The following is a 112619-nucleotide window of genomic DNA, read 5'->3' as shown; positions in this document are numbered from 1 at the left end:
TCGCCCCGGAGAAGAGCTGGCATCCCCGAGAGACCGAGCACCCCCGAGAGACCGAGCACCCCCGAGAGAAGGAGACCCCATGAGCTACCGGCTCGGAGTCGACGTCGGAGGGACGTTCACCGACGTCCTGCTGGTCGAGGAGGGCAGTGGCCGCACGTGGCGGGCCAAGACCGCCTCCACGCCGGCCGACCAGTCCGTCGGCGTCCTCAACGGCATCGCCAAGGCCTGTGGCGAGGCGGACATCGACCTCGCCGAGGTCGCCCAGGTGCTGCACGGCACCACCGTGGCGACCAACGCGATCCTCGAGGGCAAGGGCGCGACCGTCGGTCTGGTGACCACCCGGGGCTTCCGGCAGGTGCTGCAGATCGCCCGCTCCTACGTGCCCGGCGGGCTGGCCGGCTGGATCATCTGGCCCAAGCCGGAGCCGCTGGCGGCGCTGGAGAACACCGTCGAGGTCGACGAACGGATCGCCAGCGACGGCTCGGTCGTCCGGCCGCTCGACGAGGACGACGTCCGCGCGCAGCTGCAGCAGCTGTCCGGTCAGGACATCCAGGCGCTGGCCGTCTCGCTGATCAACTCCTTCGCCGACCCCGCCCACGAGCAGCGGATCGCCGAGATCGCCGCCGAGGTGCTGCCCGGCGTCCCGGTGTCGCTGTCCTCCGACGTGCTCCCCGAGCTGCGGGAGTACGAGCGCACGCTGACCACCGTGGCCAACGGCTACGTGCAGCCGCAGGTCAAGAAGTACGTGACGACGCTGTCCGAGCAGCTGCGCGAGGGCGGGGTGGCCGGCGAGCTGGCGATCCTGCGCAGCGACGGCGGCCTGTCCTCGGCCACGGCGGCGATCGACTCGCCGGTCACCCTCCTGCTCTCCGGCCCGGCCGGTGGCGTCACCGGCGCGGTCTGGGTCGCCGAGCAGTCCGGGCACCGCGACCTGATCACCTTCGACATGGGCGGCACGTCGACCGACGTCGGGCTGGTCCGCGACCTCGACCCGAAGATCGGCCGGGAGACCAAGGTCGGCGACCTCGCGGTGCGCGCCTCCAGCGTCGACGTCCGCACGGTCGGGGCCGGCGGCGGGTCGATCGCGCACGTGCCGGAGCTGACCCGGGCGCTGCGGGTCGGCCCGCAGTCCGCCGGCGCGGACCCGGGCCCCGCGGCCTACGGCAAGGGCGGGGTGGAGCCCACCGTCACCGACGCCAACGTCGTCCTCGGCTACCTGCCCACCACGCTGGCCGGCGGCGAGATCACCCTCGACGTCGAGGCCTCCCGCGCGGCGATCGGCAAGATCGCCGAGGCCATGGGTCTGGAGTCCGTGGAGGCCGCCGCGGCCGGGATCATCGACATCGTCAACGAGAACATGCTCGGCGGTGTCCGGCTGGTCTCGGTGCAGCAGGGCTTCGACCCCCGCGACTTCTCCCTCGTCGCCTTCGGCGGCGCCGGCCCGCTGCACGCCAACGCGATGGGCCGGCTCACCGGCGCCTGGCCGGTCATCATCCCCCCGGGGCCGGGCCTGCTCTGCGCCCTCGGCGACGCCACCACCAGCCGGCGCGACGAGTCCGCCCGCACCGTGCTGCGCCGGTTCGCCGAGCTCACCGGCGGCGACCTGGTGACGGTGCTGCGCGAGCTCGCCGACGACGCCGGTCGCCGGCTGGCCGCGCAGGGTGTGCCGACCGACGAGCAGACGGTCAGCTACCAGGTCGACGTCCGGTACCACGGCCAGGGCTTCGAGATCCCGATCGACGTCGACCCCGCCTGGCTCGCCGATCCGGACGCGGCGCTGCAGCGGCTGGGGGAGACCTTCGACGCCGAGCACGACCGGCTGTTCTCCTTCCTGCTGCGCGTCGACCACGAGATGGTCAACGCCCGCGCCACCGTCACCGGCCCGCGCCCCGACGTCGCCCCGGTCGTGCTCTCCGACGGCGACGGTGACCCGGCCGGCGCGCTGGTGCAGGACCACCGCATCTACGTCGGCGGCGAGTACGTGCCGGCCGGCGTCTACGACCGGGCGCGGCTGCGCGCCGGGGACGTGGTCCCCGGGCCGGCGATCGTCACCGAGATGGACTCCACGACCCTCGTCCTGCCCGGGCACGCGGCCACCGTGCACCCGTCGGGCAGCCTGCTGATCACCCCGCTGGAGGGCTGAGACATGGCACGGATCATCGAGACCACGACCACTCCGGTCGGCACCGTCGACGTCGACCCGGTCACCCTCGACCTCATCGAGAACGGGCTGCGCAACGCCCGCTACGAGATGGACGAGGTGCTGTTCCGCACCGCGCTGTCGCCGGGCATCCGCGAGCAGCACGACGAGTTCCCGCTGATCGCCGATCCCACCGGCAAGATGGTCGTCGGCCAGTTCGGCCTGTCGGTCCCCGACTTCCTCGCCGAGTTCGACGACACCGTCGAGGAGGGCGACGTCCTGCTCACCAGCGACCCGTACTCCTGCGGTGCGGCCATCAGCCACGCCAACGACTGGCTGGTCGTCGTCCCGATCTTCCACGAGGGCCGGGTCGTGGGCTGGGCGTCGATGTTCGGGCACATGTCCGACGTCGGCGGCAAGACGCCGTGCTCGATGCCCACCGACGCGCACACCATCTACGAGGAGGGCGTGGTCATCCCGCCCTTCAAGCTCTACCGCAAGGGCGAGGTCAACGACGACGCGTTGCGGATCATCCTCAACCAGGTGCGCAAGCCCGACTGGAACCGCGCCGACCTCAACGGCCTGGTCGCGGCCTGCCGCACCGCCGCCCGCCGGGTGGCGGAGATGTGCGACCGCTTCGGGACGGCGACCTACCTCTCGGCGCTCGACGCCCTGCTGCAGCGCAACCACTCCGCCATGAAGGTGCTGCTGCAGACGGTGTTCGAGGAGGGCCGCACGCTCTCCTTCACCGACTACATCTGCGATGACGGCGTCGGCTTCGGCCCGTACGAGCTGAAGCTGTCGCTGACCCGCACCGGGGAGAAGGTGCACCTGGACTTCACCGGCTCCTCGCCCCAGGCGGCCGGGCCGATCAACTACTACATCAACGAGAACCTGACGCGGATGTTCTTTGGGATCTACATGATCACCGTCGCCGATCCGCAGATCCTCTGGAACGACGGCTTCTACCCCCTGGTCGACGTCACGATCCCGGACGGCTCCTACTGGAAGCCCAAGCACCCGGCGTCGCTCAACGGCCGCAACCACGGCATCGGCCGGGTCTTCGACCTGTTCGGCGGGCTGCTCGGGCAGACCAACCCGGCGCTGCTCAACGCCGCCGGGTTCTCCTCCTCTCCGCACTTCATGTACTCGGGCTACTACTCCGGGGGCGCGCGCAAGGGGGAGTGGTTCCAGCTGTACTCGATCGGCTTCGGCGGCATCCCCGGCCGGCCGCTCGGCGACGGTCCCGACGGGCACTCGCTGTGGCCGAGCTTCACCAACATCCCGTGCGAGTACCTCGAGTCCTACTACCCGCTGCGGATCGAGCGCTGGGAGACCGTCGCGGACACCGGCGGCGCCGGCCTGCACCGCGGCGGCAACGGGGTCGACGTCGCCTACCGCTTCGACGAGCCGGGCACGATCGCCATCCACGACGACCGGTGGCTCACCTACCCCTGGGGCGTCAACGGCGGGCACCCCGGCGCCCGCGGCACCAAGTGGCTGGACCGCGCCGACGGCAGCCGCCAGGTGCTGCCGAGCAAGTGCCACGACGTGCCGGTGGCACCGGGAGACGTCCTGCACTTCGTCACCTGGGGCGGCGGTGGCTGGGGCGACCCGCTCGAGCGGGACCCGGAGTTGGTGGCGCTGGAGGTGCGCCGCGGGCTGGTCACCGCCGACGGCGCCAAGCGCTACGGCGTCGTGGTCTGCGACGGTGGCGAGGTGGACGTGGCGGCGACCGAGACGCTGCGCGACCAGATGCGCGCCGACCGGCCGGCCGAGCTCCCGGTGTTCGACATGGGTCCGCCGATCGAGGAGCTGCTGGCCCGCTGCGAGGAGGAGACCGGGCTGCCCGCGCCGAAGCGACCGGTCTGGGCCGGTTGAGCGTCCCCGAGCCGGCGCCCGGTCCGCACGGGTCGGCGTTCTCCGGCCGGGTCGGCTGGGGGAGCCACCCGGCGGTCCTGGTCATCGACCTGTGCCGCGCCTACACCGAGCCGGGCGGCCCGTTCGCGCTGCCCGACCCAGGGCCGGCGGTGGCGGCGTCGTCCGCGCTGGTCGACGCCGCCCGCGCCGGCGGACACCCCGTGGTCTGGACGGCGGTCCGCTACACCCGCGGCCTGGCCGACGGCGGGCTGTTCGTGCGCAAGGTGCCCGCGCTCGCCGCCTTCGCCGAGGACGCGCCGGGGGAGTGGGGGGAGCTCACCCTGCCCCCCGCGTTCGGCGAGCCGGTGGTGGTGAAGCAGTACGCCTCGGCGTTCTTCGGCACCACGCTGGCGCCCACCCTGGCCGGTCTCGGCGTCGACACCCTCGTCGTGGCCGGCGTCTCGACGTCGGGCTGCGTGCGCGCCACCGCGATGGACGCGCTCAACTCCGGCTTCCGCCCGCAGGTGGTCCGCCAGGCCTGCGCCGACCGCACGCCCGAGGTGCACCAGAGCAACCTCGCCGACCTCGACGCCAAGTACGCCGACGTGGTGGACCTGGCCGAGGCGCTCGCCCACCTCTGAGGGGTCCTCTGCGACAGTGGGCGCGTGCCGAGGACGAGCGCGGGCGTGCTGCTGTACCGGCTGCGCCCCGGCGCGCCCGAGGTGCTGGTCGGGCACATGGGCGGACCGTTCTGGGCGAAGAAGGACGACGGCGCCTGGTCGATCCCCAAGGGCGAGTACGTCGACGGGGAGGACCCGCTCACCGTCGCCCGGCGGGAGTTCGAGGAGGAGCTGGGCTCCCCGGTGCCGGCAGCCGAGCTCGTGCCCCTGGGTGAGGTGCGCCAGTCCGGCGGCAAGCGACTGACCGTCTGGGCGGGCGAGGGCGACCTCGACGCCGCCACCTGCCGCAGCAACACCTTCGAGCTGGAGTGGCCGCCGCGGTCCGGGCGCGTGCAGGAGTTCCCCGAGATCGACCGGGCCGCCTGGCTCCCGGTCGACCAGGCGCGGGCCAAGCTGGTCACGGGCCAGGTGGCGTTTCTCGACCGGCTGCTCGAACGGCTGTCCGGCTAGGTGGCGATCGGCGGCAGGTGCAGGTCGACGCCGAACAGCACCAGCGGCCACAGGATGACCGCCACGACCAGTGACAGCACCTCCGAGAGGCCGGCGACGCTGTTGTAGCCGTTGGTCAGGGCCACGACCACGCCGATCGCCAGGTACACGAGGCTGAGCAGGGAGATGCGCACGGTCGTCCTCCTCGATCCGGGGGGAGGAGCATCCGCCGCGCGGCTGTGCCCGACCTGGGTGCCGGCTGGGAGTCCGCGTCGCCGGCGCCCCACGCCGGCCCCGGGTGCCGGTTTCATGACGGTCCGTTGACGTGTCGTCCCAGCTCTCCCGCGATGGGCTGACCCGGGCGTTCGGCCTGGCAGGGTGCGCACCCGAGCGAAGTCGATCGGACTTCCGACATCGAGGAGGCACCCCATGGCGTGTGCACAGTGCGGGGCCGCCGAGCAGCGCGGCCGGTTCTGCATCGGCTGCGGCAAGGCCGTTCCGCCGACCACCCACCGCGCTCCCCGTCCGCGGTCCCCGCTGGCCGACGAGCTGACCCAGCCGGTCCTGCGGCTCGAGCGCCCCTCGAAGCCCGCCGTCCCCGCCCGCTGACGCGCTCGAAGTGGGGCCGGACAGCGGCGTCCGACCCCGTGCGCCGCCCCATGTGAGCGAGCTCACTGCTAGCAATCCGCTTGCAGGAGTTAGCGGACGGTCCGGACAGGGCACCCCTCCATACGTCAGGTCATCCCCGATGTCTGGAGTCTTCCTGTGACCGACACGCTCCGTAAGGCCGACACGGCCAAGATCGTCAACCAGCTCCGCGCCCTCCTCCTGCTGACGCAGACCGAGGAGCAGGTCGCGCGTACCCGCGTCTCCCAGGCGCGTACCGACGCGGTCCGCCGCGAGCTGAACCAGAACGCCGACAACGCCGCCGACCGCACCAAGGCGATCACCGAGCAGCTGCGCACGCTCGGCGGGGTCCCCGACGTGGTGACCCCCGCCGTCGGCCGGCTGGCTGCCGTCCTCAAGGCCGGCTTCGAGCAGGGCGAGCCGATCGAGGAGGCGCTGCTGCAGGACCTCTCGCTCGAGCACCAGCTGCTCGACCGCGCCACCCACCTGAAGGTGCTGGCCGAGAAGGCCGAACTGCCCAAGGTGAAGGCGCTCGCCGAGCGCCTGGTCACCGCGCACTCGGCCACCGTCGAGTGGCTGACCGTGGTGCTGGCCGAGGAGGCCCTGGGCGGCCCGGCCGCGCTGCGCCCGACCCCGTTCCAGCGCGTTGCCGGTGGCGCCGTCCGGGTGGCCAACGCCCCCGTGCGCTTCGCCGCCAACCGGGTGAACGAGGCGGTCGACACCGCGCAGCAGCGCCGCGAGGAGGCCGGCGAGAAGTTCAACCAGGTCGCCGACAAGGCCAGCTCCTTCACCGACGCCGTCCGCGAGACCCTCACCGTGGGCCGCAGCGCCGCGCTGCGGCGCGCCGAGCGGATCGCCCGCCGCGAGGGCGACCGCGAGACCGCCGACGCCGCCAAGGCCACGCGCGAGGAGCTCGGCGACGTCACCGCCGACGAGCTGCCCATCAAGGGCTACGACTCGCTGTCCACCCAGGACGCGATCAAGGCGGTCAAGCAGCTGCGCTCCGCGCACGACGTCAACGTGGTCATCCGCTACGAGGAGACCCACAAGAACCGGTCGAGCGTCGTCAGCGCCACCCAGACGCGCCTGGCCGACCTCGCCAAGGAGGCCGTGGGCGTCGACAGCTGACGCTCCGCGATGCACGAGGGGCCCGCACCCGGGGAACCGGGTGCGGGCCCTCTCGCGTCCTCAGCGCCGGATGTGGTGGCGGAGCCAGACCAGGTCGCCGTCGAGTCGCCGGCACTCCGCGAGCACCAGCTCGCCCGCGGGCGGCGGGCCGTCGCCGTACCATCGCCGAGCGCCGGCGGCCGGTCCGGCGAGGACGGGGTGGACCAGCAGGCTCACCTCGTCGACCAGGCCGGCGGCCAGCAGCGCACCGGTCAGCGCGCCGCCGCTGTCCACCCGCACCGTGGCCACGCCCGGCCGCGTACCGAGCTCGGTGAGGAGCGCGGGCAGGTCCACCCGTTCCCGGCCGAGCCGCAGCTCGCTCACGGGCCCGGACCGGTGCGGCGTCCGCGCACTGGACGCCGCCAGGACGTCCGACCAGTGGCCGGCAGCCCGGAGCGCCGCCCACGCACGGACGCGGGCCCGGCTGTCGACGACGACCAGCAGGGGACCGTCCGGTGCGGGACCAGGCTGGGGCGCGGAGCCCAGCGCCGGCTCCTGGGCGAGGACGGTGTCGGCTCCGGTCAGCGTCACGTCCTCGTGCCACGTGCGAGCCAGGGCGTAGAACGAACCGACGTCCGGGTCGAACCCGGTGGTCGCTCCCTCCAGGGAGACCGCGACGTGGACCACGACGCGTGGGCGCACAGCCACCTCCCGGGTGATCAGGATCGCAGTGCGTTTGACCCGCCGACGCGGCCGGGGATGGGATGGCTCATGAGCATCACACCCGACGCCCTCGAGCAGGAGTTCTCCCTGACGACGGCCGTCACCCGCCTGGACTTCCTGAGCCGGCGGGACAGCGGGGCGACCACCCTCGACACCGTCGCCGAGGTCGACGAGGACGACTGGAGCTCCTTCAAGGAGGCGGTCACGTCGCTGGACGTGCCCGAGTCCCTCGAGCTGCTCGCCCTCGGCGAGGTGGTCGCACGCAAGGCGCGCGACAGCCAGCTGGTCGGCTTCCGCGCCGCGCTGCGCGGCGGAGCCAGCTGGGCGCAGATCGCCGCCGCCCTCGACACCACCCCGGAGGAGGCGTGGACCGCCTTCCAGGGGTTGATCGAGCGCCAAGAGCGCGCGCGGGTGCTGGACCCGGACGCCGCGGCCGCGGCCCGGGAACTGGCCGGCGCCTGGCCCGGCCGCTGAGCGGCCGAGCGGCGCGGTCGCTCAGCGCACCTCGACGCCACGCCAGAACGCGACCCGCCCGGTGATCTCGCGCGCCGCGTCCGACGGCTCCGGGTAGAACCAGACCGCGTCGGGGTTGGTCTGCCCGTCGACCTCCAGCGAGTAGTAGGACGCCGTGCCCTTCCACGGGCAGAACGTGTGCGTGCCCGACGGCCGCAGGACGTCCTCGCGCACCGCCTCCCGGGGGAAGTAGGCGTTGCCCTCGACGGTGACGATGTCGTCGGACTCGGCGATGACGGTCCCGTTCCAGCTCGCGGTGGCCATGCACCGGCGAACCCCCGGGTGCCGGCAGGCATTCCGCCCGCCGGCACCGGAGCTCCGAGGCGCCCTCAGTCGCCGCGGATGTGCCGGACCACCGCCTCCAGCTCCTCCGACGGAGAGAAGTCGACGTACTCGCAGTCGGTGAGCGCCTCGGGCGCGTGGCCGGGCGCCCAGTAGAACGCCTGGCCGGCCTCGTACCTCGTGTCACCCTCCGCACCGTGCATGACGAGGCTGCCGCTGATCATGTAGCCCCAGTGCGGGCACGGGCAGCGGTCGCCCGACAGGCCGGCCAGTGCGGGGCGCAGGTCCGTCCCGGCCGGCAGCCGGATCCACCCGACGCTCATGTCCCCGAAGCGGGCGGCGCGGAAGTCCACGCCGTTGCCCTCGATGGCCACGGGCAGCGCGGTCCGTTCGATGGCCTGCATGCCCCTCACCCCTCCCTGCGTCGACGCCGGCTCACGGCCGGATGTTCTGGTTGAGGTGGAACAGGTTGCCGGAGTCGTAGGTCCGCTTGACCGCCCGCAGCCGCTCGTAGTTGGCGCCGTAGTTCTCCGGGGCCTTGTGGTGGTCGTCGCCCGAGGCGAAGTTGACGTAGCCGCCGGGCTCGGAGTGCGGCGCGATCGCCGCGTAGTAGTCCCGCACCCACTGCGTGTTGGTCTCGTTGTCGGCCGGGTCGGGCCAGAACCCGGCGATGTTGGCGGCGTAGGTGGCGTTCCGGTGGCCGAAGGCGGTCGCGTCCGGCGCGACGTCCTGCACGGCACCGTTGATCGGGTACAGGTGCATCGTCGACTGCATCGACGGCACGCGGGACCCGTGCTCGACGTGCGCGGCGATCGCCTCGTCGGTCAGCTCCGTGACGTAGGCGGCCTTCCAGTAGTTCTGCAATCCCGGGGGGAGCAGCGGGTCGAAGGCGCTGTTGAGTGCCGGGTAGGGCATCGGGCCGACGTGCTCGGCCACCACCGGCGCGACCTGGTGGATCCGGTCCACGAGCCGCTCGCCCTCGCTCTGGGACCCGGTCCAGCAGGGCACCAGGAGGACGAAGGTGTCCCCGACGCGGTCCTCGGGGATGAACGGCAGCGGTGGCGCGATCTGGAACCCGGGGAAACCACCGAACTCGCGCGGAGCGGTCTGGACGAGATCGCGGAACAGCTGGAAGACCGCCGTCGCGTCGGACAGCTCGAAGAACATCGGGCCGCCGTAGATCGTCTCCACCGGGTGCAGCCGGAAGGTGAACCGGGTGACCACGCCGAAGTTGCCCCCGCCGCCGCGCAGTGCCCAGAACAGGTCGGCGTGCTCGTCCTCGTCGGCGGTGACCACCGTGCCGTCGGCGAGGACCACCTCGGCCGCGAGGAGGTTGTCGCAGGAGAGGCCGTAGCCACGGCACAGGTAACCGATCCCGCCGCCGAGGGTCAGCCCGGCGATGCCGGTGGTCGAGATGATCCCGCCGGTGGTGGCCAGCCCCGAGGCCGCCGTCGCGTCGTTGAACCGGCCCCAGGTGGTGCCGCCGCCGGCCGCCGCTGTCCGTGCCTCGGGGTCGACGTCCACCGCCTGCATCATCGACAGGTCGGCGACGACGGCGCCGTCCCCGGTGCCGAAGCCGGGCACGCTGTGCCCGCCGCCCCGGACGGCGAGGTCCTGACCGTTCTCCGCCGCGTACCGCACCACGGCGACCACGTCGTCGACGCCGGCGCAGCGCACGACCAGGTCGGGGCGGGCGTCGATCATGCCGTTGTAGACCTTGCGGGCCTCCTCGTAGTCGTCGTCCGCGGGGCGGATCACCTGGCCCCGTACGCGGTCGGCGAGCGTCCCGGGCAGCTGTGTCGTCATGGCCCCTCCTCGGTGCGGGTTGGTCCGTGGCGCCGACGCTAGGGAGCCGACCGGTACGCGCACATGACCAGAAGTGCGCGAATCGGCGTCGGCGCGCCGGGGGCCAGTTCTGACCATCGACAGCCCCGGAGGGGGAGGGCTAGCGTCCGGGAGGGTGTCCGGCTGGACGCCGCCACCCCTCCCGTCGCGCTGGACGCGGGCCGCGGCCCCGCGCTTCGTCGGCCGCCGGGGCGAGCTCGACTGCCTCGAGGACCTGTGGACGGCGGTCCGTGGTGGTGCCCGCCAGGTCGCCTTCCTCGGCGGTGAGCCCGGCGCGGGGAAGTCCCGGCTGCTGGCCGAGTTCTGCGCCCTCCTGCACGACCGCGGCGCCACGGTGCTGCTCGGCACCTGTGTCGCCGAGTTCGGGCCGCCCTACCAGCCGTTCGTCGAGCCGGTCGAGGCGCTGCTGTCCGCGACCGGCCCGGGCGGGCCGCGCGACGCGCTGGCCCGGCTGGTGGGGCGGTCCGAGGACACCGCCGAGCCCGACACCCGCCGGGAGCTCTACGACGCCGCCGTCGACGCGATCCGGACGCTGACCCGGACCGGGCCGGTCGTCCTCGCGCTGGAGGACCTGCACTGGTGCGGCGTCGCCGGCCTGCAGCTGCTGGCCCACCTGGTCGACCGGACGGCGGAGTCGCCGCTGATGGTGCTGGGCACGCACCGGACGACGGCCCCGGAGCGGTCGGCCGCGCTCACCGCCACCATCGCGAACCTGTACCGGCTCGACGGCGTCCGGCGGCTGGACCTGGCCGGACTGTCCACGGAGGACATCGCCGAGTACCTGGCGCACGAGGCGACGCTGCCCGAGCACCGGGCCCGGGTCGCCGCGGCGCTGCTGCGTGACCGCACCGGCGGCAACCCCTTCCTGCTGCGGGAGCTGCTGCGCGAGTCGGCCGGGACGGTGCCGGGCCCGGGCGCGTCGGCGCCGCTGTCGGTGCAGGACATGGTGGCCGGCCGGCTGGAGCGGCTGAGCGCGCCCGAGCGGCAGACCCTGGAACTGGCCGCCGTCGTGGGGGAGGAGTGTGACCTCGCCACGCTGCTGGCCGTCTCCGCGTGGGGTGAGGACACCACGCTCGCGGCGCTGGACACCGCGGTCGCCCACGGCCTGCTGGAGTCCGCCGGCCCGGCGTTCCGGTTCCCGCACAGCCTGGCCCGGCAGGCCGTGCTCGACCTCGTGCCGGCCACCCGCCGCGCCCGCGAGCACCTTCGGGTCGCCGCCGTCCTCGAGGCCTCGGGGGTCGCGTCGGACCGACGCACCCAGCGGCTGGCGCACCACTACGCGCAGGGCGCCGCGCTCGGTGCCGCCGACCGGGCGGTCCGCTACCTGACCGAGGCCGCGCAGGCCGCGTCCCGCAGCCTGGCCCACGAGGACGCCGCACGGTGGTTCGAGCAGGCCGCCGCGCTGGCCGAGGACCCGCCGCACGGGCACCGGCTGCTGCTGTCGGCGGCCTCGGCGCACCTGCTCGGTGGGGACTTCGCCCGGGCCCGGGCGCTCTACGCGGAGGTCGCCAACGCCGGCGGCGTCCGCGACCGGCTGGAGGCGGCGATCGGCTTCGAGGCGGCCTCCTGGCGACCCGGACTGCCCGGCCAGCGGGCGGTCGAGCTGCTCACCGAGGCGTTGCGCGGCGTGCCGCACGACCCGGCCGACCCCCTCTACGTGCGCGGGCTGGCCGGTCTCGGCCGGGCCCTGGCGTTCCTGGGGGCGACCGACCAGGCCGGCGAGCTCGGCCGCCGGTCGGTCGAGCTGGCCCGGGCCCTGGAGGACGACGTCCTCCTCGCCGCCGTGCTCGAGGCCAGCCTCTGGAACGGGCTGCACCCCGCGGACGCCCCCGCCAAGCTGGCCCGGGCGACCGAGCTCTCCGAGCTGGCCCAACGCATCGGCGACCCCAGCCCGCTCGGCCCGGCGGGGTTCTGGCGGGCGGCGATCGCCTATCAACAGGGTGAGCCCGAAGTCCTGGCCGCGGCGTACTGGGACGTGCTGCGCATGGCCCGGGCGACCGGCGAGGCGTACTTCGAGTACGTCGCCGGGTGCATCCGCTACGGCCGCCAGTTCCTCGCCGGCGACTTCGCCGGCGCCGACGGGACCTGCGAGCAGCTGCTGGAGCTGGGGGCCACCTTCGGCACCGACGACACCGAGGGCTCCACGGCGGTGCAGAGATTCATGGTGCGGCGGGAGACCGGGGCGCTGGAGGCCGTCCGCGCGCTGGTCAGCGGGGAGGAGTCCCCGGAGGGGCACTGGGCACCGGGGCTGCTCGCCCTCTACACCGAGCTGCGGCTGGACCGTCCGGCGCACCACGTGCTGCGCTGGCTGGTCGACGGCGGGCTGGAGCGCTACGAGGACGCCCAGTGGCCCTGCGTCCTGGCGTTCACCGTGGAGGCGGCGGTGCACCTCGACGACGCCGACGCGCTGCGCACCCTGCGGCCGCGGGTGGCCGAGTACTCCGGGACCAACCTGCGGGCCGGCCAGTTCGTCGCCGTCTTCGGCAGCGCCGACCGCTACCTGGGGATGGTCGACTCGGCCCTGGGTCGGGGCACGGCCGTGCCGTTGCTGGAGGCGGCGCTGGAGATGGACACCCGGATGGGGGCCGTGGTGCACCGGGCCCAGAGCCTCGCGGCCCTGGCCGACCACCTCCGGCGCGGCGGGGACCCCGGACGGCGGGCCCGCGCGCTGGCCGAGGAGGCCGGGCAGCTGGCCCGGGACCTCGGGCTGCGGCGGGTGCTCCGGGCGCTGCGGCCGGCGGCCGTGCCCGTGCCCGTGCCCGCGGCGGCGCCGTCCCGCCCGGCGGGGCTGACCGCACGGGAAGCGGAGGTGCTGCGCCTGCTGGGGGAGGGGTTGCTCAACCGGGAGATCTCCGCCCGCCTGGTGATCAGCGAGAACACCGTCGCCAACCACGTCCGCAGCATCCTGGCCAAGACCGGCGCCGGGAACCGCACGCAGGCGGCGATGTACGCCGCCACGCACGGCCTGCTCGAAGGATCAGACGGGCTGCAGTGACCCGTTGGGCTGCACGGTCGCCGAGACCTCGACGACGACGTCGGCCGGCAGCCCGGCCCGCACGGCCGCCCGGCGGATGGCGTCGGCGGACGGCGCCTCGTACAGGCAGTAGGTCTTGCGCTTGTCGACCGACAGGAAGGAGTACAGCCAGCGCACACCCTCGTCGGCGTTGATCCGGTTGACCCCGTCGGCCATGTCGGAGGTGAGCTCGAGGACGTCGGAGTACCGGCGCTCGATCATGAAGACGGGCATCGCGGGTCCTCCCCGGAGGGGTCGGTCGGCCGCGCCGACCGTACCCCCAGGCCCCCGCCCCGAACAGGTCCGACATCATCCCTCCGTGCGCCGGCGGCGCCCCCGGGTGCCGTGCCTGCCGCGTCCGCGCGCCTCAGGAGTGCAGCAGCGCGAACGTCGCGACCGCGTGGGCGAGGGCCCGGCCCTCCTGCTCGACGTCGGCCTCGCAGACGGTCAGGTGCTCGCCGCGGGTGCGCACCCGCGCGGTGACGGTCAGGGGCCCCGGTCGCCCCGGGCGCAGGTAGGTGACCGTGAGCTGGCTGGTCGCGGGGACCTCGCCCTCCCCGGTGGTGGTGCGCACCGCCTGGCCCATGGCGGTGTCGACCAGCGTCGCCAGCACGCCCCCGTGCAGGGTGCCGGCCGGGTTGAGGTGCTCGTCGTGGGCGTCGAACCCGATCCGCGCGCTGCCGTCGTCGGCGGTGGTCACCTCCGCCCCGAGCCGCTCGGCGAACCCGCCCGGTCCCGTCTGCGCTGCCACGGGGTCGGCGCTACCCGCTGGTCGCCGGGGTGAACCCGGGACGACGGCGCCGGTCAGGACGGCGTGCGGAACCGCTCCAGTACCAGGTCGGCACCGCGGACGAGGGCCGGGGCCAGCGCGCGGATCGCCTCGGCGTCGCGCATCCGGCTGCTCGGCGCGGCCACCCCGAGGCCGGCCAGCGGCTGGCCCACCGCGTCCTTCAGCGCCACGGCGACCGCGCACACCCCGTCGGCGCTCTCCTCCCAGTTGAGCGCGTAGCCCTGCGTCCGGATGGTGGCCAGCTCGGCGCGCAGGTCGGCCAGGTCGGTGAGGGCGGCGGACGTCGTGGTCGGCGGGAGGGTGCCGTCGGGGTAGCGCCTGTCCAGCTCGGCGTCGGAGAGCACGGCCAGGACCGCCTTGCCGACGGCCGAGGCGTGGGCGGGCCGCACCACGCCGGTGCGGTTGCCGACGCGGACCGACCGCGGGCTCTCGGCGCAGTCGAGGAAGCGGACCGTCGTCCCCTCGAGCAGCGCCAGGCTGACCGTCTCCTGGGTCTCCTCGCGCAGTTGCTCGAGCACCGGGCGCGCCACGCGCCGGATGTCGATCCGGTTCACCGCGGCCAGGCCGATCTCGTAGAGGGCGGGGCCGGGCCGGTACGCGCCGTTGGGCCGGTCCTGCATGACGAACCCGCGCCGGCGCAGGGCCGTGAGCAGCCGGTGTGCCGTCGACCGGGCGACGCCGAGCAGGTCGGCCGCCTCGGCCACCCGCAGGGCCTGGCTCTCACCCACCAGCTGCAGCAGCCACAGGGCGTTGTCGACCGACGTGGTCGTCGGGCTGTCCGGGGCGGGGAGCGAGCCGGAGGCCTCGGGATTCGACATACCGGAACTGTAGAGCGCCTGGTAGGTGGATCGTGGAACTGCTGTCTAGCCTGACCGGCATGACCCGGGAGGTCCTCTCATGACTGCCAGCCCCGAGACGCGCACCGACCTGGAGCTGGAGGCCCTGTACCGCGACCTCGCCGCGGTCGACCTCCGCCCGCTGTGGACCATCACCGAGCAGCTGCTCACCCCGACGCCGCAGCCGAGGGCCGTCCCGTGGCTGTGGTCGGCCGCGACGATGAAGCCGCTGGCCCGCCGTGCGATCGAGCTCGTGCCGGTGGAGCGCGGCGGTGAACGGCGGGTGCTCAGCCTGCAGAACCCGGGCCTGGGCGGCCGGCCGTACGCGGCCGGCACGCTGTGGGGCGCCATCCAGTGCCTCGGCCCCCGGGAGACCGCGCCGGCGCACCGGCACACGCCGGGCGCGGTGCGCTGGGTCCTGGAGGGCGAGGGCGTGTGGACGACGGTGGACGGCGACGCCTGCGACATGCACCCCGGCGACCTGGTGCTCACGCCGTCGTGGAACTGGCACGACCACGTCAACGGCGGCGACTCGGAGATGTTCTGGTTCGACGGCCTGGACCTGCCGATGATCGAGGCGCTGGACGCCGTCTTCTTCGAGCAGTACCCCGGCCCGGGGGAGAACCAGCCGGCACCGGCCGAGCACAACGTCTCCGAGCGGGCCCACCCGCCGGGTACCCGGTACGTGCGGGGTGCCGTCGACGGGCCGCTCACGCCCGCTCCGTCACCGCTGCTCGTCTACCGCTGGGCCGACACCGCCGCCGAGCTCGACCGGCTGGCCGCGGACTCCGACGAGCCGGTCACCACCCTCGAGTACGTCAACCCGACGACCGGCGCCAGCGTCCTGCCCACCCTCGGCTGCTCCGTCCTCCGCGTCCGGGCCGGCGGGCACGGCCCCGCGGTGCGGCGGTCGGGCAACGCCGTCTTCGTGGCGTTCCAGGGCGCCGGTTCGACGGTGATCGACGGCCAGCGCTTCCACTGGGGCCCGGGCGACATGTTCGTCGCGCCGTCCTGGTCGGCGGTCGAGCACGCGGCCGACGAGGAGAGCGTGCTCTTCCTGCTCACCGACGCCCCCGTCCTGCGCGCCCTCGGCATCCACCGCGAGCAGGTCCTGCCCGGGCCGCAGACGGTGACCGGCACCTTCACCCCCCGCTGAGCACGACCCACCCCGCTGACACTGGAGACCCGTGAAGCTCGCCCTCTTCGACGACCACCGGCTCGGGGTCGTCTCCGCCGACGACGCGACCCTGGTCGACGTCACCGACGCGCTGCCCTGGCCGCACGACGCCGACCCGGTCACCGCCGGCTGGTGGCGGGCGCTGTGCCGGGACTTCCCGACGGTCGCGCCGCGGCTGCGGGAGGCGGCCGCCACGGGGACGCCGCGGCCGGTCGCCGCGGTCATCCTGCGCGCCCCGGTGCTGGGTCCGTCCAAGGTGGTCGCCGCGGCCAGCAACTACGGCGACCACGTCGCCGAGATGCACGGCGTCCAGCAGCGGACCCTGGGCCGGGTCGAGTCCTGGATGATGGAGTTCGACGTCTTCCTCAAGGCGCCGTCCTCGATCGTCGGCCCCGGCGCGGAGGTCGTCCTGCCGCCCGACGTCGTCGCCGCCGGGCACGAGGTGCACCACGAGTCGGAGCTGGTCGTGGTCATCGGCGCCGGGGGCCGGGACATCCCGGTCGAGTCGGCGATGGACGCCGTCCTGGGGTTCACCGCCGGGCTGGACATCACCGTGCGCAGCGCCGCGGACCGCTCCCGCCGCAAGAGCTACGACACCTTCAGCCCGCTCGGGCCCTGGCTGGTGACCGCCGACGAGATCGGTGACGGCTCGGACCTCGACATCCGGCTCACCAGCGGCGGACAGGTGCGGCAGTCGGTGAACACCCGCGACCTCATCACCCCGGTGCCGCAGATCGTCGCCTACGCCTCGACGATCATGACCCTGCTCCCCGGTGACGTGCTGTTCACCGGCGCCCCGCCCGGTGTGGGCCCCATCGCCGCCGGTGAGAAGCTGGAGATGACCATCAGCCGGATCGGGTCGATGGCGGTGACCGTCCGCTGAGCTCGGCGCCGTCGCCCGGGTCGAGGAGGAGTACATGACCAAGCCCGAGACGCTGGACTGGTGGGCCGACGGGGAGCGGCTGTTCGGCACCGCCCTCGGCCGGCTCACCGACGAGGAGTTCGAGGTCCCGTCGCTGCTGCCCGGCTGGAGCCGCCAGTACCTGCTGGCGCACGTGGCCCGCAACGCCGACGCGCTGTGCAACCTGCTCACCTGGGCGCGGACCGGCGTCGAGACGCCGATGTACGCCTCGTCCGAGGCGCGCGAGGCGGGCATCGCCGAGGCGGCGGAGCTGTCGCCGCCGGAGCTGCGGGCGGAGGTCCTGGCCGCCACCGGGCGGCTGGCCGACGCGGTGCACGGGCTCCCGGACGAGGCCTGGACCGCGCGGGTGCGGACCGCCCAGGGGCGCGAGGTGCCGGCCTCGGAGGTGCCGTGGATGCGCTGCCGCGAGGTCTTCGTCCACGCGGTAGACCTCGACGCCGGGGTCACCTTCGCCGACGTCGCCGACGAGATCCAGGCGGCGATGGTGGACGACGTGTTCCGGATGTGGGACCGCCGCGACCAGGTGCCCGACGTCGTGGTGTTCGCCGGCGACCGCGAGTGGGGGACCGGCTCGGTGGCCGTGTCCGGCCCGCTGCCCGCGGTGACGGCGTGGCTCACCGGGCGCTCGCCGGGCGACGGGCTGGTCGCCGACGGTGGCATCCCGGCGGTGCCGGCATGGCTGTGACGGCCGGCTGACGGGCGCGGCGCCGGTGGAACTGCGGCACCTCCGCTACTTCGTGTCGGTCGCCGAGGAGCTGCACTTCCGGCGGGCCGCGCAGAAACTGCACATCGCCCAGCCGGCCCTCAGCAAGCAGATCAGCGCCCTCGAGCACGAGCTCGGGGTGCGGCTGCTCGACCGCGACCGCAGGGGAGTGCTGCTCACCGAGGCCGGCCGGGTCTTCCTCAGCGAGGCGGTCGAGGTTCTCGCCCGCGCGGACGGCGCCGTCGACCGGGCCCGCGCGGTCGTCCGCGGAGAGGTGGGCCGGCTGGCGGTCGGGTTCATCCAGCCCGCGCTCGCCGACCTCCTCCCACGGTCGCTGCGGGCGTTCCGGCGGCACCACCCCGGCGTCGTCCTCAGCCTCAGCGAGGAGACCAGCCGGACCGCGCTCGAGGGGATCACCGACCGGAGCCTGCAGCTGGCGTTCGTCCGGCTGCCCGTCGCGCCCCGCCCCGAGCTGCGGACCGAGGTCGTGAGCGAGGAGCCGGTGCTGCTGGTCGTCCCGCGCGGACACCGGCTGGCCGAGCGGTCGTCGGTCCGGCTGGAGGAGGTCGCCGGCGAGGAGGTCATCCTCGTCGGGCGCTCCGTGGAGCCCGGCCTGCACGACTACTACGTCACCGCCTGCAACCGGGCCGGCTTCAGCCCGCGGGTCGCGCACGAGGTGAGCAGCACCTCGATCGCACTCGGCCTGGTCGCCGGCGGCCTGGGGATCGCGTTCGCCCCGGCGTCGGCGCGTCTCGCCGCGCAGGGCACCGTCGCGCACGTGCCCCTGGAGGACGGCGACCTCACGCTCACGATGGGGGCGCTGTGGCGAGCCGGGCCGCGTCCGGCCGTCCTGGACAACTTCCTCGCCCTGCGCCCCTGGGAGGACGGCGACCGCCCGCCGGTGAGCTGACACCTCACGGTCATCACCGGCCGGATCCGCGGCTCGGCGACACCCCGCCAGAGCCGCGAGACCCGCTGGTCGTCTTGCTCATTCCCAACGGGAATCAGTGCGGCCCGACTCCCTATCACCGGACCGTCGTGCTCCGCGTCACACCTGCCTAGATTCCCCTACGGAACGGAGTTCGCGACGGAGGGCAGGCGATGACCACGGTGCAGGAGCAGCCGGTGTCCACCGGGGGGACGCCGTCCGTCGTCCTCCATGCGGCCGAGGGGCTCCACGACCTGATCGACGGCCACGGCGACGAGAACGACCGCACGGGCCGCATCGCCGAGCCGGTCGTCGAGGCGTTGTACGACATCGGCGCGATCGGCGTCTTCACCCCGCGGGAGCTCGGCGGCGCGGAGATGACGCCGCGGCAGGCGATGGACCTGTTCCGGACCCTCTCCTACGCCGACCCCTCGACCGGCTGGGTCACCATGGCCATGGGCCTGGCGACCGGCCTGGCCGGGGCGTTCTTCGGCGAGAACGCCGCCCGCGAGCTGTTCGCCACCCCGCGGCTGGGCATCGCGGGGCAGGGGACCAGGCCCGGTCGCGCCGTCCCGGTGCCTGGCGGGCACCGGATCAGCGGCGAGTGGTCCTTCGCCTCGGGCATCAAGCACTGCACCCACCTGCACACCGCGGCGCTGGACGCCGAGACCGGGCAGACCCGGTTCTTCATCGTGCCGGTCGAGCAGGTGACCTTCATCGAGAACTGGGACGTCCTCGGCCTGCGCGGCACCGGCAGCATCGACTACACGCTCGAGGACTGCTTCGTCCCGATCGAGTACAGCTACCCCTCCCTGAGCACCGAGCCGGTCACCGGGGGCGACCTGTACCGGATCGGCATCGGCAACTTCGCCAGCATCAACCACGGCGGCTGGGTGCTCGGCGTCGGCCGCCGGGTGCTCGACGAGCTGGCCGCCGTGGTCCGCGCCAAGGCCGGCCGGCCCGGGGCGCAGACCGACACCGTCGCCTTCGCCGAACACTTCGCGGACGCCGAGGTGCGGCTGCGCGCCGCCAAGGCGCTGCTCTACGAGGTGTGGGAGGAGATCGAGGCGACGCTGGCCCGTGGCGCGGAGATCCCGCTGCGGCTGCACACGCTCAACCGCGTGGCGCTGCACAACGCCACGTTCTCCGTCGCCGGCATCGCCCAGTTCGCCTACACCTCGGCCGGGACCGACGCGCTGCGCCGGGGCACCATGCAGCGGCTGTTCCGCGACGTGCACGGCGGCACCCAGCACGTGTCGTCCTCGCCGCTGGTCATGCAGTCCGCCGGGCGTGAGCTGGCCGGGTTGGAAGAGGGCAAGCGCTGGGTGCACTTCTCCCTGAAGTGACCCATCGTTCGACCTGGCGGAACTCCGTCGACAGTGATTGTCGTCAGCAGAACAGTGACGTACGTTACAGCGCGCCGTCCGCGCTGGTCGGCGTCCCGAACGACCTCCAAGGAGACCGGATGAAGTCCTCGAGAGCCGCCTGGGCGCTGGTGACCGCCGCCGTGCTGATGACCACTGCCGCGTGCGGCGGGTCCGACGAGGGGGGATCGAGCGACGCCTCCGGCGCCACCGGCGGCGGGGACGGCGGCCTGACGACGCTGACCATGGCCGAGACCCCGGGCAGCCCGTTCGCCTTCGTCAGCTACGGCGTGCAGCGCGGCCACTTCGAGGACGAGGGCATCGACCTGCAGGCCCGGGTCAACCCCGGGGGTGGCACCTCGACCGTGCCGGCCCTGGTGCAGGGCGACATGGACGTCCTGGGCCTGGACCTGGTCTCGACGCTGACCAGCATCGGGGCCGACCTGCCGATCCGGATGGTCGCCGCCGGCAGCGCCACCTCCGAGGAGGCCGACGGCGACTTCGCGGCGGTGCTGGTGCGGGCCGACAGCCCGATCCAGGGCCCGGAGGACTTCGACGGCATCCGGATGGGGGTCAACGCGCTCCGCAACGTCAACGACCTGGCGATCGGCAGCATCCTCGAGCAGCAGGGCCTGGCCCCCGACGCGATCAGCCCCGTCGAGCTGCCGTTCCCGGACATCCTGGCCGCGATCGACCGCGGCGACGTCGACGCCGGCATCGTCATCGAGCCGTTCGCGACCATCGGGCAGAACCAGGGGCTGCGCGTCGTCGCCCGCCCGTGGCACGCGATCGAGCCGGGCATGCAGATCGGCACCATGGTGATGACCGAGCAGACCGTCGCCCGGGTGGGCGACGACGTCGTGGCGGCCTTCAGCCGGGCCGTGCAGGCGACCGCGGACGACATCCGGGAGGACCCCGACGCCTTCCGGGCCGCGCTGCCCGAGCTCACCGAGCTCGACCCGGCGCTCGCCGAGCAGATCAACCTCATCCAGTGGCGCGGCCAGAACGACCGCGAGTCGATCGAGCTCACCGGCGAGCTGATGACCCGGTACGGGCTGCTGGACGCGGAGATCGACTACGACGAGGTCATCCTCGACGACTGACCGCACGTCCCCGGTGCGGCGCCGACGCCGCACCGGGGACGCCGTCTCCCGACGAGGGGATCCGATGACGACGGTGTCCGGCCTGCCCACCGGCGGCCCGCAGCTGGTCGACCTCCCGGCCGAGGACGGCGAGCTGCTCCAGGGGCTGCTGTACCCGCCGCCGGCGCGCCCCAAGGCCGCGCTGCTGCACGTGCACGGCAAGGGCGGCAACTGCTACTCCGGACCGTCGCGCACCCTCCCGCCGCTGGTCGCGCCGGAGCGGTTCGTGCACCTGGCGCTCAACCTGCGCTGCCACGACCTGGGCTACAGCCGGCTCGGCGACGCCGCGGGCATCGCCACCGGCGCCGAGGCCGCCTCCGGCGGCATGTGGGAACGGCTCGACGACGGGCCCCGGGACCTGCGCGCCGGCGTGGCCTGGCTGCGGGAGCGGACCGGGCTGCCGGTGTTCGTCGTCGGCCACTCCGCCGGCGGCTACTTCCTCGGCGACTGGGCCCCCGGCCCCGAGGTGGCCGGGCGGGTCTTCCTGTCCCCGCTGACGTCCGTGCGCTTCCCGCTGTCGGCGTGGTTCGCCGACGACGCGGCGCTGGAGCGGGCCCGTGTGCAGGCGCAGGAGCTCGTCGACCGCGGCGAGGGCCACCTGCTGATCCCCGTGCCCGCCTGGTACTTCGCGATCTCGGCCGCCTCCTTGCTCGAGCGTCTCGCCGAGCGCCCGGACCGTTGGCTGGACGGCTGCAACGCGTCGTCGTCCCCGCTGCTGCTCGCCTGGGGCGGCGCGGAGACGCGGGTCGAGGCGTGGCGCGCGCTCTACGAGCGGATGACGGTCGCCGACCGGCGCTGTGTCGAGCTGCCCGGGGCCGGTCATGAGTACGGCGGCGCCGAGGCCGCCCTCGCGGCGGAGATCACCCGCTTCGTCACCGACCATCGCTGACCTCACCGCCCGGCCCGGCCCGGCCCGCGCCGACCCGGTGCCGGCGCGACCGGCGCGACCGGCGCGAAAACGTCTGGTCCGCCGTGTCGATCTGTGCGATTGCTGTTCGACGTGTCAGTGAGGGGCGGTCGACCGCCGGCCGACGGGGCCGCCGACCGCTCGCCCGAGGAGGGGACCGCGATGCGCTACATGGTGATCGTCAAGGCGTCCGAGGACAGCGAACGGGGCGTCCTGCCGACCGAGCAGGAGCTCGCCGAGATGGGCTCCTACAACGAGGAGCTGGTCAAGGCCGGCGTCCTGCTGGCCGGCGAGGGCCTGCACCCGAGCTCGAAGGGCTTGCGGGTGCGCTACGCCCGGGACGGGTCGAGCACGGTCGTCGACGGCCCGTTCACCGAGACCAAGGAGTTGGTGGCCGGCTACTGGGTCCTCCAGGTGAGCTCCCGCGAGGAGGTGCTCGAGTGGGTGCGGCGGGCGCCGTTCCGCGACGGCGAGGTGGAGGTCCGGCAGGTCTTCGAGGCCGACGACTTCGGTGCGGCCTACACGCCGGAGATCCGCGAGCAGGAGGACCGGATCCGGGCGGCCGTCGAGCAGCAGCAGTCCTGACGGCCGGGCGGGCGGCGGTGAGCGGCGGGACGACGACCTCCCGGGTCGTCGAGGCCGTCTGGCGGATCGAGTCCGCCAAGCTCGTCGCCGCCCTCACCCGGGTCACCGGGGACGTCGGCCTGGCCGAGGAGCTGGCGCAGGACGCGCTGGTGGCCGCGCTGGAGCGGTGGCCGCGGACCGGCGTCCCCGACAAGCCGGCGGCCTGGCTCATGGCGACGGCAAAGCACCGGGCGGTCGACGTCTTCCGGCGCGCGCAGCGGCTGGAGCGCAAGACCGTCGAGCTCGGCCGCGAGCTGACCGAGACCGAGGAGCCGGACTGGGCCTCGGCCATCGACAGGGCGCTGGACGAGGTGGTCGAGGACGACCTGCTGCGGCTGGTCTTCATCGCCTGCCACCCGGTGCTCTCCCGTGAGGCCCGGGTGGCCCTGACCCTGCGGCTGGTCGGGGGGCTCGGCACCGACGAGATCGCCCGGGCCTTCCTGGTGCCCGGCTCGACGGTCGCGCAGCGGGTCGTCCGGGCCAAGCGCACCCTCGCCGCGGCGAGGGTGCCGTTCGAGATGCCCACCGGGAACGACTTCGCGGCCCGGCTCACCTCGGTGCTCGAGGTCGTCTACCTGGTGTTCAACGAGGGCTACGCGGCGACGGCGGGGGAGTCCTGGACCCGGCCCGAGCTCTGCCAGGAGGCGCTGCGGCTGGGGCGCATCCTCGCCGCGCTGACCCCGGGGGAGTCCGAGGTCCACGGGCTGGTCGCGCTCATGGAGCTGCAGGCCTCCCGCATCCGCGCCCGCACCGGTCCCGGCGGCGAGCCGGTGCTGCTGCTCGACCAGGACCGCGGCCGGTGGGACCACGTGCTCATCGGCCGGGGGCTGGCCGCGCTGCGCCGTGCGGAGGGGAGCGGCACCGGTCTGGGTCCCTACGGGCTGCAGGCGGCCATCGCGGCCTGCCACGCGCGCGCCCGGACGGCGGAGGAGACCGACTGGGTGCGCATCGCCGCGCTCTACGACGCGTTGGCGGAGCTGCAGCCCTCCCCGGTCGTGGAGCTCAACCGCGCCGTCGCGGTCTCGCGCGCCTACGGCCCCGCCGCCGGGCTGGAGCTCGTCGACGAGCTCACCGGCGCGCCGGCGCTGCGCGGCTACCACCTGCTGCCCGCGGCCCGCGGGGACCTGCTCCTGCAGCTCGGCCGCGGCGCGGAGGCGCGGCGCGAGTTCGAGCGGGCCGCGTCGCTCACCCGCAACGAGCGGGAACGGGCCCTGCTGCTCGACCGGGCCGCCGGCTGCGGCTGACCGCGCCGCCCGTCGGCGCCGGCCCGCTCCAGGCCGTCCTCGTGGGTGGGGGGCCGGCCGACGACGACGGCTCGACAGGAAACAGAACGGGGACGTCTCATAGAGTTCCGGGAACCGCGGGTGGGGCCCGGTGCCACGGGGGTACCGGGCCCCGCGCGGGAGCGGTCAGCCGAGCCGGCTCAGCAGCGCCCGCGCGAACGCCTCGGCCTCCGGGGTCACCGGGTCGTCCGCCGCGGCGCGCAGCCAGGCCGCCAGGGGGGCGGCGAGCGCGGGGGAGAGCGCGGCGATCCACGTACCGGTCGCGGCGCGGGCCTCGGCGACGTGCTCGGTGCCGCCGCCGGCCAGCGTGGCGACGACCTCCGGCCGGGTGGCCAGGAGCCCGGCGGTCCGCCAGTCGCCGGGTGTGGTGCGGGCGGCCAGCGTCTCCAGCCGGGTCGCCGCCGTCCGGAGCAGCTCGGAGGGGTCCACCGGGGCATCGTGCCCGACCCCGGCGCACGGTGCCGGGTCCGGCGGGGTTGGGCCGCGCGTGCGCACGGGTAGCGCCCCCCGGTCCGTCCCCCTGCTCGCGGAGTGGCCCGTGGACCCGAACGACCCGCCCGTGCCCGAGCTGCAGACCATGTCGCCGGGGCTCTACGACGTGGTGCAGCTGGCCATCCTCGGCGCGGGGTTCGCGCTGTTCGCCTACCTCCTCTACTCCTGGATCAGCCGGGACGAGGTCTCCGCCCGCTACCGGCCGTCGTCGTACGCGGCCGTGTGCCTGGCGGCGGTCGCGACGGTCGCCTACCTGCTCCTCCACCTCGACTGGGACAGCGGGTTCCGGTTCGAGGGCGGCGTCTTCGTGCCGAACGAGGAGGCGCGGACGACGGAGGGCACCCGCTTCATCGACTGGTCGGTCACGGTGCCGCTGCTGACCGTCGAGCTGCTCGCCGTCTGCTCGATCGCCGGCGCGGCCGCCCGGCGGCTGCGGTTCACCACGATGGCGGCGGCCTTCCTCATGATCGTCACGGGGTACGTCGGCGCGCAGGTCGTCGACCAGGGCCGCGACACCCTCGCGCTGGTCGGGTGGGGCCTGGTCAGCACGGTCTTCTTCGCCTACCTGTACGTGGCTCTCATCGGCGCGGTGCGCCGGTCACTGCCCACGATGGGCCCCGAGGCGGCGGCGAGCCTGCGCAACGCGACGATCGTGCTGCTGAGCAGCTTCGGCATCTACCCGCTGGTCTACGCGGTCCCCGTCTTCGCCGACGTCACGCCGGCCTGGTTCACCGCCATGCAGGTCGGCTACTCGGTGGCCGACGTCGTGGCCAAGGTCGGCTTCGGGGTGCTCGTGCACAAGGTCGCCAAGCTGCGCACCGCCGAGGACGTCGCCGCGGGCGTCGACACCCACCCCGAGCCGGTGTGGTCGAGCAACGTGCACAAGAGCGACGGCGTGCTCGCCGAGCTGGGCCGGGTCTCCCCGGCGGTCGCCGACCGGCTGCGCGGGGACCGCGGCCGCGACGCCCCGCCCCGGGACGGCGGCGGCCGACCCCGGGAGGCCTGACCTCGCGCTCTCTCAGGGGGTGGCGGCGCGCCGCATCGGGACGTGCGGGATGCCGTCCTCCACGTAGCCCGGGCCGCTGCGCCGGAAGCCGAACCGCTCGTACCAGCCCTCGAGGTGGGCCTGCGCGCCGAGGGTGATCGGGTGCCCGTCGCACAGGTCGATGCCGGCGCGGATCAGCTCGGCGGCCAGCCCGCGACCGCGGTGCGTCGCTGCGGTGGCGACCCGCCCGATCGCGCGGGTGTCGCCGTCGTCCAGCACCCGGATCGTGGCCGCGACCGCGCCGTCGTCGTCGAACCACAGGTGCACGGTGGCCGGCTCGACGTCCCGGCCGTCCAGCTCCGGGTAGGGGCACTGTTGCTCCACGACGAAGACGTCGACCCGCAGCCGGCACAGCGCGTAGACCTCGAACGGCGTCAGCTGCGCGAAGCGGGCGGTGCGGAGCAGGGGTGCGGCGGCGGTCATGCCCGAAGTTGTAGCTCATCGGGCCCGGCCGCTCGGCCACCTCCCGTGGTACACCTTCTGGTCAGGGCAGCCTCACCTCATCAGAGAGGGCCATGCGTGGACGGGTTCGGGCGGGTGACCGCGAGTGCACTGACCGCTCTCACTGCTGTGGGGGTGCTCGCCGGGTGCGGTTCCGACGACGCCGCCGGCGCCGAGACCCTGACGGTCTACAGCGCCCAGCACGAGAGCCTGGTGCGCACCATGCTCGAGGGCTTCACCGCCGAGACCGGCATCGGGCTGGAGTTCCGCGACGCGAACGACGCCGAGCTGGCCAACCAGATCGTCCAGGAGGGCGAGGCGTCGCCGGCGGACGTCTTCCTCACCGAGAACAGCCCCTCGATCGACATCCTCGACGACGAGGGGCTGCTCGCGCCGCTGGACCAGTCGACGCTGGACCAGGTGGGGGAGCGGTTCCGGCCGTCGTCGGGCACGTGGACCGGTTTCGCCGCGCGCTCCACCGTGCTCGTCTACAACCCCGCCGCCCTGCCCGGGGCCGAGCTGCCGGCGTCGATCATGGAGCTCGCCGACCCGGCGTGGGAGGGCCGCATCGGCATCGCCGCCGGTGGGCCGGACTTCCAGGCGATCGTCAGCGCCGTCCTCGCCCTGCGCGGGGAGGACGCCACGCGGGCCTGGCTGGAGGGGCTGCAGCACAACGCCGACGTCTACCAGAGCAACACCGCGGTCATGCGCGCCGCCGACGAGGGCGAGATCGACGCCGGCGTGATGTACCACTACTACTGGTACCGCGACCAGGCGGAGAACGCGCTGCAGGGCGACGACGCACGGCTGCACCTCTTCGGCAACGGCGATCCCGGTGCCTTCGTGAGCGTCTCCGGCGCCGGCGTGCTGGCCTCCACCGACCAGCCGGAGGAGGCCCAGCAGCTGGTCGCGTACCTGACCGGTCCGGAGGCGCAGCGGAAGCTGGCCGAGAGCTCGGCGCTCGAGTACGCCGTCGGCACCGGCGTCGCCTCCGCCGACGCGCTGCCCCCGCTGGAGGAACTGCAGGCGCCCGACGTCGACCCGGGGTCGCTGGACCAGCGACGGGTCACCGAGCTCATGCAGGAGGTGGGGTTGCTCTGAGCGCACCCGCGTCGCCGGCCACCCGGCCCGGGACGCCGGAGCGCCCGGTGCCCCGCGGCCCCGTCCGCGCGCGCTCGCGGCTGCGTCGGACGCCGGTGCCGCTCGTGCTGGCCGCGGCCGTCGCCGCCCTCACCCTGCTGCCGCTGGTCTACATCGTCGTCTCGACCGTCGACGTCGGCTGGAGCGGCATCCGGGAGCTGGTGTTCCGCCCGCGGGTGGGCGAGCTGCTCTGGAACACCGCCCGCCTGGTCGGCGGGACGGTGCTGCTGTGCGCCGCCCTCGGGGTCGGTGCGGCGTGGCTGGTGGAGCGGACCGCCCTGCCCGGACGGCGGACCTGGCACGTGCTGCTGGTCGCGCCGCTGGCGGTGCCGGCGTTCGTCACCAGCTACGCGTGGATCTCCGTGCTCCCGGGGCTGGACACCTACGCCGGCGCGCTGCTGGTCGTGACCCTGTCCTACTTCCCGTTCGTCTACCTGCCGGTGGTCGCGGCCTTCCGCGGGCTGGACCCGGCGCTGGAGGAGACCGCCCGCGGCCTGGGCCTGTCGGGCTGGGCGGTGTTCCGGCGGGTGCAGCTGCCGCAGCTGCGGGTGGCGCTGCTCGGCGGCAGCCTGCTCGTCGCGCTGCACGTGCTCGCGGAGTTCGGCGCGCTGCAGATGCTGCGCTACGCCACCTTCACCACCGCGATCTACGACCAGTACCGGGCCACCTTCAACGGGCCGGGCGCCACCACGCTCGCCGGCGTCCTCGTGCTGCTGTGCCTGGCGCTGCTGCTGGCCGAGCTGCGGCTGCGCGGCCGGCACGGCTACGCCCGCACCGGCGCCGGGGTGGCCCGGACCGGCCGGCCGGTGCGGCTGGGCGCGCTCACCCTCCCGTCGCTGCTGGCGCTCGCGGTCCTGGTCGGGCTGTCCCTGGTGGTGCCGCTGGGCAGCCTGGGCACGTGGCTGGTCTGCGGCTCGTCCACCGACCTCGAGGTGGGCGCGTTGGTCACCACCACGGGGACGACGCTGGGCCTGGCCGCGGCGGCCGCCGCCGTCACCACCGCGATGGCCCTGCCGACCGGCTGGCTGGCGGTGCGCGCCCGCGGCCGGCTGACCACGCTGCTGGAACGCAGCACCTACCTGGGCAGCTCGGTGCCGGCGATCGTCATCGCGCTCGCGCTGGTCACCATCGCCATCGACGTGACGCCGTGGGTCTACCAGACCGTGCCGGTCCTCCTGGCCGCCTACGCGATCCTCTTCCTGCCGCGCGCGATCGTGCCCGTGCGCTCCGCGGTCGAGCAGTCGCCCCGGCTCTACGACGACGTCGCCGCCTCGCTCGGCTCCTCCGCCCCCGACCGGCTGCGCCGCGTCACGCTCCCGCTGCTCGCCCCCGGCATCGGTGCCGGCGCCGCGCTGGTCTTCCTCGCCGTCGTCACCGAGCTGACCGCCACCCTGCTGCTCGCCCCCACCGGGACGACGACGCTGGCGACGGCGTTCTGGTCGGCCAGCAGCGCGCTGGAGTACGGGGCGGCCGCGCCCTACGCCGTCGTCATGGTGCTGCTGTCGGCGCCGGCCACCGTCCTGCTCTCCCACGACGCCCGGAGAGGTCTGACCACCTGATGCCCGCCGAGGACCCGACCACGTGAGCGCGCTGACCGTCACTTGTGTGACGAAGTCCTACGGCTCCACCCCGGTGCTCACCGGGGTGGACCTGCGTGTCCCGGAAGGTGGCCTCACCGCCCTGCTCGGCCCCTCCGGCTGCGGGAAGACGACGCTGCTGCGGCTGATCGCGGGCTTCGACGACCCCGACACCGGCACGATCGAGCTGGACGGTCGGCTGGTGGCCGGTCCGGACCGCAGCGTCGCCGCCCACCGCCGGCACATCGGGTTCGTGCCGCAGGAGGGCGGGCTGTTCCCGCACCTGAGCGTCGCCGGCAACGTCGCCTTCGGTCTGCCACGGCGGCAGCGGCGCGACGGTGGCCGGGTGGGGGAGCTGCTCGGCCTCGTCGGCCTCGATCCGGCGCTGGCGCAGCGCTCGCCGCACCAGCTCTCCGGCGGTCAGCAGCAGCGCGTGGCGCTGGCCCGCGCCCTGGCGCCCGAGCCGTCGCTGGTGCTGCTCGACGAGCCGTTCTCCTCCCTCGACGCCTCGCTGCGGGAGGAGACGCGGCAGGCGGTGGTCGAGGCGCTGTCCGCCTCGGGGGCGACCGCGGTGCTGGTCACCCACGACCAGGCCGAGGCGCTGTCGATGGCCGACGAGGTGGCCGTGCTGCGCGCCGGCCGGCTGGTGCAGCTGGCCGACCCCCGCACCCTCTACCGCAGCCCGCGCGACCTCGACGTCGCGACGTTTGTGGGGGAGTCCGTCGTCCTGGACGCGGACGTCCGGGACGGGCTCGCGTACTCGGCGCTCGGCGTCCTGCCGCTGGACCGCGACTGCCGGGACGGGCTCGCGCGGGTCCTGCTGCGCCCCGAGCAGCTGCGGCTCGGGGCGCCCGGAGCCGGTGGCCCGACGGCGCGGGTGCGCGGCGTCGACTTCTTCGGTCACGACGCCCGGGTCCGGCTGCAGCTGCCTTCCGGTCCCACGTTCAGCGCGCGGTCGGAGGGCCGGGACCTGCCGTCTGCGGGGGACGACGTCTCGGTCACCGTCGTCGGCGCCGCGCTGCCGTTCCCGGTGACCGGGGCCGTGCCGATCCCGGACGGCGTGCGCTGACCGACCCGCAAACGGGTTAGGTGTGCCTACGCTCACTCGATGGACCTCTTCCTCTTCTCGGTCGACTCGTCGTGGGGTGCCGACGTGGTCGCCGCGGGCACGGCCGGGATCGTCGTCGACTGGGAACGCCGCGGGAAGCACCGGCGCCAGGCCGGCGAGGGAACGCAGATCAACGCCGACCGCCCCGAGGACCTCAGCCGCATGCGCGCGGCGACCGACGGTCGGCTGCTGTGCCGGCTCAACGGCTACGGCCCGTGGACGGCGGGCGAGGTGGACGACGCGGTGGCCCGCGGCGCCGACGAGCTGATGCTGCCGATGGTCCGCACGACCGAGGAGGTCGACCGCACCCTCGACCTGGTCGCGGGGCGCTGCGGCCTGGGCATCCTGGTCGAGACGCAGGACGCCGTCGCCCGCGCCGCCGACCTGGCCCGCCGGCCGCTGTCGCGGGTCTACGTGGGCCTCAACGACCTGCGCATCGACCGCCGCGCCACCCAGCTGTTCACCCCGCTGGTCGACGGCACCGTCGACGCCGTCCGGGCGGTCGTCGGCGACCGGCCCTTCGGCGTCGGCGGGCTGACCCTGCCCGGGGGCGGCTACCCGGTGCCCGGGGACCTGCTGGCCGCCGAACTGGTCCGCCTCGGGACGGGGTTCACCTTCCTGCGCCGCTCGTTCACCGCGGACATGGCCGGCCGCGACCCGTTCGTCGAGGTGCCGCGGCTGCTGGCCGCGCTGGACGTCCTGCGCTCCGCGACGCCCGCGGAGGCCGCCGCGCGCCGGGCGGACTTCGGGGCCGCGGTGACCGGCGTCCCGGTGGCCCAGTCGGCGTGAGGGCGCTGATCACCGGTGCCGGCGGGTTCGTCGGCCGGCACCTCGTCGCCCGGCTGCGCGCCGACGGCTGGGACGTCGTCCCGCTGACCCGGGCCGACGTCGACCTCGCCGATCCCGTCGCCGGCGCCGCGGCGGTGGTCGACGCCGCCCCCGATGTCGTGTTCTCCCTCGCCGCCGGTCGTGCGAAGGCGACGCCTGCGGAGCGGGCCGCCACCGTCGCGGTCAACACCAGCCCGTGGCTGGTCGACGCGCTGCCCTCGCGCTGCCGGGCGGTGGTCCGGCTGGGGTCCTCGACCGAGTACGCCGCCGCGCCGGTGCCGCTGGCCGAGGACTCCGCGCTGCGGCCGCGCGGCTTCTTCGGCGCGACCAAGGCCGCCGGCTCGCTGCTGCTGCAGGCGGCCGCCGCCGAGCGCGGGGTGCGGGCAGCCGTGCTGCGGGCGTTCCAGGTGTACGGGCCCGGCGACCACCCCACCCGGTTGGTCCCGGTGGTGCTGGCGGCGGCCCGGACGGGCGCGGTCGTCCCGCTGCCGGCGCGGGTGAGCCGGCGGGACTGGGTGTGGGTCGGCGACGTCGTCGACGCCTGCGTCCGCGCCGCGCTCGCCGACGGCCTCCCTCCGGGGCAGGTGCTCAACCTGGGGACCGGCGTGCAGACCTCCACCGAGGAGCTGGTGGAGGTGGCCTCGCGGGTCACCGGGCGGCCGATCGGGACGCGGCCCGGCGCCCACCCGGGTCGGGAGTGGGACACCGACTGCTGGGTCAGCGACCCGTCGCTGGCGGCGTTGCTGCTGGGCTGGCGGCCGACGGTGGACCTCGCCGAGGGGTTGCGGCGGGCCTGGGCAGCGGGCGCGTGAGCGGGCGGTCGGAGGGCCGGGCGGTCCGGGCGCGCTCCCGGGTGGTGCCCTGTCGGTGGCGCGCGTGAGCGCGCCGCCCCGGGTGGCGGTCGTCGTCCCCGTCTACCGCAACGAGGCGACGCTGGTCCCGCTCGCGCAGCGGCTGGCCGCGGCGCTGGAGGGCCGCTCCTGGCGGTTGCGGCTGGTCGTCGACGCCTCGCCCGACGACAGCGCGCGCGTCGCGCGCGGGTTGAGCGCGGCCGATCCCCGCATCGCGGTCACCGTGCTCGAGGTCAACGGCGGGCAGCACGCCGCGCTGGCCCACGGGCTGGCGGACGAACCGGACGCCGACGTCTGGGTGTGCCTGGACGCCGACCTGCAGGACCCTCCGGAGGCGGTGCCGCTGCTGCTGGACCGGCTGGCCGCCGGTGACGTCGAGGCGGTCTTCGCGGGACGCCGGGGCGCCTATGAGTCCCGGGTCCGCCGGCTCAGCGGGACGGCGCACCGCCGGGTGGCCGCGCGGCTCACCGGCCTGCCGCCGGACGCCGGCGCCTTCCTCGCCATGGGTCCGGCGGTGCGGGCCGTGGTCCTCGACGCGGTCCTCGCCGCGGCGGCGCCGAGCGTCGTGCTGGCCGTCGGGGCGGCCCGCCGGCCGGTGACCAGCGTGCCGGTGGTGCGGGACGTGCGGCCGGAGGGACGCTCGGCCTGGACCGGGCGGGCGCGTCTGGCGCAGTCGGCGCGCTCGCTGGCGTGGGCCCTGCGGCAGCCCCGCTGACGGGCGACTCTCCGAGGCTGGTGGCTGTGGTGGTCGCTCGAGCCCCCTCCCTACGGCTTCGCAAGCGCCCGTCGGGATCTGTGGACAGCCGTCCGACCTGGGGATTCGGGTAGTCCGGCACGTCCACACCCGATAGACTTCGAACAAGTGATCGACGAGGTCGGGGAGGTGTCGTGGCCGGTCTGACGGCGGAGCTGGACGCCCTGGCCGGTGACGACCTGTCCGCGGTGTTCGGCCCGCAGCTGCTGGACCGGTTGCGCGGGTTGCTGGTGGCGCACAACCGGCTGGCGGCGGAGCTCGCCCGCAGCGTGCGGAAGTGCGAGGCGATCCGGGCCGCCGAGCACGACGGGCTGAAGACGATGGGCTCCTGGCTGCGCGGGCACGCTCACTTGTCCGCGGCCGCGGTGGGCCGGATCGTGCGCAGCGGGCGGGCGCTGGCGCAGCTGCCCGCGCTGGCCGCGGCCTTCGCCGACGGGCGCGTGACCGCCGAGCAAGTCGCGGTGATCGCGCCGATCACCCGGCAGGAACACCGGGCCGCCGCCGCCGCGCAGAACGTGGACCTGGGCGAGGTCGACCGGACCCTCGCGCAGGCGGCGGTGACGCTGCCGTACGCGCAGCTGCGGCAGGCGGTGCGGCACTACCTGGACCGCCTGGACCCCGACGGGCCCGAGCCGGACCCCACCGAGGGCCGCTCGCTGACGATCGCGACGCACCCCGACGGCAGCATCAGCGGCCGGCTGGAGCTCGACGCGGTGGGCGGGGAGAGGCTGCAGGCGGCGCTGGAGTCGCTGGTGCAGGCCGGCCGCGGCGCCGGCGACACCCGGACCCGCACCCAGCAGCTGGGCGATGCCCTGGTGCAGCTGTGCGACAACGCCCTGGCCGCCGGCACCCTGCCGATCCTGCGGACGGTGAAGCCGCACGTGGTCGTCCGCGTCGACCTCGACGACCTGGCCGACCCCGCAACCGGGCCGGGCGCGGCGGAGCTGGGCTTCGGGGCGCGGATCTCCGCCACCCGCGCCCGCTGGGTGGCCTGCGACGCGAGCATCTCCCGGATCGTGATGACCCCCGACGGCGTGCCGCTGGACCTCGGCCGGGACAAACGGGTGGTCACCCCGCAGCTGCGCCGGGCCGTCGAGCACCGCGACGGCGGCTGCGTGTTCACCGGCTGCGGCGCCCCGACGCACTGGTGCGACGTCCACCAGCTGCTGGAGTGGATCAACGGCGGCGAGACGAACCTGGCCAACTCCGCCCTGTTGTGCGAGCGGCACCACACCGAGGTCCACCACGGCTTCCGCGTCCAGCGACAACCCGACGGGCGATGGCGCACCTGGCGCCCAGGGCACCGAGATCCACATCGGCCCACTGCTCCGCACCGCGGCATGAGCAGGTCATCGTCGGTCCCGCCGGCCGGTTCGTACGCGCCGTGCGGCACCCGTGCGCTCGAGCCGGCCTCAGCGTTCCCAGAGCTGCACGACGAGGTCGGTCTTGCCCGCGGGGAACGCCCGCTCGGAGGTCATCCGCAGCCCGGCGGACTCGAGGATCCCGTCGTCGTCGGTTGGTACCGGGTCGCCGTCGATGATCCGGCGGACCAGCCACACCCGATCGGCGGTCGCCGGCGCGTCGTCCGGGGGCAGGACGACGTCAGGCCGCAGCCGCGGCGCCGCCGTCCGGACGTAGTGGTCCAGTCCCGTCGCCGACCGCTGGTCGGCCGCCACCACCGGCTCGCCGACCCGGTGACGGGCGGCGAGGAAGGCCACCACCTCGTCGGCGCGCTCTCGGGGCTCGCGGACGGCCAGCGGCGAGCTGGCCAGCAGTGCGCAGGCCACGAGCAGGCCGGCCACCGGTGCCCGGGCTCCGCGCGGCACCGCCAGCGCCCCGGCGGCGGCCAGCACGCCGAGGCCGAGCAGCCCGGCGAGCAGGTAACGCGGCAGGTACACGGGCCGCACCAGCTCGGCGCCGAGCAGCAGCACCAGCGGGACCAGCACCCAGCAGACGCCCAGGACCCGCACCCCGGCCCCCCGTACCCCACCGAGCACCGCCAGGCCGACAGCCAGGTAGAGCAGGGGAGTGCGCCCCCCCGCCCACGCCTCGACGGCGAGATCGGCCAGTGTGCCGCCGGTGTCCCGGAGGTGCTCGGCGTTGCGGGCCCCGGTGCCGTTGAGCAGGTTCACCGCCACCAGCGCGGCGGTCGGGACGACTGCGGCCGCGCCCGCGATCACGACCGGCAGGGCCCGCCACCCGCGCAGCAGCAGCGCGGTCACCACGAACGCGGCCAGCGCGGTCACCGCGTACCAGTGCATGAGTCCCATGCCGGCCCCGGCCAGGCCGAACAGCACCAGCCCGCGCGGCGCCTCCTGCAGCCACCGCGCCAGGCCCAGCACCGCCCCGCCGGTGGCCAGCACGACCAGCCCGTAGCTGCGCGCCTCCACCGCCTGCTCCAGCACCAGCGGACTCGCCGCCAGCACCACGCCGGCCAGCACCCCCACCGGCCGGGACGCCAGCCGGGTCACCGCCCGGGTCACCAGGGCCAGCCCGCCCGCGGTGGCCAGCAACGACAGCACCCGCAACGAGGTGTCCCCACCGAGCCCAGGCAGCGACGCCCACGCGTGCACGACGAGGTAGTAGGGGGCGTTGTACGACGGCGGGACGTCGACCAGATAGCTCGTCGTCCCCCTGCCCTCGACGACCGCCGCCACGATCTCGCCGAACGGCAACCGCCCGACCTCGGCCGTGAACAGCTCGTCGAACCACATGCCGTGCCCCGGCAGGAGCAGCACCGTGCCGAGGACGGCGACGACCAGGGGCGGCAGCAGCTCGACCGGGGTCCACCGTGCACCGGAACGGCGAACCGGCCGTGGCGGCGCAAAGTCCACGGCCACCGGCGAGCTCACGACGCGCAGGCTAGGCGACACACGGCCGGCGCCGCGGGGAACTCACACGGGACCGTCGCGTCACCCGCCCGGCAGAGGCGATGGGCGGCGGAGGTCGACGGCGGGGGGACGGCATGGAGAACGAGGCGCCGGCTGGGCCGGGGCCCGGCTACCCGGGCCCCGCACCGTCGCCGTCGTCCGACGTGGTGGCCGCCCGGTTCCGGAGGCAGCCGCGGCGCGACACCGCGCACGAGCTCGCCGTCCGGCGGCGGTTGCACGCACGGGGTGTGCGTTACCGGGTCGACGTCCGGCCCTGCCGGGAGACCCGGGCCCGCGGTGACCTGGTGTGGAAGGGGCGGCGCCTCGTCGTGTTCCTCGACGGCTGTTTCTGGCACGCCTGCCCGACGTGCGGCCACGTCCCCCGTGCCAACCGCGACTGGTGGGTCGCCAAGCTGGCCGGGAACATCGCACGCGACCGCCGCACGGACGCGTGGCTGGAGTCGGCGGGCTGGCGCGTGCTCCGGTTCTGGGAACACGAGGACCCCGACGTCGTCGTCGACGCCATCTGCCGGGCGCTCGGGCACTGGACGGCGCACCCCACCGGGTGAATGCCGGGCATCGACCCGGGGCGGCCGGAGGCGCCCGCGGGATCCGGACCGTGCGTGCGCTCCGCAGCTACGGCCTCGTCCTGCTCGCCTTCGGTGTCCCGTTCGGCCTGCTGCGCCGGCCGGTACGCAGCGCGCACCCGGTGCAGCTGGCGCAGCTTCGGGGAGGAGGTGACGGTCCAACTGGCCGGTGACCGCGCAGCCCCGTTCGCCCACGTCTCCAGCTCGCCAGTCGTCACCCGTCCCCGGGGTCGTCCTGCTTCTTGCGCCCCCGCTGCCAATACGGGACCGCGATCCACCACCAGCCCAGCAGGACGGCGACGACGCCGGCGGTCACCCACGCCTGAGTCATGTCGAAGACGACGTCGGTCACGAGCAGCACGGCCGAGCAGATGGCGATCGCCAGCACGATGAGCCCGGCGAACGCCGACCGGTGGCTGCGCCGCAGCAGGTTCTCCTTGTCGCGCTGCCGGAACAGCACCCGGTGCTGGGCGGCGGGCGCGATGAGCAGCCCGGTCGCGATGGCGGCGGCCAGCAGGGTCACGAAGTAGACGTCGCGCTGGAAGTCGGTCAGGTCGTCGCCGCCCTGCTGGAACGGGACCACCAGCAGGAAGGCGAAGAGGAACTGCACCCCGGGCAGGGCCACGCGCAGCTCGTTGAGCAACTCCAGCAGCTCGCGGTCCACCCGCTCCTTGCGGCTCTCGCCGGGGGAGTCCTCCCCGTGGTCCGCTGCTCGCGTCTCCGCCATGCCGCCTCCCGCCCGACGTCGCCCACCCGGCGTTCCCCCGGGGCGGAGATGGTGACACCCATCGGGCCGCGGGAACGCCGGCAGAGACATCGGTCCACCCGGGCGGGGGACGGCTCCGGTCTGCCGGCCGGTCAGCTCGCCGGGCTCACATGCCCAGCGCGGTCGTCGCCTGGTCGACCAGGTCGAACCGGCCCACCGCCCAGAGGACGACGCCGGCCGCGGCCAGCCCTCCCAGCGTCACTGCCGCCGAGCTGACGGGGTGCTGGCGGGCGTGCCGCCATGCGTCGCGGGCCTTGCGCCGGAACGCTGCGAACAACCGCCGGGCCCATTCGAACTCGGTGGACCACACCCACAGGCCGGCCAGCACCGGCGGGATGGTCAGCGGTCCGGGCAGCACGGTGAGCGCGACGCCGAGCAGAACGCACAGCAGCCCGGCCACGAAGACCGTGACGCGGTACGCGGTCGCGAGGCTGGGGTGCGAACGCAGCCGGTCCCGCCGGGAGCCGGGTGCCACCGGTCGGGGAAGACCCAGCCCGTCGGTGCAGTGCGGGCAGCGGGTGGCGCCCCGCGTGGGGGAGGCGGTCCGGGGCAACGGGACTCCCGGGGTGTGGCCGGTCGCCATCAGCGCTGCGCGAGGCCGCGGGCGACCTCGCTGGGCCGCTGCTGCTCGCCGGCGTAGGAGCTCACCACCACCAGCGCTCCGGTCAGTGCCGGGACGACCCACTGCAGCCGGTCCAGCTGCTCCTGGGCGGCGGCGACCTCGGCCCTGGCCCGCTTGGTCGGCTTGGTGCCCGACCGCGACGGGACGGCGCCGGCGCCGGACACGGTCTGACCCAGGACCCGGCTGTACGCGGTGACGCCGAGGGCGGCGAGGGTGAGCGCCGTCTTCAGCACGCTCATGCCCGCGACGCCCTGCTGACGGGCGACCCGGCCACGGTTGCCGAGCAGCTGGCCCACGCTGCCGGCGAGGTGTGCACCGATCGCGGCGGCGTTGACCGGCGTCCACCGGTCCCAGCCCGCGTTGGCCACCCGGCCGGTGTCCCGGGCGCCGCCGGCCTCCGCGGCGGCGGCGTTGAGGGCGACGGCGTTGGCGAGGGTGCCGCCGAACCAAGCGGAGAGGCCGACGTCGTGCATGGCGCGGGACAGGGTGTTGCGGGCCATGGAGTACTCCAGGAGAGGGGGACGAGGTCCCGCTCCGTTACCCGCGCCGAGGCCCCGCCATACCGGTTGTGCCCGATCAGATCCCGCACCCCTCGGGGCGGACGCTCAGCTCCCGTACCGCAGCGCCGCCCGCTGGCGCGCCTTGGCGGCCTCCACCTCTCGGTCCTTGGCCGGCGCCGTCGTCACGAGGGCACCCAGCAGCCGGGACGACACCTCGGTGATCTCGGCGACGGCGCGGTCGAACGCCTCGGCGTTCACCCGCGACGGCCGCGTCGTGCCGCTGATCTTCCGCACGTACTGCAGCGCGGCGGCCTGGATCTCGTCGTCGGTCACCGGTGGCTCGAAGTTGGCCAGGGGGCGGATGTTCCGGCACATGGCCGCAGCGTAGGAGCAGCCAGGGACGATCGGCAGCCCCGCGGTGGGTCAGCCGTCGAAGCCGGCGCGGTCGATCCGGCGGTGGTAGCGGGTTCCCAGCCGGCCGCCGAGGACGGCGCCGAGCAGCGTCACGGCGACCATGGCGACCAGCGTGACGATGCCCGCGGTGGTGGCGGTGCCCTCGTCGATCGGGATCCGCGGCAGGCCGAGCGACTCGAGCACGTTGTACTCCCGGCCGAGCAGGTAGCCCGCGACCGACAGCGCCACCACGACGAGCAGCCCGATCAGCCACACCGCGACGCCCTGGCGCAGCCCGTTGAAGCGGGCCATCCGACCGGCCACGTACCCGCCGGCGAGGTAGGCCAGGAAGAGGACCGCCAGCAGCGCGATCGCGCCGGAGATCCCGATCGTGTCCGTCTGCGCCGCGGCGTCGTCCGGGGAGTCCAGGCCCTGGGTGAGGCCGAGCGCGACGCCCGCGGCCGACAGCAGCGCGATGAGCAGCACCGCCAACCCGTTGGCCGACAGCCAGCCGAAGAGGGCCGCGCCCCACTTGATGCCGCCGAAGCGCGAGCGCTGGACGGCCACGGCGTCGCGCGCGGCCCCGCGGGTGGCCGATGCGCCCTCGCGGGTCGTGGCGACGCCTTCGCGGGTCGTGGTGACGCCCCCGTGCGTGGCGTCGTGGTCGTGGGCGGTCCGGTCGCTGCTGGCCATGAGCCCTCCTCCGGGTGGTCCGCGCCGGTGGGCGCGGAGCGTGGTCGGTCGGTTCCCCCGTCGGACCCGCACAAACGGCGCCGCCCGCCGCGCCCGCCGCGCACCGGCGCGGAGCAGGGCGGACGATCGGCGCGGGCGATCGGCACGGGCGGGGGAGGTGCGGGGTGACGGTCGTGCTGGTCGACGTGGCCAACATGCTCGGCGCGCGCCCCGACGGCTGGTGGCGCGACCGCGCGGGCGCCACCACCCGGCTGCTGCGGCGCCTCGCGCCCCTGGCCGGGCGCCTGGTCCGGGCACCCGAGGGTGGGACGCTGCTGTGCCGCGAGCTGGTGGTGGTCGTGGAGGGGGCGGCACGGGACGTCCGCGTCCCGGACGGCGTCACCGTCGTGCGCGCCCGGGGCAGCGGTGACGACGCCCTCGCCGCCCGGGCCGCCGCGCTCGCCGCGGACGACGTCGCGATGCTGGTGGTGACCGCCGACCGCGGGCTGCGGTCGCGGTTGCCGGCGGGCACCCCGGTCACCGGGCCGGGCTGGTTGTACCGGGTGCTGCCCGACGCCCCCGCATGAGCGGCGGCCGGCCCGGGTAGGGCCCCGGCCACGTCGAGCCGGGGCGGTCCAGCGCTGTGCGGAGCCCTCGGCCACTGCCCGAGGAGCCCCATGTCGCCGCCTGCCGAGTCGTCCCGCGCCCTGACCGTCCTCGTGACCGGGGCCTCCAGCGGCATCGGCCGGGCGACCGTGCACACCCTGGCCGGTCGCGGCGCCCGCCTGGTGCTGGTCGCCCGTGGCCGCGGGCCGCTGGAGGAGACCGCGGCGGAGGCGCGGGAGCGGGGAGCCGGTGAGGTGCTCGTCTGCGCCGTCGACGTCACCGACGCCGACGGGCTACAGCAGGTGGTCGACACCGCCCTCACCCGGTTCGGCCGCCTCGACGTCGTCGTCCACTCGGCGCAGACGATGGCCTACGGCCGCATCGAGGACGTCCCGCGCGAGGTCTTCGAGGCCGTCGTCGACACCAGCCTGCACGGCACGGCGAACGTCGCCCGCTCGGTGCTGCCGGTCTTCCGTCGCCAGGGCGCCGGGCACCTGGTGGTGGTCAACTCGCTGCTCGGGTCGGTCACCGCACCCCTCATGGGCACCTACGCGGCGGCCAAGTGGGGCCAGCTGGGCCTGGTGCGCACCCTGCAGCAGGAGATCCGCGACGCTCCGGGTGTGCACGTCTCCGCCGTCGCCCCCGGTGGGGTCAACACCCCCATCTACTACCAGGGCGCGACGTGGGCCGGCAGCACCGGACGGCCGCCCCCGCCGGTCTACACGGCCGAGCGGGTGGCCCGCGCGGTGGTGGCCCGGCTGGACCGGCCGCGACGGCTGGTGCAGGCCGGCATCGCGAACACGGTCGTCGTCGCCGGCTTCCGGCTGCTGCCGGCTCTCTACGACACGCTGGTCGGCCCGCTGTTCAAGTCCCTCGCCCTCTCCGGGGACGGCGCCGAGCCCACCCAGGGCAACGTGTTCGCCTCCCGCCCGGAGGGGAACGCCGTGAAGGGACCCTGGCGGGCGATCTGAGCGCCACTCACCAGCGGTCGGGGCGCTCCGGCAGCTCGGCCTCGAACGACGCGACGAGCGCGGCGGCGACGTCGCGCAGCTTCACGTTGCGCCGCTGCGAGGACACCCGCAGCAGGGCGAACGCCTGCTCGGCGGAGCACCGCTCCTGGGCCATGACCAGCCCGATGGCCTGGCCGATCGTCGTCCGGGTGTCCAGGCCGCCGGCCAGCCGGTCGGCCCGGTCGTCGCCGTCTGCGATGCGCAGCGCCACAGCCAGCGCGCCGGAGGCCTGGGCCGCCCAGCGGCCGGCCGTCTCCCGGGCGTCGTCGTCGAACGCGGCGGGCTCCGTCGAGTAGAGGTTCAGCGCGCCCCGGCTGCGTCCCTCGACCTCCAGCGGCAGGGACAGCGAGGAGCGCACGCCCACCCGCACCGCCAGTGACGGGAAGTCGCCCCACCGGGTCTCCTCCGTCATGTCGTCGACGCGGACGAGGACACCCTCGCGCATCGCCTGCAGGCAGGGCCCGTCGTCGACCTCGTACTGGCGCTCGTCGGCCTCCTGGGCGAGCGGCCCGGTCGCGTTGACCGTCACCGCACCGCTGGACCGGGCCAGGGTGAGCCCGCAGGCCTGGGCGGCCGGCGTGTGCCCCACGGCCAGGTGCACGAGGTCGCCCAGGAAGGAGTTGAGGTCCCCGCCGGAAGCCAGCAGTGCCACCAGATCGGTGTCGTCGTGCGCGGGTGTCCCCACCGGTCGTACTCCTCCTCCTGCCGCGGCGTCCCGGAAACATTGTGCCCAACCGAGACGTCGCACGTCGCGTGAGTCCGCCGCGGCGTGGCGACACTCACTGGCCACGCCGCGCGTCCGCGCGGCGTGGAGGCGGCGGGCCTGGCACCGTGGAAGACGGGTGCCCGAGGTCGTGTGCTCTTCCCCCGCCCCTCGCGGCCACCCGTCTGCCGGTGGCCCGGCTCCGCTCCCGTGAGGTCCCCATGGCCCCTCCTGCCCTCGTCCTGCGTGTCCGCACGCCGGTCGCCGTCCTCGTGCGCTCGGCGCGGTCGTCCGCGCCCGAACCGTCACCGGACCGGCTGAGGTACGCCGTCGCGGCCCTCTTCGCCCTGGACGGCGCCGTGTTCGGCAGCTGGGCAGCACGCGTGCCCGACGTGGCCGGGCAGGTCGGCGCCGGGCACAGCACACTCGGCGTCGCGCTGCTGTGCCTCTCCCTCGGGGCCCTGGCGTGCATGCAGGTGACCGGCGCGCTGTGCGCCCGACTGGGCCCGGGCCTGGTCAGCGCGGCGGCCGCCGTCCTGGTCTGCCTGGCCGTCGTGCTGCCCGCCCTGGCGACCTCCGTGCCGGCGCTGTGCGTGGCGCTGCTCGCCTTCGGGGCGGCGACCGGCATGGTCAACGTCGCCGCCAACGCCCTCGGTGTCTCCGTGGAGGCCCGGATCGGGCGGCCGCTGTTGTCGGGGTTGCACGCCGGGTTCAGCTTCGGCGGCCTGGCCGGCGCGCTGCTCGGTGGGCTGGCGTCGGCCGTGGCCGGCGTGGCCGTCCACCTCGTGGCGGTCGCCTGCGCCGGACTGCTGCTCACGGCGTGGGCGGCGCCCGCGCTGGTCGGTGCCGACGCCGCGGTGTCGGTGGGCCGGGCGGACGGCGGGGCACCCGAGCGGGGCCGGCCCACCGCCGCCCTGGTGGTGCTGGGCGCCGTCGCCGGCTGCACCGCGTACGGCGAGGGGGCGCTGACCGACTGGGGTGCGCTGCTGCTGCGCACCGACCTCGGTGCGGCGCCGGTCGTCGCGGCAGGCGGCTACGCGGGCTTCTCCCTCGCGATGGCCTGTGGCCGGCTGGCCGGGAGCCGGCTGGTCCTCGCCATGGGGGAACGCCGTCTGCTGACCGGTGGCGCGCTACTGGCGGCCGCCGGTGCGACGGCCGCGGTGACGACGGCGTCCCTGCCCGTGGCGCTCACCGGCTTCGTGCTGGTCGGCCTGGGCCTGGCCAACGTCTTCCCGCTGTCGATCGCGCGGGCCGGCGTCCTCGGCGGTGCCCGCGGGATCGCGCTGGCCACCACCGTCGGCTACACGGGCCTGCTCGGGGGCCCGCCGGCCATCGGCCTGGTCGCGGAGCACCTGGGGCTGTCGGCCGCCATCGGGACGGTCGCCGTCCTGGCGCTCGTCGCGGCGGGGCTGGTGCTCACCCTGGCCGGCGAGGACGTCCGGTTGCCGGCCGCCCCTCCGGTGCTCTCCCGCGCCGCGGCCGGGCTGGGCACCCGCCTGCAGCCGGTCGTGTCGGGGTTCGGTCACGGAACGGGGGTCTACGTCCGCGACCTCGAGGTGCTGGTCGGTTTCTCGGCGGCAAGCCGGTGAACAGCGTGTTCCGTCCCCGCGCTGTGGGTTGACCGGTTCCGGTGCTGCGAGAACGCTGACCCCACCCGTCTGCCGGGGGCCGACGCGGAAGGTCAGACATGACCGCTGAACCGGGCACCCGTCCCCCTGCCGGCCGATCCCACGCCGGGGTCGAGGCCGAGCGTGTCGACGAGGGGTACCTGCACAAACGGCAACTGCGCAGCGGGACCGCGGGCTGGCTGCTGCTGGCCGGGCTCGGTGTGTCGGCCGTCATCTCCGGCGACTACGCCGGCTGGAACTTCGGGCTGGCCGAGGGCGGGTTCGGCGGCCTGCTGATCGCCGTCGTCCTGATGGCGGTCATGTACACCGCGATGGTGTTCGGGCTGGCCGAGCTCGGCTCGGCGCTGCCGACCGCCGGCGGCGGCTACACGTTCGCGCGCCGGGCACTCGGCCCGTGGGGCGGCTACGCCACCGGGATCGCCGTCCTCATCGAGTACGCCATCGCCCCGGCCGCGATCGCCACCTTCATCGGCGCCTACGTGGAGTCCCTCGGGCTGTTCGGCATCACCGACGGCTGGTGGGTCTACCTGACGGTCTACGCGTTGTTCATCGGCATCCACCTCCTGGGTGTCGGCGAGGCGCTCAAGGCGATGTTCGTGGTCACGGTCATCGCGCTGATCGGCCTGGTGGTCTTCCTCGTCGGCGCCATCCCGCAGTTCGACGCCGGCAACCTGCTCGACATCGCGCCCACCGACGCGGCCGGCGCCTCGTCGTTCCTGCCCTACGGGCTGATCGGCATCTGGGCGGCGTTCCCGTTCGCGATCTGGTTCTTCCTCGCCGTGGAGAGCGTGCCGCTGGCCGCCGAGGAGGCCCGCGACCCGGCCCGCTCGATGCCGCGCGGGATCGTCGCGGCGATGGGCGTGCTGGTCGTCCTCGCCGTCCTCATGCTCGTCTTCACCCCGGGCGCGGCCGGCTCCGCGGCGATCGCCGGGTCGGGCAACCCGCCGGTCGACGCGCTCGCCGGCTCCGCCGCCCCGGACGGGATCACGCGGGTGGTCAACTACGCCGGGCTCTTCGGGTTGGTCGCCAGCTTCTTCTCGATCATCTACGCCTACTCGCGGCAGACCTTCGCGCTCTCCCGCGCCGGCTACCTGCCGCGGGTGTTGTCGGTCACCAACTCCCGCAAGGCGCCGATGCTGGCGCTGCTGGTGCCGGGAGCGATCGGGTTCGTGCTCTCGCTGACCGGCCAGGGCGCGACGCTGCTCAACATGGCCGTCTTCGGGGCGACGGTGTCCTACGTGCTCATGATGGTCAGCCACATCGTGCTGCGCCGCCGCGAGCCGGACCTCGAACGTCCCTACCGGACGCCGGGTGGGGTGGCCACCACCGGCGTCGCTCTGGTGCTGGCCGCCGCGGCGGTGGCCGCCACCTTCCTGGTCGACATCACCGCGGCGTTCTGGACGCTGGGCGCCTACGCGGTCTTCCTCGCCTACTTCGCCCTCTACAGCCGCCACCACCTCGTGGCGTCGGCGCCCGAGGAGGAGTTCGAGCTGCTGGCCGATGCGGAGGAGGGGCTGCGGTGACGCGGCGGCGCACCACGCTCGGTGGCCACACGTACGAGTTCCCGACGCTGGTCGAGCTGATGGCCAGGGCGACGCCGGCCCGCTCCGGCGACGTCCTGGCCGGCTGCGCGGCGGAGTCCGCCGCCGAGCGGGTCGCCGCGCAGACCGTGCTGGCCGACCTGCCGCTGGCCACCTTCCTCGAGGAGCAGGTGGTCGGCTACGACGAGGACGACGTCACGCGGCTGGTCCTCGACACGCACGACCGGGCCGCGTTCGCGCCGGTCGCCTCGCTCACGGTGGGGGAGTTCCGCGACCGGCTGCTGGCCTGGGCGGCCGCCGGGGACGAGGCGGCGATCAGCGGCCTGGCCCCGGGGCTCACCCCGGAGATGGTCGCGGCGGTGTCCAAGCTGATGCGCAACGCCGACCTGGTCGCCGTGGGCCGCCGCACGCGGGTGGTGACCGGGCTGCGCAGCACTCTTGGGCTGCCCGGCCGGCTCGCCTCCCGGTTGCAGCCCAACCACCCGACCGACGACCCGCTGGGCGTGACGGCGTCCATCGTCGACGGGCTGCTGCAGGGCTGCGGGGACGCCGTCATCGGGATCAACCCGGCCACCGACTCCCCGGCACGGACCGTTGCCCTGCTGGAGCTGGTCGACACGGTGATCAGCCGCTACGAGATCCCGACGCAGTCCTGCGTGCTGGCCCACGTCACCACCACGCTGCGGGCGCTGGAGCTGGGCGCCCCGGTGGACCTGGTGTTCCAGTCGGTCGCCGGCACCCAGCCGGCCAACCGCGGCTTCGGCGTCACCCTCGACCTGCTGGCCGAGGCCCGCGCCGGTGCGCTGGCGCTCGGCCGGGGCACGGTGGGGTCCAACGTGACCTACTTCGAGACCGGTCAGGGGTCGGCCCTGTCGGCCGACGCGCACCGGGGCATCGAGGGGCGGCCGGTCGACCAGCAGACGCTGGAGGCCCGCGCCCACGCCGTGGCCCGGCACTTCGAGCCGCTGCTGGTCAACACCGTCGTCGGGTTCATCGGCCCGGAGTACCTCTACGACGGCAAGCAGGTGCTCCGAGCGGGGCTGGAGGACCACTTCTGCGGCAAGCTGCTCGGCCTGCCCATGGGCGTCGACGTCTGCTACACCAACCACGCCGAGGTCGACGAGGACGACATGGACGCGCTGATGCTGCTGCTCGGGGCGGCCGGCGTCACGTTCCTCATCGCGGTCCCCGGGGCGGACGACGTGATGCTGCACTACCAGTCGCTGGCCTTCTCCGACGTCCTCACCACCCGCTCGGTGCTCGGCGTGCGCCCGGCGCCGGAGTTCGAGGACTGGCTGGCCCGGATGGACCTGCTCGACGACGCCGGCCGGGTACGCGAGCTGACCGCCGACGCGCCCGCCGTCCGGGCCCTCCTCGCGGCGGCGGCGTCATGAGCTCGGCGCTGGACCAGCCGCTGCCGCCCGACGGCGACCCGTGGGCGGTGCTGCGCCGCGCGACCCGGGCCCGGGTGGCGCTCGGCCGTGCCGGTGACGCGCTGCCCACCTCGCGGGAGCTGGAGTTCCGGGTCGCGCACGCCGCCGCCCGCGACGCGGTGCACCAGCCCCTGGACCCGGGCGTAGTCCGCGACCTCCTGCCTGCGCACGAGGTGTTGGAGGTGCACTCCGCCGCGCCGGACCGCGCCATCTACCTCCAGCGGCCCGACCTCGGCCGCCGGCTCGCCGAGGGGACGTCGCTGCCGCGTGCCGACGCCGACCTCGCCGTGGTGATCGCCGACGGTCTGTCCCCCCGGGCGGTGCACGAGCACGCCGCCGGCCTGACGACGGCGCTGCTCGAGCGCCTGTCCGGGTGGACTGTCGCCCCGCTGGTGGTCGCGCACCAGGCCCGGGTGGCGCTGGGCGATGCGGTCGGGGCGGCGCTCGGCGTGCGGGCCGTCGTCGTGCTCATCGGTGAGCGGCCGGGGCTGTCGTCGGCGGACTCCCTCGGCGTCTACCTGACGTGGGACCCGCGGCCGGGGCGGGCGGACTCCGAGCGCAACTGCGTGTCGAACGTCCGGCCGCCGCACGGGCTGTCCTACGCACAGGCCGCCGACACGGTGGCGGCGTTGCTGTCCGCCGCGCGCGAGCTCGGCGCGTCCGGCGTGGCGCTCAAGGACGAGGGGCCGGCGCTGCCCGCCGGCGCGGGGTGAGCGTTCGGCCGACCGCGTCGGCGTCGCCGAGCGGATGACCCAGACAGCGCCCGGCGACACCGGCGGGCGCGTGCAGTGTGGGCCGGCCGTCCCGTTCCCGGAAGGAGATCGGCCGGAACCCCGGTGTGGCGGTCGCCCTGCGTGTCAGCGCCGGCGCAGCAGGCGGGGCAGCCGGCGTCGTCGTCCCGCGGTGCGCTCCTCTGCGGGCGCCGGGTCGGGGACCTCGGCCAGGGCCGCGTGGCGCTGGCGCAGCCGGGACCGGATCTCGTCCGGGGTGTGCGCGCGACGCTGGCGCTCGTTGCGGGCGAGCACCGCCCCGCTCGCCGCGACGCCCGCGAGGCCGGCCAGTCCGAGGAGCTTCCAGAGGCGCACGGTCCCCTAACGTAGCCGCGTGCCTCCGCCCCGTGTGCTGCCGCTCGACGACGCGGTCGAGTTGACCCGCACCGGTGACGTGTGGGTGTTCCGGGGCGCCTCGGTCGCCGACCGCGCCATCCAGGCGCTCACCAACGCGCCGGTGAACCACGTCGGCATGGCGGTGGTGCTCGAGGACCTGCCGCCGCTGCTGTGGCACGCCGAGCTCGGCAGGTCGCTGCCCGACGTCTGGACCGGGCAGCACCAGCGCGGCGTCCAGCTGCACGACCTCGCCGACGCCGTCCGCACGTGGCGGCAGCGCTACGGGCAGCGGGCCTGGCTGCGGCAGCTCGTCGGCCCGGCCGACGACGGCGGCGTGACCCCCGAGATGGAGGACGCCGTCCTGCGCACCGTCGCCCGCCTGGACGGCAAGCCGTTCCCCACCACCCGCGGACTGGCCGCGGGCTGGATGAACGGCCGGCTGCGCCGCCGCACGTCGGCCGAGACGGTCTTCTGCGCCGAGCTCGTGGCTGCCACCTACACCGCGATGGGGCTGCTCGGCGGCGGCCGGCCGCGGAACGCCTACGACCCGGGCAGCTTCTGGTCCGGTGACGACCTGCGGCTGCTGCAGGGCGCCCGGCTGGGCCCGGAGGTCCCCGTGGACGTCCCCGCCGCCTGAGCCGGTCGGCTCACCCCTGCCGGAGCACGCGGTAGGAGCTCTGGACCATGCCGCCGGGGAAGGTGCGCGTGCCGACGTGCTCCAGCGGGATGTCGGCCGCCAGCTCGCCGAACGGCGTGTGACCGGAGCCGATGAGCACCGGCACCCGGGACAGGGTGAGGTCGGCGACCAGCCCGGCGCGCAGGAAGGCGTGCACCGTCCGGCCGCCGTCGACGTACACCCGCCGGCACCCGGCCGCGGTCAGGGCGGCCACCGCCTCGTCGAACCCGCGGTGCACGGTGATGCGCGGATCGGCGTCGGCGGCCAACGTCGTGCTGAGCACGTGCACCGGCTTGCCCTGGTAGGGCCACTCGTCCATCGGCGCGATCACCTCGTAGGTGCCGCGGCCCATGACCAGCGCGTCGATGCCCGCGACGAAGTCGCCGAAGCCGAAGTCGCCGCCGGCGCCGTCGTCCGGGGCGCCGCCGGCCTCCGCGCCGCCGATGAGCCAGGAGAGGTCGCCGTCGAGGCGGGCGATGAACCCGTCGACGCTCATGCCGAGGAACACGGAACCGGTGAAGGAGGCATCCATGCCGGCAGCCTGCCCGAGGGTGCCGACGAGAGTCGGTGATCCGGCGTGACGTATCACGCCGGAACCGTCAGCCCTCTGGAGTACGCAATACCTGCACCACCCCCGGCGTTGACAACAGCACGGGGCAAGCGCCCAGGAGGGCCACCATGTTCGAGGCCATCGTCCCCAGGGGACCGGCCTCCGACGTACCGCCGGAGGTCACCGACCGCTCCAGGCAGAGCGGGCCGGCTCCCGTTCCCGCACACCACACGCACTGGGCCCGGCCGGACATCGCCGGTGACGTGCTCGCCGCCGCCCGTGATCCTCGTGCGGCGCCGCCGCGGGAGATCCGCATCCGGCCCGAGCTGTACCAGCGTCTGCTGGCCGACCTCGCACCGGGGGACCGCGCGGCCGTGGTCGAGCACGGTGCCCTCGGGGGACTGGCCGGCGTTCCCCTCGTCGTCGACCGGGAGCTGCCCGGCTGCCCCGGTTTCGAGGTGGTCCGCGCCCTGCCGAGCGCGCCGCACGCCCCCGCCTGGCCGGCCGCCGGCGGCCCGTCGCACGCCGCCGCGGCCTGACCGAGGCGGCGTCCCGGGTCAGCTCCGCAGGCTGGCGACCGGTTCCCCGAGTCGGACGACGGTGTCGCCGGGCCGCTCGACGTCGTCGTCGTGGGTCACGCAGACGACCACCCGGCCGGCCAGTGCGGCCCGCAGGTCACGCACCAGCGCGGCGGCGGTCGGCGGGTCCAGGTGGGCGGTCGGCTCGTCGAGCAGCACGACGTCCCGGTCGGCCAGCAGGGCGCGGGCCGCGGCCAGCCGCCGGCGCTCGCCGCCCGACAGCCCCGCCCCGCCGGCGCCGACCGGGGTGTCCAGGCCGTCCGGGAGGCCGGCCAGCAGCCCGCCGAGCCCGGTCGCGGTGAGCGCCGCGCGCATGCGCTCCTCGCCGTCCGGCCCGGTGAGCTCGCCACGGGGGGTGGCGACGGCGAGGTTGGCGCGGATCGTCGAGGCGAAGACGTGCGCCTCCTGCGGCAGCCACGCCATCCGTGACCGGACGCCGTCGCCGGTCAGCCGGTCGGCCGGGACGTCCCCGAGCTCGTAGCTCCCCGAGCGGGGACGCAGCGCCGCCAGCAGCACCGCGAGGAACGTCGACTTGCCCGCACCCGACCGGCCGCGCACGACCAGCCACCCCTCGTCGGCGCGCGCCTGGACGGTCAGCCCGCGCAGCACGTCGGGACCGCCCGGCCAGCCGGCCGTGAGGCCGTCGGTCGCCAGCGACCGCACCGGCGCCGGGACGGGCAGCGGGTCGGCGGGGTCGGCCGGCACCGGCGCGGTGAGGACGGCGTCGAGGCGGGCGCGGGCGTCGGCGAGCGCGCCCCGCCGCTGCAGCGCACCCACCAGCCCGGTCAGCGGCTCGGCCAGCGAGAGCGGGGCCAGCGCGAGCACGGCGATCGCCGGACCGGTCACCCCGGACGCCGCCCCGACGGCGGCGCCGGCCACCGCGGCCAGCCCGGTGCCGAGCACGACCAGGCCGGTGCCGAGCGCACGGGCGGCGGTGCCGGTGCGGTCGGCGGTGCTGCGGCGGGCGGCGAGGGCGGTGAGGTCGGCGGCGGTGTGCGCGGCGAGGCCGTGCGCCCGGAGGTCGGCGGCCCCCTCCAGCGCCGTCGTCGTGTCCCGCAGCGCCGCCACCCGCAGCGCCGCCTCGGTCCGGGCGGCGCCGGCGTCCACCCGCCGGTGCGCGACGAGGACCAGGGCGACCGTGGCCAGCAGGACCAGGCCGGTCGCGCCGGCCGCGGACGGGGAGACCAGCGCCAGCGCCCCCACGGTGCCGGCGGTGACCACACCGGCGACCAGCGCCGGCGGGACCACCCGCACCGACAGGTCCTGCACCAGGCCCACGTCGCCGACCACGCGGGCCAGCGCGGAGCCCGGGGTCCGGTCGGCGGCGATGCCCTGCCGGGACAGCGCGGCCCAGATGCGCACCCGCAGGTCGGCGGCCATCCGCAGCGCGGCGTCGTGCGCGGCCATCCGCTCGACCCAGCGCAGGCCGGCCCGGCCCAGCCCGAAGGCGCGCACCCCGACGATCGCGACCATCAGGGTCAGCACCGGCGGCATCTCCGCCGCCCGCACGATCAGCCAGCCCGAGACGGCGGTGAGGGCCACCCCCGCGCCGGCCGACGCGACCCCGGCGGCCACGGCCCGCGCCAGCGCCCGCCGCGGCCAGCGCGCTGCCTGGTCCGCACCCGCTGTCCGGTCCGCGTCCCGGGGCGCCGGGGCCGAGAGCCCCTCTCCGTCGGCGGCGAGATCGGCGATCTCGGCAGCCCGGGGAGCGGATGCCGCCGAGATCGGCGATGTCGTCGGTGCGGCCGGGGTGGGAGCCGCTGCGGCCAGGGTGGTGGCCCGGTCGGCGAGGGCGGCCAGAGCGGCGTCGTGGGTCACCACCAGCACCGTCACGGTCCCGCGCAGCGCGGCGAGCACCGCGGTCACCCGGGCGGCGGCGTCGTCGTCCAGGTGGGCGGTCGGCTCGTCGAGCAGCAGCAGCCGGGCGCCGCGGCGGATCCGCACCAGCGCGCGGGCCAGCGCCACCCGCTGCAGCTCGCCGGGGGAGAGGGTGCTGCAGACCCGGCCCGCCAGCGCGGCCGCGCCCACCCGGGCGAGCGCCTCGACGACGAACGCCTCGCCGACGGCGGCCTCGTCGACGGCGGACCCCCCGCCCGGTGCCGCGCCCGCGTGCCGGCGCAGCTCGTCGACGACGGTCTCCCCGGTCGTCCGCGGGTGCTGCGGCACGTACGCCACGCCACCCGCCGGGACGCCGGTGACCGACCCCCCGACCACCGCGGACGGTGGCACCAGCCCGGCCAGGACCGCCAGCAGGGTCGACTTGCCCGAGCCGCTGGCACCGCGGACGGCGACCAGCTCACCGGGCCGCACGTCGAGGTCCACCGCCGGCAGCGCGGGCGAGGTCCGGCCGGGGAAGGCGACGGTCAGCCCGCGGACGGCGACGTCGGCGCCGCGCGGGTCGTCGTCCGGCCCGGGGACGGCGGCCGGCGCGAGCGGCGCGGCGAGCACCGCGCGGGCCTCGGCGGCGGCCAGCTCCGCGTCCTCGCCGGCGTGGTGGGCGCTGCCCAGCGCACGCAGCGGGGCGAACGCCTCCGGCGCGAGCAGCAGCGCGGTCAGCCCGACGGCCAGTGCCAGGTCGCCGTGCACCAGCCGCAGGCCCACGGTCACCGCGACGAGGGCGACCGACAGGGTGGCGAGCAGCTCCAGGACCAGCGAGGACAGGAACGCCAGCCGCAGCGTGGCCAGGGTGCGGCGGCGGGACGCGTCGCCGAGCTCGGCCAGGGCCGCGGCCTGCTCGGCGGCGCGACCCAGCCCGACCAGCACGGGCAGCCCGCGCACCAGCTCGGCGACGTGGGCGGCGATGCGGTCCAGGGCGCGGGCGGCGGCGGTCGTGCCGTCCCGGGTGGTGAGGCCGACCAGCACCATGAACAGCGGCACCAGCGGCAGGGTGACCGCGACGAGGGCGGCCGACAGCAGGTCGGTCCAGGCCAGGACGACGAGCAGCACCGGCGGGACGACCAGCGTCTGGGCCAGCGCGGGCAGGCGGGTGGCCACGCCGGGGCCGAGGTCGGCCAGCCGGGTGGTGGCCAGCACCGCCGCGGGCCCGGGGCCGCCCGCGGCCTCGACCGCGGCCGGGGAGGCGGCGAGTCGGGCGACCAGCCGGGCGCGCAGCTCCTCCTCGGCGCGCCGGGCGTCGCGGGCGGCCAGCACCTCCCCGGCCCACCCGGTGACCGCGCGCAGCCCCGCCCCCGCGACGGCCACCAGCAGCGGACCGGCGAGCGCGCCCTCGGCGTGCCCGGCCGCGCGGGCGACCGCGTGCGCCAGCCCGGCGGCCAGCAGCACCAGCCCGCCCACCTGACCGAGCGCGGCCACCCCCTGCCGGACCAGCGCGCCGGTCAGCCCCGGCACCCCGGCCAGCGCCGCGAGCGGCCCGCGCCCCCGGCGGTCTCCGCGGGAACCGCCGGGCTGGGTGGTCACGCGGGCACCTCGGCGGGCGCCTCGTGCTGGGGCTCGGAGGTCAGCCGCTTCCGGAAGACCCAGTAGGTCCACGCCTGGTAGCCCAGCACCACGGGCAGGCCGATCCCGGCCGCCCAGGTCATGACGGTGAGCGTGTAGTCGCTGACCGAGGCGTCGGAGACCAGCACGTCGAAGGCGGGGTCGATCGTCGAGGGGACGACGACCGGGTAGGCGGCCCCGAAGACCGTGGCGACGGCCGCCACCAGCAGCACCCCCCAGGCGGCGAAAGCCTGCCCCTCGCGCCCGACCCGGGTGCGCGTCCACGCGACTGCCACGGCCAGCGCCGCGACCAGCCACAGCAGCGCGCTGACCGGGGTCCCGTGGCGCAGGTGCACCACGCCGGCCCATGCCAGCAGCGGCAGCGCGGCCACGGGTGCCCAGCGCCCGGCGAAGCGGCGGGCGGCGTCCCGCACCGGCCCGTCGGTCTTCAGCGCGAGGAAGAGGGCGCCGTGCACGACGGAGAAGGCCGGCACCGCGACCGCGCCGAGCAGCGCCGGCCAGCCGAGCCCGGAGAAGGCGCCGCCCACGCGCGTGCCGTCGGCGTCGATGGGCAGGCCGAGGGTGGTCGCCCCCAGCGCGGCCCCGATCCCGGCGGCGGCGATCAGCGAGCCGGCGGTGATGACCCGCGTCCAGGTCGCGTCCCAGGCCTCGGTGTGGTGGGAGTGCCGCCACTCGAACGCGACCGCCCGGATGATCAGCCCGAACAGCACGAGCACGAACGGCAGGTACAGCGCCGGCAGCCAGGTGGCGTACCAGCCGGGGAAGGCGGCGAACACCGCGCCGACGGCGGTGATCAGCCAGACCTCGTTGCCGTCCCACAGCGGGCCGATGGTGCGCAGCATGAGGTGCCGGTCGGCGGGGCGGCGGCCGAGCACCGGCAGCAGCGCGGCGACGCCGAAGTCGAACCCCTCCAGCAGCAGGAACCCGGTCCAGAGCACCGCGACGGCGGCGAACCAGAGCGTCTGCAGGTCCACGGGTCAGCTCCTCAGTACGCGAAGGACAGGACGTCGTCGGTGTCGCGACGGGTGCCGTCGCGGCCGGCGGGCAGGTCGTCGTCCGGCGTCCCCTCGGGGGTGGAGCCGGGCGTCGGGGCGCCGTCCCCGGTGGTGACGCCGCGGCGGACGAAGCGGGTGACGAGCCACAGCTCGACGACGGCCAGCGCGCCGTAGACGAGGGTCAGCACGGACAGCGAGGTCCAGACCTCGGCGGCGCTGATGCCAGGGGAGACGGCCTGGGCGGTGAAGAACCACACCTGCTCGTCGACGGGGACGTCGGGGTTCGGGTAGACGACGAAGGGCTGGCGGCCCATCTCGGTGAAGATCCAGCCGGTCGCGTTGGCCACGAAGGGCGCCGCGACGGCGAGCAGCGCGCCGTAGACGCCGATCCGCGACGTCGGCACCCGGCCCTTCCGTGTGGCCCACAGCGCGTAGGCGGCGACGCCGGCCGACACCGCGCCCATGCCGATCATGAGCCGGAAGCTCCAGTAGGTCACCGCGAGCAGCGGGGTGTAGTCGATCCCCTCGCCGGCCAGGGCGCCGAAGCGCGACGGGTCGTCGGGGTAGGTCTCGCCGTAGACGGCGCCGTACTCCTCCTGCAGCTCGTTGACGCCCGGTACGGCGGTCGAGAAGTCGCCGTGCGCGAGGTAGGAGAGCAGGTACGGGACGGTGATCGAGTGGACGTCGTCGCACTCGTTGTTGCCGACCTTGCCCCAGGCGAAGACCGAGAAGGACGCCGGCGCCTCGGTCTCGCACAGCGCCTCGGCCGAGCTCATCTTCAGCGGCTGCTGCTGGTACATCAGCTTGCCCTGCCAGTCGCCGGTCAGGGCGACGAGGACGAACGCAGCCAGCGACACCCAGCCGCCGAGCCGCACCGAGCGGCGCCACACCCGGTGGTCGACGTCGGTGGTCGGCTGCTGCGCCAGCTCCCGCTTCCGCAGGTGCCACAGGCCGATGCCGACCAGCAGGGCGCCCGCGACCATGAGCGCGGCGACGATCGCGTGGCTGAACGCGGCCAGGGCGGTGTTGTTGGTCAGCACCGCGAGGAAGTCGACCTGCACGGGGCGGCCTGTGGCGTCGTCGGTCACCACCCCGACCGGGTGCTGCATCCAGGAGTTGGCCGCGATGATGAAGTACGCGCTCACGATCGAGCCGATCACCGCCGCCCACAGTGCGGCCAGGTGCAGCTTCTTCGGGATCCGGCCCCAGCCGAAGATCCACAGGCCGAGGAACGTCGACTCGAGGAAGAACGCCAGCAGCGCCTCGAGGGCCAGCAGCGAGCCGAAGACGTCGCCGACGAACCGGCTGTACTCGCTCCAGGCCAGGCCGAACTGGAACTCCTGCACCAGGCCGGTGGCGACGCCGAGCACGAAGTTGATCAGGTAGATGCGACCCCAGAAGCGGGTCATCCGCAGCCACTCGGGCTTGTCGGTCCGCACCCACATGGTGTGCATGACCGCGACCAGGATCCCCAGGCCGATGGTCAGCGGGACCATCAGGAAGTGGTAGACGGTCGTGATCCCGAACTGCCAGCGTGCCACGTCCAGGACGTCCACGGCCGCTCTCCTCACTGGGCGACGTACGATCGGTCCACCTCTTTCTACGCGGGGTAGAAGACTTCTTCTACGACACGTAGAAGAAGTGGGGTGTGAGACGGGAGACAGGAGCAGCGGTGGCGTCGTTGGGTGAGCTGGAGCGGGCCGTCATGGACCGGCTGTGGTCGGCCGACGGTGCCGTCTCGGCGACCGAGCTGCGCGACGGGCTCGCCGACCGTGGCCTGGCGCTGACCACCGTGCACACGGTGCTGACCCGGCTGGAGCAGAAGGGCTTCGTCGTCCACGACGACGCGCGGCCGCGGCGGTTCCGGCCGCGGGCCACCCGCGAGGAGCACGCCGCCGAGCTGATGCACGAGGTGCTCGGTGCTGCCGGGGACCGGCAGGCGGTGCTGGCCCGCTTCGTCGGCAGCGTCGACGCCGACGAGGCGCGGCTGCTGCGCGAGCTCCTGGCCGCCGCCGCCGGTCCGGACGCCACCCCCGCCTGACCTCCCCGTGCTCCCCGCCACCGCGGCCGCCCTCGCCGTGCTGGCCGCGCTGCTGGCGTGGCCGGTGCCGGCGTGGCTGTCCCGGGCCCGCTGGCCGCGACGGGACCCGCTGGTCGCCCTCGTCTGCTGGCAGGCGATCGGCCTGGCCGGCGGCCTGTCGATCATCGGGGCGCTGCTGGTGCACGGCCTCGCGCCGTGGGGTCACTCGCTCCCGGAGGCCTGGTGGCACTGGGTCACCCGGCACCCCGCCGAGGCGCCGGTGCGAGGCGACCACTGGGTCACCCAGACGCTGGCCGCCGTGCTCGCCGCCGAGCTGCTCGGCGTCCTGGTGCTGTCCTGGGTCCGTACCGCCCGCACCCGCCGCCGGCACCGGGACCTGCTGGAGCTGGTCGTGGAGCCGGCCGCCGTCCCCGACGCCCGGCTGCTCGACCACCCCGCGCCGGTCGCCTTCTGCATCCCCGGCGCGAAGCCGCTGCTGGTGTTGTCGTCGGGGATGGTCGCCGAGCTCGACGAGGAGCAGCTGGCCGCCGTCGTCGCGCACGAGCGGGCGCACCTGCGCGAGCACCACCACCTGCTGCTGCTGCCGTTCGTCGCCTGGGAGGCGGCGCTGCCCGTGCTGCCCGCGGCCGGCCGGGCGCACGCCGCGGTGCGCGCCCTGGTCGAGATGCGCGCCGACGACGTGGCGCTCGGCTCGCTGACCGGGGCGGCGCCGCGGCGCACCCTGGCCCAGGCGATCGTCGTCGCCGCGGGCGGGAGCGGGGGAGCGGGCGTGCCCGACGGCGCGCTCGCGGTCACCGGCAGCGCGCTCGGGGAGCGGGTGGCCCGGCTGCTCGAGCCGCCGTCCCCGCTGCCGGGCTGGGTCCGGACGGCGGCGCTGCTGTCCGCCGTCGCGCTCCTGCTCGTCCCGACCGCGCTGCTGCTCCTCCCCGCCGCCCTCTAGGGGTGCCGCCGCTCCACCCGCTGTCGATCATGGGCTCGTTGCCGCCGCGCGCGGCGTGTCTGCCGGTGTCACCGGCAACAACCCCGTGATCGACGACCGTGGATGCTCACGCAGGGGCGGTCGCGCGGGAGTCGGAGGGGACGGCGGTGGTCGCGCCGGTGTTGCCCGGCAGGGGGGCGAACCGGCGCAGCCGCAGGCTGTTGGTGACCACGAAGACGGAGCTGAGCGCCATCGCCGCGCCGGCGATCATCGGGTTGAGCAGCCCCGCGGCGGCCAGCGGGATCGCGGCCACGTTGTAGGCGAACGCCCAGAACAGGTTGCCCTTGATGACCGCCAGGGTGCGGCGGGCCAGCCGGATCGCGTCGGCCGCCGCCCGCAGGTCGCCGCGCACCAGGGTCAGGTCGGAAGCCTGGATCGCGACGTCGGTGCCGGTGCCCATGGCCAGCCCCAGGTCGGCCTGGGCCAGCGCGGCGGCGTCGTTCACGCCGTCGCCGATCATGGCCACGACCCGCCCCTCGTCCTGCAGCCGCCGGACGACGTCCACCTTCTCCTGGGGCAGCACCTCGGCGACCACCTCGTCGATGCCCACCTCCGCGGCCACCGTCCGGGCGACGGCCGCGTTGTCGCCGGTCAGCAGGACCGGGTCCAGGCCGAGGTCCCGCAGCTGGGCGATCGCGGCGGCCGAGGTCGGCTTGACCGCGTCGGCGACGACCAGCAGGCCGACCGCCGCGCCGTCGACCGCGACCAGCACCGCCGTGCGGCCCCGCGCCTCGGCGGCGGCCTGCGCGGCGGCCAGCGGCTCCGGCACGGGCACCGACCGGTCGGCCAGCAATCGGGGCCGCCCGACGAGCACCGCGGCGCCCTCGACGACGCCCTGCACCCCGAGTCCGGTGACGTTCGCGAAACCCGCCACCGCCGGCAGCGGGCCGACCCGCTCGGCGGCGGCCGCGGCGACCGCCCGGGCGATCGGGTGCTCCGAGCCGTCCTCCAGGGCGCCGGCCAGCCGCAGCACCCGGTCGGCGTCCGCGCCGGGGGCGGCGACGACGTCGGCCAGCGTCATCCGGCCGATGGTGACGGTGCCGGTCTTGTCCAGGACGACGGTGTCGACGGCGCGGGTGGACTCCAGCACCTCCGGGCCCCTGATGAGGATGCCCAGCTGCGCGCCGCGCCCGGTGCCGACCATGAGCGCGGTCGGCGTGGCCAGCCCGAGGGCGCAAGGGCAGGCGATGATCAGCACCGCCACCGCCGCGGTGAAGGCGGCCGGGAGGCCCGCGCCGGCGCCGATCCAGAAGCCGAGGGTCGCCACCGCCAGCGCCAGCACGACCGGCACGAAGACGCCGGACACCCGGTCGGCCAGCCGCTGCACCTCGGCCTTGCCGTTCTGCGCCTCCTCGACCAGCCGGGCCATCTGTGCCAGCTGGGTCTCCGCGCCGATCCGGGTGGCGCGCACGACCAGCCGGCCGCCGGCGTTCACGGTCGACCCGACGACGACGTCCCCCGGCCCGACCTCGACCGGCACCGACTCGCCGGTGAGCATCGAGGCGTCGACCGCGGAGGCGCCCTCGGTCACCTCGCCGTCCGCGGCGATCTTCTCCCCGGGCCGGACGACGAACAGGTCGCCCACGACGAGCTGCTCGACCGGCACCCGCCGCTCGGTACCGCCGCGCAGGACCGAGACCTCCTTGGCGCCCAGCTCCATCAACGCCCGGAGGGCGGCGCCGGAGCGCCGCTTGGACCGGGCCTCGACGTACCGCCCGGCCAGCAGGAAGGTGGTGACCCCGGCGGCGGCCTCGAGGTAGATGTCAGCGTTGCCGTCGCCCCGGGCGATCGTGAACTCGAAGGGGTGGGTCATGCCGGGCTCGCCCGCGGTGCCGAGGAACAGCGCGTACAGCGACCACAGGAACGCCGCTCCGGTGCCCAGCGAGACGAGGGTGTCCATGGTCGCGGCGCCGTGGCGCAGGTTGGTCCAGGCGGCGCGGTGGAACGGCAGCCCGCCCCACACCACCACCGGCGCGGCCAGCGTCAGCGACAGCCACTGCCAGTACTCGACCTGCAGCGCCGGCACCATCGCCATGGCGACCACCGGCACGGTGAGCAGGGTGGACACCAGCAGCCGGGTGCGCAGTGTTCGGAGGGCCGTGTCCTCCTCGGACGCCTCGGGGGCGGCCGGCTGCGGCAGGGTCGCGGTGTACCCGGTCTTCTCGACGGTGGCGATCAGGTCCGCGGGGGTGACGTCCCCGCCGTAGCTGACCTTCGCCTTCTCCGTTGCGTAGTTCACCGTCGCGGTGACGCCGTCGAGCTTGTTGAGCTTCTTCTCGATGCGGGCGGCGCACGAGGCGCACGTCATCCCGCCGATGGCGAGCTCGACCTCACCGGCGGAGGGCTGGGTGGCGGTGCTCAACGAGGGTCTCCTCAGCCGCCGTGACCGTGGCCGGCCGGCTGGTCGGGGGTGGTCGACGCCTCGCTCGTCCCGACGCGGACGGTGAAGGCGGCGGTGTGCACGGCGCCGCCGTGCCGGAAGTCGAGGAACAGCCGGTAGGTCCCCGCGGACGGCACCGTCGCGACGAAGGTCTTGTGCGGTCCCGCGGTGGCGGTGGTGCCCTCCGGTGGCTCGGTCGGGTGGACGTGCAGGTAGGCCAGGTCCCCGGCGCGCAGCGCCACCAGGGTGCCGAACGAGCCGAGGTAGGGCTGCAGGTCGGTGACCGGTCGGCCGTCCCGGCTGACGCTGAAGGTCAGCTCGGACTCGCCGCCGGCGACCGGCTCCCCGGTCAGGACGACGGTGTAGCCGTCGACCTCCGCGACGGCGGCCGGATCCGGCAGGGGCGCGGGCGCCAGCTCGCCGGGCACGCTCAGGTCGCTGCCCAGGGTCAGGTTGCGGCCGAGGGCGCTCGGGGTGGAGTCGGTGACCACCCGCCAGCTGCCCGGCGTCAGCTCCAGCGGCACCTGCCACGTGCCGTCGGGACCGAGCACGGGGTAGGCGCGCTGGTAGCCGGAGAGGTCCCGGCGGACGGCGATCAGGTGCAGGTCCTCCACGTGCTCGACGTCGTAGTCGACCACCGGGGCGCCGTCGGGACCGAGGACCCGGAACGCGAGGGTCGCCGTCCCGGCGGGCAGCTGCTCGTCGAGCAGGTCGAGGACGTACCCGGAGTCGGCGACGGCGAGACCGCCGTAGCCGGCTCCGGTCGGGACCCCGGCCGGGGCGCCGGGCGTGGGCGTGGCGCCCGCGTGCGGCTCGGGTGCCCCCATCGGCCCCACCGCGGCGCCCACCCCGACGGCCGCGCCGAAGACGGCGGCCAGGCCGAGGGCGACGACGGCCAGTCGCGCCGGCGTGTCCATGACGGTCCTCTCGTGGGCGACGAGGGCATGGGGCGGTCGGCCCCGGCCGGTCAGCTGCCGGACACCTCGTAGCCGGCCTCCTCGACGGCCGCGCGCACGGCGCCGTCGTCGACCAGGTCGGTGCTGGTGACGGTCAGGCCGCCGGTCGGCAGGTCGACGTCGACGGCGGTCACGCCGGGGACGGCGGAGACCTCCTCGGTGACGGCGGTGACGCAGTGGCTGCAGGTCATGCCGACGACGGTGTACGTGGCGGTGCTCATGGCGGGTCCTCTCGGGTCTCCGGGTCAGGAACGGACCAGCCGGGCGATCGCCTCGGAGGCCTCGCGGACCTTCTCGTCGGCCTCGCGGCCGCCGGCCTGCGCCGCCTGGACGACGCAGTGCGACATGTGCTCCTCGAGCAGCCCGAGGGCGACCGACTGGAGCGCCTTCGTCATCGCCGACACCTGGGTGAGGATGTCGATGCAGTACTTCTCGTCCTCGACCATCCGCTGCAGGCCGCGTGCCTGCCCCTCGATGCGCCGCAGGCGCTTGAGGTAGTCGTCCTTGCGCTGGATGTAGCCGTGCGGAGCGCTCTCCACGGGGTTCCTCTCGGCGGTCCGGTCTCTCGCCCAGGGACGATACCCCCCTAGGGTCTATCTTCCCGGTGGGGTCGCTCACGCCCGTCCGCCGGGCGCCGCCGGTCGTCCCCGTCCCGTGCGGGGCGGCCGTCACCGGCGCGCAGCCGGTCGACCGTCGCCCGCAGTCGCTCGGTGTCGGCTCGCGCGTCGGCCAGCTCGTCCTGCAGGCCCAGGATCACCTCGGCCGAGGCCAGGGTGTGCCCGTCGTCGAGGAGCACGCGCAGTCGCGCGGCCAGGCTGAGCTGGTGACGGGAGTAGCGGCGGTGGCCGCCGGGGGAGCGGTGCGGCTGGAGGACGCCCGCGCTGTCCAGGCTGCGCAGGAAGGCGGCCTGGACGCCGAGCAGGCCCGCGGCCTGGCTCATGGTGAGCGCGGGGAAGTCGGGGTCGTCCAGGCGCCGGAGCGCCTCGCCCCCGGGGGCGGGCTGCTCGCGGTGCTGGTCGGTCATGGCCGTCCTCCTGGAGTGCGCAGGGGCCGGGTCCGTGCGGACCCGGCCCCTGGGTGCGGCGGTCGGCCGGCCTCGCGGACCACCGGCCGTGCCGAGCAGATCAGCTCTCGACGGCCTTCGCCTCGGGCGACTCGCCCTCGATGGTGCGACCCTCGACCGCGACCGGGGTGTCGGCGCGGGTGACCTGGATCTTGCGGGCCCGCGCCTTCTCGGCGACCGGGATGCTCACGGTGAGCACGCCGTCGTGGTAGCTCGCCTCGAGCCGGTCGGTGTCGAGGCTCCGGCCGAGGACCAGCTGCCGGGTGTAGCTGCCGTAGGGCCGCTCGGCGATGCTCCACTCGGCGTTCTCGAGCTGGGGCACCGAGCGCTCGGCCGTGATGGTCAGCGTCGTGCCCTCGACGGACAGGTCGATCGAGCCGGGGTCGACGCCGGGCAGGTCGAAGTGGGCGACGAAGTTGTCCCCGACCCGGTAGGCGTCCATCGGCATGCCGGACAGCGGGCGGGCGGTCATCCCGCCGCGGCCGGTGAGCTGGTCCAGCGCCCGGAAGGCGGCGGACGTGGCGGCGAACGGGTCGTAGGCGGTCAGCATCGCCATGGCTGGCAACCTCCTGTGCGTGTTCCTGTGGTGTTCGCTGCCCGAGGGTGAACCTCTAGTAGCAACTTGAGATTATCTCTGGCATGCACCTGTGTAAACATCCATCCGCCGAGTTTGTTCCCGGCCGGGTGTGCGGCGGCTCCTGCGCGCGCGATCCGACGGCACGTGCGGCAGGGTTGAGCCGTGGACGAGACGACAGCCCCCCGAGCGCAGGGGGGAACGGGGCAGGAGCACGGCACCGGCGGGACGACGGAGGTCACCACCGCCCTCGAGGGGGACGTCGCGACCCTCACCGTCACCGGCGAGCTCACCGAGGAGGCGCGGCGGCCGCTGGTCCGCACGATGACCGACCTGCTGCTCGCCGAGCCGGGGCTGCGTCGGGTGCGCCTGGACACCCGCGCGGTCTCGTACGTGAACTCCGCGGGCATGGCCGTGCTGGTGCAGCTGCAGAAGCTGGGGCAGCCGCGCGGGGTGGAGCTGGTGCTGGTCGCCCCACCGGCGGCGGTCGCCCGGCCGTTGCAGCTGTCCGGCCTGTGGCTGCGGTTCCCCGTCGAGGAGTGAACGCCGGCCCGCGCGGACCGGCGCGGGCCGGCGGGACACCCGGCGGCACCTCTTAGCCTGGTCGGGTGCCGCCCAGCCACCCCCACAGTCACGGTCCCGATCCCGACGCGCCCCCGCCGAGCGCGGAGGTACTGCTCCGCCGGCGCCGCGCGGTCCGGCTGATGATGCTGCTGCTCGTACCGGTCGGCCTGGCCACCGTCGTGGGGCTGGTCGCACTCTGGCCGGGGGACGAGCCGTCGCGGGCCCGGCAGGCCGCGGAGCTGTACGTCCCCCCGGGGACGACCTACCACGACGCCCGGGTGGCCTCGGTGGCGCCGTTCGACTGCTCGCTGCCCGGCGGTGAAGGGCAGCCGGCGCAGCAGCTCACCTGCGCCACGGTGGTCACCGAGGTGCTCGACGGCTCGGGTGCCGGGGAGTTCGTGCAGGTGGATCTCCCGGCCGAGGTGTTCGCCGCCGGGGTCGACGAGGGCGACGTCCTCGTCCTCACCCGGGACGCCGGTGCGGAGGGCCCTGCAGCGTACGCGTTCTTCGACTACGACCGGGACGTGCCCATCGTCGTCCTGACCATCGCCTTCGCCGTCGTCGTCGGCCTGGTGGCCCGGCTGCGTGGCCTGGCCTCGCTGGTCGGGCTGGCGTTCGCGTTCTTCGTGCTCCTGCAGTTCGTCCTGCCGGGCCTGCTCACCGACCAGTCGCCGGTGCTGACCAGCCTGGTCGGGTCGGCGGCGATCATGTTCGTCGTCCTCTACCTCGCGCACGGCTTCTCCGCGCGGACCACGACGGCGCTGGTGGGCACCCTGTTCGGGCTGACCCTCGTCGCCGTCCTCGGCGAGGTCGCCGTCGCCACGGCCCGGCTGACCGGGCTGACCAGCGAGGAGACCAACACGCTGCTGGGCTTCGACCCCACGCTGGACTTCTCCGGCCTGGTCCTCGCCGGTGTCGTCGTCGCCGGGCTGGGCGTGCTCAACGACGTCACCATCACCCAGGCCTCGGCGGTGTGGCAGTTGAACGAGGTCGACTCCGACATGAGCTGGCGCGAGCTGTACTCCCGCGGGATGGCCGTCGGCCGCGATCACATCGCCTCGACCGTCTACACGATCGTCTTCGCCTACGCCGGCGCGGCGCTGCCGCTGCTGCTGCTCTTCGAGCTCTACGCCCAGCCGTGGACCGTCGTGCTCACCAGCTCGGCGATGGCCGAGGAGGTCATCCGCACCTTCGTCGGTGCGATCGCGCTCGTCCTCGCCGTCCCGGTGACGACGGCGGCCGGCGCGTTCTTCGCCAAGGCCGCCGGCACCGACGCGGGGGTGGCGACCGACCGGCGGATGACCGCCCGGCTCGCCCGGTGAGCGCGGATCGGCCCCAGGAAGGACCCCCTGCCCCCCACCGCTCGCACGCTCGCGGCGGGCCCCTGCAGGGGGCCGAAGGGGACGGGGTCCGTCAACTCCTCGCGGCGGCCCGGGCCGCGCCCGGCTTCATGCCCGACGACGAGGGGACGGCGCTGTACGACGCCGCCCGCACCATCGCCGTCCCCGGCCCGCTGCTGGAGGTGGGCAGCTGGATGGGGAGGTCGGCGCTCTACCTGGCCGCCGCCGCACGGGAGACCGGCCGGCAGGTGGTGACCGTCGACCACCACCGCGGCTCCGAGGAGCACCAGCCGGGGTGGGAGTACCACGACCCCTCGTTGGTCGACCCCGCCGTCGGGCGGCTCGACACGCTGCCACGGTTCCGCCGCACCATCGCCGACGCCGGCGCCGAGGACGTCGTCATCGCCGTCGTCGCGCGGTCGGAGGTCCTCGCCCCGCTGTGGTCGACGTCGCTGGCGCTGCTGTTCCTCGACGGCAGCCACACCGAGGAGTCCGCCCGCCGTGACCAGGACGCGTGGGTCGCCAAGCTCGCCGTCGGCGGCACGCTGGCCATCCACGACGTCTTCCCCGACCCGGCCGACGGCGGCCAGGCGCCCTACGGCGTCTACCGGCGGGTGCTGGACTCGGGGGAGTTCACCGAGCTGCCGGGGACCGGCTCGCTGCGGCTGCTGCGCCGTGAGCGCTGAGCGGCTGGCGGAGGAGCGGGCCGCCGTCCTCGCCCAGATCGCGGCGCTGACGGCCGAGTTCGACGCCGTCGTCGCCGCGTCGCGGTCGTCCAACGCCGACGACGAGCACGACCCCGAGGGCGCCACGATCGCCTTCGAGCGGCAGCAGGTCGCCGCCCTGCTCGACGCGGCCCGGCGCCGGCTGGCCGACGTCGACGCCGCGCTGGCCCGGCGGGAGACCGGCGACTACGGCACCTGCGAGGACTGTGGCCGGCCGATCGCCCCCGAACGCCTGGCCGCCCGCCCCGCCGCCCGCACCTGCATCGACTGCGCACGCTGAGCTGCCCCTCACCGGGCGCGACCGGTGGCTTCCTGGCGGACGCGACGGGCACGCTCTCCTACGTCACGGGGTGACCGTCAGCTGACGTATCGGCGGGCGGTGGAGGTCCGCTGGGCGTGCTCCAGTGCGGCGAAGCGGGCCTCGGCGTGCGGCGGCAGCACCCGCCGTTCGCGCAGCACCCAGGGCAGGCCGCGCAGCGCGTCCAGCACGCCGAGCAGGCTCAGCCGGTCGCGGGGGACGGTGCGCAGCAGGTGCCCGGTGCGGCGCAGCGCCGGGCGCAGCGGGCGCCGCAGCCACGTCGTCCACAGGGTGTTGCGGATGCCGTCGCGGCGGCGCTTGTGCGGGTCGCGGGCGGTGCTCGCCTGGTGGTGCACGGTGAGCTCGGGCAGGTAGCACAGTTCCCAGCCACGGGCGGCGAGGTCGCCGGCCATGAGCTCCTCCTCGCCCCCCAGCCACAACCGCTCGCAGAAGCCGCCGACGTCGTCGAACGCCGCCCGTCGCAGCACCGAGGCGCCCGCGAGGAAGGACCCCAGCGCCGGTCCGGGCAGCCAGTCGGCGCCGCGGACCGGTGAGTCGCGCAGCTCCGGGACGATGGGGTCCTCGCGGCCGCCGGGCTCCACCAGGATCCGCGCGGTGACGACGGCCAGGCGCGGGTGGGTGTCGAAGGCGTCGGCGGCGGTGCGCAGCGACCCCGGGTCCCACCAGGTGTCGTCGTCGCAGAAGGCCACGTAGGGGGCCGACACCCGGGCCACGCCCACGTTGCGGCCGACGGCGCCCAGGTTCGCCGGGCTGGCGATGAGCTCGACCTCCGGGAACCGCTCCGCGATCGCCGCCGCCGTCCCGTCGGTCGACCCGTTGTCGACCACCACGACGTGCGGTTGCTCGGGCAGCGCGCGCAGCCGGGACAGCGCCACCAGCACCTCGTCCCGGCGCTGGTGCGTGATGACGACGACGGCCACCCGCGCGTCGGGTCGGCCCTCCTGCAGGCGCCCGCCGCGAGCCTGCGAGTGGTGGGTGGCAGGAGGGTGCTGCCTCATGCCGCGTCCCCAGCGAGCCGCCGGACGTCGGCCCACACCTCGTCGGGCACCCGGCGGCGGGCGCGCAGCGCCGCCGGCACGTCCGGGACGGCCCGCAGCAACCCCCGCAGCCCCGGGCGCCCGGCGCGGACCGCGGACTCCACCAGCCCGGGCAGGGCAGGCAGCGGGTGGCGCATGAGGGCGGTGAGCACCCGGCTGCGCCAGATCGCGGCCTGCCGGCGGGCCGGGGCGTCCCGCCGCGGTGACGGGTGGTGGTGGATGGTCACCGTGTCGACATAGGCCAGCCCCCAGCCGGCGGCCGCGAGGTCGAGCGCCACCCGCTCCTCCTCGCCGGGGAAGCGGACCACGGCGTCGAACCCGCCGACGGCAGCGAACGCCTCGGTGCGCACCAGCGCCGCGCAGGCGACGAAGCCCAGCAGCGACGGGCCGGGCAGGTCCGGAGCGGTGCCCAGCGGGCTGTCGGCCATCTCGGCGCAGACCGGGTCCAGCCGCTCCTCGGGGCCGACGAGGATGCGGGCGTTGAGCAGCGCCAGCCGCGGGTGCGCGCGCATGACCTCCACCGCGCGCGCCAGGTCGCCGGGGGCCCACCACGAGTCGTCGTCGGCGAACGCGACGAACGGCGTCCCCGCCTGCTCGGCGCCGAGCGTCCGGGCCCGGGCACCGAGGTTGTGCTCCAGGGGCAGCACGGTCACCTCGGGGTGCACCGCCCGGACGGCGTCCACGGTGCCGTCGGTGGAGCCGTTGTCGACCAGCACCACCGGGGCCTCGTGCCGGGCCAGTGAGGCGAGCAGCTCGTCCCGCCGGTTGCGGCTGGCCACCACGACGGTGACCGGGGGTGCGGTGCGGGCGGAGGGCTGGGGCGAGGTCACGACGGGACCGTGCCCGCGCCCCCCGCGAGCCAATCCACCGCGCTGTGTGACCTCTCCGTGCCAGCGGCCGGCAGCGCCCCCGGCGAGGTGAACAGCCCGCAGGCCGGGGTGGCCCCGGCCAGCGCATCCGCGGCGAGGACGACGGCCGCCGCCGTCCAGGTGGTCCGCTCGACCGGCCAGCGGGCGTCGTCGGGGTAGACGAACCCCGTCCAGTAGGAGCCGTCGTCGGCGCGCAGGTGCTGCATGGCGGCCACCTGCTCCACGGCGGCGTCCCGCTGCCCGACGGCGGCCAACGCCAGCGCCAGCTCGCAGGTCTCCGCGCCGGTCACCCACGGGCGGTCGGCCACGCACCGCGCGCCGAGGCCGGGGACGACGAAGCGGTCCCAGTCGGCGGCCAGCCGCTCGGTCGCCGCGGGGCCGGTCAGCGCACCGCCGAGGACGGGGTAGTACCAGTCCATCGAGTAGCGGGAGCGGTCGGCGAACGCCTCCGGGCGGGTGCGCAGCGCCGTGCCCAGGTCGTCGGCGGCCAGCTCCCAGTCCGGCTGGGGCTCCCCGGCGAGGGCGGCCAGCGCCACGCCGCAGCGCAGCGCCTGGAACAGGCTGGCGTTGCCGGTGAGCAGCGCGGTGTCGTCGGGCGTGCCGTCCGGCCGCAGCGCCCAGCCGACCGCGCCACCGGGCAGCTGCATGCGGGTGACCAGGTCGAGCCCGCGGCGGACCACCGGCCACAACCCGGTGACCAGCTCCTCGTCGCCGGTGCACAGCCAGCTGTGCCACAGCCCCACGGCGAGGTAGCCGGCGTGGTTGCTCTCCACCTCCGGGGCGGTCTCCACGCCGGCGCGGTACTCCGCGGCCCACGACCCGTCCGGCCGCTGCCGCCCGGCCAGCCAGCGATAGGCGGCCGCGGCCCGCTCGTGCTCGCCACCGACGTCGAGAGCCATCGCGGCCTCCACCGAGTCCCACGGGTCCAGCTGCCCGCCGCGGAACCACGGCAGCGCGCCGTCGGCGTCCTGTTCCGCGGCGATCGCCGCGACCGTCGCGGCCACCTGCCCCCCGCTCAGCACGCCGGGGAGCTCGGGCAGCAGCTCAGACAGCGGACCGCTCCCGGTGCCGGCCGTCGAGCGACCACGAGCGGGCCGCCGGCCGCCCGGGGACGGCGGGCTTGTCGGCGTAGACCACGAGACTCTTGCCGAGCACCGGGTCGAGCAGCCGCTCGGCGGTCCGGGTCAGCCAGGGCCGCTGCACGAGGTCCCACACGAGCAGCCGGTGGTAGGCCCGGACGGCGGCGCTGTCACGGTCCACCCCGACGGCGCACTTGAGCCACCAGAACGGCGCGTGCAGCGCGTGCGCGTGGTGCTGCCCGCCCGGGACCAGCCCCGCGGCGGCGAGGCGGGTGCGCAGCTCGTCGGCGCGGTAGATGCGGATGTGCCCGCCCTCGTTCGCGTGGTAGGCGTCCGACAGCGCCCAGCACACCCGCTCCGGGAAGTACCGGGGGACGGTCACCGCGACCCGCCCGCCGGGCTTGAGCACGCGGGCGATCTCGGCCAGGGCGGCGGCGTCGTCGGGGATGTGCTCGAGCACCTCGGAGGCGATCACCCGGTCGACGCTGGCGTCGGGCACCGGCAGGGCGCGGAGGTCGCCGCGGACCACCTCGTAGCGGGCGCCGTCCGGCGCCTCGCCGGCCTCCGCGATGGCGCCCAGCCAGCGCTTCGTCGTCTCGACCTCCGGGACACCCCAGTCGACGGCGACCACGCGGCCGCCGCGCCGGTAGGCCTCGAAGGCGTGCCGGCCCTCGCCGCAGCCGAGGTCGAGCACGGTCATCCCCGGCCGCAGGTCCAGCCGGTCGTAGTCGACGGTCAGCACGCCCGCACCCCGTCCGTCGTCACGAGCGCCCCTTCCGGTCCAGGACGTCGGCGTACCACTCCGCCGTCCGCTCGGCGGTGGCCCGCCACGTGTAGGAGGCCAGCGCGCGGCGCCGCCCGGCCCGGCCCAGCTGCTCGCCGAGGGACGGCGAGTCGAGGACCAGCTGCAGCGCCGCGGTCAGCTCGCCGACGTCGCCGGCCGGCACCCGCAGTCCCGCCTTGCTGCCGACGACCTCCGGCAGCGCCCCGGCGTCGGTGGTGACCAGCGGCGTGCCGCAGGCCATGGCCTCGATCGCGGGGAGGGAGAAGCCCTCGTAGAGCGACGGGATGGCGACGACGGCGGCCTCCTGCAGCAGGGCCACCAGGTCCGCCTCGGGCAGCGGGCCGGTGAACCGCACCGCGTCGCGCAGGCCCAGCCGGTCCAGCGCCGCCTGGGCCGGCCCGCCGGGCCGCGCGGTGCCGACGACGGTCAGCCGCACCGGGCGCTCGGTGCGCAGCTTCGCCACCGCCTCCAGCAGGTGCACCAGGCCCTTGAGCGGGACGTCGGCGCTGGTGGTGACCACGATCGACTGCCGGTCGCGCGGCCGGCCGGGCGGGGGTGGGGTGAAGACGTCGGGGTCGATGCCCACGGGGATGACGTCGACGCCCGCCGCGGGCACGCCGAGGTGGGTCTCGATGTCACGGCGGGAGCTCTCCGACACCGTGGTGATGCCGTTCAGCCGGGGCGCCACCCGCGCCTGCATGCCGGTGAAGGCGTACCAGCGGCGCAGCGTCAGGCGTCGCCGCAGGGAGGGGGCGGCGGCGAGCTCCAGCCGGCGGTCGATGGCGACCGGGTGGTGCACGGTCGCCACGGTGGGCACGCCGGCGCGGACCAGCCGCAGCAACCCGAGGCCCAGGCTCTGGTTGTCGTGGACGACGTCGAAGTCGGCGGCCCGGGGGAGCAGCTCGCGCGCCGCGCGCAGGCTGAAGGTGAGCGGTTCGGGGAACCCGGCGGTGCACATCAGCGCCCACTCGGTGAGGTCCACCCAGTCGCGGAACTCCGACGGCCGCGGGGTGCGGAACGGGTCGGGCTCGCGGTAGAGGTCCAGGCTCGGCAGCCGCTCCAGCGGCACACCGTCGTCCAGCTCGGGGTACGGCTGCCCGCTGAACACCGTCACCGTGTGGCCGAGGGCGGTGAGCTCGCGGGACAGGGCCCGGACGTACACGCCCTGACCGCCGCTGTGCGGCTTGCTCCGGTAGGACAGCAGTGCAACGCGCAACGACCGTCCCATGGTCGGCGACTCTAACTTCCGCCGGGAACGCGCCGGTCCCGGTTCCCCGGCTGCGCCGGGCCAGCCACTCCTGACAGGGTGGTGGGCATGCTGCGCCACGTCGTGCTCTTCACCTGGTCCGACGACGCCGACCCGGAGCGCCGGTCCACCACCCTGGCCGCGCTCCGGCGGTTGCCCGAGGAGGTGGGTGGGATGACCTCCTTCGCCGTCGGCCCCGACGCCGGTCTCCGCGAGGGCAACGCGCACACCGCCCTGGTCGCCGACTTCCCCGACGTCGAGGCGTGGCGGCGCTACGCCGAGCACCCCGTGCACCTGCAGGTCATCGCCGAGCACGTCACCCCCTACCTGGCCCAGCGGATCGCGGCCCAGTACGAGGTCTGAGGGCCGGTGCGTCGGCCGCCGCGGGCGGCTACCGTCGGCGGCATGAGAGAGCCCGCTGCTGTCCTCCGCCACGCGCGAGCCCGCGGCGGGGCGCTGCGGGTGGGCCGCCGCTCCCGCCGGGGCGCCGTCCTCGCGGCCGGGCTCCTCGCCGGGGGCGTCCTGGCCGGGTGCGGGCAGGGCGGCGGCATCCAGGAGGCCGCCGCCCCCGACCCGGCCGTCGACCCGGCCGCGGCGACGTCGGCTCCGGCGGTCGACCTCGCCGAGGGGCTGCTGCCGGCCTCGGCGTTCGCCCCCGGCGCTACGGTGCTGCCCTTGACCGAGGAACTGCTGCGCTCCTCCGGTCTGCCGGCCGGCGGCGTCCCCCCGGGCACCGAGCTCGACCTGGGTGACTGCGCGGCGCTCCTGACGCAGCTGCAGGCCGCGGCCGCCGCGGGCGTCGACGCCGCCGCCGGCCAGGCGGTGCTGGAGGGCGCGCAGGCGACCGTGCAGGGGCTCGTCGCCGGGTCCGCCGCCGGGGACGCCGTGGCCACGGTGACCGGTGCGCTGGAGGGCTGCCGGACCGCGTCGGCGAGCGTGCCCGAGCACGGGGCGGCCACCGTCACCGTCGGCGAGGTGCGCCGGCCCGACCTCGGGGACGCCGCCGTCGAGGTCGCAGCGACCGTCGACGCCACCGCTCCCGACGGCCGGCAGGTGACCGCGCCCGTGCTCGTCGCGTTCGTGCAGGACGGCGACCGGGTGATGTCCCTGGCCACGACCGTGCTGGAGGGTGGAGCGCTCGACGAGCAGGCGTTCGCCGGCCGGCTGGCGGAGGCCTACCGCGTGCAGGACGAGGCACTGGGCTGAGACAGGGCGGCCGGCGCCCTCCACAGACCCGGCCGCCGTCCACAGTCCTCCGTGCGCGGCCCCGTCGGGTGCCGCCGGCCACGAGGGTCGGCGGCATGGACGACACCCCGCGCCCCGAGGTCCGCATCTCCCAGCTCGGTGAGGTGGCCGCGGCGCTGCCTGCCCTCATCGGCTTCCACCCGCACGAGTCCGTGCTGCTGGTCGCCCTCGGGGGCGAGAGCGGCCGCCGGGTCGGCCTCACCGTGCGCGCCGACCTCCCGGTCCGGGGGACGTCGGCGCCGGCCACCCGGCTGCTCGCCCGGAGCGTCGCCACGGACGACCCCGCGGCGGTGGTCGTCGCGGTCGTGTCCGAGGCGCCCGACGACCTGCTGCCCCTGCCCGGCCAGCCGCCCGGGGCGACGGTGGCCGGGCTGCCGCACCGCGACGTCGTGCACGACGCGGTGGTCGCGCTCGCCGATCTCGGCATCCCGGTCGCCGACGCGATCCTGGTCCGCCGGGGCCGGTGGTGGTCCTACGACTGCCCGGAACCCTGCTGCGCCCCCGCGGCCGGGACGCTGCTGCCCGGCGGGGTGCCCGAGCTGACGGTCGCCTCCGTGGCCTCCGGTGTGGTCGTGGAGCGCCACCGGGCGGCGCTCGAGGAGCGGATCGCCCGCATCCCGGGGCCGGCTGCGGCGGAGATGGAGGCCCTGACCTGGCGGCACGTCGACCGCCGCGCGCGGGCGGCACAGGCCGACCGGGACGCCGAGGCCCGCCGCTCCTGGGACACCGTCGTCCGGGTCCTGGGCCGCTGCGGGCCCGGCGGCGCCCGGCTGTCGGACCGGGACGTCGCGCGGGTCGTGTGGGCGCTGGCCGACGTCCGGGTGCGCGACCGCGCCCTCACCTTCGCCCTGGGGGACGACGCCGCCGCGGCCGAGACGCTGTGGACCGAGTGCACCCGGCGGGCGCCGGCGCCGCTCGACGCCGCGCCGGCCACCCTCCTCGCGGTGAGCGCGTGGCTGCGGGGGGACGGCGCGATGGCCAACGTCGCGCTGGAGCGGGCGCTGGAGAGCCGGCCGACCTACACCTTCGCCCAGTTGCTGGCCCAGGGGCTGGCCGCCTGCCTGCCGCCCCGCGAGCTGCGGGCGATGATCACCGCGACGGCGCAGGACCCCGACGAGGTGTGGGCAGCGGGGTGAGTGCTCTCAGAGCAGCTCGGGCCGCTCCCACTCCTGGCCGAGCACGTGCTCGGCGAGGAACGCCAGCACCGTCTCGTACCAGACGCGCGAGTTGCCCGGGGTCAGCACCCAGTGGTTCTCGTCGGGTAAGTACAGGAACCGCGACGGCACCCCGCGCTTCTGCAGGTCGTACCAGAGCCGCAGGGCCTCGCCGATCGGCACCCGGTAGTCGTGGTCGCCGTGGATGACCAGCATCGGCGTCCGGATGGCGTCGGCGAACCGGTGCGGCGAGTTCTGCTCGTAGCGCTTGGGCTGCTGCAGCGGGTCGCCCCACTCCTTCTCCCAGAAGTACGCCGCGTCGGTGGTGCCGACGAAGGAGTCGATGTGCCACAGGCTCGCGTGGGTGACGATCGCCCGGAACCGGTCGGTCTGGGTCGCGATCCAGTTGGCCATGTAGCCGCCGAAGGACCCACCCATCGCCGCGGTGCGCGTGGCGTCGACCTCCGGCCGCTGCTCGGCGGCGTCGACGGCGGCCATGAGGTCGGTGTAGGGCGCCTCGCCCCAGGCACCCCAGCCACGTCGCACGAACTCCTGGCCGAAGCCCTGCGACAGTGCCGGGTTGGGCAGCAGCACGGCGTAGCCGCGGGCGGCCATGACCCAGGGGCACCAGCGCCAGGACCACGAGTTCCAGCTCATCAGCGGACCGCCGTGGACCCACAGCAGCAGGGGAGCCGGACTCTCGGCCGAGGCCCCCTCGGGCAGCACCAGCCAGGACTGCACCCGGGTGCCGTCGGCCGCGGTCGCGCTCAGCTCGTGCAGGGTGCCGGGGAGGGCGTCGAGGATGCCGGGGTTGGGCAGCGGCTCGGGGTGCTGGCCGGCGGTCTCCGGGTCCAGCCGCACGGGCGCTGGCGGCTCGTCGTAGGCCGACCGGAGCGCGTACAGGGCGCTGCCGTCGCGGGCCACCTGCAGGTCGCTGTAGGCGCCGTCCGTGGTGAGGCGCACCGGCGTCCCACCGGCCACCGGCACCCGGAAGACGGCGTGCCGGCCGTCATCGTCGGCGAGGAAGTACACCGCCGAGCCGTCGGCGGAGAACTGTGGGGCGCTGGGCCAGCGGTCGAAGCCCGCGGTGAGGTCGCGGGCCTCCCCGGTGGCGACGTCGACGTGCAGCAGCGTGTAGTCCGGCGGCTCCGCGTGGGTCGGGTGCCGCTCCCGCACGCACACCACCGCGGTCCCGTCGGGGGAGAAGCGGGCCGGGTGGACGTCGGCCAGCGGGTCGTCGACCAGCACGCGGGCCTCCCCGGTGGCGGTCTCGAGCACGACCAGACGGTCGCGGCGGCCGGCCGGTCCGTCGGGCACCGGCTCGACGCGGACCACCAGCCGGCCGTCGGGGGACAGCGCCGGGGAGTCCCCGGCCTCGTCCGGCGGGACGACGTCCGGCGTCAGGTCGCGCAGGACGGGGGGCTCGGCGGGCGCGCCGGCGGGTGGGTCCGCGGGCAGCCGGCCGGCCCAGAACAGGTGCGGCGCCGCGGGCCCGAGGTCGGAGTCCCAGTGCCGGACCGGATAGGCCTCGTGCAGGATCGCGCTGACCCCGGCCTCCTTGCGCTGCGCGCGGCGGGCGGTCTCGGCCTCGGCGTCCGCGGCACCGGGCATGGCTGCGGCGACGACCACGACCTCGCCGGTGTCGGCCGCCACCGCGAAGCCCCCGATCCCGGCCGGGTGGACCACCACCGGCCGGGCCTCGCCGCCGTCGGGGGGCAGGGCCCACAGCGCGGGCTTCGGGTCCTCACCGTTGCGCTTGGCGCCGGGATCGGGCCGGGCGGAGGTGAACAGCAGCGACCCGTCCGGCGCGAACGCCGGCGCGGACTCGCCCGGCGCGCTGCGGGTGAGCCGGCGGGCCGGGCGCCGGCCCTCCGGGTCGACCTCCCACAGGGCCGACTGCCACTTCGTGCCCTCGGGATCCAGCGTCTGCACCGAGATCGCCAGCCGCCGGCCGTCGGGCGAGAGCGCGAGGCCGGCCACGCGGGGGAGGGCGACGAAGGCGGCCAGATCAGCGAACGGCGAGGTGGGCGGGGTGACGGCCCCCGGGGCGGCGTGCGCGGGGGCCCCCGGGGCGGCGTGCGCGGGGGCGCCCGCGGCGGCGTCGTCCGGGGTGGGGGAGGACGGGTGGAACGGGGCCGGAGGCTGGCTCACGCGGGCTCTCTCTGGTGGTCCGGTCGGGCGGTCGGGCCCACCGTAGTGAGCCCGACCGCCCCGCCGTCCCCGCGTCGCGGGCCGGGCCGGCTCAGAGCCGGGATACGGCCTCGACGGGCGCGAGCTCCTCGTCCAGCGCGCTGACGAACACGTGCTGGGCCACGCCGGCGGGCAGCAACTCTCCGTCCACGCTGACCGTGCCGGCGACCAGCTGGGCCACCACGGTCGCGCCGGGGCGCAGACCCTGGTCGGCGAGCGCGCGCATGAGGTCGGAGTCCTCCTGCAGCTGCTCGCTGATCCGCTTGATCTCCACGCGGCGCCCGTCGGGGGTGGCCGTGGTGGACAGCAGGGTCAGCGAGTCCAGCACGGCCGAGGTCTCGCCACCGAGCGCGTCCAGCCCCGGGATCGGGTTCCCGAACGGCGAGACGGTCGGGTTGCCGAGCAGGCTGAGCAGCTTGCGCTCCACGGCCTCGCTCATGACGTGCTCCCAGCGGCACGCCTCCTCGTGGACGTCGGCGTAGTCCAGGCCGATGACGTCGACGAGCAGGCACTCGGCCAGCCGGTGCTTGCGCATGACCGCGGTGGCCAGCTGCCGCCCCTGGTCGGACAGCTGCAGGTGCCGGTCGCCCTCGACGGTCAGCAGGCCGTCGCGCTCCATCCGGGCGACCGTCTGGCTGACGGTCGGGCCGCTCTGGTGCAGCCGCTCGGCGATGCGCGCGCGGAGGGGGACGATCCCCTCCTCCTCCAGCTCGAAGATCGTCCGGAGGTACATCTCGGTGGTGTCGATGAGGTCGTTCACAGCTCTCCTCCGTGTCTCCCCTGATGGTACGGGGGAGCGCTCGTGGACCGGGTCACGCGGCGGCACGCTCAGAGGTCGGGAACGGTGCGCCGGCGGTAGCGTCGCACCCGAAGCGGTCCGGGGGTCGCCGGCGGCCCCGCCCGTCCCGCGCGTCAGCGAGGAGAGCTGGTGAGTGACTCGATCGCGGTCGTCTGGGACGACGCGCTGCTCGGCTACACGATGGGCGGGGACCACCCCCTCCACCCGGTCCGGCTGGACCTCACGATGCGACTGGCCGACTCACTCGGCGTCCTGGCCTCCGACCGGCTGCGGGTGCTGAAGCCGACCCCGGCCGACGTGGACCTGCTCACGCTCGTGCACGACCCGGCCTACCTGGACGCGGTGCGGCGCGCCCCGGCCGAGCCCGACATCGGCTTCGGCCTCGGGACGGCGGACAACCCCATCTTCGAGCGCATGTACGACGCCGCCGCGCTGATCACCGGCGGGAGTGTGCTCGCCGCCCAGCAGGTGCACGCGGGCACCGCCCAGCACGCGGTGAACATCTCCGGGGGCCTGCACCACGCCATGCGCGAACGCGCGTCCGGGTTCTGCGTCTTCAACGACGCCGCGGTCGCCATCGCCTGGCTGCTCGCGCAGGGCCACCAGCGGATCGCCTACGTCGACATCGACGTCCACCACGGGGACGGCGTCCAGGCCGCCTTCTACGACGACCCGCGGGTGCTCACCGTCAGCGTCCACCAGACGCCGCTGACCCTGTTCCCCGGCACCGGCTACCCGGAGGAGACCGGCGACCCGGAGAAGGCACTCGGCAGCGCGGTCAACCTGCCCCTGCCCAACGGCACCGACGACTCCGGCTGGCTGCGGGCCTTCCACGCCGTGGTGCCCAGCGTGCTGAAGGCGTTCCAGCCGGAGATCATCGTGACCCAGTGCGGGTGCGACGCCCACCACGAGGACCCTCTCGCCGACCTCTCCCTCACCGTCGACGGCCAGCGGGCCAGCTACCGCGTCCTGCACGAGCTGGCCCACGAGATCTGCGACGGCCGCTGGCTGGCCCTGGGCGGGGGCGGGTACGGCCTGGTCCGGTGCGTGCCCCGCGCCTGGACCCACCTGATCGCGGAGGCCAGCGGCGACCGGCTGGACCCGGCCACGGAGATCCCCGAGTCGTGGCGGGAGGACGTCGTCCGGCGTGGCCTGCGCGCGCGGCCGCCGACGCACATGACCGAGGGCGGCTACACCGGCTTCTCGCGCTGGGACCCGTTCACCGAGTCCCGGGTCGACCGCGCCATCTCCCGCACCCGGCGGGCGGCCTTCCCGTACTTCGGCCTCGACCCGGACGACCCCCGTGACTGAGAAAGGACCCCGTCCTCCTCACCACTCGCAGGCTCGTGGCGAGCCTCTGGACGGGGCCGCGGGCGCTGCTGGGGGGCCGTCCGGCCCCGACGAGCCCGCCGCGCCGCAGTCCCCCGCCCACTGGGAGGCCGACATCATCGCCGCCGACGGCGGCACGCTGCACCTGCGCCCGATCCGTCCCGACGACGCCGAGGCGCTGGTCGGGCTCATGGACCGCAGCTCCGACCAGACCCGCTACTACCGCTTCTTCGGCCCGATGAAGCGGCTGTCCGACCGCGACCTGCACCGGTTCACCCACGTCGACCACGACTCCCGGGTGGCCTTCGTGCTGGTCCTCGGCGACCAGGTCATCGGCGTCGGCCGCTACGACCGGTACCCGGACACCAGTGACGCCGAGGTGGCCTTCCTCATCGAGGACGCCCACCAGGGCCGCGGCCTGGGCTCGGTGCTGCTGGAGCACCTGGCCGCCGCGGCACGGGAGCGGGGCATCGAGCGGTTCGTCGCCGAGGTGCTGGCGCAGAACAACCGGATGGTCCGGGTCTTCCTCGACGCCGGGTACACGCCGAAGCGCACGTACGAGGAGGGCGTGGTCCACCTGACCTTCCCGATCGCGCCCACCGAGACCGCGCTCGCGGTGCTCTACGAGCGCGAGCAGCGCAGCGAGTCCCGCTCGATCGCCCGGCTTCTGACGCCGTCGTCGGTCGCCGTGGTGGGGGCGAGCAACGACGCGGACAAGATCGGCCACGCCGTCCTGCTGCACCTGCTGGACTACGGCTTCCGTGGTCCGGTGTACCCGGTCAACCCCGGCGCCCGGCATGTCCGGGGCGTCCCGGCGTACGCGTCGATCGAGGCCATCCCCGACGACGTCGACCTCGCCGTCCTGGCGGTGCCCGCCGACGAGGTGGCCGACGTGGTGGAGGCCTGCCGGCGCAAGCGGGTCCGCGGGCTGGTGGTCATCTCCGGCGGGTTCGGCGAGTCCGGCCCGGAGGGGCGGGTCGCCGAGCGGGCCCTGGTGGCCAGCGCCCGGGCGTCGGGGATGCGGGTGGTCGGGCCCAACTGCCTGGGCATCGTGAACACCGACACCTCGGTGCGGCTCAACGCCAGCCTGGCGCCGCGGATCCCGGGGCGCGGCCGGGTGGGCTTCTTCGCGCAGTCCGGTGCGCTCGGGTCGGCCCTGATGGAGCAGGCGCGCACCCGCAACATCGGCCTGTCCAGCTTCGTCTCCGCCGGCAACCGCGCCGACGTCAGCGGCAACGACCTGCTGCAGTACTGGGCCACCGACCCCGGGACCGAGGTCGTGATGCTGCACCTGGAGAGCTTCGGGAACCCCCGCAAGTTCGCCCGGCTGGCCCGCCGGGTGGGGCGTGACAAGCCGGTGGTGGCGGTCAAGAGCGGCCGGCACGTCCGCATGACCGAGGGCCTGGCCGGGACGTCGGTGGCGGTGCCGGAGGAGTCGGTGGCGGCGCTGTTCGCCTCCGCCGGCGTCATCCGCGTGGACACCCTGGCGCAGCTGTTCGACGTCGGCACGCTGCTGGCCCACCAGCCCCTGCCGGAGGGCGACCGGGTCGCCGTGGTCGGCAACTCCACCGCGATGGGCGTGCTGGTCGCCGACGCGGTCCTGGAGGAGGGGCTGCAGCTGGCCCGGGAGGCGCCCGCCGACATCGGGGCCGGTGGCACGGCGGAGGAGTTCCGCGCCGCCCTGCAGGACGCCGTCGGCGACCCCGGGGTCGATGCCGTGATCGCGGTGTTCCTGCCTCCGCTGAGCCGCAGGTCGGATGAGTTCGGTCGGGCGCTGCGGGAGGTGGCCCGGGACGCCGGCAAGCCGGTCGTCGCGACCTTCCTCTCCACCGAGGGCATCCCGCCGGAGCTGGCCGTCCCCGGCGAGGAGGGGATGCCCGACCGTGGCTCGGTGCCCTCGTACTCCACGCCGGAGCGCGCCGTCATCGCCCTGGCGAAGGTGGCGCAGTACGCCCGCTGGCGGCGCCGTCCGGTGGGGGAGGTGCCCGAGCTGGCCGGCGTCGACGAGCGGGCGGCGCGCGACGTCGTCCTGTCCGTGCTGGACGGACAGCCCGGCGGGCGGTCGCTCACAGACGAGGAGACGATCGCCCTGCTGGCCGCCTACGGCGTGCCGCTGCTGGGCACCCGCACGGTGACCGACGCCGAGGCCGCCGTGGCCGCGGCCGACGCCGTCGGCTACCCGGTGGTGCTCAAGTCGACGGCGCCGTGGCTGCGGCACCGCTCCGACCTCGGCGGGGTGCGGCTGGACCTGGCCGACGCCGACGCCGTCCGGACCGCCTTCGCCGCCATCCCCTCCGGCGACCCGGTGATCGTGCAGGAGATGGCCGCCCCCGGCGTGGCCACCGTCGTGGAGGTCGTCGACGACCCGTCCTTCGGGGCGCTGGTGAGCTTCGGCCTCGGCGGCGTGGCCACCGACCTGCTCGGTGACCGCGCCTACCGGACCCTCCCGCTCACCGACCTGGACGCCGCCGAGCTGGTCCGTGCGCCGCGGGCGTGGCCGCTGCTCGACGGCTACCGCGGGTCCGAGCCGGTCGACGTCGCGGCGCTGGAGGACCTCCTGCTGCGGGTGGCGCGGCTGGCCGACGACCTGCCCGAGGTGCTGCAGCTGCGGCTGGAACCGGTGATCGTCGGCCCGCCGAACCCCTGGCACGGAGGGCGCTCGCTGGTGGTCGCGGGGGCCGCGGTGCGTGTCGGCCCGCCGACGGCACGGGTGGAGCCCGGCCCCCGGCGGATGCGGGTCCCCGGCGTCTGAGCGAGCGCCTGGGACGGCGTCAGTGGTGGGGACCGTGCCGGCCGAGGGACTCCGCGGGGGTCGCGCCGGGGCGGGTCCACTGCGGCGTGGGGCGGCTGGTCGGGCCCCAGGTGGCGGTCCCGCCGGCGTCCGTGCGCCAGTACCAGGAGATCGGCGCGCCGTGCCCACCGACCGGCGAGCCGGCGTCCGGGGCCGCGGGCCAGCCCTCGGGATCGTCCTGCCACGCCTCGCGGCGGCCGTAGGGCGTCATGTCGAGCAGGCCGAGGGAACCGTCGGCCGGCTCGTTGCCCCGTCCCGTCGTCGAGTAGGTGAGGAACGCGCGGTCGCCGTCGCGCAGGTAGCAGACGATGTGCCCCTCCTCTGTGGCGATCGGCGCCTCCACGCCCCGCACCGAGTACCAGGGCTGGGCATACCCCATGAACTCGACGTAGGAGGCCACCTCGTCCCACGGGCCCGAGGTCAGGACGGCGAACGAGACGCCCCGGGCGTCGAGGTAGACGGTGTCCCGCATGTGCCAGAGGTTGAAGGTGCAGCCCTCGCACTGCCCTTGGTGCGGGGCGCCGTCGTACCACATGGAGTGGTAGACCACGAGCTCGTCGCGACCCTCGAACAGGTCCAGGAACGGGACCGGGCCGTCGGGGCCGACGACCCGGACCGTCCCGTCGACCTCCACCATCGGCAGCCGGCGGCGGGCCGCGGCGATGGCGTCCCCCTCTCGGGTGTGGGCCTTCTCGCGGACCAGTAGCTCGTTCCGGGCGGCCTGCCAGGTGGCCAGGTCCACGACGGGCGGGCGGCCGGGCAGCGCGGTGGCCGGGGCACTCGGCGTGGTCGTCATGGCGTCCTCCGTGGGATGTCGTGCGGGCAGCGGCGTGCGACGTCCGGAGACACCAGGGCAGACCCGCGAGCCGGCCGGAACTCATCGCGTCAGGGGGCCTCGGCCGAGCCGGCTGGGGGCCCGTTCAGCTCCCCGGCGTCCGCGCGGCCACCAGGTGCCCCCGGAAGGGGGCGGGCAGCGTGCCGTCCGGTGTGGCGAAGGGGGCCAGCACGTCGCGGGCGCCGGCACGGATCCGCTCGTAGACCTCCGGGGTGATCCGCTGCGCCAGCGGCGAGCCCTCGACCTCGGTGACCGCGAGCGCCTCGGCCGAGTCGAAGGCGGCCGTGCCGAGGTGCGTGCGCGTCCCGACCCGGGTCAGCCCGGCGGCGGTGACGGCCGCGCGGAGCTCGTCGACGTCGCCGCAGGCCCAGTACGCGCCCAGCAGCGAGCGGGCCTCGGGTCCGGCGTGCTGCACGGCCATCTCGACGAAGGGCCCGTAGGCGGGCTGGTCGTCCAGCGCGGCCGGCACGCACAGCGCGACCACCCCGCCGGGGCGGATCACCCGGGCCATCTCGCGCAACGCGGCCGTGCGGTCGGGGAAGAACATCAGCGCCATCGAGCACAGCACCGCGTCAAAGGTCCGCTCGGGGAACGGCAGGGCGGCGACGTCCCCCTGGCGCCACTCGAGGTCCGGCCGGACCCGGCGGGCCACGCCGAGCATGGCCTCGTTGAGGTCCACCCCGACCACCCGGCCCGTACCGCCGAGCCGGTCGGCGACGGTGCGGGCGACGATGCCGGTCCCGCAGGCGACGTCGAGGACGGCCTGCCCGGGGCGGACGCCGGCGGCGTCGGCGAGCAGCGGCGCCCACTCGGCGAAGATCGCCGGCACGAAGCGCGCCTCGTAGAGCTCGGCCGCCTCGGCACTGATCTGGAAGGTCTCGGTCGCGGATCGCGGTGTCGTCATGACGCGCTCCCGGGTGCGGTGCGCCCTGAGGATCCACCCGCCGGCCGCTCCCGTCACCAGGTCACCGCGCGGCAGAGACGCCGAGAGCCGGCCACCCTGGGGTGGCCGGCTCTCGGTGGTGACCACGGCCCTCCGGCCGCGGTGGGGTCCGGAGGACCTCAGGCCAGATAGTCGCGCAGAGCGTCGGCGCGCTCGGGGTCGCGGAGCTTGGCCATCGTCTCGCGCTCGATCTGGCGGACCCGCTCGCGGGAGAGGCCGAACTGCTTGCCGATCTGCTCCAGGGTCCGCGGCTGGCCGCCGTCCAGGCCGAAGCGGAGGACGACGACGTCGCGCTCCCGCTCCTCCAGCGTGGACAGCACGGTGCGGACGTCGCCCTTCATCATCTGGAAGGCGACGGCGTCCTCGGCGACCGCGGCGTCGGCGTCCTCGATGAAGTCGCCCAGGCGGGACTCCTCGTCGGCGCCGACGGTCTGGTCGAGGCTGACCAGGTCGCGGGAGTACTCGAGCAGCTCGGTGATCCGCTCGGGGGTCATGTCGAGCTCGAGGCCGAGCTCCTCCGGGGTGGGCTCGCGCTCGAGCTCCTGGTGGATCCGGCGCCGGGTGCGGACCACCTTGTTGACCTGCTCGGCCAGGTGCACGGGCAGCCGGATGGTGCGGCCGGAGTCGGCCATCGCACGGGTGATCGCCTGGCGGATCCACCACGTCGCGTAGGTCGAGAACTTGAAGCCCTTGGTGTAGTCGAACTTCTCCACCGCGCGGATCAGGCCGACGTTCCCCTCCTGGATGAGGTCCAGGAACGTCATGCCGTGGCCGGTGTAGCGCTTGGCGACGGAGACGACCAGCCGCAGGTTCGCCTCGAGCAGGTGCCGCTTGGCGGCCTTGCCGTCGATGGCCAGCGCCTTGTAGTCCCGCTGGTAGCTGGGGGAGAGGCCCTGCTTCTCGGCGAGCAGTCGCTCGGCGTACAGGCCGGCCTCGATCCGCTTGGCGAGCTCGACCTCCTGCTCGGCGGTGAGCAGCGCGGTCTTGCCGATGGTGTTCAGGTACACGCGCACGAGGTCGGTGGAGACCAGCCCGGTGGTGTCGGGCTCGCGCCGCGTCGAGCGCGAGCGCACCTCGAGGGTGTCGGTGGGGGAAGACTGCAGCAGCGTCACGATCTGTCTTCGTCCTTGCCTTCGGTTCGGATGCGCACCGCTGGTCGTCGGTGGCGGTGGCGCGCATCCGGGCGTCGTGGGTGGGGGCTCGCGCGGCCGGCTCCGTCAGCCGACCTCAGCCCTCGCTCAGGGATCCGTTGTGGTACGCCCTGCACAACGGCCGCAACCGGGTTGTGTGTTCCACGAATGCCGGGTTCCCAGCAAACGCACAGGGCGTGTGTTGTGTCACCCTGCGATACCCCGGGAGCCCGGGGCTCAGACCTCCAGCAGCAAGGTCATCGGTCCCTCGTTGACCGACGAGACGAGCATCCGGGCACCGAAGACGCCGGTGGCCACCTCGCCGCCCCGCCGGCGCAGCTCGGCCACCACCTCGTCCACCAGGGGTTCGGCCAGCTCGCCGGGGGCGGCGTCCTGCCAGGAGGGGCGGCGGCCCTTGCGGGTGTCGGCGTAGAGGGTGAACTGGCTGACCACCAGCACCGGGAGGTCGAGGTCGGACGCCGACCGGGCGCCGTCGTCGGTGGGGAACACCCGCAGCTCGTGGATCTTGCGGGCCAGTGCGCGGGCGCGGGCGGCGTCGTCGTCGCGGCCCGCGCCGACCAGTGCGAGCAGTCCTCGGCCGATCTCGCCGACGACGTCGCCGTCCACCGTGACCGCCGCCGTCGCGACCCTGCTCACCACCGCCCGCACGCCGACGATCCTGCCCGCGCCTCGTGGGACGGGATCACCCGTGTACCGACCTGCGGGGACGTCGTGACCCCCTCGTGATTGTCAACGAACCGAGCAGACCCTAAGTTCTGTTAGCCAAACCTTAGTTCTGCCCCACCACCGGCTCCGGCGACGCACCGTGCGGGACGTCCGCCGGCCGGGCACCGGCTGTCGCGTGGCTGCGCCACGGCCTCGCCCGGCGCCGGACCCCGGCGGCGCCGCCCACACGGCGCCGCACCACCACCGGAAGGACACCATGCGTCGCGCACCGAGACTGGTCGCACTCTCCACGGCCGCCCTGCTCGCGGGCGGGCTCGCCGCCTGCTCGTCCTCGTCGGGCAACACCGAGGCGGAGGCCGCCGGCGACTTCGCGCCGGTCACCGTCGAGCACGCCTTCGGCACCACGACGCTGGAGTCGAAGCCCGAGCGGGTGGCCACGGTGAACTGGGCCAACCACGAGGTGCCGTTGGCCCTCGGCGTCGTCCCCGTCGGCATGGCCGCCGCCAACTTCGGTGACGACGACGGCGACGGCCTGCTGCCGTGGGTCTCCGAGCGGCTCGAGGAGCTCGGCGGCCAGACGCCGGTCCTGTTCGACGAGACCGACGGGATCGACTTCGAGGCGGTCGCCGACACCGACCCCGACGTCATCCTCGCCGCGTACTCGGGGCTGACCCAGGAGGACTACGACACGCTGAGCGAGATCGCGCCGGTCGTGGCCTACCCGGAGGCGCCCTGGGCGACGCCGTGGCGGGAGATGATCGAGGTCAACGCCGCGGGGATGGGCATGGCCGAGGAGGGCGAGGAGCTGGTCGCGAGCATCGAGCAGGAGATCGCCGACGCCGTCGGTGCACACCCCCAGCTCGCGGACGAGTCGACGATGTTCCTCACCCACGTCGACACGACCGACCTGAGCGAGGTCAGCTTCTACACCCCGTTCGACACCCGCAGCGCCTTCTTCGAGGACCTCGGGCTCTCGACCCCCGCGAGCGTCACCGCGGCGTCCACCGATCCCGAGCAGTTCTCGGGGACGGTGAGCGCCGAGCAGGTCGACGCGTTCGACGACGTCGACATCATCGTGACCTACGGCGACCAGGAGCTGGTCGACGCGCTCAACGCCGACCCGCTGCTGTCGCAGATCCCCGCGGTCCGCAACGGGGCCCTCGTCCTGCTGCCCGACACCCCGCTGGGCACCGCGGCGAACCCGACCCCGCTGGCGATCTCCTGGGTGCTCGAGGAGTACGTCTCGATGCTCGCCGAGGCAGCTGACAAGTCGCAGTGACAGCGCTCCACCCCATCCCGGCCCCGGACGCCGCCGTCGCGCGGCGCCCGGGGTCGGTCCGGTTGCTGTGGCTGCTGGTCGTCGTCGCGGTCCTCGTCCTGCTGATGGCCGCCTCCGTGGCGATCGGCTCCCGCGGCGTCGGCTGGTCCGACGTCCTCGCCGCCCTCGGTGGCTCCTCGGACACGATCGAGGAGGCGGCGGTGACCAAGCGGATCCCCCGGACCGTCCTCGCGGTGCTCGTGGGCGCGGCGCTCGGGCTGTCCGGCGCGGTCATGCAGGGCGTGACCCGCAACCCGCTGGCCGATCCCGGCGTCCTCGGGATCAACATGGGCGCCTCGCTCGCCGTGGTCGCCGGCCTCGCCTGGTTCGGCCTGTTCTCGGCGACCAGCAAAATCTGGACGGCGATCGCCGGCGCCGCCCTGGCCGCGGTGTTCGTCTACGCCGTCGGCTCGCTCGGTCGCGGCGGCCCGACGCCGCTCAAGCTCGCCCTCGCCGGCGCCGCGACGTCGGCGGCCCTCACGTCCTTCATCACCGCCATCGCCCTGCCCCGCGGCGACATCGCCGCCGACGTGCAGTCGTGGCAGGTCGGCGGCGTCGGCGGCGCGACCAGCGGGACGATCACCCCGGTGCTGCCCTTCCTGGTGGCCGGCCTGGTGATCAGCCTGCTGTCGGCGCGCAGCCTGAACTCCCTGGCGCTGGGCGACGAGCTCGCCGCGGGCCTCGGCGAGCGGGTGGCCCTGGCCCGCGGCGTCGCCGCGTTCGGCTCCGTCCTGCTGTGCGGGGCGGCCACCGCGGTCGCCGGCCCGATCTGGTTCGTGGGGCTGGTCGTGCCGCATCTGTGCCGGCTGCTGGTGGGCGTGGACCACCGGTGGATGCTGCCGTTCTCGGCGCTGACCGGGGCCTGCCTGCTCACCGCCTCCGACGTGCTCGGCCGCATCGCCGCCCGCCCGTCCGAGCTCGACGTCGGCATCATCACCGCGCTGGTCGGCGCCCCGTTCTTCATCGCCATCGTGCGCCGGCAGAAGCTGCGCGAGCTGTGACCGCCGTCGTCCCGTTCCCGGCCTCGTCCGTCGACGCGGTCGCCCGGAGCCGGGTCCGTCGCTCGTCCCGCCGGCGCCTGGTGGTCACCGTGCTCGCGGTGCTCGTGGTCGTCACCTTCGCCGTCACGCTCATGGTCGGGCGGACCTTCTACCCACCCGGCGACGTCCTCCGGGTGGTGCTCGGCGAGCAGGTGCCGGGGGCGTCCTTCACGGTCGGGCGGCTGCGGCTGCCGCGCGCGGTCCTCGCGGTGGTGGCGGGCCTGTGCTTCGGTCTGGCCGGCGTCACCTTCCAGACGATGCTCCGCAACCCGCTGGCCAGTCCCGACGTCATCGGGATCAGCTCCGGGGCCAGTGCGGCGGCCGTCTTCGGCATCGTGGTCCTGTCGCTGGACGGGACGGCGGTGTCCGCCCTGGCGGTCGCCGCGGCGCTCGGCGTCGCGCTGGTGGTCTACACGCTGGCGTTCACGGACGGCGTCGCCGGCACCCGGCTGATCCTCATCGGCATCGGTGTCGGCGCGATGCTGAACAGCGTCGTGTACTACGTGCTGTCCCGGGCGGGGGCCTGGGACTACCAGGAGGCGCTGCGCTGGCTGACCGGCAGCCTCAACGGCGCCACCTGGACGGCGGTCGTGCCCGCGCTCGTCGCCCTGCTGGTGCTGGCGCCGGTGCTGCTGGGTCAGGCGAGGAACCTCTCCGCGCTCCAGCTCGGCGACGACACCGCCGCGGCGCTGGGCGTCCGGGTCGAGCGCACCCGCCTGGTCGCGATCGTCGCCGCGGTCGGCCTGATCGCCTTCGCCACCTCCGCCTGCGGGCCGATCGCGTTCGTCGCCTTCCTCTCGGGCCCGATCGCAGCGCGCATCGTGGGCCCCACCGGGTCGTTGCTGGTGCCCGCCGCGCTGGTCGGAGCCCTGCTGGTGGGGGTGGCGGACCTGGTCGGTCAGTTCGCCCTCGGCACCCGCTTCCCGGTCGGTGTCGTCACCGGCGTGCTGGGCGCCCCGTACCTGATCTACCTGATCGTCCGCACCAACCGGGCCGGGGGCTCGCTGTGAGCGGCGCTGCCGTCCCGGCGGCTGCGCTGCACGCGAGCGAACGGAGAACACCGTGACCGCCACCCACTCGCTCACCGCCGAGGACCTCACGCTGGCCTACGGCGAGCGCACCGTCATCGAGGGCCTCGACCTCGTCGTGCCGCCCGGCAGGATCACCGCGATCGTCGGTGCGAACGCCTGCGGGAAGTCCACCCTGCTCCGCTCGATGTCGCGACTGCTCGCCCCCCGCGGCGGCCGGGTCCTGCTCGACGGCAAGGCGGTGCACCGCGTGCCCGCCAAGGAGCTGGCCCGCACCCTCGGCCTGCTGCCGCAGTCGCCGATCGCGCCGGAGGGCATCACCGTCGCCGATCTCGTCGGTCGCGGTCGCCACCCGCACCAGGGCGTCTTCTCGCGCTGGAGCCGGGACGACGACGCCGCCGTCGCTGCTGCGCTCGAGGCGACGGCCACGACGGCGCTGGCCGACCGCGCCGTCGACGAGCTCTCCGGAGGGCAGCGCCAGCGGGTGTGGATCGCCATGGCGCTGGCCCAGCAGACCGACCTGCTGCTGCTGGACGAGCCGACCACGTTCCTCGACGTCGCCCACCAGGTCGAGGTGCTCGACCTGCTCACCGACCTCAACCGGGCCCGCGGCACGACGATCGTGATGGTCCTGCACGACCTCAACCTCGCTGCCCGCTACGCCGACCACCTGGTCGCGCTGTCGGCCGGGCGGGTCCACGCCGCCGGCGACCCCGCCGACGTGCTGACCGAGGACTGCGTGCGCGCCGTCTTCGGTCTGGACAGCCGGGTCATCGCCGACCCGACGTCGGGCAAGCCCCTGATGCTGCCGATCGGCCGCCACCACACGGCGGCCCCGGCCGGTGCCCTGCACGGCGTGACCGGGGACCGGGCCGGCTGACCCGGGTCAGGCGCCGGGGCGGGCCGCGACCGGCCGGCCCCGGAGGGCCCGGCCGAGCACCAGGGTGCCGATCCCGGCGAGCATGACGGTGACCAGCGCGACGCGCAGGTCGAACGCGTCCGCCAGCGCGCCGACGAGCGGCGGGGAGAGCAGGAAGCCGATCCGCAGCAGCCAGTTGATCACCGTGAGCCCGAGCCCGTGCGGTAGCCCGGGCAGTTCATCCGCGGCGTGGTACACCGCCGGGACCAGCGTGGCGACGCCGAGCCCGGCCAGGGCGAAGCCGGCCAGGGTCGTGGGGATCGACGGCAGTGCCAGGGCCAGGCCCGTGCCGACGGCGGCCAGCGCGCCCCCGGCCCGCGCCACCCGGCGCTGGCCGAACCGGTCGACCACGCGGTCGCCGGTCAGCCGGCCGACGGTCATCGCCACCGACAGCGCGACGAAACCGAGCCCGGCGGTGGCCGCGCCGGCGTCCAGCTCGGTGCGCAGGTAGAGCGCGCTCCACGAGGAGCCGGCGTCCTCGACGACCGCACCGCAGACGGCCAGCACGCCGAGCACGGCCAGCGCCGGGATCGCGGCGCGCCGCCGCGGGCGCTCCCGGGGGGCCGTGCCGGCAGTCGACTCGGGCTCGTCGGGGCCGGGCAGCAGCGCCCGGGAGACGACCAGGGCGACGGCGCCGAAGACGACGGCCGTCCCGGTGAGCTGCGCGACGAGCGGCACGTCGAGCCCCGCCGCGGCCGAGCCGAGCAGCCCGCCCGCGACCGCACCGATGCTCCAGACGCCGTGGAACGCGTTGAGGATCGAGCGCTGGTAGAGCCGCTGCACGCGGAGCCCGTGGGCGTTCTGCGCGACGTCGATGACCGCGTCCAGCGCTCCCATGACCAGCAGCGCCGCGGCCAGACCGAGCCAGTTGGGCGCCACCGACACCGTCCACACCGTGATGCCGAGGAGCACCAGGCCGGAGGAGGCGACCCGACCCGAGCCGAACCGGCGCATGAGCGCCGCGGAGGACAGGCCGGCCAGCAGGGCGCCCAGCGGCGCGGCCGCCAGCGCCGCGCCGAGCGCGGTGCTGCTCAGCCCGAGCTGGGCCTTCACCTCCGGCAGTCGCGGCACGAGGCTGGCGTAGAAGACGGCGTTCAGGAAGAAGCAGGTGGCGACCGCGGTACGGGCGCGGCGCAGGCGCGCGGCGTCGACGGTCGCGAGGGTGACGGACATGGCGGGGATCCAGGGAGGTCGGGCTCAGCCGGCGAGCCGGCGGAGGGCGGAGCGGATCTGGGCGGCGTCCATCGGGTCGGTCGACAGCGCGCTGTGCAGGACCAGGCCCTCGACCAGCGCGTCGACCTCGCGTGCATTCACCGGGTCGAGGTGCCGCTCGAGGCTGCGGCGGCTGCGGGACATCCAGTCCTGGGTGACCGCGCGGAGGGCCGGGTTCCTGGCCGCCGCGACGTAGAGCTCGACGGCGAGCACCAGGTCGCGCGGAGAGCCGAGCAGGTCGCCGGTGAGGTGCTCGACGAGGATCTCGAGCGCCGCGGCCCGATCGGGTGCGGCGCGCATGCGCTCGTCGAACCGGGCGGCGACGGTGTCGACGTGCCGGCTGAACGCCGCGGCGAGCAGGTCGGTCAGCGAGTCGAAGTGGTAGGTCAGCGACCCGAGGGGCACGTCGGCCGCCCGGGCGATCGCCCGGTGGGTGGCGGCGGTGACCCCGCGCTCGGCGATGACGTCGAGTGCGGTGTCCACCAGCCGGTCACGTCGTCCCGGGTCGTGGCGGCGGGCCGGCCGCGCCGGCGTGGCAGGCGCACTCACCGTCCGGTCGCGTCCAGCGTGCGGACGACGCGAGCCGGGTTGTCCTCTGCGAGCTCGGGGTCGTCGGCGATGTAGAGGTCGCCGGCGAGCATCCGCTCGCGCATGGTCCGGGAGTCGTCCACGTCGGGCCCTGCGCTCATGAGAACAAGCGTACACATCGAGCGCGCCGGTCGAGCCGACGTGCCGGGGTCGCCGAGCGGGTCAGCCGGCAGGGGCTGGGATGGCGCCGGTCAGGGCGTCGGTCAGCAGCGACGTGATGTTCGTGTCGGTGACCGGCACGGGGTTGGAGGGGGGTGCGGCGGCCAGCACCCGTGCGGTCGCCTCGGGGACGTCGGCCTCGGTGAACCCGAGGTCGGCCAGGCGGGATGGGGTGGGCAGGCCGGCGTAGAGCCGGCCCAGCGCGGCTCCGGCCGCAGCGGCCGGGTCCCCTCCGTCGATGGCGGGGGAGCCGAGGGCGGCGGCCAGCCGGCCGGCCAGCTCGGGGACGGCGGGCGCGTTGAGCGCCAGCACATGGGGCAGCACCGTGGCGTGGGTCGGTGCGTGCGGCAGGTCGAAGGTGCCGCCCAGGACGTGACAGATCTTGTGGTGCAGCCCGGAGCCGGCGGAGGCGAAGGCGACCGCGGCCAGGTAGCAGCCGTACAGCGCCTGCTCCCGCCCGGCCAGCCCGGTCGGGTCGGCGGCGACGGCGGGCAGCGCGCGCGCCAGGGCCCGGGCACCCTCCAGGGCCAGGGCCTGGTTGATCGGGTCGGTCCTCGGCGCCCACAGGGAGTCCACGCAGTGGGCGAGGCTGTTGAGGCCGGAGGCCACCGACAGCTCCACCGGCAGGGAGACGGTCAGGGTGGCGTCGTAGACGACGGTGGCCGGCAGCACGCGGCCGTCGACGCCGGTGGTCTTGGTCCGCGCCTCGGTCAGGCCCCACACGTCGGTGGCCTCGGAGCCGGCGTAGGTGGTCGGCACGGCCACGATGGGGATGCCGGTGGTCAGGGCGACCGCCTTCGCCAGCCCGGTCGTCGACCCGCCGCCCACGCACACCAGCAGTTCGACGTCGTGCGCGGCGGCCACCGTGCGGGCGGCCTCGGCCTTCTCCACCGGCACGTGCTGGACGACGTCGTCGAACCACACCGCGACGTCGACGTCCCGGCAGACCTGCTCGGCCAGGTGCCGCTCGGACGGTGAGGCGATCGCCATCACCCGGCCGGCCGCGCGACGCCGCACCTCCCCGGCGAGGTCCTCCGCGGCCCGTCCGGCGCCGAACAGCACCCGTTGGGCCAGCGTCGTGTGCTCGAAGGCCATGGTCATCGGTTGCTCCCACTCCGGTCGGCTCGGGCGCCGTCCGGTGTCGTCCACCCTGCCGTCGCCGGCACCTGCAGCGACAGAGACTGAACCACCTGGCGGGAGGGCGGTCGGCGCCCTCTCGCGAGGCGGCTGGCCCTACGGTGAGCCCGTGGACGCCGGCCTGCGAGCCGCGCTGGCCGCATCGAGCCTCGCGCCCCTGCCCGTTCCGGTCGCCCAGCGGCTGCTCACCGGGGCCCGGCTGGTCCGGATCCCGGCCGGCTCGGTCACCCACCGGGAGGGCGAGACGGCAGAGCACCTGGAACTGGTCGTCGACGGTCTCGTGCGGGCCTTCGTGACCGCGCCGGACGGCCGGACCATGACCGTGCGCTACTGCCGGCGCGGCGCGCTGATCGGCGCGGTGTCGCTGTACGCGACCGGGTTCTCCATGCCCGCGGGGATCCAGGCGGTGGTCGACGCCGACGTGCTCCGGATGAGCCCGGACGTGGTCCGCCGGGCCGCCGCCGAGGACCCCCGCGTGGCCGACGCCCTCCTGCGCGAGCTGGCCGACCGCGCCCTCGGTTTCATCCACGAGATCACCGGGAGCGCGTTCACCAGCGTGCGGCAGCGGGTCGCCCGCCATCTGCTGGACCTGGCGGCACAGCAGGCGCGGGTCCCCGGCGGGACGCCGCCGGTGCTGGCGGTCCCGGTCACCCAGCGGCAGCTCGCGGAGTCCGTCGGCACCGTCCGCGAGGTCGTCGTCCGGGTGCTGCGTGACCTGCGGGCAGCGGGCGTGGTGCGCACGCACGCCGACCACATCGACGTCGTCGACCCGATCCGGCTCAGCCAGGAGCAGGGTGGAACCCGGGTCCCTGCCAGGGCCTCGCGCTGAGCCGAGGCTGCCCGCATGGCCGTTGCGACGAGTGCCGAGCCCGCCCCCACGCGCCGGCTCGAGGCGACCGCGGTCGCCGGGCTGCGCCGCGTCCTGACCGGGGAGGTGTTCGGTCCGGCGGACGACGGCTACGACGAGCACCGCCGGGTGTGGAACGGGTCGATCGACCGGCACCCGGCTCTCGTCGTCCGGTGCCGGGGTGTCGACGACGTCCGCGCCGCGCTCCGCTTCGGACGCGACCAGCAGCTGCCGATCGCCGTCCGCAGCGGCGGCCACAGCTTCCCCGGGCTGTCGACCTGCGAGGACGGCCTGCTCATCGACCTGCGGCTGATGAGCGGCGTCCGCGTCGACCCCGACGCCCGCACGGTCGGCGTCCAGGCCGGGGTGCTGCTCGGGGAGCTGGACGCGGCGACCCAGGAGCACGGGCTCGCGGTGCCGGCGGGCATCGTCTCCCACACCGGGCTGACCGGCCTGACCCTCGGCGGGGGGATCGGCTGGGTCCAGCGCAAGTACGGCCTCACAGTGGACTCCCTGGCGTCGGCCGACGTGGTGACCGCGGACGGCAGTTTCGTGCGCGCCGCGGAGGACGAGAACACCGACCTGTTCTGGGGCCTGCGCGGAGGCGGCGGCAACTTCGGGATCGTCACCGACTTCCGGTTCCGTCTCGTCCCGGTGGGGCCACAGGTCATGGCCGGCGCGGCGTTCTGGCCGATCGACCAGGCGGCGTCGGTGCTGCGCCGCTACCGCGACTGGATCGCCGGCTGCCCGGACGAGCTGATGACCCTGGTCGTGCAGCGGCTGGCCCCACCGCTGCCCGCCGTCCCGACCGAGCTGGTCGGCCGGCCGGTGATCGCGGTGGCCGCGTGCTACGCCGGCGACGTGGCGGAGGGGGAGCGGGTGCTGCGGCCGATGCGCGAGTTCGGCTCACCGGTACTGGACCTGTTCGGGGCCAAGCCGTTCGTGGCCCACCAGCAGATGTTCGACCCCTCCTTCCGGCACGGCTGCTGGTACTACGTCCGCTCCTGCGACGTCGCCGAGTTGAGCGACGACGTCATCGACGTCGTCGTCGAGCACGGACGGCGGATCAGCTCACCGGTGAGCAGCATCGCGCTCTGGCAGATGGGCGGCGCGGTGGCACGGGTCGGTGAGGACGAGACGGCCTTCAACGGCCGCAGCACGGGCTTCACCTTCAACATCAACGGCAACACGGTGACCGCGGACGGGTTCGACGAGCAGCGCCAGTGGGCGCGCGACTACTGGTCCGCGCTCGCGCCGTTCCACACCGGCGTCTACGTCAACTTCCTCATGGAGGAGGGCGAGGACCGCGTGCGGGCTGCGTACGGCGGCGCCAAGTACGAACGGCTCCGGTCGCTGAAGCGCGCCTACGACCCCACGAACGTGTTCCGGATGAACCAGAACATCCGGCCGGACTGATCCGGACCGCGGCGTGGCGGGATGCCGTCCCAGCTCCGGCTGCCGGCCGGGCGGGCCGTGACGTCACGGCCAGGGTCACGAGGTCGACCACCGCCGATGGTCCGCGGCGAGTGGTCAGGCCGGCCGTGGGCGGACCGGGTGCCCGCTGATGATGGAGATGCGGTTGAAGGCGTTCATCGTGATGGCCAGCCAGCTGACCGCGGAGAACTGGTCGGCGGTCAGGGCCTCCCGGGCGCGGGTCCGCTCACGTTCCCTCGCGTGGTGGTCGGGCAACGTCGTGAGGGCCTCGGCGAGGGCCAGGGCGGCCTGCTCCGTCGGTGAGAACAGGTCGACGTCCCGCCACGCGGGCAGCACGGCGAGGCGCTGCGGCGTCTCGCCGTTCTTGACGGCCCGGCGCACGTGCAGGTCCAGGCAGAAGCCGCAGCCGTTGAGCTGGGAGACCCGGATGTTGACCAGTTCGACGAGCAGCCGGTCCAGGCCCGCGGCCTCCGCCGTGGCCGTCACCTCCCCGGCCACCGCGGACATCGACCGGTAGACGTCGGGGCTCTGCTTGTCGATGAACAGCCGGTCGTACTCCGGGGAGAGGCTCACGGGGACTCCAGGAGGGTGGGGCGCTGGTCGGGGCTCGTCCGGTCAGGGGCGGTCGGGCTGGCCGGCGCCGGGCGTCAGTCCGAACTCGGACCGGCGGTCGTCCGGCACCAGGTCCAGGTAGGCCGGGTGGCGCTGGATGTAGCGGCGGATGAACGGGCAGAACGGCAGCACCGGTGACCCCGCCGCGCGGGTGGCGTCGAGGGCGCCCCGGGCCAGCGCCGAGCCGAGCCCTCGGCCCTCGAAGGCCGGGTCGATGACGGTGTGGGTGAACGCCGTCGCCGCCGTCGTCCTCCGGTACTCGGCGAACCCGGCGACCTCGCCGTCCACCAGCACCTCGAAGCGACCGGCCTCCGGGGCGTCCACCACCTGGGGTGCGTTCTCGGTCATGACGGACACCCTCCTCCGGGATCGGCGACAGGGGCAGCCCGGCGGCGACGGAGACGCGCACCTCCCACACGGGACCTCGCGGCCACGGTCCGCCGCGGAGGGTCAGGCCCGCTCGGCCGAGGACTCCGGCCGCGCCGGGATCGAGCCGGCCGCCCAGCTGGCGAGGAGCGCCAGCTTCTCCGCCGACTCCGAGCCCGGCTCGGCGGTGTACACGGTCAGGGTCAGGCCGATGTCGGCGGCGAGCTCCGTCGCGTTGAAGCCGACGGTGAGGTCGCCGACGACGGGGTGGCGGAAGCGTTTGGTCCCGGTGTGGTGCAGGCGGACGTCATGTGCCGCCCAGCGGGTGCGGAAGGCGTCGCTGCGGGTGGCCAGCTCCCCGACGAGGTCGGTCAGCGCCCGGTTGTACGGGTCGCGGCCGGCCTCGGTGCGCAGGATGGCGACCGTGGTGTCGGCGGCCTCCTCCCAGTCCGGGTAGAAGTCGTGGGCGCTGGGGTCGAGGAAGCAGTAGCGGGCCAGGTTCACCGGAGGTGCCGCGGCGGCGTACAGCGGCGAGTAGAAGGCGAGCCCGAGCGGGTTGACCGCCAGGATGTCCAGGCGCCCGTTGCGGACGAACGCGGCGGCCGCGGTCATCGCGTCGAGCAGGTGCTGCACGGTGGGTCGCACCTGCTGGGGCCGGTCGCGGCGGCGGGGCGCGCGGGCGGTGCCCGCCCGGGCGGCACGGGCGAGGTCGTACAGGTGTGCCCGTTCGGCGTCGTCGAGCTGCAGCGCGCGGGCGATGGCGTCGAGCACGCCGTCGGAGGCGCTGCGCAGGTTGCCCTTCTCGAGGCGGGTGTAGTAGTCGGTGCTCATCCCGGCGAGCTGGGCGACCTCCTCGCGACGGAGACCGGGCACGCGGCGGCGCTGCCCGTAGAGCGGCACCCCCGCCTGGTCCGGAGTGATCTTGGCGCGCCGCGTGGCGAGGAACTGGCGCACCTCGGTCCGGTTGTCCACGCCGTCCACGCTACGGCCGGCCGCGGTGCCGAGGGGGGTTCTGCCAGGACCCGGATGACCCGGCCCTGCCACGCACGCGCCGCCGGGGGTTGTCTCGAACCCGTGAGTCCTGTGAACACCGTCGGAACCGCCCCGTCGACGGCTCCGCCGGCCGTCGGTCGTGCGCTGGCCGTGGTCCTGAGCCTGCTGACCGTCTTCGGGCCGATCTCGATGGACCTCTACCTGCCGGTCCTGCCGGCGCTGACCGGCGAGCTGCGGGCCGCGACCTCGACCGCGCAGCTGACCATCACCGCCTGCCTGCTCGGGCTGGCCCTCGGTCAGCTCGTCGCCGGCCCGCTGTCGGACCGCTTCGGCCGACGCCGCCCGCTGCTGGTCGGCGTCGTCGCCTACGTCGCCGTCTCGCTGCTGTGCGCCGTCAGCCCGACGGTCGAGACGCTGGTCGCCGCGCGGTTCGTCCAGGGCCTCGCCGGTGGGGTCGGTGTGGTCATCGCCCAGGCGGCCGGCCGCGACCTGTACTCCGGCGGACGACTGCTGCGCTACTACGGCCGGCTGACCGTGCTCGGCGGGCTGGCCGCCGTCGTCGGCCCGGTGATCGGCGGCCAGCTGGCAGCGGTCACCGACTGGCGCGGCATCTTCGTCTTCCTCGCCGCGGTCGGTGCGGCGATCCTGATCGCCTGCCTGCTGGTCTTCCGCGAGACGCTCCCCGCCGAGCGGCGCGTCAGCGGCGGGCTCGCGCAGACCGGGCGGGACATGCACCGCCTGCTGTCGGACCGCGTGTTCCTCGGCGCCGTGCTGGTCACCGGCTTCGTCAACGCCGCCCTGTTCGCCTACCTGTCCGGTGCCACCTTCGTGTTGCAGGGCGTCTACGGACTGTCCCCGCAGGGCTACTCGTACGCGTTCGGGCTCAACTCCCTCGGTTTCATGGTCTTCGGCTTCACCGCCGGGCGGACGTCGGAGCGGTGGTCGGTGCAGGGCACCCTGCTCGCCGGGATCGTGATGTGCGGAGCCGGCGCCGGCGGACTGGTCGCCACCGCGGTGCTGCACCTCCCGCTGGTGGTCGTGCTCGTCTCGCTGGTCACCCTGGTCAGTGGCGTGGCCGTCACGACCCCGCCGGCGACCTCGCTGGCCCTGGCCGACCACCCCGACATCGCCGGCACGGCCTCGTCACTGCTCGGCGTCGCCCGTTTCGCCTTCGGCGGCCTGGCCGCGCCCCTGGTGGGGCTCGGAGCCGGGGTCGCACCGCTGGCGCTGGTCACCGTCACCGCGGCCGCCCTCGGCGCTCTCGCGCACGCGGCGGCCGTGCGCCGTCCCGCACACGTGGCGGCCGTGCGCCGCCCCGCCCCGTCCCCGACGCCCACCGCCGACGTCGAGCCCGGCCTGACGCCGGCGGGCCGGTGATCCGCCGCTCGCGACTGACACGGGTCTCCCGCGGCAACTGACCACACCTGCACATCCACCACCGGTCCGCACCCGGACCGGCACGACCCGATGAGGAGCACCACCACCATGCGAGGAGCAGTTCTCCACGCCCCCGGCGACATCCGCGTCGAGCAGCGCCCCGACCCGCGGATCGAGCGGCCCACCGACGCGGTCATCCGGCTGGCCGCGACCTGCGTGTGCGGCTCGGACCTGTGGCCCTACCGCGGCATCGAGGCCGTCGACGGCCCGGCCCCGATGGGTCACGAGTACGTCGGCGTCGTGGAGGAGGTCGGCAGCGAGGTGACGACGCTCCGCCCCGGGCAGTTCGTCGTCGGCTCCTTCTTCGCCTCGGACAACACCTGCGAGATCTGCCGGGCCGGCTACCAGTCCCGCTGCGTGCACGCCGAGCCGGTCGGGGCGATCGGCACCCAGGCCGAGTACGCCCGCATCCCGCTCGCCGACGGCACCCTCGTCGCCACCCCCGAGTCGCCCTCGGACGACCTCGTGCCCAGCCTGCTGGCCGCCTCCGACGTGCTCGGCACCGGCTGGTTCGCCGCCGTCGCCGCAGAAGCCGGCCCCGGCAGGACGGTCGCCGTCGTCGGCGACGGCGCGGTCGGCCTGCTCGGCGTCCTGGCCGCCCGGCAGCTGGGTGCGGAGCGGGTCATCGCGATGAGCCGCCACACGCCGCGCCAGGAGCTGGCCCGGGAGTTCGGCGCCACCGACGTCGTCGCCGAGCGTGGCGACGACGGCGTCGCCGCGATCAAGGAGCTGACCGACGGGCTGGGTGCGCACTCGGTCATCGAGGCCGTCGGCACCCAGGAGTCGATGCTGCAGGCCATCCGCGCCACCCGCCCCGGCGGGCACGTCGGCTACGTCGGCGTCTCCCACGACGTCGCACTGCCCGGCGACGAGTTGTTCTTCTCCGGCGTGCACCTGCACGGCGGCCCCGCTCCGGTGCGCCGGTTCCTGCCCGAGCTGATCGACCTGATCGTCGACCGCGCGATCGACCCGGGCCGGGTCTTCGACCTCACCCTGCCGCTGGACCGGGCCGCCGAGGGCTACCAGGCGATGGACGAGCGGCGGGCGATCAAGACGCTGCTCACAGTCTGACCTCCCGCGCCCACAGAGGCCGATCCCGCCGGACGGGCAGGTCACCGGCCGTCCGTGCACCGGGGCGGCGCTACGACGACGGGACTGGTGAGCGTGGTCGACGCGATTGTGGGCTTGCCCGTTGTCGCAGGCCGGCTGGTGGCCAGCGTCGGGGAGCCGACGTCAGGGTCGAGTCGCGGCACGCCGGGCGCTGCCTCGGTGGGAGCGGCGGCCGGCGGCGAGGAGGCCGATGACGGCCAGGGAGACGGCGGGTGCCAGCTGCATCGCGGTGATCAGGCCGAACCGGTCGGCGAGCATGCCGATGACCAGCGGTCCGGTGGACAGACCGAGCAGGTTGTAGGCGAGGGCGAGCATGCCGAACGCGCTGGCCCGGACCGCAGGAGGGGCCAGGCCGGCCACCAGGGCGCCGGCCGGGCCGGTGGTGCCGGCGGTGAAGAAGGCGCCGGCACCGATGAGGACCAGCTGCGCCGGGCTCGCCGGGAGGGCGAAGCCGACACCGAGCAGCAGCAAGGACGCCGCCACGTAGCCCATCGCCGCGGTCCACGTGCGGACGGGGTCGGCTCGGGCGAGGCGGTCGGTGAGCAGTCCGCAGCCGACCATGCCGACGGCCATGCCCAGGAGCAGCAGCGACGCCAGCCCGGCCGCCGCGCCCGGGGGCAGGCCGTAGGCGCGGTTCAGATAGCTGGGCAGCCAGGCGAGCAGCGCCCCGGCGACGAACAGCTGCAGGCCCCCACCGAGGTAGAGGCACACGACGGCGGGCGAGGACAGCAGCGTGGCCAGCCGCGACCGCTCGGGGTGGGTGGGGGTGGCGTTGGGCCCGGGCTCGGGCTGGGTGTGCCGGTCCAGCTTCGCGTCGGTGACCAGCCGCTGGTAGAGCAGGGTGAGGACGAGCCCGATCGCAGCCATCGCGGCGACCGACCAGCGCCAGCCGTACCGGACGGCCAGCGCGCCACCGAGCGCGACGCCGAGCACGGAGCCGAATGTGCCGCCGGCGGTGAACGCCCCGGACATCGACGCCCGGCGATGCACGGGGAACACCGAGAGCACCACGGCCAGGCCGACGCTGCCATAGGCGGCCTCGCCGACCCCGATGAGCACACGGGCGGCGAGCAGCTGACCGTAGTTGGCCGCCAGCGCCGAGGCGAGCGTGGCGAGGCTCCAGACCGCGGCCATGCCGAGGATCGCCCGGCGGCGGCCGAAGCGGTCGGCGAGCATCGACAGGGGCAGGGCGAGCACGCCGACGGTGACGGCCACGACGCTGCTCAGCGCGCCGAGCTGGGTGTCCGTCAGCCCCCACTGGGCCTTGAGCAACGGAAAGACCGCGACCAGCACCTGCCGGCACATGAAGTCCGACAGCAGCAGTGCGAACAACAGGCTCAGCACCAGCCACGGGAAGAGCCCACGGTCGCCGGCCGGCGGAGCGGGGACGGTGGTGGGCGGTGCGCCGACCGGATCGCGCTCACCCACCCTGCCCGACCTCGACCCCCTGCTGCTCTTGGGCTGCGGGCCCCGTGCAGGTGCGAGCCCGCCAGTCGCTGGCGCTGGTCCCGAAGGACTGGCGGAACCACGTGGAGAAGGCGCTGGGCGTGGCGAAGCCGAGCAGACAGGAGATCTGGGTGAGCGTGAGCCGCGCGTCGGCCAGGTGGCGCGGGGCGAGCCGGGCGCGAGTGGACTGCACGATCCCCGAGAAGGTCTGCCCCTCGGCGGCCAGACGCCGGTGCAGGGTGCGCGGCTGTACGCCGAGGTCTCGGCTCACGTGGGGCATCGAGCAGCGACCGAGCGGGAGCAGGAACTCCACCAGCGTGGCGACCTCGTCGGCCGTGGTTGCCACGCGGGGAGCCGGAAGGGACTGCAGCAGTTGCCGGGTGTACGTCCGCAGCGCTGGGTCCGCGGTCACCGTCGGGGTGTCCAGATCGCGAGCGGGGAAGCTCACGCCGGTGAACTCGTGGTCGAACCGCAGCGCAGTGCCGAACACCTGGTGGAACACGGTCAGGTCGGCGGGGGCGGGATGGGAGAAGTAGACCGCCAGGGGCTCCCAGTCCGCGCGCACCAGGGTGCGGATGATCAACAGCAGGGCGGTCATCGTGTGGTCCACCGCCTGCCGGATCGGGACCGGCTCGCCGAACTCCAGCCACGCCTGCACCGTGGCCAGCCCATCGGCCTCGATGAGCCGCATGTCCAGGATGCCGCTGTAGGCGTGCTGATATCGGATCAACAGCTCCAATGCGCTGCGCAGGTCGGGCTCCTCACGCAGCACCACGCTCAGCGGACCCAGCGCGGAGAACCGGCGCATCGCCGCGAGCCGCACGGCGAAGTCCTCCTGGCCGGACTCGGCCGCGGACCGTTCCAGCAGCCGCGCGACCGGCGGGGCCGGGGTCCACCGGTCCTGGTGGATGAGCTCGGCGGCATCCAGGCCCTCGGCCGCCAGCAGCCGCTCGGGATCCAACCCGAGGGAGTGGGCCAGCTGTGGATAGCCGATCAGGACGGCATAGCGCACGAACCGGTCCATCGGCGTCCCCTCAGCGGTGTCCGAACGGCGCAAGTGAATCGTCCGAAACCGGAAAGCGCGCTCCCCGTCCCGCACCTACCGTGGCCATGCCCCGGCGCGGCGCGACGAGACAGCGTCAACAACTCTGCGATGCGTCACCGATCGTGTCGACTCGAGGCTGCGCCGGGCGCCGCGACGTGCCCGGGAGGAGGTCGGCCATGCCCAGCCCGCCATCGACCACCCCGACGGCCGGCGTCCGCCCCAGGTCGTCGCTGACCGGGCGCGACCTCGAGGCGCTCCGTCATCTCGCCGCCGGCCGGTCGACCGCCGCCATCGCCGCGGCCATGTCCGTCTCGACCAACACCGTCCGCACCCGCATCCACCGCCTGCAGAGCAAGCTCGACGCGCCGGCCCGCGACCAGGTGGTGCCGCGCGCCCGCGCGCTGGGAGTGCTGTGACGGGCGGGGTGGCCCGCGCCGGCCCGGCCCCCAGCACGGAGGGGCACCCCGGCCCTGATCGCACCCCCGGACCTCCCTGCTCGGAGGTCTTCCATCCGGACAGCCTCCAGCGCGACGAGGTCACCCTCAGAGCCCGTGCCGTTGGCCGCGGGCGAGGAAGGAAGGGCCCCCGATGTCCGAGCTGACAGCAGCCGCAGGAGAGTCGAGCCATGCCGGCTCAGCCGGTTCACCCCGCCGGCCCGGTGCCGTGGTGCTGGAGAGCAAGCTGGCCCCACCGCCGCTGGGCTTCCCCCCGGTGCCCCGCCCGCGGCTGCTGACCCTGCTCACCCGCAGGGTGGCCGCCACGCCGGTGACACTGGTGAGCGGACCGGCCGGCGCGGGGAAGACGGTGCTCGCCGCGTCCTGGCTGCGGGCACAGGGCGACCGGCAGCATGTCGCGTGGCTGTCCCTGGAGGAGTCCGACAATGCACCGGCCGCCTTCTGGGCCCACGTGGCCGCGGCGCTGCGACACGCCGGGATCGAACTGCCCGAGCCGGTCGCGCCGGGACCGGGTGAGCACGCGCCGACGCCGCAGACCCGGCTGGCCTCGGTCCTGCTCGCGCGGCCCAGGCCGCTCGTGCTGATCCTCGACAACGCCGACTGCCTGACCCATCGGGATCTCATCGGCGGCCTCGACCTGCTCGTCCGCTACGCCGGGACGCGGCTGCGGCTGGTGCTCTGCGCCCGCGCCGATCCGCCGCTGCCGCTGCACCGGTACCGACTCACCGACGCACTGACCGAGATCCGCGCGGACCGGCTGGCGTTCACCGCCGAGGAGACCGGCGTGCTGCTCGCCGCGCTTGGCGCACCGGTCCCCGAGGACATCGCCGCCGCGCTGTGTGCAGCCACCGAGGGCTGGGCCGTCGCGCTGCGGCTGGCCGCGGCACTGCTCACCCGTGGCACCCCGCCGGAGCAACTGGTCGCCGCCCTCGTCGACGACGACGGCGGCGTCGCCCAGTACCTGTCCGCCGAGGTGCTGACCCGCCAGCCCGCGGCGGTGCGCCGCTTCCTGCTGCGGATCAGCGTCACCGACCAACTGTGGCCCGACCTGCTCGAGCGGCTCACCGGCCGGCACCCGAGCACGCGGGTACTGGCGTCTCTGGCCGCCGCGAACGCCTTCGTCGAGCGCGCCATCGGCGCGGCTGGCGGCTACCGGATCCACGCACTGTTCCGCGAGCTGCTGCAGGCCCAGCTGGCCTATGAGGACCCGGGCGCATTCACCGCCCTGCACCGCGCCTGCGCCGGCTGGTACGCCGCCGCCGGGGACCTGCCGCGGGCGGTCGCGCACGCGGGCGCCGCCGGCGACCGGGAGCTCACCGCCCGTCTGCTGATCGACGATCTGGCCGTCGCCGGGCTGCTGGCGGACGGAACAGCCGCCGAATCCGTACCGACCGGCGCGGGCGGGCCGGACGCGGCGGTGCTGCGCGCCGCGGCCTCGCTCGGCTCCGGGGTCGCGGCCGCGGCGGCCGACCTGACCCTTGCCGCGGCCGCCGCTGTCGACACCCAGACCCGTTCGGCGCTGCGCGTCGCCGCCGCGGTCACCTGCGCCGCCGCGGCCGCCGGCCCGGCCGACGACGACGTACAGGCCGCGGCTGCCCACGCCGAGAGCCTCCTGGCGGAGGTGCCGGAGGAGCAGGAGCCGCGGCGGGCCGCACTGGGTGCCGTCCTGGCCGCCGAACGGGCCACCGCCCTGTTGCACACCGACGCCTCCGACGACACGCTGCTCGACGCGTTCCGCGGCGCGCTCACCGCGACCACCACCGCCGACGCCGGGTCCCGGCTGCGCGCCCGGTGCTTGGCCGACCTCGCTCTGCTGGAGGCCTTGGCCGGGCGGCTGAGCCAGGCGGCGGAGCTGGTGAGCGACTACGAGGCCCTCGCCGAGCAGCACCTCCTGCCGGAGGCCCGGCGGGAGGGCGCGGCGGCGACCGCCGCCGCCTGGACGTGCCTGGAACGCCACGAGCTCGGCGACGCCCGCCGCTGGCTCGGCCGGGCCCAGGGCCGCCCGGCAGATGCCGCGGGCACCGGCGCGCTGCGGGTCGTGCTCCACAGCCGGCTGCAGCGGGCCCGCGGCGACCTCGACGCCGCCGACCAGGCGCTGCAACCTGCCCTCGACCTCCCCGCCGTGCCGCGCTGGGTGCGCGAGCAGGTCGTCGCCGAAGCGGCGCGGGTCCGCCTCGCCCGCCGCGACGGTCCGGGCAGCCGGCGGTTGGTCGGTCGGCTACCCGCCGCCTCGCCGCGGGCCGCGGTGCTGCGCGCCACCGCTGCCGCCCTCGGCCTCGGTGAGGAGTCCCCCGGGCCGGTCGCGATCCGCAGCGGCCGGCTGTCGCCGGTGCTCGCCGTCGAGGACGCCGTCGTCCGGACCTGCCTGCTCGCCGCGACCTCGGACGTCTCGGGTGCGGTGGCCACCCTCGAGCTGGCGCTGCGCCTGGCCGCGCCGGAGCGGCTGCGCCGGCCCTTCCTCGATGCGCCACCGCAGCTGCGTCCGCTGCTGCGCACCCATCCGGCGCTGACCGCCGCCGGTTCCTGGCTGGACCCGACCGCGGCGCCCGCGCCGACGCCGCAGCGGCCAGCCGAGGGATCCGGCCTGCCGCGGACGCCGGCCCCCGCACCGCCGCTCGTCGGCGAGCTCAGCGCACGGGAGCTGGAGGTCCTGGAGCACATCGCGGCGATGCTGTCCACCGCGGAGATCGCCGCCGCCCTGTTCATCTCGGTGAACACGGTGCGCACGCACATCCGCAGCATCCTGCGCAAGCTCGCCGTCCCCGGACGAGCCGCAGCGGTGCGGCGGGCTCGCCAGCTCGGCATCCTCTGACCACCGTCGACCGCGCAGGTTCTCGTGGCGGCCACCGGCAGCTGCACTCGGTTGCCGCGCCCGCCGCCAACCATCGTGGAGGGTGTGCGCGTCGCGGTCTGCCGCTGAGAGCCGTCCGGGTCCCGGTCCGGGCTCCAGCACCAGGAACTGACCCATCATCCCGCGGTCCTCGTGCTGCAGGAAGTGGCAGTGGAACACGTATGGCGAGTCCGGGTCGGTGTGGCCGGGGAAGGACAGGAGGAGCCGGACCGTCGTCCCCGGCGCGACGTGGACCGTGTCCTTCCGGCCTCCCAGCGGGGACGACGGGCGACGACCGTCGACGTCGACGACATGGAACTGCACGCCGTGGACGTGGAAGTCGTGCGGGGTGTTGCCGGCGTTGGTGACCTCCCACACCTCGGTCTCCCCGGCCGTGACGACGTGGTCGATGCGGTTCATGTCCATGTCCAGACCGTTGACGTTCGTGCCGCTGAGTCGGAACGTCCGGATCACACTGGCGTCCGCCGGGTCGAGGTCGGGGGCCGGGGCGAGGTCCTCCGGGAGGTCCGGGCCGGGGCTGAGGCGGTCGGCGGCACGCAGCTGGAGGATGTCGAGGCGGTCGTCCCCGCCGGAGAACCGCTGGTTCCAGAAGTCGGTGCCCAGGTCCGTGTGGTGGCTGCGGAGGACGACGTCCCGCCCTGGCTGCAGGCCGACCACGATCTCGACGCGCTCCCCGGGTGACAGCCGGATGCGGTCGTCCGTCACCGGGTGGGGAAGGAGCCCACCGTCGCTGGCGATGACGGCGAACTCCTGGTCGTTGCCGTCGTCATCGACCAGCCCGAAGTCGTAGATCCGGGCTTCGGAGGCGTTGAGCAGCCGCAGACGGACCTTCTCCCGGTCGACCTCGAGGTATGGCCCGATGGTGCCGTTGACGAGGATGGTGTCACCCAGCAGGCCGGTGGGGCTGAACAGCCCGCTGCGGTGGTCGAGTTGGCCGTCGGCGGTGAAGGCCTTGTCCTGGACGATGACCGGGAGGTCGTCGACGCCGTAGTCGGAGGGCAGGTCGAGCGTCCGGCTGTTCTCGTCGTCGATGAGGAACAGGCCGGCCAGTCCCCGGTAGACGTGTTCGGCGGTCACGCCGTGCGGATGCGGGTGGTACCAGGTCGTCGCGGCGGGCTGGTCGATCGTCCAGGTCGGCGACCAGGTCTGCCCGGGTTCGATCACCTGGTGCGGTCCGCCGTCCATCTGCGCCGGCAGTTCATGGCCGTGCCAGTGCACGGTCGTGCTCTCGTCGAGGTCGTTCGTGACGTTGATCCGCACCTGCTCCTCCCGTTCGGCTCGCAACGTCGGGCCGAGGTGGGCGCCGTTGAAGCCCCAGGTGCGGGTGGCGCCGTCTCCGACACCGAAGTCAGTGGTGCCGGTGGCGGCCCGCAGGTCGAAGATCCGGATGCCGTTCTCCATGCGGGACGGGGCGAGCGGCGGGATGGCCAGCGGCCGGTCGAAGGCGACCTGGCCGGTGGTGTCGGTCGCGGCGCGCGACCACGTCAGAGCCAGCGCGCCGGACCCGGCGATCACGAGCCCCAGTGCGGCGACCAGCACCCGGGCGATCCAGTGCCGGCGCCCCCGGGTCGGGACCCGCCCGACGGCGCCGGTCATGGGGGCGATCACCGGGCCACCGCCGTCGCGGCGGAGAGGGTCACGGAGGTGTCCCAGTCGATGTGGTGGTCCCACATCCAGCGGAGCGGGTCGCGGCCGTTCCGGAACAGCTGGCGCATCACGAGGGGAAGGACGAGGTCGCGGACGACGCGGCCGAGCGGGCCGACGGTCTTCCCTGTCCCGTTGCGGCGTCCCTGGGCTCTGACCCGCTCCACGCGCTCGCGACGCAACTGCTCGTACCGGGCCAGTGCGACGGGCGCGTCGTCGAGATCGCGGAGGCAGCGGGCGAGGACCACGGCGTCCTCGATCGCCATCGCCGCGCCCTGGCCGGCCGAGGGGGAGACGGCATGCGCGGCATCCCCGATGACCACCGTGCGCCGGTCGTGCCAGGTGGGCACTGACGGCAGGTCGTACGTGATCCACGGGGAGAACACATCGTCGGTCGCCCGGATCAGGTCGACGGCCGGAGTCCGGTCGTCGGCGAACAGATCCAGCAACCGGGCCCGCCACAGCTCGGCTGGGATGGCGGCGAGCCCGCCCGGGTCGGGCTCGTGGGGTGCCGGAGGATTGGCGAACCACCACACCTCGCCGTCGGGGGCCTTGACCCAGCCGAAGAACGCGCGCCGGCCGAAGCAGAGGTGGTTCACCCCCGCCGGCCCCGGCACGTCGACGCCGCGGGCGTGGCCGCCGGTGTTCAGGAAGCCCACGTAGCTGGCGTCGGGGGCCTTCGGATCCAGCAGCCGCCGGGTGGTCGACCGGATCCCGTCCGCGCCGACGAGCACGTCGGCCTCCGCGGTCCTGCCGTCGGCGAACTGCGCCTGCACCCCACCGTCGGTGTGCCGGATGCCGGTGAGCCGCATGCCGTACTCGGTGGGGATGCTGCGCCGCTCGGCCTCGTCCCGCAGCGCCGCGTAGAGGTCCGGCCGCCGGATGGTGATGGCGGAAGTGCCGTCGTGCAGCACTCCGCCGTTGGGCACGTCGGCCAGCACCCTGCCCCGCCCGTTGAGCAGCACCATGCGCGGGGTGGCGATGCCCCGGGCGATGACCGGGGCCTCCATCCCGACGGTCCGTAGGGCGTCGATGCCGTTGAGGCCGAGGCCGAGGAAGGCGCCAACGCCGTCGGCGTCGCGGTCATGGGCCTCGTGGACGGTCGGCTCGATGCCGGCGCGTTGCAGGGCCACGGCGGCCACCTGTCCAGCGATGCCACCGCCGATCACGACTGCTGTCCGTACTCCGCTCATGCTGTCTCCCGCACGTGGGTTCGTGGGATCCGTCGGAGATGCCGGCGGCCGCTCCCGGCAGCGGGCACGGGGTCACCGACGGCAACGACGCTAGGAACGCGAGGCCCGTGGGCCATCGGCGCGACGGTGCGACCTCGCTACCGCATCCGCGGTAGGTGGGACGGGGCCCGGCTGCCGCGGTCGGCGGACCCTGCCGGCCCGGCGGTCAGTCGGGTGCGACCAGGCCCGTCTCGTGGGCGATCACGACCAGCTGGGCCCGGTCTCGGGCGTGCAACTTGCTCATCGCCCGGTTCACGTGGGTCTTGGCGGTGGCCGGGCTCATGAACAGGGCCCGGCCGATCTCGGTGGTACTCAGCCCCCGGCCCACCAGAGCGACGACCTCGCGCTCGCGCGGGGTGAGCACGTCGAGGCGTTCGGGCTGCTTGGGCCGCTCGTCGGGCCGGGACCGGAAGGTGTCGAGCAGCCGACGGGTGACGGTAGGGGACAACAGTGCGTCGCCGGCGGCGACGACGTGCACCGCCCGGCGGAGGTCCTCGGGTTCGACGTCCTTGAGCATGAAGCCGCTCGCTCCCGCCCGGAGGGCGTCGGCGATGTAGTCGTCCTGCTCGTAGGTGGTCAGCATGATGACCCGCGGGGCGTCGGGCCGGCCTGCGGCGAGGATCCGCCGGGTGGCCTCGATGCCGTCCACGACCGGCATGCGGATGTCCATGACGACGACGTCGGGGCGATGCTGCTCGGTCAGCGCGACCGCTGACGCGCCGTCGGCAGCCTCGGCGACCACCTCGATGCGCTCGTCCCGCTCGAGAACCAGCCGGAATCCCGCGCGCACCAGCGACTGGTCGTCGGCGAGCAGCACCCGGACGAGGCCGCCGACGTCCGCGCCGGTCATCGATCCGCCTCCGGAGCCGGCAGCGTCGCCTGCACTCGGAAGCCGCCGCCCGGGCGGTTGCCCGCGGAGAGCACGCCGCCGAGGGCGCGTGCCCGCTCGGTGAGGCCCAGCAGACCGGAGCCGCGATGTGCAGGCGCATCCGCGCGGCCCGCGCCGTCGTCCGCCACGGTCACCTCGACCGCCGATCGCCCCACGCTCACGCACACCGTCGCCCGTGTGGCCCGGGCATGCCGGATGACGTTGGTCAGGGCCTCCTGCACGATCCGGTACGCGGTCAGCTCCACGGCGGCCGGCAGGTCCCGGCGCTCACCCCGGACCTCCAGGTCGACCGGCAGGCCGGCCTCCTCGACACCGCGCACCAGGGGGTCCAGCTGAGCCAGTCCCGGTGTGGCCTCCCGCGTCGGCCCCTCGGCACCCGATCGGAGCACGGCGATCGTCGCGCGCAGCTCCGCCATCGCCTCGCGGCCGCAGGCGCGCAGCGTCGCCAGCGAGTTGCGGGCCTGCTCCGGTCGATCGGACAGCAGGTCAGCCGCGACCCCGGCGTGCACCGTCATCGTGGTGATCGTGTGCGCGAGGACGTCGTGCAGCTCCTGCGCGATGCGTACGCGTTCCCCGCTGACCCGGCTCTGTGCTTCGAGCTCCTTCTCGACCGCCGCGGCGCGCAGCCGCTCGCGGACCTCAGCCCGTAGCCGCCGCCGGGTCGACACGCTGTCCCCGAGCAGGAAGGCGAGCACCAGGAGCGCGACCGTCAGGGCGATCTCGAGGAAGGGCTCCCGCTCCACGAACGCCCGGTACAGCGCGCCCCCGCCGCCGAACAGCAGGACGACGAGCACGGTCTCCCACCGCTGGCCCGCCGCCGCGACGCTGTAGAAGGCCACCATCAACACCGGCAGCTCCGGCCCGCCGGGGTAGTCGAGAGCCAGGTAGGACAGCGTCAGGCCGATCGTCCCGAACAGCGCGGTCCGCGGCCGGTGCCGGCGCAGCAGCAGGGAGGCAGCGGCCGTGACGAGCAGGACCACAGCGACCGCGTCCGGCGCTCGGCTGCCCGCCTCCTCGGCGGAGAACAGCGCACCGACCGACGTCAGGGCTGCCGCGGCAGCCACGCCGGCATCCAGGGTGACGGTGGCCCATCGCGAGCCGACCCGACGGCGTGCGCGGCCGACACCCGGCGTCGTCGGTGGAGACGGTCGACCCTGCACATCCAGTCCTCGGCCAGGCGCCGCTCCCGGGCCGGCGGTGGCCGGAGGGGCCTCGCGCGCTCGTCGGTCACTCTAGGACGGGCGGCCCGCGGTGGCGTCCTCCCGGCAGCTCTCGTGCCGTACCGCACTGGTGGTGGGCCGGTCACCTCGGTACTGCCGCGTCCGCAGCACAACCGGGGGATCGCGCGGGAGATGCTCCGCGGCTGATCGCCGAGCTGGAGGGCCTGAGCGCGATCACCGGATGCACCTCTAGCGTCGGCCGAAGAGCAGCGCGAGCTGCGCGTCGAGGGCGGCGACCGCGTCCTCGTCGGCGTACTGCCGCGACAGCAGCTGGAGGCCCAATCCGTCGACGAGCGCGAGGAGCCCGGCCGCCGCCTGCTCGTGGCCGACGCCGTCCGCTCCAGCTGCTCGCAACTGGTCGGCGAGGAACGTGCGCATCTCCGCGGCGGACTCGCGCAGGCCTGACGCGAGTGCAGGCTTCACCGCGGCGTACGCGAGGAACGCGAGCACGACGTGGTTCTCCAGCCGACGGGTCTCGTCGAGCGGCAGCACCTGGAGCAGCAGACCGCGGACGAGTTCGCGCGGCGTCGCCGGCACGGACAGGGCCTGGGACCGCCGGCGGATCCGGTCCATGACCATCCCGAGGGCGAACGTCATCATCTCGTCCTTCGTGCGGAAGTAGTGCTGCACCATCCCGGTCGAGACCCCCGCCTCGGCCGCCACGTGCCGCAAGCTGACCGCTTCCAGGCCTCGCTCGGCCGCGAGCCGCATCAGCGCGTCGGCGAGCAGCTCCCGCCGTTCGTGGGGGTCCACCCTGCGGGCCATGCGACTCCTTTGCGTTGCAACTGTATTGTCATTCCACATACATTGCAGTCGTATCAGACAGGGGGCCGGGCATGCAGGTGCTGGAGTTGACGGCGATCGATGCGGCCTGGCGGGACCTGGTGGGCGGGAAGGCCGCCGGCCTCGCCGAGCTGATCGAGTCCGGCGAGCGCGTGCCCGACGGTTTCTGCATCACGACCGAGGCACATCACCGCGGCGAGGTCCCGCAGGCTGAGGTGCTCGCGGCGTACGACCGACTCGGGCGTGGCCCGGTGGCGGTCCGATCCAGTGCCACCGCCGAGGACCTGCCGGAGGCGAGCTCCGCCGGCCAGTACGAGACGTACCTCGCGGTCACGGGCGCCGAGGCGCTGCTCGAGGCGATCCGCGCCTGCTGGGACTCCTTGCACACCGAGCGTGCCACGGCCTACCGCGAAGCCGCCGGAGTGCCGCACGACGCCGTACGCATGGCGGTCGTCGTCCAGCGGATGGTCGACGCCGAGGTCGCCGGCGTGCTGTTCACCGCCAACCCGCTCACCGGCTCGCGGAGGGAGACCGTCGTCGATGCCGCACCGGGACCCGGCACGGCGGTCGTCGAGGGGACGACGGCGGCCGACCACTACGTGCTGGACGGCGCAGCCCCGGAGGAGCGTGGCTGCCTCACCCCGGCCCGGCTGGTGGAACTCCGAGACGTCGGACAGCGGCTCCAGCACCAGCTCGGTGCGCCCCAGGATCTCGAGTGGGCCTACGACCGTGACGGCACGTTGTGGCTGCTGCAGTCGCGGCCGATCACCACGCTGTTCCCCGCCCCTCCGGAGAGTGGGGAGCCGGGAACGCGGCTCTACGTCGAGTTCGGTCATGTCCAGGGCATGCTCCAGCCGGTCACGCCGATGGGCATGTCGACGCTGAAGTCGATGCTGGCGGGCATGCTCGCGTCGTTCGGCCTCACGGTCGAGATCGTCGACATCGGCGGGCGGCTGTACGGCGACCTGACCGACGCGATGCGCGACCCGTCGACCCGCCAGCGGCTGGTGAAGCTCATGGCGGTCGACTTCGGGCCGCGCGCGCAGGCGGTGGTCGAGCACCTGCTGGACGACCCGCGGTTCGCCCCGGAGAAGGGCCCCCGCCGGCGCAACACCGCCGCGCTGAAGACGGCGCCGCAGGCGGTGGCCGGGATCCTGGGCGCGTTGGCCCGGCCTGCGGCGGCGCGCGCACGGGTGTTCGGCGAGATCGAGCGCCTCCGGAGGCAGCCGATCCCCGCCCCGTCCACACCTGCGCAGCTGCTGGACCAGGTGGAGGGAGAAACCGCTGCCAGCGAGCGCATCGACTGGATCACCTGGCCCGTCGTCAGCGGACTCCTGGTGTCCGCAGCGTTGCCGCCGCTGCTCCGGGGGATCGCGAGCGACGACGAGGTGCGCGCGGTGCTCGCCGGCATGCCCTACAACGTCACGATCGAGATGGACCTCGCGCTCTGGCAGGTGGCCGAACGGGCGGCGCCGTACCGCGAGGTCCTGCTGGACACGCCACCCGACGAGCTCGCCGCAGCCCACCTGGCGGGCGAGCTGCCGGACTTCGGCCTGCGCGCGTTCCTGGACCGGTACGGCGTGAGGGCTGCCGGAGAGGTCGACGTCGGCGTACCGCGCTGGTCGGAGGACCCGACGCCGGTGTTCGCGATGCTCGCCAACCACCTGCGCGTCACCGATCCCCAACAGGCTCCTGACCAGCGGTTCGAGCGCGCCGCGGCCCAGGCCGAGGCGAAGGTCGCCGAGCTGGCTCAGCGGGCACGCCGCAACCGGCGCGTGCGTGGTCGGATCGCCGGCTTCTTCCTGCGCCGGGCGCGGGAGTTGAGCGGGCTGCGTGAGGCCGGCAAGTTCGTCGGGCTGTATGCGCTGCGCGATCGGCGCCGACGCCTCCTGCTCATCGGTGCCCAGCTCCAGGAGAACGGGCTCCTCGAGCGCGCGGACGACGTCATGTTCCTGACGATGCCCGAGCTGCGCACGGCAGTGGAGCGTGCCGACGACCTGCGCGAGGTGGTCGCTGGACGTCGGTCCGAGTACGTGCGGGAGCTGCGGCGCCGGAACGTACCGGTCGCCCTGCTGTCCGACGGCACCGACGTGGAGACGCTGCTGCCGGCCCGAGCGTCGGACGACCGCACGCTCACCGGCAGGGGAGCGGCATCCGGCCGGGTTCGTGGCCGCGCCCGCATCGTCCGCGACCCGTCGAGCGCGACCATCGAGCCGGGCGAGATCCTCGTCGCGCCCACGACCGACCCGGGCTGGACACCGCTGTTCCTCACCGCCGGCGGGCTCGTCACCGAGACCGGCGCAGTGATGGCGCACGGGCCGACCGTGGCACGGGAGTACGGCATCCCAGCGGTGATCTGCGTCCCGGGCGCCACCGAGCGCATCAGAACCGGACAGCTGATCATCGTCGACGGTGCCGCGGGGACGGTCACGGTCGAGGAACCGACGTGAACGCTGTCGCCTTCCGCGCATCGTCTCCCCTCGGGGTCTCCGGTGACTGACCACGGACGGGGATGAGGCACGATCTTCGCCGTGCCTGAAATCCGCATCACCCAGGACGCCGCCGGCCGACGAGCTGCTCGGCACCCGCTCGCGCTGCTGATCGGGATGGTGCTCGACCAGCACATGCGTCAACGAAGCAGCTGAACACTCGCAGGGGAGGTATCGCCCCGGGGGCGATCGCCCAGGGATCGGGTGGCGGAACGGGCGCGACCCCGGGGAACGGGTCCGCGCGGTCGGCGAACCCAACGCCCCCCGATCGTGCAGGGAGATGTGGTGCCCCGGCTGGACGCCTGGATGAGGCAACCTCGTCCAGGGCCTGATGGTCGTGCCGGCAACCATTGTCGGGCGTTTGAACTTCACCGGTCCGCGGAAGGGTTGATCAGCTCGACGGTGGCCATACCCGTGGGGTGGACCTCCCCGACCTGATGTTCGCCGTCGTGGGGGTCGGCGCCCTGCTGGCCTCCCTGCTGCCGCGGGTCCTGGAGGGGCGACCCTTCTCGCTGCCGATCGTGTTCCTGGCTCTCGGCGTTCTGCTCGGCACCCTGCCGCTCCTGCCGGTGGATGCCGGCCCAGCCGGGCACACGACCTTCCTGGAGCATTTCACCGAGGTCGTGATCATCATCGCGATCATGGGGGCCGGGCTCGGCCTCGACCGCATGATCGGGTGGCGCCGCTGGCGCAACACCTGGCGTCTGCTGGCCGTGGCGATGCCGCTGACCATCGTGGCCGTTGCCCTGCTGGGGTGGTGGGCTCTCGGACTGGCACCGGCCGCGGCGGCACTGCTGGGAGCGGTCCTAGCCCCAACCGATCCTGTGCTGGCCGGCGAAGTGCAGGTCGGAGAGCCGGCCAGTGAGCCGGTCGATCCTGACGTCGCCGAGGACGAGGTCCGGTTCAGTCTGACGAGCGAGGCCGGCCTCAACGATGCGCTCGCCTTCCCGTTCGTGTACTTCGCCATCACGATGGCCGAGCAGGGCACGCAGGTGCAGGACTGGTTCGCCCGGTGGCTTGCCGTCGACGTGGTGTACCGGCTCGTGGTGGGCGCGCTCGGCGGGCTGGCGGTGGGCTGGCTGCTCGGACGGCTGTTCTTCTCGACCCGGCACCACTCACTGCGGCTGGCGGAACACCGCGAGGGATTCGTCGCGCTCGCCGCCACGTTCCTCGCCTACGGGGCGACCGAACTGGCCCAGGGCTACGGGTTCGTGGCCGTCTTCGTGGCGGCGGTGACCATCCGGTCTTCCGAGCGGTTCCACGGCTACCACCGGGTGCTGCACCACTTCGTCGAGCAGGTGGAACGACTGCTCACGGTGCTCGTGCTGCTCCTTCTCGGTGCGGCGGTGGCCGACGGACTGCTGGCCGACGTCGGCTGGCGGGAGGTCGCAGTGGCGGCCGCGATCCTGCTCGTGCTGCGTCCAGCGGCAGCCGCCGTGGCGCTCGTCGGTGGAGCCGGCACGCGCGCGGAGCGGGCCGCCGTCGGGTTCTTCGGCGTGCGCGGAATCGGCTCGGTGTACTACCTGGCGTACGCCCTGAACTCCGTCGAGTTCGCCGATCCAGGCCGCCTCTACGGCGTGGTTGCGCTCGTCGTCATCGGATCGGTGCTCCTTCATGGACTGACAGCGGGTCCGGTCATGACACGCCTGGACCGGCAGCCGGGCGTAGTTCCTTCGGCAGAGACCGGCGGCGACACTTGACCCTCTTGGCGGCACGTTCACCCGATGAGACATGACCCACCGGCCGTGGGCGAGTGGACTGTCGGGTCCTGCTTCGCGGGTCCGGCCCCGGTTGGCCACGCGCGGTGGCGGGCGGCGCCCGTCGAGGAGCAGCCCGGCTCGGGGGGTGATTGCGGCAGGATGGATCTACGGCACCATCTCCGGTGTGCCGACCCTTCGCCTCACCCAGGACGACGCCGCCGACGAGCTGCTCGGCCGCGACCCGCTGGCCCTGCTGCTGGGCATGCTGTTCGACCAGCAGTTCCCGATGGAGCGCGCGTTCTCCGGGCCGCGCCTGCTGGCCGACCGCATGGGGGTCGACACCCTCACCGCGGCCGACGTCGCCGAGGCCGATCCCGAGCAGCTGACCGCCTGGTTCCAGGGTCCTCCGGCGATCCACCGCTACCCGGGGTCGATGGCCGCGCGCGCCCAGGCGGTGTGCCGGCTGCTGGTCGAGCGCTACGACGGCCGGGCGGAGGCGCTGTGGACCGACGCCCCGGACGGCGCGACGCTGCTGAAGCGGGTCGGCCAGCTCCCCGGGTTCGGTGCGCAGAAGGCGAAGATCTTCGTCGCCCTGCTCGGGAAGCAGTACGGCGTCACCCCGCCGGGCTGGCGGGAGGCCGCGGGGGAGTACGGGGAGGAGGGCTCCCGCCGCTCGGTCGCCGACATCACCGGACCCGGGTCCCTGGCCGAGGTGCGGCAGTTCAAGCAGGCGGCGAAGCAGGCCGCCAAGGCCGCCGCCGGCTCCTGAGGACCGCCGCGCAG

110 protein-coding genes and 2 pseudogenes (1 of these 112 only partly in view) are annotated in these 112619 nt (G+C 74.9%); 59 read left to right on the top strand and 53 right to left on the bottom strand.

Going from position 1 to position 112619, the window contains the following annotated elements; translation table 11 throughout:
* The 5 genes in view from CRP39_RS10310 to CRP39_RS10290 are tightly spaced (at most 24 nt apart) and all read left to right on the top strand, a layout consistent with a single transcriptional unit that may run on beyond the window.
* Positions 1-83 carry the end of a GntR family transcriptional regulator gene (locus tag CRP39_RS10310; RefSeq protein ID WP_097206257.1) on the top strand. The gene continues 712 nt to the left of window position 1, outside the view, so 83 of the gene's 795 nt are visible here — the last part of the coding sequence; its start codon lies off the left edge, out of view; its stop codon occupies positions 81-83.
* Positions 80-2143: a hydantoinase/oxoprolinase family protein gene (locus tag CRP39_RS10305; protein ID WP_097206256.1), complete on the top strand. Its 2064-nt coding sequence runs from the start codon at positions 80-82 to the stop codon at positions 2141-2143. The genes CRP39_RS10310 and CRP39_RS10305 overlap by 4 nt, the downstream gene beginning before the upstream one ends.
* Before the next feature lie 3 nt (positions 2144-2146).
* A complete protein-coding gene (locus tag CRP39_RS10300; protein ID WP_097206255.1) occupies positions 2147-4021 on the top strand; it encodes a hydantoinase B/oxoprolinase family protein in 1875 nt (624 codons plus the stop codon).
* Complete coding sequence (locus CRP39_RS10295) at positions 4018-4641, top strand: isochorismatase family protein (protein WP_097206254.1); 624 nt, start codon at positions 4018-4020, stop codon at positions 4639-4641. Before CRP39_RS10300 ends, CRP39_RS10295 begins: the two co-directional genes overlap by 4 nt.
* A gap of 24 nt (positions 4642-4665) precedes the next feature.
* A complete protein-coding gene (locus tag CRP39_RS10290) occupies positions 4666-5130 on the top strand; it encodes an NUDIX hydrolase (RefSeq protein WP_097206253.1) in 465 nt (154 codons plus the stop codon).
* On the opposite strand, the gene CRP39_RS26765 is transcribed toward CRP39_RS10290, so the two are convergent.
* The gene (locus tag CRP39_RS26765) at positions 5127-5303 is read right to left on the bottom strand and encodes a hypothetical protein (protein ID WP_172442375.1); all 177 of its coding nucleotides are present in this window, start codon (positions 5301-5303) and stop codon (positions 5127-5129) included. The genes CRP39_RS10290 and CRP39_RS26765 overlap by 4 nt on opposite strands.
* Before the next feature lie 235 nt (positions 5304-5538).
* Between CRP39_RS26765 and CRP39_RS10285 the strand changes: the two genes are divergently transcribed.
* Positions 5539-5718, top strand: coding sequence for a hypothetical protein (locus tag CRP39_RS10285; protein ID WP_097206252.1), 180 nt, complete (start codon positions 5539-5541; stop codon positions 5716-5718).
* 156 nt (positions 5719-5874) lie between these two features.
* A complete protein-coding gene (locus CRP39_RS10280; protein ID WP_097206251.1) occupies positions 5875-6864 on the top strand; it encodes a hypothetical protein in 990 nt (329 codons plus the stop codon).
* A 60-nt stretch (positions 6865-6924) separates the two neighbouring features.
* On the opposite strand, the gene CRP39_RS10275 is transcribed toward CRP39_RS10280, so the two are convergent.
* Positions 6925-7545, bottom strand: a complete 621-nt coding sequence (locus tag CRP39_RS10275; RefSeq protein ID WP_097206250.1) for a RibD family protein — start codon at positions 7543-7545, stop codon at positions 6925-6927.
* A gap of 69 nt (positions 7546-7614) precedes the next feature.
* On the opposite strand from CRP39_RS10275, the gene CRP39_RS10270 reads away from it, so the two are divergent.
* Complete coding sequence (locus tag CRP39_RS10270) at positions 7615-8040, top strand: hypothetical protein (RefSeq protein ID WP_097206328.1); 426 nt, start codon at positions 7615-7617, stop codon at positions 8038-8040.
* A 21-nt stretch (positions 8041-8061) separates the two neighbouring features.
* Here the strand turns inward: CRP39_RS10270 and CRP39_RS10265 are convergent, their stop codons facing one another.
* From CRP39_RS10265 to CRP39_RS10255, 3 genes are all read right to left on the bottom strand, one after another.
* Complete coding sequence (locus CRP39_RS10265; protein WP_097206249.1) at positions 8062-8343, bottom strand: DUF427 domain-containing protein; 282 nt, start codon at positions 8341-8343, stop codon at positions 8062-8064.
* Between the two features lie 65 nt (positions 8344-8408).
* Complete coding sequence (locus CRP39_RS10260) at positions 8409-8765, bottom strand: cupin domain-containing protein (RefSeq protein ID WP_097206248.1); 357 nt, start codon at positions 8763-8765, stop codon at positions 8409-8411.
* Positions 8766-8796: 31 nt separating this feature from the next.
* Positions 8797-10167, bottom strand: coding sequence for an FAD-binding oxidoreductase (locus tag CRP39_RS10255; RefSeq protein WP_097206247.1), 1371 nt, complete (start codon positions 10165-10167; stop codon positions 8797-8799).
* A gap of 154 nt (positions 10168-10321) precedes the next feature.
* Between CRP39_RS10255 and CRP39_RS10250 the strand changes: the two genes are divergently transcribed.
* Positions 10322-13201 carry a helix-turn-helix transcriptional regulator gene (locus CRP39_RS10250; RefSeq protein ID WP_172442374.1) on the top strand — a complete coding sequence of 960 codons (2880 nt, stop codon included), beginning with the start codon at positions 10322-10324 and terminating at the stop codon, positions 13199-13201.
* Here CRP39_RS10250 and CRP39_RS10245 read toward each other — a convergent pair.
* The 3 genes from CRP39_RS10245 to CRP39_RS10235 form a co-directional block, all read right to left on the bottom strand.
* The gene (locus CRP39_RS10245; RefSeq protein WP_097206245.1) at positions 13184-13453 is read right to left on the bottom strand and encodes a DUF4242 domain-containing protein; all 270 of its coding nucleotides are present in this window, start codon (positions 13451-13453) and stop codon (positions 13184-13186) included. The genes CRP39_RS10250 and CRP39_RS10245 overlap by 18 nt on opposite strands.
* Positions 13454-13586: 133 nt before the next feature.
* Positions 13587-13970, bottom strand: a complete 384-nt coding sequence (locus tag CRP39_RS10240) for a PaaI family thioesterase (protein ID WP_097206244.1) — start codon at positions 13968-13970, stop codon at positions 13587-13589.
* A 53-nt stretch (positions 13971-14023) separates the two neighbouring features.
* On the bottom strand, positions 14024-14827 hold the full coding sequence (locus CRP39_RS10235) for an IclR family transcriptional regulator (RefSeq protein WP_097206243.1): 804 nt from the start codon (positions 14825-14827) through the stop codon (positions 14024-14026).
* A 79-nt stretch (positions 14828-14906) separates the two neighbouring features.
* Between CRP39_RS10235 and CRP39_RS10230 the strand changes: the two genes are divergently transcribed.
* The 9 genes from CRP39_RS10230 (at position 14907) to CRP39_RS10190 (ending at position 23856) form a co-directional block, all read left to right on the top strand.
* Entirely contained in the window at positions 14907-16001 is a 1095-nt protein-coding gene (locus tag CRP39_RS10230; protein WP_097206242.1) for a cupin domain-containing protein, read from the top strand.
* A gap of 31 nt (positions 16002-16032) precedes the next feature.
* Positions 16033-16905 (top strand): fumarylacetoacetate hydrolase family protein, encoded by an 873-nt coding sequence (locus CRP39_RS10225; protein WP_097206241.1) that lies wholly within the window; start codon positions 16033-16035, stop codon positions 16903-16905.
* A gap of 34 nt (positions 16906-16939) precedes the next feature.
* On the top strand, positions 16940-17629 hold the full coding sequence (locus CRP39_RS10220) for a maleylpyruvate isomerase family mycothiol-dependent enzyme (RefSeq protein WP_097206240.1): 690 nt from the start codon (positions 16940-16942) through the stop codon (positions 17627-17629).
* Between the two features lie 25 nt (positions 17630-17654).
* A complete protein-coding gene (locus tag CRP39_RS10215) occupies positions 17655-18557 on the top strand; it encodes a LysR family transcriptional regulator (RefSeq protein WP_172442373.1) in 903 nt (300 codons plus the stop codon).
* 191 nt (positions 18558-18748) lie between these two features.
* Positions 18749-19921, top strand: a complete 1173-nt coding sequence (locus CRP39_RS10210; RefSeq protein WP_097206238.1) for an acyl-CoA dehydrogenase family protein — start codon at positions 18749-18751, stop codon at positions 19919-19921.
* 119 nt (positions 19922-20040) lie between these two features.
* Positions 20041-21042, top strand: a complete 1002-nt coding sequence (locus CRP39_RS10205; protein ID WP_097206237.1) for an ABC transporter substrate-binding protein — start codon at positions 20041-20043, stop codon at positions 21040-21042.
* A gap of 64 nt (positions 21043-21106) precedes the next feature.
* The gene (locus CRP39_RS10200) at positions 21107-21970 is read left to right on the top strand and encodes an alpha/beta hydrolase (RefSeq protein ID WP_097206236.1); all 864 of its coding nucleotides are present in this window, start codon (positions 21107-21109) and stop codon (positions 21968-21970) included.
* Between the two features lie 180 nt (positions 21971-22150).
* On the top strand, positions 22151-22573 hold the full coding sequence (locus CRP39_RS10195) for a YciI family protein (protein ID WP_097206235.1): 423 nt from the start codon (positions 22151-22153) through the stop codon (positions 22571-22573).
* Positions 22574-22590: 17 nt separating this feature from the next.
* A complete protein-coding gene (locus tag CRP39_RS10190) occupies positions 22591-23856 on the top strand; it encodes an RNA polymerase sigma factor (protein WP_097206234.1) in 1266 nt (421 codons plus the stop codon).
* 165 nt (positions 23857-24021) lie between these two features.
* Here the strand turns inward: CRP39_RS10190 and CRP39_RS10185 are convergent, their stop codons facing one another.
* Positions 24022-24324, bottom strand: a complete 303-nt coding sequence (locus CRP39_RS10185; protein WP_097206233.1) for a hypothetical protein — start codon at positions 24322-24324, stop codon at positions 24022-24024.
* Between the two features lie 109 nt (positions 24325-24433).
* Here CRP39_RS10185 and CRP39_RS10180 point away from each other — a divergent pair, with 109 nt between their 5' ends.
* Positions 24434-25393: a bacteriorhodopsin gene (locus tag CRP39_RS10180; protein WP_245853754.1), complete on the top strand. Its 960-nt coding sequence runs from the start codon at positions 24434-24436 to the stop codon at positions 25391-25393.
* Positions 25394-25405: 12 nt separating this feature from the next.
* On the opposite strand, the gene CRP39_RS10175 is transcribed toward CRP39_RS10180, so the two are convergent.
* Positions 25406-25855, bottom strand: coding sequence for a GNAT family N-acetyltransferase (locus CRP39_RS10175; protein ID WP_097206232.1), 450 nt, complete (start codon positions 25853-25855; stop codon positions 25406-25408).
* A gap of 114 nt (positions 25856-25969) precedes the next feature.
* On the opposite strand from CRP39_RS10175, the gene CRP39_RS10170 reads away from it, so the two are divergent.
* The 7 genes and pseudogenes from CRP39_RS10170 to CRP39_RS10140 form a co-directional block, all read left to right on the top strand.
* Entirely contained in the window at positions 25970-26974 is a 1005-nt protein-coding gene (locus CRP39_RS10170) for an iron ABC transporter substrate-binding protein (protein WP_245853751.1), read from the top strand.
* Between the two features lie 47 nt (positions 26975-27021).
* Complete coding sequence (locus CRP39_RS10165) at positions 27022-28572, top strand: ABC transporter permease (protein ID WP_245853745.1); 1551 nt, start codon at positions 27022-27024, stop codon at positions 28570-28572.
* A 22-nt stretch (positions 28573-28594) separates the two neighbouring features.
* Positions 28595-29659, top strand: coding sequence for an ABC transporter ATP-binding protein (locus tag CRP39_RS10160; protein WP_097206230.1), 1065 nt, complete (start codon positions 28595-28597; stop codon positions 29657-29659).
* Positions 29660-29698: 39 nt separating this feature from the next.
* On the top strand, positions 29699-30487 hold the full coding sequence (locus tag CRP39_RS10155) for an aldolase (protein WP_097206229.1): 789 nt from the start codon (positions 29699-29701) through the stop codon (positions 30485-30487).
* Complete coding sequence (locus CRP39_RS10150; protein ID WP_097206228.1) at positions 30484-31338, top strand: NAD-dependent epimerase/dehydratase family protein; 855 nt, start codon at positions 30484-30486, stop codon at positions 31336-31338. Before CRP39_RS10155 ends, CRP39_RS10150 begins: the two co-directional genes overlap by 4 nt.
* Before the next feature lie 64 nt (positions 31339-31402).
* Positions 31403-32092 (top strand): glycosyltransferase, encoded by a 690-nt coding sequence (locus CRP39_RS10145; RefSeq protein ID WP_245853743.1) that lies wholly within the window; start codon positions 31403-31405, stop codon positions 32090-32092.
* 173 nt (positions 32093-32265) lie between these two features.
* Positions 32266-33177 (top strand): annotated as a pseudogene (locus CRP39_RS10140) (DUF222 domain-containing protein); the annotation flags it as partial.
* Between the two features lie 366 nt (positions 33178-33543).
* On the opposite strand, the gene CRP39_RS10135 reads toward CRP39_RS10140, so the two are convergent.
* Positions 33544-34983, bottom strand: coding sequence for a glycosyltransferase family 39 protein (locus CRP39_RS10135; RefSeq protein ID WP_245853742.1), 1440 nt, complete (start codon positions 34981-34983; stop codon positions 33544-33546).
* Between the two features lie 113 nt (positions 34984-35096).
* Between CRP39_RS10135 and CRP39_RS10130 the strand changes: the two genes are divergently transcribed.
* On the top strand, positions 35097-35570 hold the full coding sequence (locus CRP39_RS10130) for a very short patch repair endonuclease (protein ID WP_097206227.1): 474 nt from the start codon (positions 35097-35099) through the stop codon (positions 35568-35570).
* A 232-nt stretch (positions 35571-35802) separates the two neighbouring features.
* Here the strand turns inward: CRP39_RS10130 and CRP39_RS10125 are convergent, their stop codons facing one another.
* From CRP39_RS10125 to CRP39_RS10105, 5 genes are all read right to left on the bottom strand, one after another.
* Positions 35803-36315: a DUF6328 family protein gene (locus tag CRP39_RS10125; RefSeq protein WP_097206226.1), complete on the bottom strand. Its 513-nt coding sequence runs from the start codon at positions 36313-36315 to the stop codon at positions 35803-35805.
* A gap of 145 nt (positions 36316-36460) precedes the next feature.
* Entirely contained in the window at positions 36461-36907 is a 447-nt protein-coding gene (locus CRP39_RS10120) for a PGPGW domain-containing protein (protein ID WP_172442372.1), read from the bottom strand.
* A 29-nt stretch (positions 36908-36936) separates the two neighbouring features.
* Positions 36937-37476, bottom strand: a complete 540-nt coding sequence (locus tag CRP39_RS10115) for a hypothetical protein (RefSeq protein WP_097206224.1) — start codon at positions 37474-37476, stop codon at positions 36937-36939.
* 105 nt (positions 37477-37581) lie between these two features.
* Positions 37582-37851 (bottom strand): DUF2277 domain-containing protein, encoded by a 270-nt coding sequence (locus CRP39_RS10110; RefSeq protein ID WP_097206223.1) that lies wholly within the window; start codon positions 37849-37851, stop codon positions 37582-37584.
* 48 nt (positions 37852-37899) lie between these two features.
* Entirely contained in the window at positions 37900-38562 is a 663-nt protein-coding gene (locus tag CRP39_RS10105; RefSeq protein ID WP_245853740.1) for a hypothetical protein, read from the bottom strand.
* A 164-nt stretch (positions 38563-38726) separates the two neighbouring features.
* On the opposite strand from CRP39_RS10105, the gene CRP39_RS10100 reads away from it, so the two are divergent.
* Positions 38727-39128 carry a hypothetical protein gene (locus CRP39_RS10100; protein WP_097206222.1) on the top strand — a complete coding sequence of 134 codons (402 nt, stop codon included), beginning with the start codon at positions 38727-38729 and terminating at the stop codon, positions 39126-39128.
* Positions 39129-39218: 90 nt separating this feature from the next.
* Entirely contained in the window at positions 39219-40118 is a 900-nt protein-coding gene (locus CRP39_RS10095) for an SDR family NAD(P)-dependent oxidoreductase (RefSeq protein WP_097206221.1), read from the top strand.
* Between the two features lie 7 nt (positions 40119-40125).
* Here CRP39_RS10095 and CRP39_RS26760 read toward each other — a convergent pair whose 3' ends face one another.
* Positions 40126-40842, bottom strand: a complete 717-nt coding sequence (locus tag CRP39_RS26760) for a GAF and ANTAR domain-containing protein (protein WP_172442371.1) — start codon at positions 40840-40842, stop codon at positions 40126-40128.
* A 239-nt stretch (positions 40843-41081) separates the two neighbouring features.
* On the opposite strand from CRP39_RS26760, the gene CRP39_RS10085 reads away from it, so the two are divergent.
* From CRP39_RS10085 to eutC, 4 genes are all read left to right on the top strand, one after another.
* Positions 41082-42449, top strand: coding sequence for an MFS transporter (locus CRP39_RS10085; RefSeq protein WP_183358950.1), 1368 nt, complete (start codon positions 41082-41084; stop codon positions 42447-42449).
* A 98-nt stretch (positions 42450-42547) separates the two neighbouring features.
* Positions 42548-44011 carry an ethanolamine permease gene (gene eat, locus CRP39_RS10080; RefSeq protein WP_172442370.1) on the top strand — a complete coding sequence of 488 codons (1464 nt, stop codon included), beginning with the start codon at positions 42548-42550 and terminating at the stop codon, positions 44009-44011.
* Entirely contained in the window at positions 44008-45423 is a 1416-nt protein-coding gene (locus tag CRP39_RS10075) for an ethanolamine ammonia-lyase subunit EutB (protein ID WP_097206219.1), read from the top strand. Before eat ends, CRP39_RS10075 begins: the two co-directional genes overlap by 4 nt.
* Positions 45420-46175 carry an ethanolamine ammonia-lyase subunit EutC gene (gene eutC / locus CRP39_RS10070; protein WP_097206218.1) on the top strand — a complete coding sequence of 252 codons (756 nt, stop codon included), beginning with the start codon at positions 45420-45422 and terminating at the stop codon, positions 46173-46175. The genes CRP39_RS10075 and eutC overlap by 4 nt, the downstream gene beginning before the upstream one ends.
* Positions 46176-46319: 144 nt before the next feature.
* Here eutC and CRP39_RS10065 read toward each other — a convergent pair whose 3' ends face one another.
* Complete coding sequence (locus CRP39_RS10065; protein WP_097206217.1) at positions 46320-46547, bottom strand: hypothetical protein; 228 nt, start codon at positions 46545-46547, stop codon at positions 46320-46322.
* 19 nt (positions 46548-46566) lie between these two features.
* Between CRP39_RS10065 and CRP39_RS10060 the strand changes: the two genes are divergently transcribed.
* Positions 46567-47205: a hypothetical protein gene (locus tag CRP39_RS10060; protein ID WP_097206216.1), complete on the top strand. Its 639-nt coding sequence runs from the start codon at positions 46567-46569 to the stop codon at positions 47203-47205.
* Between the two features lie 10 nt (positions 47206-47215).
* On the opposite strand, the gene CRP39_RS10055 is transcribed toward CRP39_RS10060, so the two are convergent.
* Positions 47216-47776, bottom strand: a complete 561-nt coding sequence (locus CRP39_RS10055) for a dihydrofolate reductase family protein (protein ID WP_097206215.1) — start codon at positions 47774-47776, stop codon at positions 47216-47218.
* 146 nt (positions 47777-47922) lie between these two features.
* On the opposite strand from CRP39_RS10055, the gene CRP39_RS10050 reads away from it, so the two are divergent.
* On the top strand, positions 47923-48333 hold the full coding sequence (locus tag CRP39_RS10050) for a hypothetical protein (protein ID WP_097206214.1): 411 nt from the start codon (positions 47923-47925) through the stop codon (positions 48331-48333).
* Between the two features lie 18 nt (positions 48334-48351).
* Here the strand turns inward: CRP39_RS10050 and cydC are convergent, their stop codons facing one another.
* Genes cydC through CRP39_RS10035 form a run of 3 tightly spaced genes read right to left on the bottom strand, consistent with a single transcriptional unit; the run spans position 48352 to position 54379 of the window.
* The gene (gene cydC, locus CRP39_RS10045) at positions 48352-51789 is read right to left on the bottom strand and encodes a thiol reductant ABC exporter subunit CydC (RefSeq protein WP_097206213.1); all 3438 of its coding nucleotides are present in this window, start codon (positions 51787-51789) and stop codon (positions 48352-48354) included.
* Positions 51786-52802: a cytochrome d ubiquinol oxidase subunit II gene (cydB, locus tag CRP39_RS10040; RefSeq protein WP_097206212.1), complete on the bottom strand. Its 1017-nt coding sequence runs from the start codon at positions 52800-52802 to the stop codon at positions 51786-51788. The genes cydC and cydB overlap by 4 nt, the downstream gene beginning before the upstream one ends.
* 11 nt (positions 52803-52813) lie before the next feature.
* Positions 52814-54379 (bottom strand): cytochrome ubiquinol oxidase subunit I, encoded by a 1566-nt coding sequence (locus CRP39_RS10035; protein WP_097206211.1) that lies wholly within the window; start codon positions 54377-54379, stop codon positions 52814-52816.
* A 116-nt stretch (positions 54380-54495) separates the two neighbouring features.
* Between CRP39_RS10035 and CRP39_RS10030 the strand changes: the two genes are divergently transcribed.
* Positions 54496-54864, top strand: a complete 369-nt coding sequence (locus CRP39_RS10030; RefSeq protein WP_097206210.1) for a BlaI/MecI/CopY family transcriptional regulator — start codon at positions 54496-54498, stop codon at positions 54862-54864.
* A 7-nt stretch (positions 54865-54871) separates the two neighbouring features.
* Positions 54872-55804: a M56 family metallopeptidase gene (locus tag CRP39_RS10025; RefSeq protein WP_097206209.1), complete on the top strand. Its 933-nt coding sequence runs from the start codon at positions 54872-54874 to the stop codon at positions 55802-55804.
* 106 nt (positions 55805-55910) lie between these two features.
* Here the strand turns inward: CRP39_RS10025 and CRP39_RS10020 are convergent, their stop codons facing one another.
* From CRP39_RS10020 to CRP39_RS09995, 6 genes are all read right to left on the bottom strand, one after another.
* Positions 55911-58205, bottom strand: a complete 2295-nt coding sequence (locus CRP39_RS10020; RefSeq protein ID WP_097206208.1) for a heavy metal translocating P-type ATPase — start codon at positions 58203-58205, stop codon at positions 55911-55913.
* An 11-nt stretch (positions 58206-58216) separates the two neighbouring features.
* Complete coding sequence (locus CRP39_RS10015) at positions 58217-59140, bottom strand: hypothetical protein (RefSeq protein WP_097206207.1); 924 nt, start codon at positions 59138-59140, stop codon at positions 58217-58219.
* A gap of 50 nt (positions 59141-59190) precedes the next feature.
* Entirely contained in the window at positions 59191-59400 is a 210-nt protein-coding gene (locus CRP39_RS10010) for a heavy-metal-associated domain-containing protein (RefSeq protein WP_097206206.1), read from the bottom strand.
* Positions 59401-59424: 24 nt separating this feature from the next.
* Positions 59425-59718, bottom strand: a complete 294-nt coding sequence (locus tag CRP39_RS10005; protein ID WP_097206205.1) for a metal-sensitive transcriptional regulator — start codon at positions 59716-59718, stop codon at positions 59425-59427.
* A 47-nt stretch (positions 59719-59765) separates the two neighbouring features.
* On the bottom strand, positions 59766-60203 hold the full coding sequence (locus CRP39_RS10000) for a helix-turn-helix domain-containing protein (protein ID WP_245853738.1): 438 nt from the start codon (positions 60201-60203) through the stop codon (positions 59766-59768).
* A 100-nt stretch (positions 60204-60303) separates the two neighbouring features.
* Positions 60304-60798 carry an Hsp20/alpha crystallin family protein gene (locus tag CRP39_RS09995; protein WP_097206204.1) on the bottom strand — a complete coding sequence of 165 codons (495 nt, stop codon included), beginning with the start codon at positions 60796-60798 and terminating at the stop codon, positions 60304-60306.
* 183 nt (positions 60799-60981) lie between these two features.
* Between CRP39_RS09995 and CRP39_RS09990 the strand changes: the two genes are divergently transcribed.
* The 4 genes from CRP39_RS09990 to CRP39_RS09975 all read left to right on the top strand — a co-directional run bounded on the left by CRP39_RS09990 (position 60982) and on the right by CRP39_RS09975 (position 63725).
* Entirely contained in the window at positions 60982-61359 is a 378-nt protein-coding gene (locus CRP39_RS09990; RefSeq protein WP_097206203.1) for an STAS domain-containing protein, read from the top strand.
* 65 nt (positions 61360-61424) lie between these two features.
* Positions 61425-62702, top strand: a complete 1278-nt coding sequence (locus CRP39_RS09985) for a YibE/F family protein (protein WP_097206202.1) — start codon at positions 61425-61427, stop codon at positions 62700-62702.
* A 128-nt stretch (positions 62703-62830) separates the two neighbouring features.
* Positions 62831-63406 (top strand): class I SAM-dependent methyltransferase, encoded by a 576-nt coding sequence (locus CRP39_RS09980; protein WP_245853737.1) that lies wholly within the window; start codon positions 62831-62833, stop codon positions 63404-63406.
* Positions 63396-63725 carry a TraR/DksA family transcriptional regulator gene (locus tag CRP39_RS09975; protein ID WP_097206201.1) on the top strand — a complete coding sequence of 110 codons (330 nt, stop codon included), beginning with the start codon at positions 63396-63398 and terminating at the stop codon, positions 63723-63725. The genes CRP39_RS09980 and CRP39_RS09975 overlap by 11 nt, the downstream gene beginning before the upstream one ends.
* Before the next feature lie 77 nt (positions 63726-63802).
* Here the strand turns inward: CRP39_RS09975 and CRP39_RS09970 are convergent, their stop codons facing one another.
* From CRP39_RS09970 to CRP39_RS09950, 5 genes are read right to left on the bottom strand one after another with little or no spacing between them, the layout of a single operon-like run.
* Positions 63803-64762, bottom strand: coding sequence for a glycosyltransferase family 2 protein (locus CRP39_RS09970; protein WP_097206200.1), 960 nt, complete (start codon positions 64760-64762; stop codon positions 63803-63805).
* Positions 64759-65631: a glycosyltransferase family 2 protein gene (locus CRP39_RS09965; RefSeq protein ID WP_245853736.1), complete on the bottom strand. Its 873-nt coding sequence runs from the start codon at positions 65629-65631 to the stop codon at positions 64759-64761. The genes CRP39_RS09970 and CRP39_RS09965 overlap by 4 nt, the downstream gene beginning before the upstream one ends.
* A complete protein-coding gene (locus tag CRP39_RS09960; RefSeq protein WP_245853734.1) occupies positions 65628-66692 on the bottom strand; it encodes a prenyltransferase in 1065 nt (354 codons plus the stop codon). The genes CRP39_RS09965 and CRP39_RS09960 overlap by 4 nt, the downstream gene beginning before the upstream one ends.
* Positions 66693-66714: 22 nt before the next feature.
* A complete protein-coding gene (locus tag CRP39_RS09955) occupies positions 66715-67491 on the bottom strand; it encodes a class I SAM-dependent methyltransferase (RefSeq protein WP_097206197.1) in 777 nt (258 codons plus the stop codon).
* A 19-nt stretch (positions 67492-67510) separates the two neighbouring features.
* Positions 67511-68761: a glycosyltransferase family 4 protein gene (locus CRP39_RS09950; RefSeq protein WP_097206196.1), complete on the bottom strand. Its 1251-nt coding sequence runs from the start codon at positions 68759-68761 to the stop codon at positions 67511-67513.
* Between the two features lie 87 nt (positions 68762-68848).
* On the opposite strand from CRP39_RS09950, the gene CRP39_RS09945 reads away from it, so the two are divergent.
* From CRP39_RS09945 to CRP39_RS09935, 3 genes are all read left to right on the top strand, one after another.
* The gene (locus tag CRP39_RS09945) at positions 68849-69142 is read left to right on the top strand and encodes a Dabb family protein (protein ID WP_097206321.1); all 294 of its coding nucleotides are present in this window, start codon (positions 68849-68851) and stop codon (positions 69140-69142) included.
* A 42-nt stretch (positions 69143-69184) separates the two neighbouring features.
* Entirely contained in the window at positions 69185-69985 is an 801-nt protein-coding gene (locus CRP39_RS09940) for a hypothetical protein (RefSeq protein ID WP_143426601.1), read from the top strand.
* Between the two features lie 95 nt (positions 69986-70080).
* Positions 70081-71160: a DUF4192 domain-containing protein gene (locus CRP39_RS09935; protein ID WP_097206194.1), complete on the top strand. Its 1080-nt coding sequence runs from the start codon at positions 70081-70083 to the stop codon at positions 71158-71160.
* Positions 71161-71166: 6 nt separating this feature from the next.
* Here CRP39_RS09935 and CRP39_RS09930 read toward each other — a convergent pair whose 3' ends face one another.
* Positions 71167-73329: a S9 family peptidase gene (locus CRP39_RS09930; protein WP_245853733.1), complete on the bottom strand. Its 2163-nt coding sequence runs from the start codon at positions 73327-73329 to the stop codon at positions 71167-71169.
* Positions 73330-73420: 91 nt separating this feature from the next.
* On the bottom strand, positions 73421-74128 hold the full coding sequence (locus CRP39_RS09925) for an iron-dependent transcriptional repressor DtxR (RefSeq protein ID WP_097206193.1): 708 nt from the start codon (positions 74126-74128) through the stop codon (positions 73421-73423).
* A 168-nt stretch (positions 74129-74296) separates the two neighbouring features.
* Between CRP39_RS09925 and CRP39_RS09920 the strand changes: the two genes are divergently transcribed.
* Both CRP39_RS09920 and CRP39_RS09915 read left to right on the top strand, forming a co-directional pair.
* A complete protein-coding gene (locus CRP39_RS09920) occupies positions 74297-75478 on the top strand; it encodes an acetoin utilization protein AcuC (protein ID WP_097206192.1) in 1182 nt (393 codons plus the stop codon).
* Positions 75471-78248, top strand: a complete 2778-nt coding sequence (locus tag CRP39_RS09915) for a bifunctional acetate--CoA ligase family protein/GNAT family N-acetyltransferase (protein WP_245853731.1) — start codon at positions 75471-75473, stop codon at positions 78246-78248. Before CRP39_RS09920 ends, CRP39_RS09915 begins: the two co-directional genes overlap by 8 nt.
* A gap of 19 nt (positions 78249-78267) precedes the next feature.
* Here the strand turns inward: CRP39_RS09915 and CRP39_RS09910 are convergent, their stop codons facing one another.
* The 4 genes from CRP39_RS09910 to dtd form a co-directional block, all read right to left on the bottom strand.
* Positions 78268-79083: a DUF899 family protein gene (locus CRP39_RS09910; RefSeq protein WP_097206191.1), complete on the bottom strand. Its 816-nt coding sequence runs from the start codon at positions 79081-79083 to the stop codon at positions 78268-78270.
* 124 nt (positions 79084-79207) lie between these two features.
* Positions 79208-80026, bottom strand: coding sequence for a methyltransferase domain-containing protein (locus tag CRP39_RS09905; protein ID WP_097206318.1), 819 nt, complete (start codon positions 80024-80026; stop codon positions 79208-79210).
* 158 nt (positions 80027-80184) lie between these two features.
* The gene (gene sigB / locus CRP39_RS09900) at positions 80185-81177 is read right to left on the bottom strand and encodes an RNA polymerase sigma factor SigB (RefSeq protein ID WP_097206190.1); all 993 of its coding nucleotides are present in this window, start codon (positions 81175-81177) and stop codon (positions 80185-80187) included.
* Positions 81178-81432: 255 nt separating this feature from the next.
* Entirely contained in the window at positions 81433-81864 is a 432-nt protein-coding gene (dtd, locus tag CRP39_RS09895; protein ID WP_097206189.1) for a D-aminoacyl-tRNA deacylase, read from the bottom strand.
* A gap of 274 nt (positions 81865-82138) precedes the next feature.
* Between dtd and CRP39_RS09890 the strand changes: the two genes are divergently transcribed.
* Genes CRP39_RS09890 through CRP39_RS09875 form a run of 4 tightly spaced genes read left to right on the top strand, consistent with a single transcriptional unit; the run spans position 82139 to position 86148 of the window.
* The gene (locus CRP39_RS09890; protein WP_097206188.1) at positions 82139-83161 is read left to right on the top strand and encodes an iron-siderophore ABC transporter substrate-binding protein; all 1023 of its coding nucleotides are present in this window, start codon (positions 82139-82141) and stop codon (positions 83159-83161) included.
* Entirely contained in the window at positions 83158-84201 is a 1044-nt protein-coding gene (locus CRP39_RS09885; RefSeq protein ID WP_216359681.1) for a FecCD family ABC transporter permease, read from the top strand. Before CRP39_RS09890 ends, CRP39_RS09885 begins: the two co-directional genes overlap by 4 nt.
* Complete coding sequence (locus CRP39_RS09880; protein ID WP_097206187.1) at positions 84198-85250, top strand: FecCD family ABC transporter permease; 1053 nt, start codon at positions 84198-84200, stop codon at positions 85248-85250. The genes CRP39_RS09885 and CRP39_RS09880 overlap by 4 nt, the downstream gene beginning before the upstream one ends.
* Before the next feature lie 52 nt (positions 85251-85302).
* On the top strand, positions 85303-86148 hold the full coding sequence (locus CRP39_RS09875; protein WP_097206186.1) for an ABC transporter ATP-binding protein: 846 nt from the start codon (positions 85303-85305) through the stop codon (positions 86146-86148).
* 6 nt (positions 86149-86154) lie between these two features.
* On the opposite strand, the gene CRP39_RS09870 is transcribed toward CRP39_RS09875, so the two are convergent.
* The 4 genes from CRP39_RS09870 to CRP39_RS09860 form a co-directional block, all read right to left on the bottom strand.
* Positions 86155-87360 carry an MFS transporter gene (locus CRP39_RS09870; RefSeq protein WP_097206185.1) on the bottom strand — a complete coding sequence of 402 codons (1206 nt, stop codon included), beginning with the start codon at positions 87358-87360 and terminating at the stop codon, positions 86155-86157.
* Between the two features lie 24 nt (positions 87361-87384).
* A complete protein-coding gene (locus CRP39_RS09865; protein ID WP_245853730.1) occupies positions 87385-87882 on the bottom strand; it encodes a TetR/AcrR family transcriptional regulator in 498 nt (165 codons plus the stop codon).
* Between the two features lie 62 nt (positions 87883-87944).
* On the bottom strand, positions 87945-88088 hold the full coding sequence (locus CRP39_RS27185) for a maltose acetyltransferase domain-containing protein (RefSeq protein ID WP_216359680.1): 144 nt from the start codon (positions 88086-88088) through the stop codon (positions 87945-87947).
* A gap of 61 nt (positions 88089-88149) precedes the next feature.
* Positions 88150-89247 (bottom strand): maleylacetate reductase, encoded by a 1098-nt coding sequence (locus CRP39_RS09860; protein ID WP_097206183.1) that lies wholly within the window; start codon positions 89245-89247, stop codon positions 88150-88152.
* A 145-nt stretch (positions 89248-89392) separates the two neighbouring features.
* Here CRP39_RS09860 and CRP39_RS09855 point away from each other — a divergent pair, with 145 nt between their 5' ends.
* Positions 89393-90112 (top strand): Crp/Fnr family transcriptional regulator, encoded by a 720-nt coding sequence (locus tag CRP39_RS09855; RefSeq protein WP_172442369.1) that lies wholly within the window; start codon positions 89393-89395, stop codon positions 90110-90112.
* 15 nt (positions 90113-90127) lie between these two features.
* Positions 90128-91546: an FAD-binding oxidoreductase gene (locus CRP39_RS09850; RefSeq protein WP_097206181.1), complete on the top strand. Its 1419-nt coding sequence runs from the start codon at positions 90128-90130 to the stop codon at positions 91544-91546.
* Between the two features lie 114 nt (positions 91547-91660).
* On the opposite strand, the gene CRP39_RS09845 is transcribed toward CRP39_RS09850, so the two are convergent.
* The 3 genes from CRP39_RS09845 to CRP39_RS09835 all read right to left on the bottom strand — a co-directional run bounded on the left by CRP39_RS09845 (position 91661) and on the right by CRP39_RS09835 (position 93514).
* Positions 91661-92137 (bottom strand): carboxymuconolactone decarboxylase family protein, encoded by a 477-nt coding sequence (locus CRP39_RS09845; RefSeq protein ID WP_216359679.1) that lies wholly within the window; start codon positions 92135-92137, stop codon positions 91661-91663.
* A 42-nt stretch (positions 92138-92179) separates the two neighbouring features.
* On the bottom strand, positions 92180-92524 hold the full coding sequence (locus tag CRP39_RS09840; RefSeq protein WP_097206180.1) for a GNAT family N-acetyltransferase: 345 nt from the start codon (positions 92522-92524) through the stop codon (positions 92180-92182).
* Between the two features lie 102 nt (positions 92525-92626).
* Positions 92627-93514: a helix-turn-helix transcriptional regulator gene (locus tag CRP39_RS09835; protein WP_097206179.1), complete on the bottom strand. Its 888-nt coding sequence runs from the start codon at positions 93512-93514 to the stop codon at positions 92627-92629.
* A gap of 111 nt (positions 93515-93625) precedes the next feature.
* Here CRP39_RS09835 and CRP39_RS09830 point away from each other — a divergent pair, with 111 nt between their 5' ends.
* Together CRP39_RS09830 and CRP39_RS09825 are read left to right on the top strand one after the other, a co-directional pair.
* On the top strand, positions 93626-94912 hold the full coding sequence (locus CRP39_RS09830; protein ID WP_216359678.1) for a multidrug effflux MFS transporter: 1287 nt from the start codon (positions 93626-93628) through the stop codon (positions 94910-94912).
* 108 nt (positions 94913-95020) lie between these two features.
* Positions 95021-96043, top strand: a complete 1023-nt coding sequence (locus tag CRP39_RS09825) for a zinc-dependent alcohol dehydrogenase family protein (RefSeq protein ID WP_097206177.1) — start codon at positions 95021-95023, stop codon at positions 96041-96043.
* Positions 96044-96205: 162 nt separating this feature from the next.
* Here CRP39_RS09825 and CRP39_RS09820 read toward each other — a convergent pair whose 3' ends face one another.
* Positions 96206-97510, bottom strand: a complete 1305-nt coding sequence (locus tag CRP39_RS09820; RefSeq protein WP_097206176.1) for an MFS transporter — start codon at positions 97508-97510, stop codon at positions 96206-96208.
* Positions 97503-98552, bottom strand: a complete 1050-nt coding sequence (locus CRP39_RS09815; RefSeq protein ID WP_097206175.1) for an AraC family transcriptional regulator — start codon at positions 98550-98552, stop codon at positions 97503-97505. The genes CRP39_RS09820 and CRP39_RS09815 overlap by 8 nt, the downstream gene beginning before the upstream one ends.
* A gap of 197 nt (positions 98553-98749) precedes the next feature.
* Between CRP39_RS09815 and CRP39_RS09810 the strand changes: the two genes are divergently transcribed.
* Positions 98750-98989: a response regulator transcription factor gene (locus CRP39_RS09810; RefSeq protein ID WP_172442368.1), complete on the top strand. Its 240-nt coding sequence runs from the start codon at positions 98750-98752 to the stop codon at positions 98987-98989.
* A 250-nt stretch (positions 98990-99239) separates the two neighbouring features.
* On the top strand, positions 99240-101840 hold the full coding sequence (locus CRP39_RS27495; RefSeq protein ID WP_097206173.1) for a winged helix-turn-helix domain-containing protein: 2601 nt from the start codon (positions 99240-99242) through the stop codon (positions 101838-101840).
* A gap of 195 nt (positions 101841-102035) precedes the next feature.
* On the opposite strand, the pseudogene CRP39_RS28335 reads toward CRP39_RS27495, so the two are convergent.
* From CRP39_RS28335 to CRP39_RS09780, 5 genes and pseudogenes are all read right to left on the bottom strand, one after another.
* Positions 102036-103280, bottom strand: a pseudogene (locus CRP39_RS28335) (multicopper oxidase family protein); the annotation flags it as partial.
* A 203-nt stretch (positions 103281-103483) separates the two neighbouring features.
* Positions 103484-104716, bottom strand: a complete 1233-nt coding sequence (locus CRP39_RS09795; protein WP_097206172.1) for an FAD-dependent oxidoreductase — start codon at positions 104714-104716, stop codon at positions 103484-103486.
* A 205-nt stretch (positions 104717-104921) separates the two neighbouring features.
* Positions 104922-105605 carry a response regulator gene (locus CRP39_RS09790; protein WP_097206171.1) on the bottom strand — a complete coding sequence of 228 codons (684 nt, stop codon included), beginning with the start codon at positions 105603-105605 and terminating at the stop codon, positions 104922-104924.
* Positions 105602-106804, bottom strand: coding sequence for a sensor histidine kinase (locus CRP39_RS09785; protein WP_425432561.1), 1203 nt, complete (start codon positions 106802-106804; stop codon positions 105602-105604). The genes CRP39_RS09790 and CRP39_RS09785 overlap by 4 nt, the downstream gene beginning before the upstream one ends.
* 249 nt (positions 106805-107053) lie before the next feature.
* A complete protein-coding gene (locus tag CRP39_RS09780) occupies positions 107054-107629 on the bottom strand; it encodes a TetR/AcrR family transcriptional regulator (RefSeq protein WP_097206169.1) in 576 nt (191 codons plus the stop codon).
* 71 nt (positions 107630-107700) lie between these two features.
* Here CRP39_RS09780 and CRP39_RS09775 point away from each other — a divergent pair, with 71 nt between their 5' ends.
* The 3 genes from CRP39_RS09775 (at position 107701) to CRP39_RS09765 (ending at position 112605) form a co-directional block, all read left to right on the top strand.
* A complete protein-coding gene (locus CRP39_RS09775; protein WP_097206168.1) occupies positions 107701-110097 on the top strand; it encodes a PEP/pyruvate-binding domain-containing protein in 2397 nt (798 codons plus the stop codon).
* Between the two features lie 476 nt (positions 110098-110573).
* The gene (locus CRP39_RS09770) at positions 110574-111836 is read left to right on the top strand and encodes a cation:proton antiporter (RefSeq protein ID WP_245853765.1); all 1263 of its coding nucleotides are present in this window, start codon (positions 110574-110576) and stop codon (positions 111834-111836) included.
* A gap of 184 nt (positions 111837-112020) precedes the next feature.
* Positions 112021-112605 carry an HhH-GPD-type base excision DNA repair protein gene (locus CRP39_RS09765; RefSeq protein WP_216359676.1) on the top strand — a complete coding sequence of 195 codons (585 nt, stop codon included), beginning with the start codon at positions 112021-112023 and terminating at the stop codon, positions 112603-112605.
* Positions 112606-112619: the final 14 nt, after the last annotated feature.

Source organism: Geodermatophilus sabuli (assembly GCF_900215145.1).
In the GTDB taxonomy this organism is placed as follows: Bacteria; Actinomycetota; Actinomycetes; order Mycobacteriales; family Geodermatophilaceae; genus Geodermatophilus; species Geodermatophilus sabuli.
Note: the sequence above shows the minus strand (reverse complement) of the source record. Positions and strands in the feature narration are given on the sequence as shown.

What these genes read in the sequence shown, in the direction of transcription:
- CRP39_RS10125 (WP_097206226.1), bottom strand. Translation starts at nt 36,315, where the DNA reads ATGGCGGAGACGCGAGCAGCGGACCACGGGGAGGACTCCCCCGGCGAG.
- CRP39_RS09780 (WP_097206169.1), bottom strand. Translation starts at nt 107,629, where the DNA reads ATGGCCCGCAGGGTGGACCCCCACGAACGGCGGGAGCTGCTCGCCGAC.
- CRP39_RS09950 (WP_097206196.1), bottom strand. Translation starts at nt 68,761, where the DNA reads ATGGGACGGTCGTTGCGCGTTGCACTGCTGTCCTACCGGAGCAAGCCG.
- CRP39_RS09815 (WP_097206175.1), bottom strand. Translation starts at nt 98,552, where the DNA reads ATGGACCGGTTCGTGCGCTATGCCGTCCTGATCGGCTATCCACAGCTG.
- CRP39_RS09850 (WP_097206181.1), top strand. Translation starts at nt 90,128, where the DNA reads ATGGCCGTTGCGACGAGTGCCGAGCCCGCCCCCACGCGCCGGCTCGAG.
- CRP39_RS10175 (WP_097206232.1), bottom strand. Translation starts at nt 25,855, where the DNA reads ATGACCGCCGCCGCACCCCTGCTCCGCACCGCCCGCTTCGCGCAGCTG.
- CRP39_RS09790 (WP_097206171.1), bottom strand. Translation starts at nt 105,605, where the DNA reads ATGACCGGCGCGGACGTCGGCGGCCTCGTCCGGGTGCTGCTCGCCGAC.
- CRP39_RS10000 (WP_245853738.1), bottom strand. Translation starts at nt 60,203, where the DNA reads ATGACCGACCAGCACCGCGAGCAGCCCGCCCCCGGGGGCGAGGCGCTC.
- CRP39_RS10245 (WP_097206245.1), bottom strand. Translation starts at nt 13,453, where the DNA reads ATGCCCGTCTTCATGATCGAGCGCCGGTACTCCGACGTCCTCGAGCTC.
- CRP39_RS10260 (WP_097206248.1), bottom strand. Translation starts at nt 8,765, where the DNA reads ATGCAGGCCATCGAACGGACCGCGCTGCCCGTGGCCATCGAGGGCAAC.
- CRP39_RS10055 (WP_097206215.1), bottom strand. Translation starts at nt 47,776, where the DNA reads ATGGATGCCTCCTTCACCGGTTCCGTGTTCCTCGGCATGAGCGTCGAC.
- eat (WP_172442370.1), top strand. Translation starts at nt 42,548, where the DNA reads ATGACCGCTGAACCGGGCACCCGTCCCCCTGCCGGCCGATCCCACGCC.
- CRP39_RS09825 (WP_097206177.1), top strand. Translation starts at nt 95,021, where the DNA reads ATGCGAGGAGCAGTTCTCCACGCCCCCGGCGACATCCGCGTCGAGCAG.
- CRP39_RS09770 (WP_245853765.1), top strand. Translation starts at nt 110,574, where the DNA reads ATGTTCGCCGTCGTGGGGGTCGGCGCCCTGCTGGCCTCCCTGCTGCCG.
- CRP39_RS10205 (WP_097206237.1), top strand. Translation starts at nt 20,041, where the DNA reads ATGAAGTCCTCGAGAGCCGCCTGGGCGCTGGTGACCGCCGCCGTGCTG.
- CRP39_RS10110 (WP_097206223.1), bottom strand. Translation starts at nt 37,851, where the DNA reads ATGTGCCGGAACATCCGCCCCCTGGCCAACTTCGAGCCACCGGTGACC.
- CRP39_RS09840 (WP_097206180.1), bottom strand. Translation starts at nt 92,524, where the DNA reads ATGACCGAGAACGCACCCCAGGTGGTGGACGCCCCGGAGGCCGGTCGC.
- CRP39_RS10270 (WP_097206328.1), top strand. Translation starts at nt 7,615, where the DNA reads ATGAGCATCACACCCGACGCCCTCGAGCAGGAGTTCTCCCTGACGACG.
- CRP39_RS10285 (WP_097206252.1), top strand. Translation starts at nt 5,539, where the DNA reads ATGGCGTGTGCACAGTGCGGGGCCGCCGAGCAGCGCGGCCGGTTCTGC.
- CRP39_RS09870 (WP_097206185.1), bottom strand. Translation starts at nt 87,360, where the DNA reads ATGTCCGTCACCCTCGCGACCGTCGACGCCGCGCGCCTGCGCCGCGCC.
- CRP39_RS27185 (WP_216359680.1), bottom strand. Translation starts at nt 88,088, where the DNA reads ATGAGCGCAGGGCCCGACGTGGACGACTCCCGGACCATGCGCGAGCGG.
- CRP39_RS09995 (WP_097206204.1), bottom strand. Translation starts at nt 60,798, where the DNA reads ATGGCGATGCTGACCGCCTACGACCCGTTCGCCGCCACGTCCGCCGCC.
- CRP39_RS10010 (WP_097206206.1), bottom strand. Translation starts at nt 59,400, where the DNA reads ATGAGCACCGCCACGTACACCGTCGTCGGCATGACCTGCAGCCACTGC.
- CRP39_RS10095 (WP_097206221.1), top strand. Translation starts at nt 39,219, where the DNA reads ATGTCGCCGCCTGCCGAGTCGTCCCGCGCCCTGACCGTCCTCGTGACC.
- CRP39_RS10085 (WP_183358950.1), top strand. Translation starts at nt 41,082, where the DNA reads ATGGCCCCTCCTGCCCTCGTCCTGCGTGTCCGCACGCCGGTCGCCGTC.
- CRP39_RS10115 (WP_097206224.1), bottom strand. Translation starts at nt 37,476, where the DNA reads ATGGCCCGCAACACCCTGTCCCGCGCCATGCACGACGTCGGCCTCTCC.
- CRP39_RS10230 (WP_097206242.1), top strand. Translation starts at nt 14,907, where the DNA reads ATGACTGCCAGCCCCGAGACGCGCACCGACCTGGAGCTGGAGGCCCTG.
- CRP39_RS09890 (WP_097206188.1), top strand. Translation starts at nt 82,139, where the DNA reads ATGCGTCGCGCACCGAGACTGGTCGCACTCTCCACGGCCGCCCTGCTC.
- CRP39_RS09860 (WP_097206183.1), bottom strand. Translation starts at nt 89,247, where the DNA reads ATGACCATGGCCTTCGAGCACACGACGCTGGCCCAACGGGTGCTGTTC.
- CRP39_RS09970 (WP_097206200.1), bottom strand. Translation starts at nt 64,762, where the DNA reads ATGAGGCAGCACCCTCCTGCCACCCACCACTCGCAGGCTCGCGGCGGG.
- CRP39_RS09935 (WP_097206194.1), top strand. Translation starts at nt 70,081, where the DNA reads ATGGACGACACCCCGCGCCCCGAGGTCCGCATCTCCCAGCTCGGTGAG.
- CRP39_RS10220 (WP_097206240.1), top strand. Translation starts at nt 16,940, where the DNA reads ATGACCAAGCCCGAGACGCTGGACTGGTGGGCCGACGGGGAGCGGCTG.
- CRP39_RS10155 (WP_097206229.1), top strand. Translation starts at nt 29,699, where the DNA reads ATGGACCTCTTCCTCTTCTCGGTCGACTCGTCGTGGGGTGCCGACGTG.
- CRP39_RS10305 (WP_097206256.1), top strand. Translation starts at nt 80, where the DNA reads ATGAGCTACCGGCTCGGAGTCGACGTCGGAGGGACGTTCACCGACGTC.
- CRP39_RS10265 (WP_097206249.1), bottom strand. Translation starts at nt 8,343, where the DNA reads ATGGCCACCGCGAGCTGGAACGGGACCGTCATCGCCGAGTCCGACGAC.
- CRP39_RS09775 (WP_097206168.1), top strand. Translation starts at nt 107,701, where the DNA reads ATGCAGGTGCTGGAGTTGACGGCGATCGATGCGGCCTGGCGGGACCTG.
- CRP39_RS10050 (WP_097206214.1), top strand. Translation starts at nt 47,923, where the DNA reads ATGTTCGAGGCCATCGTCCCCAGGGGACCGGCCTCCGACGTACCGCCG.
- CRP39_RS10015 (WP_097206207.1), bottom strand. Translation starts at nt 59,140, where the DNA reads ATGGACACGCCGGCGCGACTGGCCGTCGTCGCCCTCGGCCTGGCCGCC.
- CRP39_RS10300 (WP_097206255.1), top strand. Translation starts at nt 2,147, where the DNA reads ATGGCACGGATCATCGAGACCACGACCACTCCGGTCGGCACCGTCGAC.
- CRP39_RS09795 (WP_097206172.1), bottom strand. Translation starts at nt 104,716, where the DNA reads ATGAGCGGAGTACGGACAGCAGTCGTGATCGGCGGTGGCATCGCTGGA.
- CRP39_RS10235 (WP_097206243.1), bottom strand. Translation starts at nt 14,827, where the DNA reads ATGTCGAATCCCGAGGCCTCCGGCTCGCTCCCCGCCCCGGACAGCCCG.
- CRP39_RS10210 (WP_097206238.1), top strand. Translation starts at nt 18,749, where the DNA reads ATGACCACGGTGCAGGAGCAGCCGGTGTCCACCGGGGGGACGCCGTCC.
- eutC (WP_097206218.1), top strand. Translation starts at nt 45,420, where the DNA reads ATGAGCTCGGCGCTGGACCAGCCGCTGCCGCCCGACGGCGACCCGTGG.
- CRP39_RS09945 (WP_097206321.1), top strand. Translation starts at nt 68,849, where the DNA reads ATGCTGCGCCACGTCGTGCTCTTCACCTGGTCCGACGACGCCGACCCG.
- CRP39_RS10200 (WP_097206236.1), top strand. Translation starts at nt 21,107, where the DNA reads ATGACGACGGTGTCCGGCCTGCCCACCGGCGGCCCGCAGCTGGTCGAC.
- CRP39_RS09980 (WP_245853737.1), top strand. Translation starts at nt 62,831, where the DNA reads ATGCCCGACGACGAGGGGACGGCGCTGTACGACGCCGCCCGCACCATC.
- CRP39_RS10130 (WP_097206227.1), top strand. Translation starts at nt 35,097, where the DNA reads ATGGAGAACGAGGCGCCGGCTGGGCCGGGGCCCGGCTACCCGGGCCCC.
- CRP39_RS09905 (WP_097206318.1), bottom strand. Translation starts at nt 80,026, where the DNA reads ATGACGACACCGCGATCCGCGACCGAGACCTTCCAGATCAGTGCCGAG.
- CRP39_RS09910 (WP_097206191.1), bottom strand. Translation starts at nt 79,083, where the DNA reads ATGACGACCACGCCGAGTGCCCCGGCCACCGCGCTGCCCGGCCGCCCG.
- CRP39_RS10105 (WP_245853740.1), bottom strand. Translation starts at nt 38,562, where the DNA reads ATGGCCAGCAGCGACCGGACCGCCCACGACCACGACGCCACGCACGGG.
- CRP39_RS10195 (WP_097206235.1), top strand. Translation starts at nt 22,151, where the DNA reads ATGCGCTACATGGTGATCGTCAAGGCGTCCGAGGACAGCGAACGGGGC.
- CRP39_RS09810 (WP_172442368.1), top strand. Translation starts at nt 98,750, where the DNA reads ATGCCCAGCCCGCCATCGACCACCCCGACGGCCGGCGTCCGCCCCAGG.
- CRP39_RS10255 (WP_097206247.1), bottom strand. Translation starts at nt 10,167, where the DNA reads ATGACGACACAGCTGCCCGGGACGCTCGCCGACCGCGTACGGGGCCAG.
- CRP39_RS09940 (WP_143426601.1), top strand. Translation starts at nt 69,185, where the DNA reads ATGAGAGAGCCCGCTGCTGTCCTCCGCCACGCGCGAGCCCGCGGCGGG.